The following is a 115,343-nucleotide window of genomic DNA, read 5'->3' as shown; positions in this document are numbered from 1 at the left end:
GTTGTCACGCTTGCGCGCCAGGTCGAAGGCGACACGGGCCACGCGTTCGATTTCCGCCGTGGTATAGACTTCGGTATTGATGCCGCGACGCGACCCGTCGGGCAGGGTTTCGATCCCGCGCGGGGTACCGAAATAGATCCCGCCCACCGTCTCGCGCACGATCATGATGTCCAGGCCACGAATGACATCGGGCTTGAGCGTGCTGGCATCCACCAGCGAGTCGAACACCTTGGCCGGGCGCAGGTTGGCGAACAGGCCCAGTTCCTGACGCAGCTTCAGGATCGCGATTTCGGGCCGGCGGTCAAACCCGGCCGATGCCCATTTCGGGTCACCCACCGAACCGAACAGGACCGCGTCCGCTGCGCGTGCAGCATCAATCACCTGCTGCGTGATCGGCTGGCCATGCACCGCCAGCGACGCGCCGCCCACCAGATCCTCACTGATATCGAAACGGATGCCACGCGCCTGCGCCATCCAGTCCATGATGCGCCGGGCCTCCCGCATGATTTCGGGGCCGATGCCATCGCCAGGCAGGATCAGGAGCTTCTTGGGTGCGGACATGACGTTTCCCATCCGGATAATCTGTTTTATGAACGGTCTGCTGAGATGCGGCGCGCGCCCTCAGTCAAGGACGATATGCGGGATCCACGGCTGTGCTTTCGCACGGCGCTGCTCAAAGGTGGTGATCGCCTTTTCATGCTGCAGCGTCTGGCCAATATCATCCAGCCCTTCCAGCAGCAGCTGCCTGCGCAGCGGATCGACATCAAAGGGCACTTCCTGCCCGTCAGGGCGGACAATGACCTGCCGCGCCAGATCAACCGTCAGGCGGGAATTGGCGCCCTGACGGGCATCCTCCATCAACTGCGTGCACACGTCACGCGGCAGGGCGATGGGCAGGATGCCATTCTTGAAACAGTTGTTGTTGAAAATATCGGCAAATGACGGCGCGATCACGCAGCGGATACCAAAATCCAGCAGCGCCCACGGCGCATGCTCACGCGACGACCCGCAGCCAAGGTTGTCATAGGTGATCAGGATCTCGGCCTTGCGGTATGGTTCCTGATTCAGCACGAAATCAGGGTTTTCCGTGCCATCGGGCCGGTAGCGCATGCTGTCAAACGCATGCACGCCCAGACCCGAACGCTTGGTGGTCTTGAGGAACCGCGCCGGAATGATCTTGTCGGTATCGATGTTCTCTTCCGGCAGGGGGGCGGCGACGGCCGTAAGGACGGTGAATTTATCCATTGTCAGATCAGCTCCCGCACATCAGTCAGGGTTCCGGTCACGGCAGCGGCAGCGGCCATGGCGGGGGACAGCAGGTGCGTACGACCGCCGGGGCCCTGCCTGCCCTCGAAATTACGATTGGAGGTGGATGCGCAGCGCTGCCCTGGCGTCAGCCGGTCGGGATTCATGCCAAGGCACATCGAACACCCGGCCTCACGCCATTCAAACCCGGCCTCAAGGAATACCTTGTCCAGCCCTTCCTCTTCCGCCTGCGCCTTCACGATGCCCGAACCGGGCACGATCATCGCCCGCACGCCCGGCGCGACCTTGCGGCCTGCGGCAATGCTGGCAGCAGCGCGCAGGTCCTCGATCCTGCTATTGGTGCACGATCCGATGAACACGACATCGACAGGCGTACCCGCGATCTTCTGCCCGGCTTCCAGCCCCATGTAGTCCAGCATGCGCTGCATCTGCGCGCGCCGCGACGGATCGGCTTCACTGGCCGGATCAGGCACGTTTCCGGTCACGGGAATGACAGTTTCAGGGCTGGTGCCCCATGTCAGCACGGGCGTGATATCTTCCGCGCGCAGTTCCACCACACGGTCGTAATGGGCCCCTTCGTCGGATGCCAGCGTCTTCCAGTAGGCAACAGCTTCGTCAAACGCCTCGCCCTTGGGCGCGAAGGGACGGCCACGGACATATTCGAATGTGGTCTCGTCAGGCGCGACCAGTCCCGCGCGGGCGCCTGCCTCGATCGACATGTTGCAGATCGTCATGCGGCCTGCCATGTCGAGGTCACGGATGGCGGACCCCGCGAATTCGATCACATGTCCCGTGCCGCCCGCCGTCCCGATATGGCCGATGATCGCCAGCATGATGTCCTTGGCGGTCACGCCGGGGCCGACCTGCCCCTCAACCACGACCTTCATGTTTTTTGCGGGCTTCTGCAGGATGGTCTGGGTTGCCATCACGTGCTCGACCTCGGACGTGCCGATACCGAACGCCAGTGCCCCCAGCGCACCGTGGGTGGAGGTGTGGCTGTCACCACACACGATGGTCATGCCCGGCAGCGAGATGCCCTGCTCCGGCCCGACCACGTGCACGATGCCCTGACGCGCAGACAGCAGCGGAAAATACGGCACGCCGAATTCCCTGACATTGCGTTCCAGCGTCTCGATCTGGTTACGGCTGTCGGCTTCCTCGATCGGCAGGGTGCGGTCGGAAGTGGGCACGTTGTGGTCCACCACCGCGATCGTCGCATCGGGGTGACGCAGGCGGCGGCCGCTCAGGCGCAGCCCTTCGAACGCCTGCGGGCTGGTGACTTCATGCACAAGGTGCCGGTCGATGTAGAGGATGGCCGTCTTGTCCGGAAGGGTTTCGACCACATGGCTGTCCCATATCTTGTCGAACAATGTGCGCGGGGCCATCTTGATATTCCTCTCCCGGACGGAAACAGGCCGCCATCACGCGCAGGATACGCACGCAACGGGCAGCCACGAATTCTTGCATGAAAACGGTTCGCCCGTTTCCACCATGCTGGCGGGAAACGGGCGAAGGGTCAGCGTATTACTCGGCTGCGGCGGTGGCTGCAGGTGCTGCAACCTCACGCTTGCGCTCGGCAATACGGGCGGACTTGCCGCGACGGCCGCGCAGGTAATACAGCTTCGCGCGACGGACCACGCCGCGACGGACAACCGTGATATCCGCAATGGTGGGGGAATACAGCGGGAACACACGCTCCACACCTTCACCGTTGGAAATCTTGCGCACGGTGAAGTTGCTGTTCAGGCCCTTGTTGGAGCGGGCGATCACAACGCCTTCGTAGTTCTGCACGCGCTTGCGGGTGCCTTCGACCACTTCCACGCCGACGCGCACGGTGTCACCCGGTGCGAATTCCGGCACGGCGCGGATGGCGGTCAGGCGGGCGATCTCTTCCGCCTCATACTTCTGGATGATGTTCATGATCCGGTCCTCGTTCGATAGGATTTCATGTTCAGTTCAGCCGGTCCGCATCGGCACGGGGGCCTGCGGTCCGGGAAATGTCTTGACCCGTACCCGCCTGGTAGGCGGCCCACAGGTCCGGCCGACGCGCCTGCGTCACCGTCTCGGATGCCGCGCGTCGCCATTTCGCGATCGCGGCATGATGACCGGACAGCAGGACTTCGGGCACGTCGCGCCCGTCCCATTGTGCCGGCTTGGTATAAAGCGGATATTCAAGCAGACCGTCGGAAAAGCTTTCCTCGACAGCACTTTCGCCCGATCCCATCACGCCCGGCAGCAGCCGCACGCAGGCATCCAGCAGCACGGTCGCCGCCACTTCCCCGCCCGACAGGACGTAATCCCCTATCGAGACCTGTTCGGCACCCGAGGCTTCGAGCACACGCTCGTCCACCCCTTCGTACCGCCCACACAGCACCACGACACCCGGACCCGCCGCATACCGACGGATATCCGCCTGCATCAGCCGCCGTCCACGCGGCGTGGGATAGACCAGCGGTCGTCCCGCAAGGTCAATATCGGCAATCGCGCTCGCTACGACATCGGGGCGCATGACCATGCCTGCCCCGCCGCCAAACGGCGTATCATCCACAACCCGATGCCGCCCCAACCCGTAGTCGCGCATGTCACGCGCCTCCACCGACCAGATACCACGCTCCAGCGCGCGTCCGGCCAGTGAATGCCCCAGGGTACCCGGGAACATGTCGGGAAACAGCGTCAGCGCCGTCGCCTGCCACGTCATGGTGCGTCCCCCTGCCCTGCGGTGCCAGGAAAGCATTCGACGGGAACCTCGATCTCATCTGGCTGGCAGATGGCGATCCATCCCGCGCCGACATTTACCACCGGCACGCAGCCTTCGGTAAATGGCAGCAGGATGTTGCCACCCGGGCCATCGATTTCAAGGCTGGTGCCCGCGCCGTAGTCATGCACGGCAGCCACGCGGCCAACCACACGGTCCGTACCCTGTTCGCGCGCTTCCAGCCCGACCAGATCAGCGAAATAGAATTCGTCCTCATCCGGTTCGGGCAGGCTGGCGCGCGGCACGTACAGCTTGCGGTTGACCATCTGCTGGGCGGCTTCGCGGCTGTCAATGGCATGGCCCGCCGCGTCATGCAGCCGTGCGATGCCGTTGCCATGCCATGACAGCCGCCACGGGCGACCAAGGTCATCGACCAGCCCGTCATAGGTGGCCAGATCCTCCGCCACGGCGGTGTAGCTGTGCACGTGCACCAGCCCCCGCACGCCATGCGGACGACCCACCACACCCATCAGGACATGATCGCGGTTCATGGAATGACTGCCTGCCTTTCCTGCCTGTCTATCGCGCCAACAACCTTACGCTGCGGCTGCTTCAGCAGCGGCAGCGGCACGTTCCTGCGCACGCTTCTTGGGCGCGGACTTCTTGGGCTGCTCGTTCCAGGTCGGCTTCGGCGCCAGACCTGCGTTACCCAGGAAACGGGCCACGCGGTCGGTCGGCAGCGCGCCGTTGGACAGCCAGTGGGTGATGCGCTCGGCAACCAGACGCACGCGGTCGGCGTGGTCGGACGGCAGCATCGGGTTGTAGGAACCAACGCGCTCGATGAAGCGGCCATCACGCGGGGAGCGGCTGTCAGCCACGACGATGTGGTAGTAGGGACGCTTCTTCGCACCGGCGCGGGCGAGACGGATCTTGAGGCTCATTTAAGACTTCTCCAGACAGAAAAAAGACAAAAGAGAAAACGGAAACGACGTTATGGGATCAGCCGAACGGCGGACGCCCGCCGCCACCGGGGGGGCGCCCCCCATTGGGCATGAGGGCTGACAGGCCCTGACGCATCAGGCCCTTCACCCCCAATTTGCTGAACCGCTTCATCATGGAGGCCATCGCGTCATACTGCTTGAGCAGACGGTTGATCTCCTGCACGGTCGTGCCCGACCCGGCGGCAATGCGCTTCTTGCGAGACGCCTTGATGATGGAGGGCGTACGCCGCTCCTTGCGGGTCATGGATGAAATGATGGCCTGATGGCGCTTGAGGACGGAGGTATCAAGTTCCTTGTCCCCCAGCGCATCCTTCAGCTTGCCCATGCCGGGCAGCATGCCGAGGATACCGGAAATCGAGCCCATCTTGTTGATCTGGCGGATCTGCGCCGCGTAATCGTCAAGATCGAACTTGCCCTGCATCATCTTGAGGGCAAGCTTCTCGCTTTCCTCATGATCCAGGGTATCGGCAGCCTTTTCCACCAGGCCTGCGATATCGCCCAGGCCAAGGATACGACCGGCCACACGCTCGGGATGGAATTCCTCCAGCGCGTCCAGCTTTTCACCCGAACCGGTCAGCTTGATCGGCGCGCCCGTGATCGCGCGCATGGACAGGGCCGCGCCACCGCGGGCATCGCCATCCATACGGGTCATGACAACGCCGGTCACGCCCACGGCCTCGTTAAAGGCCTTGGCAGTATTGACCGCGTCCTGCCCGGTCATGGCATCGACCACCAGCAGGGTTTCGGCGGGATCGGTCTCGGCACGGATGGCGCGGACCTCGTCCATCAGCGCCTCGTCGATCGACAGGCGACCGGCGGTATCGAGGATGACGATGTCATACCCCTCACGCCGTCCCGTATCCATCGCACGCTGTGCGATCTGGACCGGGGTCTGCCCCGCGATGATCGGTAGCGACGCCACACCCGCGCGTTCAGCCAGCTGCGCCAGCTGCAACTGGGCCGCCGGGCGCTGGGTATCAAGGCTGGCCAGCAGCACTTTCTTGCGTTCACGCTGCGCCAGACGGCGCGCGATCTTGCCCGATGTGGTGGTCTTGCCCGATCCCTGCAGGCCGACCATCAGGATCGGCACGGGCGGGGCCGCGTTCAGGTTGAGGGGAACAGCGCCCGCGCCGCCCAGTGCGTCGATCAGCGCATCATTGACGATCTTGGCGACGGCCTGACCGGGGGAGATGCTGTCCAGCACCTCGTGCCCCACGGCGCGTTCACGGACCTTATTGACGAAATCCTTGACGACAGGCAGCGCCACGTCGGCATCCAGCATGGCCAGACGCACCTCGCGCATGGCTTCCGTAACATCGGCTTCCGACAGGGCTCCGCGCTTGGCGAGGCCATCGAACACACCGGAAAGCTTGCCTGACAGGGTTTCGAACAACGTATTTCCCCAAAAGAGGACGCGCCACTGCGCGAACCCTCGCGAAGTGACGTGCCTGATTGTTGGTGGGATTTATCCCCTGCCCCCAGCCATGTCAAGCATTACGGGACAGGCATAAAAAAACGGCTGCCCGGACATGCCGGGCAGCCGCCTTTCAATCCTCAGCCTGCATGAAGCAGGCAGGGCGTCTTACTTCTTGGCATCTTCGGGCGCCGGCGGGGCCGTCAGCGCACGCAGCTGCTCATGCAGGCTGGCAACCTTGTCCTGCGTGTCACGGATCTGGTTCAGCTGGTCCGTGGTCAGGATGTCATGGATGCGGATGGCCGTCTGCAGGCGACCGGCTTCATGCTGCTGATGAATCGCGGTGATCTGCTGCTGAAGGCTGACGATCTGGGCTTCATCAACCTTGCCCGGCACGACCAGCAGGTCCTGGATCTGCTTGTGGAGCTGGTGCTCCTTTTCCATGTCGGCACGGAAGTCAGGATGGCTGTCCTGCAGGATGGCCTTCAGCTTCTTGTGCTGCGCGGCGGTCAGCTGCACGTTCCCCAGGAACGGCATGCCGAAACCGCCGGGGCCACCCGGACCACCCATCATGCCACAGCCACCCGGCGGCGGCGGCGGGGGAGCATGGTGGTGCGCGGCGACGGCCTGACCGGAGAAACCTGCAGCCATACCGCCAACGATCGTGGCGGCCAGAATCATTTTCTTCATCATGGGGACCTAGTCTACTCCTGTTATAACTTACCTTCTACCCTGCATGGCGCGCGGTCATCATGCAAGGCCTGTAAGCGTAACGCTACACCAGCGGAGGTGTTCAATGTGTGCAAACCTTGCTACAAAATGTAAGGCATGCGGCCCTATCCGAAACGGCCCGTGATGTAATCCTGCGTACGATTCTCGCGCGGGGCGGTAAACATGCGGTCGGCGCTGTCCACTTCCACCACTTCCCCCATATAGAAAAAGGCCACCTGATCGGCGCAGCGCGCGGCCTGCTGCAGGTTGTGGGTCACGATGGCGATGGTGAAATCCGCCTTCAGTTCATCCAGAAGTTCCTCAATCCGGGCGGTGGACACGGGATCGAGCGCACTGGTCGGTTCATCAAGCAGGACGACTTCGGGCCGGGTCGCGATGGTCCGTGCGATGCACAGGCGCTGTTGCTGCCCGCCCGACAGCGCGGCCGCCGAATCGTGCAGCCTGTCGCGCACCTCGGGCCACAGGGCGACGCGCTTGAGCACATCCTCCACCCGCGCATCCATGGCGGTACGGTCAAGGCGTTCATGCAGCCGCACGCCAAAGGCGATGTTGTCATAGATCGACATGGGGAACGGCGTGGGCTTCTGGAACACCATGCCCACCCGTGCCCGCAGCACGTTCAGGTTCACCTTCGGGCCAAGAATGTTGCAGCCGTCAAAAATGACTTCCCCCGTCGCGCGCTGGCCGGGATAGAGGTCATACATGCGGTTGAGTACGCGCAGCAGCGTGGACTTGCCACACCCGGACGGGCCGATCATGCCCGTCACCTGCCCCTGCGGGAAATCGATCGAGATATTCTTGAGCGCATGGTTCGCGCCATAATAGAAATCGAGGTTACGCACCGAAATCGCGGCTGGCACCGGCTGTTTTTCCGCCACTGTCATGTTCATTTCCTGTTACGTCCCAGCCCCAGCCGCACGGTTATGTTGATCATAAGGATGCCTGCCGTAATCAGCAGCGCCCCGGTCCACGCCAGCGCGGTCCAGTCTTCATACGCTGCGCCGGCATACTGGTAGATGGTCACCGGCAGGCTGGCCATGGGTGCGGCAGGGGATACCGACCAGTTCATGTTGCCAAGCGAGGTAAACAGCAGGGGCGCCGTTTCGCCCGATACACGGGCAAGGGCCAGCAGGATGCCCGTCGCCACCCCGTCACGCGCGGCGCGCAGGCAGACAAACAGGATGACCCGCCACCGTGGCGCGCCCAGCGCGATCGCCGCCTCACGCATGGACAGCGGCACCAGGCGCAGCATGTCCTCGGTGGTGCGTACCACGACCGGCACCACCAGCATGGACAGCGCCAGCGCCCCCGCCATGCCGGAAAAATGCCCCGTCGGCACCACCACGATCATATAGATGAACAGCCCCACCAGAATGGACGGCGCGGACAGCAGCAGATCGGATACGAACCGGACCAGATTGATGAACCGCCCGTCCGTGGCCGTAAATTCCGCAAGGTAGATCCCGACCAGCAGCCCCACCGGCGCACCGATCAGCACGGCCAGCCCGGTCTGGATCAGGCTGCCCACGATGGCATTGGCAAGGCCGCCCCCCTGCCCCGGCGGCAGGGTGACATGCACGAACGTAACCCAGCGCAGCCCACCCAGCCCGTTGCGCACCAGCACGAACAGGATGGAAAACAGCATGAGCAGCACAAGGACCGTGGCAAGCCAGCACAGGCCCGTCGCCACCCGGTCCACCATGCGCCGGCGCATATCGGACAGGCTGTTGCCCTGCCACCGGCCGGAAGCACATGGCGCGGCAGTCGCCACGGCTGTCGTGTTCTCGCGGCCGGCCATCTATCGACCCGCCGCCCGGGTGCGCAGCAGCAGCCGCGAACAGACCAGTGTTCCAAGTGAAATCAGCATAAGCAGGAAACCCGCGGCCATCAGCGACGAAAACTTGAGACTTCCCATAGCACTTTCAGGAAATTCCAGCGCGATCAGCGATGCAATGGTATTACCGGGCGAAAACAGCGACCAGCCAATATGGTTCGCGTTGCCGATGACGAACGTGATCGCCATTGTCTCCCCCAGTGCACGCCCCAGCCCCAGCATGATCCCCCCCACCACGGATGTGCGCGACCAGGGCAGGATGATGCGGCGCACCACTTCCCACCGCGTCATGCCCAGCCCATAGGCACTTTCCTTCAGCACGGCGGGCATGGACAGGAACACGTCACGCATGACGGCGGAAATGAACGGCGTGATCATGACCGCCAGGATCATGCCACCCGTCAGGAAGCCGGTGCCATAGGGCGCGCCACGAAACAGCGGGCCGATGCCCGGCACGCGCCCCAGCGTATGGCCGGCGAATGGTTCCACGTAATGCGCCATGAAGGGCACCAGCACGGCAAAGCCCCACATGCCGAAAATAATGGACGGCACCGCCGCCAGAAGCTGGATAAGCGTGCCGATGACACCGGCAATGCGGGCCGAAGCAATTTCCGTCAGCCAGACTGCAATGCCAAAAGCCAGCGGCACCGCCAGCGCAATGGCCAGCAGGGCCGTGACCAGCGTGCCGAATACGGGGGCAGCAGCGCCAAAATGCTGGGTAACGGGATTCCACGCCTTGTCCACGATGAAGGCAGGGCCAAACGTCGCGAACGCACCGCGCGCGCCCCACGCCATGACGGCCACCATCCCCCCCAGCCCCAGCAGGATCAGGGCGGCGGCGCAACGCACAATGGTGGCGAATACGGCGTCACCGTTTCCCCTCACCACCCCCGTCAGGGCTGAAGGGGATGTTGCAGACCGATCCATACAGAAGACCTCCGCGCCGCCACACGCTTCACTGTTCTCAACACTCGCGCCCACGGACGCACCGGAATGCGGGGACCAATACTGGACGGAGCGGCGGTTCTGCAACCGTCATGATCGCCTGCGGCCCAAGTTTGCACCAGATCGTTGTATTTTTGTGCAATTCCGATGGTCCGCGCCGGTCATGCCTGCACGCTCAGCAACAGGTCACGCAGCACACCACGCCCCGCATCAACCGACATGCGATCGAGCAGCAGCACGTTGGGCTGCACGCCCGGCGGCCCCATGCGCCGCGCCACGGTCATGCCACGGGTAAACGCCCCGCGGCATTCCACATCGACATGCGCCATATGCCCGCTGAAAATCCCCGGGCTGAGCAGCGCCAGCAGCGGGGCCACCGCACGCAGCGAAACATCCACCCCGCTGCCCCGCGCGCCCCCGTTGCGTGCCGCCACCAGTTCCGCATGCACCCGCCCCGCGATCGAAGCCGGCACGCGCCCCATCGGTTCAAGCTGTTCCATCCACACCGCATCCGCCTTCAGGCGCGCCGTGCAGTCCAACGGCACGAGGGTGACGGGCACGCCCGCCGCCAGCACCGTGGCCGCCGCTTCCGGATCGGCCGCAATGTTGCGTTCGGCCACTGTCGTGGCGTCGCCATGCACGTAAAACGCCCCGCCATCCACAATCACCCCGTGCAGGTGCGCGCCGATATCGGGCGCCTGCACCAGTGCAAGGGCCAGCGTGGTCAGCGGACCGGAACAGCAGATGCTCACGCTGTCCGCAGGACAGGCACGCACGGCCTGCACCAGATGCAGCGCCCCCAGACCGTCCTGCCCCGTGGGCAGGTCGCTGCCCACGCCCCCGTCCCGCACCATCGGGCCGGGACAGCCCGCATGCACCGCCACGTCCTCCAGCCCATACTGGTCCAACAGGTCGCGGGCATGCGCCAGCGCCACCTCGACCTCGGTTGCCCTGCCGCTGAACAGCACCAGCACCGGACGCACATGGTCTGGTACCTGCAGCGCCGCCAGCAGGGTCGCCGTTCCCTGCGCGCCGGGTATCAGGTCAAGAATGATGGGGCGTGTCATGAGCATCCGTCCTGCATTGGGTTGCGCGATTACCGATCGTGGTGACGTGTTACAACAGTTCCGTCAACATCCACATATCGCGACTGTCATTACAGGATCACGGACCTGCCGCACGCCCACATGGGACGTGGGGCGGGAAACGGGACCAGCCCCGCCCCGGCAGGCCGGTTCAGAACCGACTGCCAACAGGAACGGCAAAGGCCCTCATGGCCGTCTTTTTTTCAAAAAACAGGGCGTCCGGTGAAGCTATTTTCAAAAAGCTTCACCAGACGCCCCGGCAGGGATCGCCGCGCAGCCATGACAGGCAGGGCCGCGCGCCTCATTTCCCGCGCTTGGGATAGGGAATGCCCATCGCATCGCGCGCGGCAGTGGCAAGCTGGTCAACGCGTTCGTTATTCACGTCACCGGAATGGCCACGGACCCATTTCCATTCGATGTCATGCTTCGCGCTGACATCCAGCAGCCGCCGCCACAGATCCATGTTCGCCACCGGATCCCCGGATGCATTGCGCCACTTGCGCCGCACCCAGCCCGTGCTCCACCGCGTTATGCCATTGCGCACGTATTCGCTGTCGGTATGCAGCACGATGCGGCAGGGGCGTTTTAACGCCTCCAGCGCCTCGGCGGCGGCAGTCAGTTCCATGCGGTTATTGGTGGTTTCCGCCTCGCCACCCGACAGTTCGCGTTCCTGCCCCCGATAACACAGCAATGCGCCCCAGCCACCGGGGCCGGGATTGGGTTTGCACCCTCCATCGGTCCAGATCTCCACCAGGTCGGTGGCGGTGGCCGCGTTTTCAGCAGGGGCCATGTCCTCGTTCATCACAGGAATCCTTCATCCATGCGGGACGCGAAGAATTCCATGCGCGCCAGGTAATCCAGCGGGTCCTTGCGCGTTACCAGCGCATCCGCGGGGGTGTTGATCCAGTCATACAGCCGCGTGAGCGTGAAGCGGATGGCCGCCCCCGTGGCAAGGGTAGCCAGGGCCACGTCCTCCGCATCCTCCAGCGGACGGACGTGGCGGTAGGCATCCACCATGGCGCGGGCGCGGGCGGGCACGAAACGGATGTCGTCATCAAAGCACCAGGCATTGATGGTAATCGCCAGATCGTAGGCGTACCAGTCCGTGCAGGCGAAATAGAAATCGATGATGCCCGACAGCCGGCCATCACGGAAAAAGACATTGTCGGGAAACAGGTCGGCATGGATCTGTCCACGCGGCAGGGACGGGTTGTTGCCTGTGCCGGGCCATGCAGGCAGCACGCGGGCCAGCGTCTCCCCGATCGTGCGCACAAGGCCGGGGCGGACGTCGTCCCCCCGCGCCCGACATGTCTGCAGCAGGTCCGTCCATGCCTGAGGCCCCATGGAATTGGGACGTTCGGCAACGTAGCCTTCCCCCAGCAGGTGCAGCCGCGCCAGCGCATCCCCCACCTGCGCGCACATGTCCACGCTGACCTGCCGCGACCAGCCGCCGGGCAGGAAGGTGGTGATGGCGGCAGGACGCCCGCACAGCGTGCGCAGCGTGCGCCCCTGCCGGTCGGCAACCGGCAGCGGGCACGACAGGCCATGCCGGGCCAGATACTGCATGAGCCCGAGGAACCATGGCAGTTCATCCGGGTTTACCCGACGTTCGTACAACGTCAGGATAAAGGTGGCCTGTGTGGTCTTCAGCAGGAAATTGCTGTTTTCCACACCCTCCGCAATGCCGTGGCAGGCGACGGGCCTGCCGATGTCATAGCCTTCCAGAAACGCAGCCAGCGCATCTTCCGGCACTTCGGTATAGACTGCCATGTAACGGTACGGTTCAGCCCAGTGGCGCCGGCAGGCGGAAGGCCACGTTTTCTTCCTTGACGGTGATTTCCTCGATCTCAAGCGTGAACCGCTTGGCAAGGGCCGCCACCATTTCCTGCACCAGCGATTCCGGCGCGGACGCGCCCGCCGTGATCCCCAGCGTACCGACACCGTCCAGCGCCGACCAGTCCAGCGCGTTCAGGCGCGGCACCAGCAGCGCGCGCGGTGCGCCCGACCGTTCGGCCACTTCACGCAGGCGCTGGGAATTGGATGAGTTGGGCGAACCGATCACGATCACCAGGTCACAGCCCGGCGCGATCGCCTTGACCGCTTCCTGCCGGTTGGTGGTGGCGTAGCAGATGTCCTCGCGCCGCGGCCCCTCGATCAGGGGGAAGCGATCACGCAGGATGTCCACGATTTCCGCCGTATCATCGACCGAAAGGGTGGTCTGGGTAATGAATGCCAGGCGCGAGGGATCGGCCGGCTGGACGGTGCGCGCTTCCTCGGCGTCATTGATCAGGGTGACCGCGCCGGGGGGAAGCTGGCCCATCGTGCCGACCACTTCGGGGTGGCCCGCATGCCCGATCATGAGGATGTGGCGGCTTTCCGGTCCGCCATCGGCAAAGTGGCGCTCGGCCTCGCGGTGGACCTTGGACACCAGCGGGCATGTCGCATCCAGATACAGCAGGTTGCGACGCATGGCTTCGGCCGGCACGGTCTTGGGCACGCCGTGGGCGGAAAACACGACCTGGCCATCGGCGGGGACTTCATCAAGTTCCTCGACAAAGATCGCGCCCTGCGCTTCCAGCGCCTCGACAACGGTGCGGTTATGGACGATTTCGTGCCGGACATAGACCGGCGCGCCATAACGGCGGATTGCTTCTTCCACCACACGGATGGCGCGATCGACACCGGCGCAGAACCCGCGCGGGCCAGCCAGCAGTACTTTCAGGACACGGGGCGCCGCCTCGGTGGGGGCGGTATTATCGGGCGTATGAATCATCTGGTCGGGCATGGTGTTCCCCAAACATCCGGCGGGCGGTATAGGATACGGGCCGCGATCTGCTACAGTTCCGGCGCCGGTATCCCGTGCGATGGTCCGGCCCTACGCAAACCGCGGCAATGGCGCAAGCCATTTTCCCGTTGATCCTAACGTACTGTGCCATGTCTGTCCTCCCCCGTCGCCCTGCCACCGTCGCGTTGTTCCCCGGCCACACCCCGCAGGGCGGGATTCTGTCCACCCCTGACCAACCCGGAATACCCGCATGATTCCTGCCTTCCCGCTGTCGCGCCTGTCACGACGCGCCCTGAAATTCTGCATGATGGGCGCCGTTCCCCTGCTGGTGGCCTGTTCAAGCGAATCCGATTCGATCGATTTCGCCCCTGCCTGCCCCGTGGTGGAGATCCCCGGAGAGGCCGCCGACTATTACCAGTATTCCGGCAACGACCATGACGTGACCCACCTTGTCGCGCGCGCCAGCCTGACACGCGTGGTCGGATCGTGCGAAGCGGGCGAGCACCGCAGCGTCATGACCAACATGAAAATCGGGCTGCATGTGGAACGCGGCCCGGCGTCGAACGTGAATTTCGTCAACATCCCGTATTTCGTCGCCGTGGTGTTCAACGGCGAGATCAAGAGCAAGAAGGAATTCGTGGCCCACGTGTCGTTTGACGACGGGCGCATGCAGGACCTGACCCATACGCGCAACATTCCCATCACCCTGCCGGTGTCGCGGCATGTCCACAGCGACCAGTACCATATCGAGATCGGCTTCCAGCTGACCAAGGCGCAGCTTGACTTCAACCGCGCGCACCTGGTCATGCCAACCTTCCACAAGATGTAAGGGGCCGCCTTGGCCGGACATTCCCCACGGGCCGAACTGACATGGCGTGGCATCGTGATCGGTGCGCTGATCACCGTCGTTTTCACCGCATCCAACGTCTATCTGGGGCTGCGGGTCGGACTGACCATCGCCACCTCCATTCCCGCCGCCGTCATTTCCATGGCGGTGCTGCGGCTGATGGGTGGGGGAACGATCCTTGAAAACAACCTGGTGCAGACGCAGGCCTCCGCCGCGGGCACGCTGGCCTGCGTGTTCGCCAGCCTGCCCGCGCTGGTCATGGCCGGGGTGTGGCAGCACTTTCCGTTTATCATGACGGCTGCCCTTACGGCCGCGGGCGGCATGACGGGAGTGCTGTTCACCATCCCGCTACGCCGGGTCATGCTGGCGGACCCGGTCCTGCCCTTTCCCGAAGGGGTGGCGGCAGCCGAAATCCTGCGCGCGGGTGCGGCGGCCGAGGACCGGGGCGGCATCCGCGCGCTGCTGAATGGCGGCATGCTGGCCGCTGCCCTGACATTCGCCTCCACCGGGCTGCGCGTGCTGGGGGATGGCATGACGGCGACTGCCGTATGGGGCATGTCGGCCTTCCGCTTTTCGGCTGGGTTTTCGCCCGCGCTGCTGGGCGCGGGCTATCTGGTCGGGCTGGAAGGCGGCATCGCGATGCTGCTGGGTGCGATACTGACATGGGAAGTCGTCATTCCCGTCATGGCCCATGTCCAGCCCAATCCGACGGGCCTGCCCGCCGGTGCATTCGCCACCAGCCTGTGGAAGGACAGGGCCCGCTTCATTGGCGTGGGGCTGATCGGGATTGCCGCCATATGGACGGTGGTGCGCATGGGCCGTCCGCTGCTGGACAGCGTGCGTGCGCTGCTGGACCGCACGCAGGGTGCGGACAACGCCGCTCCCACCGAAACCGACCTGTCGCCCCGCGCCATGCGCATGGTCGCGGGGGGTGCGCTGCTGGTGATCGGCAGCCTGTTTTTCGTATTCGCCCATGCCTCCGTAGGTGCCCTGCCCGCACTGGCGGCCACGGGGGCTGGACTGGCATGCTGCGTGGGTGTCGGACTGTTCGTTGCAGCGGCGTGCGGTTACATGGCGGGGCTGGTGGGATCGTCCTCATCCCCCATTTCCGGTGTCATCATCCTTGCCGCGATGGGCCTGTCCTGTGTGTTCGTGGTGCTGCGCGCACTGGGGCTGTTCGCGGGCACCGGAGGCCTGCAGTTCGCCATCGGCTTCTGCCTGTATGCCCTGACCGCCATCACCGCATCTGCCGCAATCGCCAATGACAACCTGCAGGACCTGAAAACCGGCCGGATGGTCGGGGCCACGCCGTGGAAGCAGGAAGCCGTCCTGCTGATCGGTTGCGTGACCGGGGCGGTCATCATTCCGCCGGTGCTGAACGTGCTGTACCAGACCTATGGCTTCGTGGGGGCGATGCCACATGCCGGCATGGACGCGACCCGCGCGCTGGCGGCCCCGCAGCCTGCGCTGCTGCTGCTGATCACATCGGGCATTTTCCTGCACCAGCTTGACTGGAACATGCTGCTGGCCGGCATGGGGGCAGGATGCGCGCTGATCGGGGTCGATGCCTGCCTGCGCCGCACCGGGCGCGGGGCGCTGCCGCCGCTGGCGGTGGGGGTTGGCATCTACCTGCCCATGAGTGTTTCGGTCACGCTGGCCATTGGCGCGATACTTGGCCATGTCGTCACCCGCCTGAATGGCGGGGCGGGCCGCCATCAGGGCACCATGATCGCATCGGGCCTGATCGTCGGGGAAAGCCTGATGGGGGTGATGCTGGCCAGCCTGTCCGCGCTGAGCGGACGCGACAGCCCGCTTTCGCTGCTGCCCCCCGGCATGGATGCGACAGCGACCAGCATTGCGGGACTGGCGGCGTTCTGCGTGCTGTGCATCTGGTTCTGCGCGATGCAGTTGCGTCAGCCACGCAGATAGCACGCCAGATAATCGGGGATGGGCATGGACGCAGGAAAGGTTTCCGTGGCACCCTGTCCCGCATGTTCCGCCATTTTGACAGCCTTGATTTCCCCCGCCCCACCCGCGACGCGCTCGGGCTGCGCTTTGGTCAGGTCTCGACCCTGCTGGACCAGGGCAACGTGCCGGACGCCGCCCGCCTGTTCGACACGATCCGCCGCGATTATGAAAGCTGGTCCGCACTGGTTGACCTGCGTTTCGCGCAGGACACCACCAGCCCCGACGCCCGTGCCGACCGCGATTATGCCGATGCCCTGACGCCGCATGTCACGGCGCATGAAGTTGCGCTGAAGCGCAGGCTGCTGGAATATCCCGACCCGACGGCGGTAGCCCGGGTGGTCACACCGCATACGCTGGAACTGTGGCGGACCGACATCACCACCTTCGACCCGCGCATTGCTGATGCGCTGGAGGAAGAAGCCCGGCTGAGTGGCGAATACACCGCCCTTCTGGCCAGTGCGCGCGTGGAAATTGACGGCACCCACGTCAACCTGTCCGGCCTTGCCCCGTATGCCGAAAGCACGGACCGCGCCATGCGCCACGAGGCCGAGCGCGTCAGGTGGGCGTTTTTTCAACAGAACGCCACGCGCCTCGACACCCTGTTTGACCAGATGGTGCGCCTGCGCCACGGCATGGCGGAAACGCTGGGATATGACACCTATATCCCGCTGGCATACCGCCGCATGCGCCGGGTTGATTATGGTCCTGCGGATGTCGCGCGCTTCCGTGCCGAGGTGCATGAACACGTCGTCCCGCTGGTCCATGACATCCTGCGCAGGCGGTGCGCGGCAATGGGGTGGGACGCCGTGTATTCATGGGATGAACCCCTGATCGACCCGAAGGGCAACCCGCGCCCGGCAGGCGACCATGACGTACTGCTGGCGCGCGCGCAGACCATGTTTGACCGCATGGGGGGCGATCTGGGCCCGTTTTTCGGACAGATGCGCGATGGCGGCTACCTGGACCTGGTCAACCGCCCCGGCAAGGCGGGGGGCGGGTTCTGCACGTCCTTCCCTACGGTGGGCATGCCGTTCATCTTTGCCAATTTCAACGGCACGCAGCATGACATCAACGTTTTCACCCATGAAATGGGCCACGCCTACCAGAACTGGAAAAGCCGCAGCCTGCCCGCCGTTGACCTGCTGTGGCCGACCATGGACGGGGCCGAAATCAATTCCATGGCGCTGGAATTCCTGACATGGCCCCATATCGACCTGATGGTGGAACCGGGACAGGGTGAGCGGTTCCGGCAGATGCACCTGATCTCTTCCCTGTCGTTCCTCCCGTATGGGGTATGCGTCGATCACTTCCAGACCGAAATCTACGCCAACCCCGGCATGACACCCGCGGAACGCCACGCCACATGGCGCAGGCTGGAACAGCATTACCTGCCGTGGCGCAACTATGGCGGCCTGTCGCACCCGGCCATGGGGGGGCGGTGGCAGGCGCAGGGGCATATCTACCGCTCGCCCTTCTATTACATTGATTACGCGCTGGCGCTGTGCTGCGCGATGCAGTTCTGGATCCGCAGCCGCACGGACATGGATGGCGCATTGCAGGCCTATGTCACGCTGTGCGCGCAGGGTGGGGCGCAACCCTTTACCCGGCTGGTCCGTTCAGCAGGGCTGAAGTCACCCTTCCAGCCGGGCACGCTGGCTGATGTGGTCCGCACGGCGCGCGATATCTTGAACGCCTGATACCGGATGCAGGCCCCGCATGAGGGGTGGCCCGCCATTTTCATCAAGGGGAAGCCATGTCTTCCAACCCGCCCCCGACCATTACCCGGACCGTGTGCAAGACGCTGGCGGTGCTTGTGCTGACCGGGCTGTTCATGCTCAGCCTGCGTTTCAGCGCCACCGTGGCGGGTGCAGTGGACCGCATTGCCGGGACAGGCATGTGGCTGGCCCTGTACCGTCTGGCCGGGGCGAATGACGCAACCGAACAGGAACGCCTGATCGTGATGGCCGTGGCCCTTGTGTGCTGCCTGCTGGCGATCGGGGTGGTGGAAGTGGCGGACAGACTGATCAGCCGCCGCTCCTCCTCATGACGGATCGCGCTGCCAGAAAAACGTCAGTTCGTGCTTGTTGTGCCACAGGTGCAGCACGCGACCACCGGGAATGGCGGCAAAGTCATCCGCCGTTTCATGATCGGTTTCACCCTGGAACTTGATGGTCATGACAATGCGCGCCGCGCGGCCCGAGGCAATCCACCGCCGAGCCAGCGCCAGAAGGCGTGCGGGATAGGCGATGATATCGGAAAACAGCCAGTCCACGGGATCGCAGCTTTCCGGGTCCAGTCCGAACGCGCTTTCGTACCGGCACGTCACATTGGGCAATCCCGCCACGTTTTCGGCAAGGGGCGAGCGGTCGATGGCGGTGACATGCGCCCCGCAAGCGGCTGCAACCCATGTCCACCCGCCGGGACAGGCCCCAAGGTCAAGGCAGTTTTCCCCCGCCACCGGCCAACGCCCCAGACGTAGCAGCGCCTCCCACAGTTTGAGATAGGCGCGCGAAGGCGGGTCGGTGCGGTTTTCGACAAACGGGACCTCGCCATTCACGAAAGGCGAGGACTTGGTGCGCGACAGCAGCAGCCGGTCGGCAGACAGTAGCGTCCACGCCCCCAGATGGGCATGAGGCGCGGCTGCGGGAAAGGTAAATGGCCGGGGGCGCACGGGTGGCAGGGCATCGGTCACCAGTGCGCTGCGACGGTGCAGCGTGGGCGCATATCCAGCCCAGTTGCGCTGGATCGCCCGCATGATGCGCGCCGCCCCCTTGATGGAGGGGACCGCATGTTCCTCCGGCGCATCCCAAATATCCAGTGCCCACAGGCAGGGCACGGGCGGCAGGGCGGACAGCGCCAGCCGTCCGTGCCAGCACAGATCGCCCGCCCCGCGCCGGGCAAGTTCCTGCGCCACGATGTCCTCAAACCCCGGCGGCGCCAGATAGGCGCTGCGCACCGGCCATGGCGGCGGTGTGATATCCGTTGTGATCATGACCGCATGACCCCCACGGCCAGAAGCAGCCACGCCAGCATGAGCATGCTGCCCCCCGTGGGCGCGACCGGACCGGGATGAATGCCCCAGAATGCCGTCAACGCGACGCCCGTGCTGAACAGGACGGTGCCCACCGCCATAAGGCAGCCGGAAACCGACACCAGCACCCTGCATCCCTGCTGGATCATCAGAACCGAGATGCCGATAATGGCCAGCGCGTGCCACATCTGCATCTGTATGGCCTGACGGGCCATCTCACGTCCCCCTTCGGCGAAGAAACGGTCAGGCAGATGTGCGGTCAGTGCGCCCCCCATGACACCGGAAAACGCGGCCAGTGCCGCAAAACATAACAGGAACCTGACAACTGTAGGCATTCTTCGGAACATCCGCAAAACAGGGTGACAACCCGCATCGGCCGCGGGCGGGCCACCCTACTCCGCGCATGGGCCCATCGTATAGGCCACGCCTGCGGGAAGCTGTCGTGAGGGCACGTTTTCATGAAATTCCATTCATGCGGACATGCATCCATAATGCACGTCGTCTGCCCCGCTCTTGACTGAAACTGATTCATTACTTCCGGAATAGGACAGCTGCATACTTATACCGCCCCATGACAATAACATTACTTACAAAATGTAAATATATCAGCCAAATGTGCGAGAAAATGAAAACGAAACAATCCTGGAAAAGATTAATTTTATTTATTTATACAAAAATGTATTTTTTATTTATTTCTCATATCGCATCTTTATTATTTCCCAAAATTACATTCATTCCTTGCCACACAAAACCATGCCGGACAATTATGGCGACAGGGTCATGCGTCCCGCATGGCCGCTTTGTCTGCCCTCTCAAAGCTGATAAACCGGGGTGACGTTCAGTAAAACGGCCTGAATTTCCCACGTTAGGAAGACGACAACATGAAACAATACGCAGTCTGGTTCCTTTGCGCATCTGTCAGCCTTCTTCCTGTCGCAGCCATGGCACGTCCCGCCCCGGCTCCAGCCCCCGCAGCGGCAACAGCGGCGGAACCGACCCTGCCGCCGCTGACGGAATCAGATTCCACGTTTGCGGAAAACGTATCCGCGCTGAACACGTTCGAGATGACCATTTCAAAAATGGCCACAACCCAGGCCAAACGTCCGAAATTGCAGGAATTCGCTGAAAAATCGCTGAAAATGCACACAACGAACCAGACCACCCTGGCAGCCATGACGCTGAAGCACGGACTGGAACTGCACAAGGACATGAGCCCGGATGAAGAACAGGTTGCAAATGACCTGAAAACCCAGAACGGGGGCAAATTCGACCGCACCTACCTTGATCTGGAGGCACAGGCGGCAAGCGATGCGCTGGCCATGTTCCAGAACGAGGCGGAATCCGCCTCCGACCCGGAACTGAAGGCCTACGCCTCCTCCACGGCGGATACGCTTCAGGCCCATCTGAAGGAGGCCATGAAGCTGGGGGCAAACAAGCCCTCCCGCTAAGCGCGACCACGGGGCAGGACACCGGATTTACAGGCAGGATCATTCATGGCCATTCGCATCGACCGGATCGTGACACGCGGCGGGGACAGGGGGCAGACCGCACTGGGCAATGGGGATCGCGTACCCAAGGATTCGGCGCGGATTGAAGCCCTTGGCGCACTGGATGAAGCCAATGCGGTCATCGGCCTGCTGCGCGGCACCCTGCCTGCGGGCCGCAACGCCACGTTCATCGCCTGGATACAGGGGCTGCTGTTTGATATTGGCGGCGCGGTCTGCATGCCCGCCAGCCCGCCTCGCCCGCTTGCCCATGCCGCCGCGGCCCTGAAGGCCATGGAAACCGAAATCGAACGCCTGCGCACCGATATCCCGCCACTACGCAGCTTCATCCTGCCTGGCGGCACGCCCGCGGCCGCCCATGCCCATCTGGCGCGTACCGTCGTGCGGCGCGCAGAACGGCGGCTGGCCACACTGGCGCGAGGGGAAGATATCGGCACGGACATTCCCGCCTGCATGAACCGGCTGTCGGATTACCTGTTCGTGCTGGGCCGCTACCTGAATGATAATGGGAAAGCCGACCTGACATGGGCACCCGCCACGCCCCCGCCCGATCCTGCCTGACCGGGCGGGCGGAGCGGATCACTCCGGCAGGGTGGACAGGTGGGCGCAGGCCTGTTCCGCCAGATGATCCTGCCGGGCGTTGACATCCAGTTCCATGACCACTTCATCGTCCATGTCCGGCTCCTCCAGCGTGTCAAACTGGCTGTCCAGCATGGCGACCGGCATGAAATGCCCGGTCCGCTGCCGCAGGCGGGGGGCGATGTCTTCCTTGCTGCCCTTGAGGTAGACAAAACAGACATCATGACTGCCACCGCTGATACGCTCGCGATACATCCGCTTGAGCGATGAGCAGGTCACGATCCCGCACTGGCCCGCATCCCCCCATGCACGCACCTGCTGCGCGATGCAGTCCAGCCAGGGGGCGCGGTCTTCATCCGTCAGGGGGATGCCGTTACTCATCTTGGCGATATTGTGCGCAGGATGCAGGTCATCGCCCTCGATCACCGGCCAGCCCAGACGTTCCGCCATAAGCTGGGCCACGGTACTCTTGCCGCAGCCCGAAACCCCCATGACGATCAGCACACATGGCCGGCCCGCCTGCCTGAGCCTGCGGGAAAGGGAAACCAAAGCTGTCTGCTGGTCCATGTCACACATTCCGTATCCTGTCGGATATTATCATGAAAACCCGTATCGGTCCTTTTATCTGGACCAATCGACAGCCTGAACGCAAGAGAGCGACCGCCGTTGCGCTACATGGCCGCGGAATACAAGGCGAAATTCTTATGCAATAATTCTTGGATCAATAGAGATCTGTAGATAATTTTATTTGTTTTATTTTATTTATTATATTATTATAGTATAATTATACTTAAAGAATATCTTCCCATAATAAATATAATGTTATTTTGTTATATTATTCTTTATACCCTTGCGCGACAGGGGGATAAGGAATTATATGATCCTTCAATCACCTAAAAACAGGCACCATTGGTAGACTGGTTGTAGGAAAATATTCCTAAATATAATTTCAGCCACACCACGCTGGTGCATTGAGTTATCGAGAGTTTTGCTGTGTCATCATATAACGATTTTCTTTCCTTCCCGAAAGAAGAAGACCAGAATGCCAATCGGGAAGAAGTAAATGAATCCGCGTTCCGGCAGGCCCTTGAGCGACTGGGAAAGGGCAAGCCGTCGCCCCGTGGCGCAGGCAGCGGCAAGATGGCGGCAAACAAGCCACGTCCGGCCCGTCAGGCCGACCCCACGCAGCGCCGGCGCAAATTCGTGCAGGATGGCGATGTCCGGGTTGAACATCACTCCCTTGCCACAGGCCGCGCGACACCGCGCGCAATCCATGCGCAGCAGGATGACCGCAGCGAAATTGAACAGCTGCGCCACAAGGTCCAGTTTGAACAGAAGCTGCGTGAACAGGCCGAACTGCGCCTGTCGGAAGCACAGGCACAGATCCGTTCCCTGACCACGCGCATTGGCCATGCCGATGTCATCGCGGCAGAACACAAAAGCAGACTGGCCGCGCAGGACGCTGAATTACTGAGCGTGCGCGCCGAACTGTACAATGCCAATGAAGAAAACAGCCACCTGCATGAAGAACTGAACCGCCTGAAGGCAAAACAGCGCACGGCGGAACCCCGCACAGCCGCCGTCCAGCCGCCAGCCGCCGCACCGGATGACGCAACCCCGGCGGATGAACCCGAACCCGTCAAGTGGTGGCTGCGGTAATCACGGCACGCATACATGAGCGCGTCGGCCCCCCAGCATAATCCGGCAGCACGGCAGCGTCAGGTCGGGCTTGTCATTGTCGCGACCTGCACCACCGCCAGCCTGGCGATACTGGTACTGCTGCCGCTGGTCAGCGGGCTGGTGAACCTGCTGCGCGATATACTCGGCGTGCTGATCCTGCCCTTTTCGTTCATGTTCGGCCTTGGCGGGGAACAGGGTCAGTCCCCGGCCCTGCTGCGCCTGCTGTCGGACATGGGCACGCAGACACAGGCGCATCCCCTGCGGCTGGGTGGGGCGGCCATTCTGGAACTGGCGGCCGTCTTCCTGTTTGTCATTGCGGAACGGCTGGGCGGCCGCACGGGGTACATGGGGGCATGCGTTGCATCCGCCGGGGCGATCGGCCTGTCGGGACTGCCGCTGGCAATGCCGCTGCTGCCCGCCATCGTGACGGAGGGGGTGTTCCTGCTCTGCCCCCCCCTCGCCCGACCCGGACTGACCACGGTCACGACGCGTCAGGTCAGGCCATCGACAAACCGCGCGATCCGCGCACAGCTTTCCTTCAGGATATCGTCGCTGGTGGCGTATGACAGCCGCAGGTATGGTCCCTGCCCGAAGGCCGAGCCATGCACCACCGCCACGTGCTGTTCCATCAGCAGGGCAATGGCAAAATCCTGATCCGTTTCCAGCCGCTGCCCACCTGCCGAAACACGGCCCATGCATCCTGCAATGCCGGGATAGGCATAAAATGCCCCATGCGGCATGGCGCAGGTCAGCCCCGGTATGGCGCGCAGGGTCGAAACCACCATTTCCCGCCTGCGGGCATAGACCGCGCACATCTGCGCGATAATGTCCGCCGGACCATCAAGTGCCGCCGCCGCCGCCGCCTGGCTTATGGAACAGATACCCGATGTGGCGCTGCCCTGTATGGCCGTCATGGCGCGGATCAGGGGCGTGGGACCACCCACGTACCCCACACGCCATCCGGTCATGGCATAGGCTTTTGACACGCCGTTCAGCGTCAGGATACGCCCCTTGAGATCGGGAGCCACGGCGGCAAGGGAGTGGTGCTGCAGCCCGTCATACAGCAGGTGTTCGTATATCTCATCTGACAGGACATGAACGTGGGGATGACGGCGCAGCACTTCGGCCACGGCTTCAAGATCGGCCTGCCCCATCGTCCCGCCCGTGGGATTGTTGGGGAAATTGAGGACAAGCCACTTGGTGCGTGGCGTGATTGCCGCTTCCAGCGCCTGTGCCGTCAGGCGGAAGCCATCGGCTTCATGACAGTCGGCATAGACCGGGGTGCCCCCGAACATCTGCACGATCAGCGGATAGCTGACCCAGTACGGGCGGGGAATGACCACTTCATCGCCTGGCTGCACCGTCGCCATGAACGCGTTGAAAATGACCTGCTTGCCGCCGTTGGACACCATGATTTCGGCAGGGGCGTAATCCAGCGCATTTTCACGTGCGAATTTGCGCGCGATGGCTGCCTTCAGCGCGGGCGTTCCATCAACAGGCGGGTATTTCGTCTGCCCGTCCAGTGCGGCGCGGTGTGCTGCCTCGATCACCGCGGCGGGGGTGGGAAAATCCGGTTCCCCCAACGCAAGGGAGAGCACCTTCTCCCCCTTGGCCCGCAGGTTGCGCGCGCGCTGGGCCATGGCGATGGTGGCCGGTACCGTCAGGCGCTCCATCCGCTGAGCGAACAGCGGATGGGTCTGGGCCGCATCCATATTCATCCCCTTACCGCAACCCGGCGCAGAAACGCTGGATACGCAGGCAGGCTTCGCGCAGGCTGTCGGTATCGGTGGCGTAGGAAATGCGGAAATGTCCCGCGAACATGAACGCGCTGCCATGCACGGCGGCCACGCCTTCCTCATCCAGCAGGGCGGTGACGAACGCTTCGTCGGTATCAATCAGCGTCCCGCCCGCGCTGGTCTTGCCCAGGCAGCCGACAAGCGACGGAAAGACATAGAACGCCCCTTCCGGCACGGGGCAGTGCAGGCCAGTAGCCTCGTTCAGCATGCTGACCACAAGGTCACGCCGCGCCTGGTATGTGCTGACCATGATGCCAATGAAATCCTGCGGCCCGGTCAGGGCTTCCACCGCGGCCGCCTGGCTGATCGAACACGGGCCGGATGTGGACTGGCTCTGCAATTTGTTCATCGCACGCGTCATCTGCACGGGGGCGGCAGAATAGCCGATACGCCATCCGGTCATGGCATAGGCTTTTGACACACCGTTCATGGTGATCGTGCGATCGCGCAGGCGGGGTTCCACCTCCACCACCGTGGGGGCGCGGAAGCCGTCATAGACCAGCTTGTTGTAAATATCGTCGGTCAGGATCCACACATTGGGATGACGCAGCAGCACATCGCACAGGCCACGCATTTCCTCGGCGGAATAGGCGGCACCTGTCGGGTTGTTGGGGGAATTGAGCAGCAGCCAGCGGGTACGCGGCGTAATCGCGGCTTCCAGTTCGGCAGGCTGGAGCTTGAAGCCGTTTTCCACGCTACATGGTACGATAACCGGCGTGCCTTCGGCCAGCGAGACGATATCGGGATACGACACCCAGCACGGCGCGGGGATGATGGCCTCGTCCCCCGGATTGATGGTCGCCACCATGGCGTTATAGATGATCTGCTTGCCACCGTTGGAGACGATCACCTCATCCCACGTGTAGTCCAGACCGCTGTCAGTGCGGAAACGTTCGGCAATCGCCCGGCGCAGGGCGGGCGTGCCCGCGACATCGGTGTATTTGGTCTCACCTGCGGCAATGGCCTGCATGGCCGCCTTCTTGATGGTATCGGGGGTGTCGAAATCCGGCTCACCGGCGGAAAGGCTGATAATGTCCTTTCCTGCCGCCTTGAGTGCACGCGCCTTGGTTGAGATGGCGATCGTCTGGCTGGGGCTGATCCGGTCCAGCCGGGCGGCGGTAAGATCCATGATATCAAGATCCATCAACAGTGAAAAATATCCGGCATACTGCCGGGCAACGGGCGCGTAGCCTAGTGCGAACACGCTGCCGTGGAAACAGCAGATATGTGATCGGGCTGGCCCGCGGCGGCACATACCTGCCGTGGCGTCATACCCGCCGCGCGCATCGCGCGGATGGACAGTGCACCATCGCGCTTGGCCAGCCGCCTGCCGGTGTCATCGCATAACAGGGGATGGTGGCTGTAACACGGCGCAGGCCAACCCATGACATGCTGCAGCAGCCGGTGCAGCGACGTGGCCGCCAGCAGATCCTCCCCCCGTGTCACCAGGGTTACGCCCTGCAACGCATCATCATGCGTGACACACAGGTGATAGGACGCAGGCACGTCCTTACGCGACAGCACCACGTCCCCGAACTGCTGCGGGTGACATGCACGCGGGCCGTGGCCCAGTTCATGCCACGTCAGGTCCTGCGCGCCGGGCAGCTTCATCGCCGCCCCCATATCCAGCCGCAGCGCGTGGGGCACGCCCGCTGCCAGCATGTCCGCCCGCCGCACAGGGTCCATCTGGCGGCAGGTGCCGGGATAGACCAGCGTGCCATCCGGGGCGTGATGGGGCGCGCTGGCGGCTTCCGCAATATCGCGCCGCGTGCAGAAACACGGATACAGCAGCCCACGTGCGCGCAGGCTGTCCAGAACACGGTGATAGTCCGGCATATGCCGTGACTGCCGGCGCACCGGCTGTGGCCATGACAGGCCAAGCCAGGCGAGATCGGTGTACATATCCGTAATGAATTCAGTTCGGCAGCGGACCGTATCGATATCTTCCACCCGCAGAAGGAAGGTGCCACCCGACTCCGCAGCGTGCCGCCAGCCATGCAGGGCCGATGCGACATGTCCAAGGTGCAGGTGCCCGGTGGGGCTGGGGGCGAAACGGGTGGTGACTGCCATTATCGAACCATATCAGGAAGATACCGGAAAAAATCACGGCTTTCCTGTTTTCCTGTGTGCATGAGGCGTGGCCGGCGGCCCCACGGGCATGGGTTGCCACGCCATGCGGGGTCTGCAATAGATTCTACAGTTACCTGACGACGACGCACACCCCAGGCGTTCGCTTCGCTACAGAGTTACGCCTGAACACCGTGCGCCGGCATTCGGAAAGGAATGCGTCCGTGCCCTGTGACAGTCAATACCTGCCTGCCCTGGTCCTGAATGCTGATTTCAGGCCCCTTTCCTACTTCCCGCTTTCCCTGTGGTCATGGCAGGACGCCATCCGCGCCGTCTGGCTGGACCGCGTATCGGTGCTGAGCGAATATGACACCGTCGTACGCTCCCCCACCCACAGCCTGCGCCTGCCCAGCGTCATCGCGCTGAAGGACTATATCCCGTCCGCCCGCAAGCCCGCCTTCACCCGCTTCAACGTCTTCCTGCGGGACAATTTTTCCTGCCAGTACTGCAACACCCGCTTCCCGACACAGGAACTGACCTTCGACCACGTCATTCCCCGCAGCCGGGGTGGCCGTACCAGCTGGGAAAACGTGGTGACGGCATGCAGTCCATGCAACCTGATCAAGGGATCGTACATGCCACACCAGATCCGCATGTATCCCGCCAGTACCCCCGCACGGCCCACCAGCCGCAGGCTGCAGGAAAACGGCCGCGCCTTCCCCCCCAACTACCTGCATGAGAGCTGGCGCGACTATCTGTACTGGGATACCGAACTGGAAAACTGAACGGATCGGGGCACAGGCCCCGACACGTTATTTTGTATAGCTGTATCCGTATTCATCCGCCATCTTCTGCAGGTCGGGCGCGCCACGCAGCTTCAGCGGCAGCGGCTGGGGATGCTTGTGGTTCTTGCTGAAAACGAAGTTGTGGTCGCTCATGCGCTGGCAGGTATTCGCCGCGATGGGAAAGCTGAGCTGCATCGTGGTGCCCATCTGCTCACGCAGGCACTTCACGTCACTTTCGAAAGGCTTGCGGCCGATTTCAGCGGTACACCCGCACATCATGACCACGCCACATGCCAGCAGCCCGAGGCGGGCGGACATTTTTTCCACGATTTTCAGATTCATTTCGACCCCGTCGCTTAAGCGGAGCCGACACTGCCACGAAAGCGCAGGCTGCGATAGGGGACATGAAGGCTGCCCCGCCCCTGTCCCGTCCATAATGCATAGGTCCCCTTCCGACAGAGCCGGACATGAAGAAAAAACATACCTGACCATGGAATATGACAAAGGGCATGCAGGCATTAGCTGTATGCATAGGTGATATTACCGTGAATTGGATGACAGATCACACTTATATTGCCACCCTCTGTCATTATTCTTATTTTTTCTAAATCGTGTCTGATATATAAAAAATACAAATACAGCATTGGTCCGGCTGTAAATTTGTGACCGGATTGCGTATGCACTGGCGTGCTGTGACACCGTCCCCATCGATGCCCTGAGGTAAAAGAATGAGATTACTGGCCGTCCATCCAAGCTCGCTCATGTACACGAAGGTCTTCCTGCGTCTTGAACCGCTGGGGCTGGAACTGGTTGCCGGTGCCGCGCGCAACAAGGGACATGAGGTGGAAATCATCGACCTGCAGGTCGAGAAGCATCCTGATTACTGGGAACGCATCGAGCGATTCCGTCCGCACGCCATCTGCTTTTCCGGCAACTACCTGGCCAATGTCCCCGAGATCATTGACCTGTGCAAGGAAACGCGTCGGCGCCTGCCCAACGTGTTCCTGTTCATCGGGGGACATTCGATCTCGTTCATTGCGCGTGACGTGCTTGCGCTGTCCGACGGGGCCATCAACTGCGTGCTGAAGGGCGAAGGCGACGCCACCGTCGGCCTGCTGCTTGAGGCATGGGAACAGGGCAAGGATCTGCTGACCGTGCCCGGCGTCGTCACCATGGAAGGGGACGGCCCGCCGCCGATCTTCATCGAATCCCTTGATGAGGTCCGCCCCGCGCGTGACCTGCTGCGCCACCGCCGCAAGTACTTCATCGGCACGCTGGATCCCGCCGCCTCCATCGAATTCGCCCGTGGCTGCCCGTGGGACTGTACGTTCTGCAGCGCATGGACCTTCTACGGCCGGTCCTACCGCACCGCCAGCGCCAAGGTGATTGGTGAGGAACTGCAGGAAATCAAGGAACCCGGCATCTTCATCGTCGATGACGTCGCCTTCGTCCATGCCGAGCACGGCATGGCCATTGCCGATGAGATCAAGCGCCGTAACATCCAGAAGGAATATTACCTCGAGACCCGCGCCGATGTGCTCATGCGCAACAAGGAAGTGTTCGCGGTCTGGAAGGAAATCGGCCTGAGCTACATCTTCATCGGGCTGGAAGCGGTCGATGCGGAAGGGCTGAAGCGGTTCCGCAAGCGCGTGTCGATGGACCGCAATTTCGAGGCACTGGAATATGCCCGTTCGCTGGACCTGATCGTGGCGATCAACCTGATTGCCGATCCGTCATGGGACCGCGAACGTTTCGAGGTGATCCGCCAGTGGTGCCTGGAAATCCCGGATATCGTGAACATCTCGGTCACCACCCCCTACCCTGGCACGGAAATCTGGGAAAGCGAGTCCCGCAAGCTGACGACGCGCGACTACCGCCTGTTTGACATCCAGCACGCGGTCATGCCCACCACGCTGCCGCTGCGTGAGTTCTATGAAGAACTGGTCAAGACCCAGCAGATCCTGAACAACAAGCATCTGGGCTGGAGCGCGATCAAGGATACGCTGGGCATTGCCCTGCGCCTTGCGCTGCGTGGACAGACCAACTTCCTGACCATGATCTGGAAGTTCAACTCCGTCTTCAATCCCGAACTACAGATGGCCGACCATGCGCAGAAGCCGGAATATGAAATGCCGCTGAAGCCGGAAGGCACCGATCAGAAGGTTGATCGCAAGACACTGTATGTTCACGGTCCCGCCGGCCGCAAGTCGCGCAAGCTGGATGATGCTACAGAAAAGTTCGTTGATGAAACCCGTATGAGCACGGTGGACTGATCCCCGCACCACTACGGTTACTGACTGACGACAAAAGGCCGGTTGCGCATGCACCGGCCTTTTCTGTATTCGCCATCCAGCCCTGTCATCACGACTCATGCCGCATGCGTACCGGCCAGGAAGGCACGGATTCCTCGGCAGCAGGCAGAGATGCTTCCTGCCGTCCCGGAATACTCCAGTTCCGCACCATTCCATGCAACCCGGGCGGTTCTGCCTGCCTTTCATACGCACGTATCCGGCGGAGAAGATAAGGTGACACACGGGATTATAGATACCCGGCAGGCCTCTGTTTTCAGAAAATCACCCGGACACCAATTTTATTACATTCGATAATGCCGTATCATGCCCGACCAAGGGGAGCGGACCGCGCCAGCCTTCCCTGCCTTCATGAAAAAAGGAGACAATGGCGCATGGGGGTCTAATCTGGTGTAATCAGATCAGTTCTCAACCACAGGCACCCATACACAGGCTGCCAGCAGGTGATAAAGGCGATCGGATCATGGAAAAAATAACATTGAACATAAGCGGCATGACCTGCGACGGATGTGCATCCAAGGTCGTGCATGCACTCGAAAGCGTGGATGGCGTCTCAATGGTCGAAGTCTCGCTGGAACAGGGCAAGGCCTTCGTCACGTATGACAGCCGCACCACCAACCTCGATGATCTGTTCGCTGCGGTTGACGATGCAGGCTTTGACGCAGGTTACTGATCCGCATGGGCAGGCATGACCGCCTGCCCCTGTCCTTTCCCTGTGTATGGGAAAAGCCGTTTTTGACAAATTGTTCCGAAATGCCACCTTTGTTGAAAAAAGGCGGCCCCGAAAACCGGTAATCCTGTTAACCGCCCATGTCGGCGGCAGCCTTGCGTATGGCCTGCGCCATGGCTTCCACCCCGTTGCCCCGGTTTGTGGACAGTGCCTGCACCAGCCCGAGGTCACGCAGGAATTTGGGGTCCGTATTCAGGATCTCGTCCCGGCTGCGGCCGGAATATACCCGCAGCAACAGCGCAACCAGCCCTGATACGATTGCCGCATCCGACGCACCAGCCAGATACAGCACTCCGTCACGCGGCTGCACTTCCATCCAGACCTGGCTCTGGCATCCCGGCACACGGTGGGCATCGTCCTGCCATTCGGGGGGGAATGGCGGCAGCTTGCGCCCCAGTTCGATGATGTACTGGTAGCGCTGCATCCAGTCATCGAACAGGGCCAGTTCCTCACCAATCTCCGCAATGGCATCGGCGGCGGTATCGTCCTCGGGCTTTACGAAGGGATCGGTCATCATCTTTCCTGTTACGCGGGGGCCATGACGGCCCGGAAAACGGAGCTGAACGCAAAAGGCCGCACCCTGCGGCGCGGCCCCTGCAGCAGGCGGGTACTGCCCTACAGGATAAAGCGGCTCAGATCACCTTTGCGGGCCAGGGGGGCCACACGGTTCTGGACATCTTCAGCCGTGATCACCACATCTTCCCCGCTCCGGTCGGCGGCGGTGAAGGATACATCCTCCAGCAGGCGCTCCAGAACGGTGGCCAGACGCCGCGCGCCGATATTCTCCACCCGTTCATTGATATCGGCCGCCAGTTCCGCCAGCGCATCGATCGCGCCATCGGTAAAGGACAGCGTCACCTTTTCCGTACCCAGCAGGGCGACGTACTGCTGCAGCAGCGAATGCTCCGGCTCGGTCAGGATCCGGCGCAGGTCATCACGCGTCAGCGATGCCAGTTCCACGCGGATGGGCAGACGTCCCTGCAGTTCGGGCAGCAGGTCGGACGGCTTGGCGATATGGAACGCGCCCGATGCGATGAACAGGATATGGTCCGTGCGCACGGGGCCGTATTTTGTGGAAACGGTCGTCCCCTCGATCAGGGGCAGCAGGTCACGCTGCACCCCTTCGCGCGAAACGTCGCCCCCACGCGATCCCCCTTCGGATGCACGTGCGCAGACCTTGTCGATTTCATCAAGGAAGACGATACCATGATCCTGCGCGTGGGCCACGGCTTCACGCGTCAGGGTTTCTGTATCCAGCATCTTGTCCGCTTCCTGCCGGGTCAGGGCGGCACGGGCCGCAGCCACCGTCATGCGCTTCTGCTGCGGCATGCGGTTCATGAAGCCCTTCATCATGTCGGAAAAATTGATGACGGCGCCGGGCGTCATGTTCGGCATGTCGGATGGCGACGGATTGCCCCCTTCGGCAATCGAGATCTCGACTTCCTTGTTTTCCAGTTCACCCGCGCGCAGCATCCGGCGGAACTTGTTGCGGGTTTCCGATGATGCCCCTTCGCCCACCAGCGCATTGAGCAGGATGTCCTCGGCCGCCTGTTCGGCGTTCTTTTCCACATCCTTGCGCCGCAGGTCGCGCAGCATGTTGATCGATGCCTCGACCAGATCGCGCACGATGCTCTCCACGTCGCGGCCGACGTAACCGACCTCGGTGAACTTGGTCGCCTCGACCTTCAGGAAAGGTGCCTGCGCCAGCTTGGCCAGACGGCGCGCGATCTCGGTCTTGCCGCAGCCGGTCGGCCCGATCATCAGGATGTTCTTGGGCACGACCTCGTCACGCATCGCATCGGTCAGCTGCGCGCGCCGCCAGCGGTTGCGCAGCGCAATGGCCACGGCGCGTTTCGCATCGGCCTGCCCGATAATATAGCGATCGAGCTCGGCCACGATCTCCCGCGGGGAATGATTGGGTATTTCCATTACGCCGCTCCGTCCTGCGTATCCGCACCCAGTGTTTCCACAATGACGGAATGATTGGTGTAAACACAGATGTCACCGGCGATCTTCATCGACCGCCGTGCGATATCCACCGCTGACAGCCCCTCGATCCCCAGCAGCGCGCGGGCGGCCGACAGCGCGTAATTTCCGCCCGATCCGATGGCGATGATACCGTCCTCGGGTTCCAGCACGTCGCCATTGCCCGTCAGGGTGAAGGAGCGTTCCGCGTCCGCCACGGCCATCATCGCCTCCAGCCTGCGCAGGTAGCGGTCCGTACGCCAGTCCTTCGCCAGCTCCACGCAGGCGCGTTCCAGCTGGTTGGGATAGCGTTCCAGCTTGTTTTCCAGCCGCTCCAGCAGGGTGAAGGCATCCGCCGTGGCCCCGGCGAAACCGGCCAGTATCTGTCCGGTGGGGCCGATGCGGCGCACCTTGCGGGCATTCCCCTTGATCACGGTGGCGCCCAGCGTCACCTGCCCATCGCCCGCCATGGCCACCTGGCCGTCGCGGCGGACACATAAAATGGTCGTTCCATGCCACCCGACAGGGTCATGGGGAGATGAATGATATTCTTGCATATCAATAGAAATAAAACGTTCTCACGCCAGCACAAGGGGCAAGGCCTCACGCCCTGCCCCGCGCGGTCATGTCGCCTGCGGGGCGCGGTTCATGATCCGGTCCATATGGGCGGCCAGATCCGCGCGGGTAAAGGGTTTATGCATGACGTTGGCGCTGCCCGCCGGCAGCGCCCCGGCATTGGCGTAGCCCGTCAGGTACAGCACCCGCAGGCCCGGCCGCAGCGCCTGCAGGTGATGGACGGTCTCCATCCCCCCCATGCCAGGCATCATCACATCCATGATGACAAGGTCGATCGGTCCCAGCCCCTGCTCCATGGCCTGCACGGCGGCGGCACCACTGGCATATTCATGCACGTCATGCCCGCGTGCGCGCAGGAAGCCCGCCGTCACCGCGCGCACGCCCGGTTCATCATCCACCACCATGACATGCAGCGCATGCTGGCCCGCCCCCTGTCCCGCGGTTGCCGTCGTGGCCGGGGCCGGGGCGCCGGTGGCATTGCCGTCCCCCTGCACCGGCAGGCACAGGTCAACGCGCGTGCCCTCACCCGGTCTGCTGCGCACCTGCACTTCCCCGCCGACATGACGGATGAAGCCATAGATCATGGACAGGCCCAGCCCTGTGCCGCGACCGACATCCTTGGTGGTGAAAAAGGGTTCGAACACGCGGGCCAGCGTCTCGGGCGACATGCCGACACCCTGGTCGGTCACTGAAACCATGACATATTCCCCGGGCACGAGATTCGTCCCCGGCACGATTTCCCTGACCCGCTTCAGCGCAGTGGACACCTTGATCAGCCCCCCTTCGGGCATAGCGTCAACGGCGTTGATACACAGGTTGAGCACCGCGAGTTCCAGTTGCCCCGCATCGGTGCAGACCGGCGGCAGCATGCCGTCGGACGCCGCCGTATCCACCACGATGGCGCATGGCGCGCCGCCGCTTTTTCCCTGCCGGGACACCACTGTCTGCGCCAGCAGGTCGTTCATGCCATGCAACAGGGCGTTCACGTCCACGGGTTCCAGGCTAAGGTCGCGCGGACGGCTGAAATTGAGCAGCCTGCGTGTCAGCGACGCCCCACGCTGTGCCGCCGCGGATGCATTGTCCAGCAGGCGCGCCATCGGCCCCGTTTCCGGTCCCATGTCACGCACCAGTTCAAGCGACCCCAGAACCGCGGTCAGAAGGTTGTTGAAGTCATGCGCGATGCCACCGGCCAGCGTGCCCAGCGCCTGCATCTTTTCCGCCTGGCGCAGGCGGGCGGCCATTTCCTGCTGGCGGGTAATGTCACGGTTGATCACGACGGAACAGGCCGACCCGTCGCCCAGCGCGCCCAACACGACGCGCGTGATCTCGCGCCACCGCCCCTGCACGCCGCCACGGATATGGGCAGGCAGTTCGACAACTTCCTCGTCGCGCCCTTCATCATGCAACCGTTCATGCGCCGCGCGGATCAGGGGCAGCAGGTCCGCATCGCACAGTTCCTGTTCCGTGCGGCCAAGGCAGTCCGCAATGTTGCGGCCATAGAAATCCGCGGCCTGCTGGTTGATACGGATAAAGCGGCCCTGCGCGTCCATGAACCCCAGCCCCGAGCGCAGGTTGTCCAGCAGGCCGTGCAGCAGCATGCGCTCGGTGCGCAGTTCGCGTTCCAGCCTGTGGTAGTCGGCAGCCTGCACGATCATGGCGCGCAGGGCGTCGGGATCCCACGGTTTGTGGGAATAGAATGAAATACGCCCCTGGTTCAGCGCCGCCGCGACAGCACCGATATCGGCATATCCCGTCAGCAGGATGGCCTGCGCGTCGCTATGTTCGCGCGCGCGCGCCAGCATGACATCGCCCCCCATCTCGGGCATGCGCTGGTCGGATACGATCACATCCACATCGTTGCGGGCCGACAGGATATTCAGCGCCTCGGTCGGTGATGTGGTGGACAGGACGGTAAAGGTATCCTCCAGCAGGTCCGTAAGGGCCACAAGGATCTCGGCTTCGTCATCCACCAGCAGGACAACAGGGCGCGGTGGCGTCGCGGGGACGGTATTCATTGGGCTGCAACTCCCTGCGCGGAGGTTATGGCACGCTTACTCGGCGCGCGTGATGGACGAAGGATGGACAGACGGGGATGGCCCGCCCTCACCTGCCGGCCCGGCGTTCCAGGGCACGGAAATGGTGAAACGCGCGCCCCCCTGTGGGGCACGGCCAACCGACAGGCTGCCATGGTGGGCCTGCACCACGCTGTAGGCGATCGCAAGCCCCAGCCCGGTTCCTGCCCCCACCGGCTTGGTGGTGAAAAACGGCTCGAAAATGCGCTCCTGCACGTCGGGCGCGATACCGGGGCCGCTATCGGTAATGACAAAGACATAACTGTCCTGTCCCTCCCCATTATGGGAGAGGAAGGTATGGATCTCGATTTCCCCTTCCGCGATCCCGCCACGGACAGACATATCATCAGGCTGGGCGGCAAGAATTGCATCCGCCGCATTGCTGATAATATTCATGATGACCTGATTGAGCAGCGCCGCCTGGCAGTACAGCCGGTCCGGAGCTTCGTAGCGGCGCCTGACCATGATGCCGCTGCCCAGCTTCTGCGTCAGCAGCGCCATGACGGTTTCCAGCGCCTCGGGCACATCAATCAGCTGGAACAACCCTTCATCCAGTCGCGAGAATTTGCGCAGATTCAGCACAAGGTTCTGGATGCGCCGCAACCCCATGTTCATGGACCCCACCCGGTCGCGGCATTTGTTCAGGATCGCGGCCCGGCTGTCATGGTCGGGATCGGCGCAATTGGCTTCCATGCCGATCACGCGGTCCAGCCCGCGTGCCACCGTGTCCTTGTGCGCCAGGATGAAGGCCAAGGGATTGTTGATTTCATGTGCGATGCCCGCCACCAGTTCACCCAGTGACGCCATCTTGGCCGTCTGCACCAGCTTGCCCTGTGTCTCGATCAGCTTGCGGTTGGCATCGGCCAGTTCGCGATTGGCCTGCTCCAGCGCCTCGGCCAGGGACGCTTTCGAGGCAATGGCCGCCGCTTCCGCCCGCGCGCTCTTGACCGCGATTTCACGTGCCTGCCGCTCGACCTCGATCCGGCGCACGTCATCCTGCAGAAGCTTGCGGCGCACCAGCACGCGGATACGCAGCGCCAGCGCCGCAGGCCCCACATCGCGCGAGACAAGGTCGTCTATCCCCGCCTCGAACACCCGTGCCGAAAACTCCTTCGCGTCGGGACGCGGGGCGCCATCCACGCCCAGGATGCGCGGCGGCACGTTACCCGACAGCAGATCTTCCTGCCGCCATTCGTCCAGCCTGCGGCAGACCTCCAGCCCATCGAACTCCCGGCACGCCAGGTCGATCACCACGCAGTCGGGCACATGGTCGGGGTCATGCAGCAGGGACGGCTCCAGCCGGGCGGGATCGGGGCACAGGGTCACGATATGCCCGTCACGCCGCAATTGGTCGATCAGTTCGGGCACCGCGCGACGGTGGGCGGGTTCGGGGGCGATGACCATGATCCGCGCGCGGCGGAACACGCGCTGCGGCAGGAGCGAGGGGGCATGGGCCGCATGTTCGCGCAGCAGCGCGCGGATACGGAAGACGATCAGCGCAGGATCGGACGATTTGGGGATATAGGCATCCGCCCCGCTTTCCAGTCCTTCGCGTTCCAGCCCCGGCTCGATCCCCTCCGTCAGGATCAGGACGGGAATCGTGCGCGTCACCGCGTTCATGCGCAGCTGGCGCGCCAGCTGCCCGCCATTCATGCCCGGCAGGTGATAATCGGCGATCACCAGCCCCGGCAGCCGTTCATCAAGGGTATCGAGCGCATCCTCCCCGCTGGCCACGCGGTGAACATGAAAACCGTGGCTTTCCAGCATGCGGCGGATACGCAGGGCCTGCGTGTCCGAATCCTCCACCAGCAGCAGGGTATCGGTATGGTCCTCTCGATCAGTCAGCGGCATCGGGGTGTCATTATCCTGCTAGGGGGCCTGTGGAAGGGATCTGGCCACCCGCCATGATCCGGAAGATATGCGGGGCGATCTCGTGCATCGGCAGGCTTATGCACGCAGCCCCCGCGCGTTCGGCAGCGCCGGGCATGCCGTGGATGACCGCCGTGCTGCGATCCTCCACAATGGTGTAGCCGCCGGCGGCACGGATACGGCCCAGCCCGTCTACACCGTCCTCGCCCATGCCGGTCAGCAGCACGCCAAGACTGTCCGCGCCGAACACCCTTGCGACGGAGGAAAACAGCACGTCAGCCGATGGCCGCTGCCCCTGCACCGGCGCGTCATCATGCAGGAGCACATCCCCGCGCGGGCCGACGGTCATGTGCCGGTTGCCCGGCGCCACCAGCACCCGGCCCCGTTCCAGCTTCATGCCGTGCTGCGCCAGCATGACCGGCAGGGCGACATGCTGGTCCAGCCACGCTGCGAACCCTTCCATGAAGGGCTGCCCCATATGCTGCACCAGCACCACCGGCAGCGCGAAATCCGCCGGCAGGTCCCCCAGCACGCGGGCGAAGGCCGTCGGCCCCCCGGTGGAGGCCGCAAGTGCCAGGATGCGTGGGCGGATATCAAGCGGGCGCGCCCACATGCCCTTGTGCCGGAAGGGCTCGGCCTGCAGCAGGCGGCGGCGGATCACGGGCACCTGGCTCATGATATACAGCTGTGTCGCGATCCCCTGCGCCACGGCAGCCCCGGCTTCACCCGACAGGCCCTGCGGCTTCTCGATCACCGACAGCGCGCCCGAACGCAGCGCGTTCATGGACACCTGCGTCGCCTGCGCGCCGACCGTGTCACTGACAATCACGATGGGGGTGGGAAAATGCGCCATGATCTGCCGCGTGGCTTCCAGCCCGTCCATGCCGGGCAGGCAGATATCCATGGAAATCACATCCGGGCGCAGGCGGGGGACAAGACGCAGCGCCTCCTCCGCCGTTTCCACGGCTTCCAGCAGCTCCAGCCGCGGGTCGCCCGCCACCACGCGCATCAGCAGGTGCCGCAGGACTGCCGAATCCTCCACAATCAGCACCCGGCGCGGCGCAAGGGGCGTCACATCGTTCACAACAGCCCCTTTATGGTATCGATCAGTTCACCCTGATCGAATTTCTGCTTGGTCAGGTAGGCACGCGCACCACCTTCCATACCCCGGCGCACGTCATCCCCATCATCGCGCGATGTCATGAGGACAACGGGGATGTCCGACAGGTGCGGATCGGCCCGCATGGCCGCCAGCAGCGCAAACCCGTCCATGCGCGGCATCTCGACATCCGTCACCACCACATCCACATGCCGCGAGGACTGCTGGAGCATCGCCAGCGCCTCCTCCCCATCCACCGCAAGGCAGACATCGTAACCATGGGACTGCAATATGGTTTTCTGCAGTGTCCGTGTCGTGATTGAATCGTCCACCACCATGACCAGCGGCGCATGGCGCACGGCCACCACGGGGGCGGCTTCATCCACGTCACTGAAGCATACCCCCGCCCCATTGCCGCGCAGCCGCCAGCGCGCGAACAGCCGGTCGGGGCTGAGAATGAAGACCGGCTGGTCCTCGCGCTGCCAGGCAATGCCGGGCACCAGTTCACTATCCAGCCCCACGGCGGTGGCATCCGATACCAGCAGCGTACGCACATCCACCATGCGTTCCACCGCAAAGCCGCAGCGCACGCCATCGACCTCCATCACCACCACGCTGACCGCGCCGTCACGCACGGGCAGCGGAGCGTTTTCATCCCCGACGAAGGCGCGTAGCGGCACAAGCGGCACAAGATCCTCGGCCTGTCCGTCGCCGTGCGCATGTTCCGGCTGCGTACCGTCGGAACGGTGCGGCACCACGGCAAAGGGCGCACCATTGAGCAGCCTGATCCCGTCACGCCGCACCCGCAGCAGGTGACGGATCACCCGACCGGGCAGACCCAGCGCCTGCCCCGCGTTTTCCACCAGCAGCACGGTGCGCTGGCGCTGGGACACCGGCACCGTCAGGGTCACGGTCGTACCCGCCGGCTGGCGTTGTTCCATGCGCACGGTGCCGTGCAGGGCGCGCGCCGCCTCCGCCACCACCGACAGCCCGACCCCGCGCCCGGCCAGCGTATCCGCCTGCCCACGCGTGGAAAAACCCGGTTCGAACACGCGCGCCAGCAACTGCCGCGCCTCCAGCGGCGCATCGGCATGGACCAGCCCCTGCCCTGCCGCCCGCGCGGCAATGGCCTGCAGGTCGGGGCCACGCCCGTCATCACTGACCGCAACCTGCAGCCGCACGCCGGTCAGGGTGACGGCAATAGTGATGTTCAGCCGTTCCGACTTGCCTTCCTTCAGCCGCTGTGCACGGGTTTCATGCCCGTGCACGATGGCGTTGCGCACCAGGTGGACCACCGGATCGCGCAGGGCCTGCATCACCCGGCGTTCGGTCTGGACCTCCATGCCATACATGTGCACGTCCACCCCGGCATCCGGTCCCCCATGTTCGCGCGCGATGCGCCGGGCCATGGCGGCCAGGGATCCAAACACGCTTTCGGCAGGTACAAGGGTGACGGCGTGGACTTCCTCCCCCAGGCGCAGCAATGCGCGGTCGATCTGCCCGGACATGAGTTCACGTTCACGCCCCACCGTCATGAGCTTGCGCGTCATCCGCGCGAATTCGGCCACGGGGTCGGCACGCATGCGTTCAGGGGCATGCATGACCGCACGCGATTCATCGAGCAGGTCCATGACCTGCGCCCACAGCCGTTCATGCCGTTCGGCCACGGACATGAGATCATGCACGGCCGAGGCCAGCGCATCGAGCCGCGCGACGGGCACCTGCACATAGGCAGGGTTTTCCGTCGCGGTAGCGGATGCCGTCGTTTCCTCATCTGCCGGGCGGACCTCGCCATCCGCCGGGGCGGATGTCATGAGCAGGTCCACCTCATCCAGCGTGTCGGTAATGGCCTTCAGGTCTGCCGCATCCGGCAGGGCACGGGCCGCCAGCAGCGCCGACAGGCGGTTTTCCAGCGTGTGGGCCACCCCTTCGACCGTTGGCAGTTCGACCGCGCGCGCCGCCCCCTTGAGCGAGTGGACGCGCCGGAAGATTTCCGCCAGTCCCTGCGCATCGGGGCAGCCGACGGCCACGATGCCCCGGATTGCACGCAGGTGGTCACGGTATTCCGCGTCAAATACCGCCAGAAGTTCGTCCCGAAGGTTGTCCACGGCCCGGCCGTCAGGTCCGGTAACGCGCGGAAATGGTCAGAAGCTGTTTCGACAGCTTGCCAAGGTTGCTGGCCGAGACCTCAAGGTTGCGCGTGCCCGCCGATGTCTGCTGGCTGGCCTGACGGATGCTCTGCAGCGCGGTCATGACCTGCTCGATGCCGATCTGCTGCTGGTTGGTGGACGCCACGATCTGCTGGAAGGCATGCACCCCTTCCTCGATCCCGCCGGTCATGCGTTCGATGGTGCGGTAGGCGATGTCGGTCCGCTCCTTGCCCGCCGAAACACGCTTGACCGCCTCCTCCGTCAGCATGACCGAAGTGTTGATGCCGCGCTGGATGTCACCCAGTATGGCGCGCACGTTCTGCGTCGCATCGCGCGACTGGTCGGCCAGGATCTTCATTTCCGCCGCGACCACGGCAAACGACCGCCCGTGCTCACCCGCTGCCGCCGCCTCGATCGCGGCATTCAGCGCCAGCAGGTGGGAGCGTTCGGACAGGTCATTGACCGAGGCGATGATTTCGCTGATCGCCTCGGTCCGTTCGGACAGGGCGACGATGTTCGACGCCACGGCTTCGGCCCCGTCATGGGTGTGGGCCATGGCGCGGGCGGTTTCTTCCACCGCTTCCAGCCCGCTTGCGGAACTGTGGACGATCACCTCCGCCGAGGAAATGACCTCTCTCGCGCGCTTGCTGATCTGGGCGCCGGAATGGGTGATTTCATCCACCGTCGCAGCCGTTTCCTGCACTGCGGCGAACTGTTCTTCCACGCTTGCTGCCTGCTGCTGGGTGGAGGCGCGGATTTCGGCCACGGCGGCGTCAAGGTTCTGCGTGACTTCCCCGCTCTGCCGCGCGATTTCACGCAGGCCGTCGATCATGCGGTTCAGCCCGGCCGCAAGGCGGGCGACCTCGTCACGGTCCTCGCCCATCCCGCCGACCTTGGCGCGGGTGGCAAGGTCGCCCTGCCCCACGCGTTCCATGACATGCATGATGGACGAAATCGGTTCCATGATCGACCGTCGCGTCCAGAAGGTCACGATCAGTGCGACGACAACCGCGCCCCCCATGCCGATGGCCAGCGACCGGCGGCTGTAATCATACGATGCCGCCCCCTGCGTTTCGGCCACCTGCACCCCATGGTCCAGCAGGGACGCAGCCCGCCCCACCAGCAGGTCGATCGACTGTTCGCGGCTGTCGATACGCGATGCCTGTTCGCGCACGCCCGCATCATTCCCCGCCCGTATGGCCTGGAACAGCATGGCGGCGCCGTGCGTATCCATCTGGAACTGCGTGGAAATATCACGCAGCTGGCTGGCGACGGTATTGAACATCTCGCGCTGGTCATCGCTGCGCGCCAGCCTGCCGGCCTCTTCCGCGCGCGACAGCACGCCCGCCAGCAGGCTGTCCGCCCCGCGCGCCTTTTCATCCCATCCGGCAATGGCGTCTTCCAGCACGGCGGGGGCGGTTTCGAAATCATGCGCGTAATAATGCGCAAGGATGGCAAGCCTGCGGGCGACAAGGTCGTTTTCGTTGGCGCGGATATGCGTCAGTTCACGGTAGACCGACAGGTCGCGGGTGACGATGATCGTCATTTCATCACGCACCTCCCGTATCTGTCCCAGTGCGTAAATGCCCAGCGAAACCATCAGCAGGACACCGACCATGAAGCCGAACAGCAGGCGATTGGCGATTGTCACGGTACTTCACACTCCGACATAACGGGAAGAAAACAGACGCGCGGGATCAATGACCGTCAGGCTGCGCCCATCGGGCAGGCTGGCCTGGGGAAAACCCGAAGGGGTCAGTGGCGTGGGGGTGCCCGCTATTTCCGCCGTGCCCAACGCCGCACTGGCCAGTAGCGCGATGCGCCCCAGCGGGATACTGGACACCGAACGCAGCAGCAGCATCACCCCCGGCTGTTCCAGTGGCGCGCCACCCAGCAGGATGGACAGGTCAAACACGGTGTACAGGTCGCCCTGGTATCCATGCACCCCGCGCACGCCAGGCGGGCAGTCGGGCCTGCGGGGCATGTCGCTCCAGACCGGGTCGGTCACGCGCAGCACGGCATGCAGGTCCACACCGCAGGCCTGTCCCGCGAGGTCGAGCATGACCAGCAGCCGTCCCGCCGTACCATCCGCCTGCCCCTGCCCGCGCGCGGCCATGATGCGCGCACGTTCATGCAGGACCCGCCGGGCGAAGGCCTCCCTGCCCGCGGGTGGGGTCATGTCCGCATGCGTCATCAGGATGTCACCTGCGCATCATGCCGCAGTGCCGGTCCCTCGGCAGCCTGCCGGGCAAGGCGCAGCAGGCCGCCTGCCGTCATGCCATCCCCGTCGGGCAGGACCATATCGGGCGGGCAGCGACGGACGAGGTCGATCATCTGCTGGCGCATGCGGTTTGCCTCCACCCATCCGCCCGCATCTTCCAGCAGGCGGGCAAGGTAGCAGCGCGCCATGACGTGGTCGCGGGCCAGATAGATGACCCTTCGGAACGATTCCTCGGCCTGCAGCAGGCAGCCTTCGCCCCATGCCAGTACGGCGGACAGGAAATGGATGCGGGTATCCATGGGGTAACGCGCCAGATGGTCACGGCACATCCGCATGGCACGAGCGACCTGCCCCCCATCTGCAACACGGCGGATTTCCGCAGCAACGGATGCGCTGTTCCCGGCTGGCACGGGCACAAGGGCGCGCGCGACCGGCCTGCGCCGCGGCAGTACGGGCACCCCGGCGCACGCGTCCTGTCGTCCCCCGCCCGAAGCCGGTGCGCGGAACGCGAGCGTGCCCGGCAGGCGCACGGTTTCAAGGCAGGGTGCGAAGTTGGACACCGGTTCCGAATGCCCCAGCAGGATCCAGCCTTCGGGCGAAAGCCGCGACGCCATGGCGCGCACCAGCGCCTGTGCCTGTGCCTGCGCGAAATAGATCAGCACGTTGCGGCACAGGATCAGGTCGAATGGTCCCGCAGGCCCGCCATCGGGCCGCAGCAGGTCCAGCACGTTGCTGTACCGGAAGTGGACCATGCGGCGATAGCATTCATGCAGCCGCCAGATACGGGGACTGACCGGGGTAAACCAGGCCGCCCGCTGTGCCGGGACGATGTCGCGCAAGGTCCATGCGCTGAATTCCGCCAGCCGGGCCTGTTCCAGCGCGCGGGTGCTGATATCCGTGCCCAGGATTTCGACATGCCAGTCTGCAGCATTCTGGCCCGCCTCCTCAAGCAGGCGGGTCAGCAGGATGGCGATGGAATAGGGTTCCGCCCCGTTGGAACAGCCAATGCTCCACACCCGCAGGTGCCGCGTGGCCGCCGCCCGGTGTATCAGCTGCGGCACAATGGTCCGTTCAAGGGCGGCGAACTGCTCGGCATACCGGAAGAAAAACGTCTCGCCTATGGTAATGGCGGATTCCAGTTCCCGCCATTCCCTGTCGCCCCGCGCGCCGTCGGACAGCAGGGCAAGATAGTCATGGCATGTCCGGCAGCCATGCAGCGCCATGCGTGCGCCCACCACCTGTTCCAGAAGATCGGCCTTGTCCACGTAATAATGCAGCCCCGTGCGCCGGGTCACGGCATTGAGCAGCCGCCGCAGGCCGGCGGGCGGAAAGGCGACAGGTCCCATCATGAATGACGTTCCCCTTCATCACCCGCCGCCATCGGGGGATCGGGGGCGTCCAGTCCGGCCCACAGGGCGGCGCGCGCACGGGTACGTTCCATCAGATTGTCCAGCCGCATGCGTTCATCATCATTGATGATGTCGGTCATGCGCAGCATGAATGCAATGCCACCATCCGCAAGTTCCAGTTCCCGGCCCGGCTCCCCGGCCTGCGCCGCGTCACCGTCGGGCATGGCGGATAAAGGGGGGACGGGCTGCGCGACCTCGCACACCGCATCCACCAGCAGGGCCACGCTCCCCCCGCCGGGCAGGTTGCACAACAGCAGCGGACAGTACAGCAGATCCACCGGCTGGCGCACCGCCTGCGCGCGGACACCCAGCAGCACCCCAAGGTCGATCACCACCACCATGGCCGCCCCCAGCCGGAACCAGCCCGATACATGCGGCAGCGCAACGGCCACCGGCATGAGTTCGGGCACGGGCATGCATTCCCTGACCACAAGCCCGGCAGGCAGACCGTACTGCCGCGTGCCCACACGGAAGATCATGACGGAGGGCCGCATGACCCGACCCGATCCATATCCGTTATCGTGCTGTGACGTGGCGTGATCCATTGCGATGGCGCGACCTGCTGTTTCCCATATGCACAAGGCAGAAGTTTGCATTTAATACAAGCCATCGCTACCTCGGTCTGGAATGCGTTTCCAACAATCCGGGGAAACGGCCCCCATGAGCGGAGTCTTGTTTTAATGGACAGTCACTTTTCCAACCAGCAGCAGGACCGCATGCCGGTGTCCGGCGCCACCATGGGTGGGGTGAACGTGCCGCGCATCGTGCGGGTGGCGGTCTGGTCGGTGTTCTACTTCCTGTTCTATCTGGTGCAGCAGGTATCCGAACTGGTCGCCCCGCTGGTGCTGATCCTGGGCATCGGGTGGAGCGCGCTGCCCCACGTCATCGGGATCGTCAACGGCGCCGCGGGCAACGATCCGCAGACGCGGGACATGATCGCGCATGTCGCCCATTCCATTCCCGACCATCTGGAGGTGGGGTCGCACCTGCTGACCCCGTCCTCGCTGGTGTTTGACGGGCTGCTGCTCATGGCTGCGGCGGCGCTGTGCGCGACGCTGTCCACCATCGCCGCACGCACCATGTAAAGACCGAAAGGTCCGCCCGCATGTTCCGCCTGCATGATGTCAGCTACGCCTATGGCGGCAATCGCGCCGGGGTGGCTGCCCTGTCGCATATCAGCCTTGATGTGGCGCAGGGCGAATTCCGCTGGCTGCTTGGCCCGTCGGGCGCGGGCAAGTCATCACTGCTGTCCATCCTGTCGCTGGAGGTGCAGGCCAGCGCCGGCATGGTGGAAATACTGGGCGTGCCGGTCATGCAGGCACGGCGCAGCAACCTTGCCCGCCTGCGCCGGCGCATCGGGACGGTATGGCAGGATTTCCGGCTGCTGCCGGACCTGAGCGTATTTGACAATGTCGCCCTCCCGCTGCGCCTGCAGCACCGCGCGGAGGACGAGATCGCCCATGAGGTCCACGCCATCATGAAATGGGTCGGACTGGAAAACCGTCTGGACGCGCGTCCGCTGCAACTGTCGGGGGGCGAACAGCAGCGGGTCGCGATCGCGCGCGCGGTCATCTACCGCCCTGCCCTGCTGCTGGCGGATGAACCGACCAACGCACTGGATGAACGGCAGGCAGGGCGTCTCATGGCCATGTTCCACCGGCTGGCGGAACTGGGCACGACCATTGTGGTGGCCACCCATAACGACGCCATCGTGGAAAAATACCCAGCCCCCGCCATTGAACTGGCGCATGGCCATCTGGTGCGGGATTACCGCTGATGGCCCGCAGGCGTTACCATGACGGGCTGGCCCTGCATCAGGCACTGCCGGGGCAGTTCCTGCCCTTCCTTGTCGCGGCCATGTCCTTTCTTGCGGCACTCGCGCTGGCGGGGGGGATCGCGGCGCACGGCCTGTCGCAGCGCTGGACCCATGGCGCGGGTGCCGTCACGACCGTGCAGGTGCCCGGCCCCGATGACCCGGCAGCCGGTTCGGGCACACGTATCGCGGCGGTGCAGGACATTGTGGCCCATGCCCCCGGCGTCGCCACGGCGCACAGGCTGAGCGATGCGGAACTGCGCGCCCTGCTGGCCCCATGGATCGAACGGACCGGGGATTCATCCCTGCCGCTACCCGCCGTGATCGAGGTGCATACTGTGCCAGGGCAGGATCCGATGCCCCCCCTCCTGCCCCGGCTTGAAGCCGTCGCGCCGGGGGTGCTGGTGGAACATGACAGTGTCTGGAGCGACCGGCTGGCCGCACTGGCCGCCAGCCTGCAGGCCTGCGCGCTACTGGCCGTGCTGATTGTCATGACGGTGGCGGTATGCGTAGTCATGGCCGCAACGCGGGCGGGCCTGCAGACCCGGCGACAGGCCATTGCGCTGATCCACTCGCTGGGTGCGATGGACAGCTATATTGCCGGGCGCTTTGCATCGCGCGTGGGGCTGCTGGCGCTGGTTGGGGGGCTGGGGGGCAGTATCGCGGCCCTGCCCATGCTGCTGGCCATGTCACACCTGGCTGCCCCCTTTTCCGCCATGACCGATGCGCAGGCCGTAGCCCCCATGGACTGGCGCAATCCCCGTGCGTGGGCGGACATCGTGCCGCACGCGCTGTTATGGATGCTGCTGGCGCTGCCGCCCGCCGCCGGGATCACGGGCTGGGTTACCACGCAACTGACCGTGCGGGCATGGTTGCGCCGCCTGCCATGACCCCCACGCCGCCCACGAACCGGGCACGCCCGTCGCTGTACCGATGGCTGACGGCCGCGGGCATGCTGGCGGCGCTGCTGGCATGGCTGGGTGGACTGGCGTGGTTTATTCATGACGCCATGCGCGCGCCCACGCGGCCGCCACATGTAGACGGGATCGTGGCATTGACAGGGGGACAGGGAAGGATCGACGAATCCCTGCACCTGCTGGCACAGGGGGATGCCGACCGGCTGCTGATTTCGGGCGTGGACCTGCATGCCACGCTGGGGGATTTCCTGCGCCATCAGTCCCGGCCCGTACCCCTGACCCTGTGGACGCATACGACGCTGGGCCACAGCGCCACATCCACGCTGGGCAACGCAGACGAAACGGCGGAGTGGGTGCGCGCTTACCATATCCGCAGCCTGGTCGTGGTGACGGCGGGCTATCACATCCGCCGCGCCATGCTGGAAATCTCGCGCACGGTGCCCGATGTGCAGCTGTATGGATACCCGATCCGTTCCCCCGCGTTGCGCCACCTGCTGCATCCCGCCACCATGCGGCTTATGGTGACGGAATATGACAAGTGGCTGCTGGCCTGCCTGAATGTCGCGCGCCTGACGCGCCCGCTGCACGGCCTGATCAACCACGCTGACACCCGGCCCGGCGCCCCCCCGGTCATGGGCTGAACATCGACGTGCCGCTTGTCCTCACCTTAGTTTTCTGGTGTTAGGAAAAGCCAATCCCACACTGCCGGACCCGTTCGTGATGACATTGCTGCGCGCGCTTGCCTTCAACCTGTATTTCCTGCTGCTGACCATCGTGATGGGAATTCTGGCCTTTCCCATCCGCCTGTTCGCACCGGGCCGCGCGCTGGCCTATGCGAAGGTATGGACTGGACTGACCCTGCGCGGGCTGCAGCGTATCTGCGGGATCAGCATACAGATCAGCGGCATGGAGCACCTGCCGCCGGGGCCGTGCCTGCTGGCGTGCCAGCACCAGTCGGAATTCGATACGCTGGTCTGGATGAACCTGGTACCCCGCCCGACCTATGTCATGAAACGCGAACTTGAACGCATACCGCTGGTCGGCCCCATGCTACGGCTGAGCGGCATGATCCCGGTGGACCGGGATGGCAAGGCAAAGGCCCTGCGTGCCCTGCTGGCCGCAACGGATGACGCGGTGGCCGACCGGCGCCAGATCATCATCTTTCCCGAAGGCACGCGCACTGCACCGGGCGCGCCCATCAGCCTGCAACCGGGCATTGCCGCGCTATCGACCCATACCGGCCTGCCGGTCATTCCCGTGGCAACCGATGCGGGCCTGTACTGGAAACCCGGCAGCCTGATGAAACGTCCGGGCACGATCCACATTGTCGTGGGCGCGCCCCTGCCCGCAGGGCTACGCCGCGCGCAACTGCTGCCTGCCATCGCTCAGGCATGGCAGAACCTGTGCGCAACCCATGGCCTGCCGGTTCCCGCATTACGGGAGCCCCAGAAGGGAACTTCAGAATAGGCCGGTGCCATCTTTTTTCCAAAAGGACGGCATTCGCTGAAGCTTTTTGGAAAATACCACACTCAAACCGGCTTTCGATTTCAGGGGCAGGGCCCGGCAACGGCCCACGATCGAAAGAACAACCGGATGGATGCCGATCATCAGGACGGGGATAAGGCGCGCCGTTGCAACCTATGTGCCCGGGGTGCCGTCCCGCCCTTCATCATCCAGACGGGCCTGTAATGCAGCCACCTGCTGGCGCAAATCCATGATTTCCTGCAGCAGGTTTTCCACCGTCCGGTTGCCTGTCCGCTCCACGGCATACAGGGATGTGAACAGGGACATGGCCTGCCGCACCACGGCGGCATTTTCCTGTCCCAGCCCATCCAGCCCGTCGGGCGTCACGCCGCCCGGCGAACGATCCATGAATTCGGTCATCATGCGTTCCAGGTAATCCGATACCTCGCCCTGCATGCTGTCACCATAACAACGGATAAGCTGCCGCAGGAAGGCTACCGGCAGCATGGCACGGCCGCGGGTTTCCTCTTCCAGCATGACCTGCGCCAGCACGCCACGGGTTATGTCATCGCCCGTGCGGGCATCCAGAATGACGAAGGCCCGGTCCTGCTTGACCATATCCATAAGGTTTTCAAGCGTGATGTAGGCCGACAGATCGGTATCGTACAGCCGCCGATTGGCATATTTCTTGATGATCACCGGGACAGAAGAGACCGACAAATGCCTTACCTTTCGCATGGATCAGGGGCACGTTACCCCGATGGGCCATGTCGCCGCCCAACAGATGACGACTGCACCGGCCATGCACCGCGCATGCAGGCCAGTCAATGAAGTGTTCCGGGCCCACATGCCCGGTTCTGGCAGGGCACCCATGCCCCATCCCCGCGGGGCGATAATCAGTCCTTCCCGCCCTGACCCCCAGATCCCTGCATTATGTCATAATACGGTTTCCCGCCATGCGTCGGATCATTAATCATGTTTCCAGGTGGGAAAAACAATACTGCCATGCCAGCGGTGACAGAACGCCACCAGAAAGTGTCCGCAGAACATTCGGACACCCATAAGAAAGGTCTGGTGACGCTTTTTCAAAAAAGCGCCACCCGGGGCCTTCTGTTATCTTTATCAATCAATTGCACTCACGTGCCCTGTCAGAAACTGTCTTTTTCCTTTCGCAGCAGGCCAAGGGCCGTGGCATCCGCCGCGCGCAGGAAGGGATTGGTCTGGCGTTCCACCGACAGCGGAACCGGCAGCGTGGGCAGGCCCCTGCGCCGCAAATCCGCCACCTGTGCCGCGCGTACCTTCAGCGCGGCATTGTCCGGATCGACATGCAGGGCAAAACGCGCATTCGACTGGGTATATTCATGCCCACAGCATATCAGCGTGTCATCCGGCAGGGCCCTGATGCGGGCCAGGCTGGCGTACATCTCGGCGGGCGTGCCCTCGAACAGGCGTCCACACCCCATGCTGAACAGCGTATCACCACAGAACAGGGCCGGTCCGTCGGGGAAATAATACGAGACCTCACCCGCTGTATGCCCCGGTGTTGCCAGTACCTCCGCACGGGTATGTCCCAGCGCCACGACATCCCCATCGCGCACCGCGACATCAAGGCGCGGCAGACGGGCGGCCTCGGCTAAGGGGCCCACGATTTTCGCACCATATCGCTGGCGCAGGGCATCGGCCGCCGCGATATGGTCGGTATGGTGATGGGTCAGGAAAATCAGGTCCAACCTGCCTCCCGCCGCATCGATTGCGTGGATCAGCGGGGCTTCCTGCGCCGGATCGACCATGGCGGCGGCCCCCGTCGCCACATCATGCACGAACCAGGCGTAATTGTCCGACAGGATGGGAATCGGCTTTATGGCAAGCTTCTGTGTCATGACTGTCCTCGACATTTCCATTGCATGGGCCCGACCATCCGGCATGACGTGATGGCCGGGGCGATGGGGTGTGCTAGTGTGTACCAATGCCAGCGAACATGCACACCGCCGCCAGCTTCTATGCCACTCGCCGGGGCCAGGTGGCCGCGCGCCTGCTGTGCCAGCGCATGGCCGCCATCTGGCCCGACGGCACGTCGGGGCACACGCTTGGCCTTGGGTACGCGCACCCCTTCCTACCATTATGGGACCGGCCCGACAGGCCGTGCGTGTCCGCGCGGCTGGATACCCACGTTACCCGTGACGCACAGCCATGGCAGGGACGCGACTGTATCGTAAATGGCACGCACCTGCCATTCGATGACCTGCAGTTCGACCGGATCGTGATGATCCATGCGCTGGAGGTCAGCGAGGACAAGAACAGCCTGCTGCGACAGGTCTGGAAGGTCCTGAAGGATGACGGGCGACTGCTGCTGGTCGTGCCCAACCGGGCGGGACTGTGGGCGCATGCCGACAATTCCCCCTTCGGGCAGGGCACGCCGTTTTCGCGCCGACAGATCAGCCGCTGGCTGGCCGATGCCTGTTTCCGGGCGGAACGCCATGAAGATGCGCTGTACGCCCCACCCGCGGGGCCATGCCCGGCTGCCCCTCTGGGCGTGGTGGAATGGACGGGGCGCAACCTGTTCCCCCGTCTGGGCGGTATCTGCATGATCGAGGCGGTCAAGGACATTTACGCCGCCGTGCCCACCCGTCCCGCGACACTGGTGCCCGCGGGGCTGCGCCTGCGGCCGGCACGAATCTTTTCACGCAATGCGACATCCCGTCGGCAACCACGGGACATGCAGAATACTTGACCATTTTTACTGAAATCTTCATGAACATTATCCCATGTCGCTGATTCAATCCCTCAAGCTTGTCATTGCACCGCCGCACCCGGCCGCGCGCCCCTTTCTCCTTGCATCGGGGGCCGGGGCCATCATCGGTCGGCTGCTGCCGTTCCGGGTGACCAGATGGCTTGGTACAGCCAGTGGCCTGTTCTTCGGCTTCTGCCTGTATTTCTTCCGTGACCCCGAACGCGTCACCCCGGCCGAGCCGAACGTGGCGGTTGCCCCGGCGGACGGGCATGTCGTCTCGATCGAGAAAGTGGCCCCGCCGCCGGAACTGGACATGGGGGATGTGCCGGTCTGGCGTATCGCCACCTTCCTGTCTGTTCTGGACGTGCATGTGAACCGCATGCCGGTCGCGGGCACCGTGACGAAAATCGCCTACCATGCCGGGCAGTTCCTGAACGCCAGCCTGGACAAGGCATCCGAACTGAACGAGCGCAATGCGCTGCGCGTGACGCTGAAGGATGGCCGCCAGGTTGCCGTGGTCCAGATTGCGGGGCTGATCGCACGCCGTATCCTGTGCGATGCGGAAGAAGGCATGCAGTACGAAACCGGCGAACGCTTCGGGCTGATCCGCTTCGGCTCGCGCACCGACCTGTACCTGCCGCCCGATGTCACGCCACTGGTGGAAGTCGGCCAGACCATGATTGGCGGCGAAACCGTGATGGCGCGGCTTTAAGCGGGCATGACCACCCCGCCGACACGCCGTATCCGACGGTTGAAAAAACGCCAGCGCCCCCGCGTGCGGGGCCTGTCGTTCAACCGGATGATCCCAAACCTCATGACCATGCTGGGCCTGTGCGCGGGCCTGACGGGCATGCGATTCGGGCTGGAAGGACGCTTTGGCAGTGCTGCGACCGCGCTGCTGATCGCCGCCTGCATTGATGGGCTGGACGGACGAATCGCACGCCTGCTACGCGGCACCAGCCGCTTTGGCGCGGAATTCGACAGCCTGTCGGATTTCCTGTGCTTTGGCGTAGCCCCCGCCTTTGTCCTGTACCTGTGGGCACTGCATGAAGGCGGGCGGTTTGGCTACATCCCGTGCATCATGTTCACGGTCTGCATGGCGCTGCGCTTGGCGCGCTTTAATGCCAGCCTGGATGACGACGCCAACCAGCCCAAATACGCCAGCAACTTCTTCACCGGCGTTCCCGCCCCGGCGGGCGCGGGGCTGGCGCTGTTTCCGCTCTTTCTCGGGCTGGAAGCGCAGCACCTGCACTGTGACTGGCTGTATGAACTGACGCGCGCCCCGCTCCTGCCCGCGCTGACGCTCAGCGGCACGGCCTTCCTGCTGGTGTCGACCCTGCCGGTCTGGTCGTTCAAGAACTTCAAGGTCCCCTCGCCCATGATCCTCCCCACCATGCTGGGCACGGGGGCCTATGCCGCCGTTCTGGTGGCCGAACCGTGGGGCGCGCTGGCGGCGGCGGGGATCATCTACATCCTGCTGCTTCCCATGAGCAGGCGGAGCTTCCACCGCCTGCGCCGCGAAGCCGAGGCATTGCAGGAAAGCGACGACCCGCCCGCAACCGTCCCTTCGACCTGAACACCCTGCCTGGTCCCTTCCGTCAGGTCGCCTCCCCTTCGCCCTGCGTGCGCCAGCGGATCAGGGCATCAAGGACTTCCGCGGGCGATGGCGGGCATCCGGGCAGCAGCAGGCTGGCGCGCGCACGGCCGCCCACCCCGCCCAGAACCGCATAACCGGGCGCAAATATTCCCCCATCCACCGCGCAGTCCCCCACCGCGGCCAGCAGGCGCGTGCCCGGCATGGCCTGCCATGCCAGTTCGACAACCGGGGCCATATCCACCGTCAGGCTGCCCGTTACCAGCAGCAGCCCCGCCTGTCGCGGCGTGGAGACAAAACGGATATCGGAATGCCCTTCCACCAGGGCGCGCGACAGGCTGCGCAGTTCAATCGCACAGCCCGCGCAGCCCCCGGTTTCCATGTGAAAGATATCCAGCGGCACCATGCGCGGCAGCACGGCACCCTCCGGCCAGAACAGGTTCAGATACGCCATGGCCCCACCCTACAGATCCGCGCCCGCAGCCGACAGGCCAAGCGATGTCAGGATCAGCGGCACGTCCTCATACACCGCGCCGGACAATATGCCGGGCAGCGCCTGAAACAGTAGCAGGGACGCGTCACCACACCACCATGCCGCCACACGGCCATGCGCCAACCTGACCCAGTGCCAGACAGGCCCGGTGGGGCCTTCCACGCAGCCCATACCTTCTCCTGACCCATGCACGTCATATCCGGCGGGCATGCTGACGGCCGCGCCATCGAACGTGGACAGGATGTCAACGGCCATTTCCACCTCATGCAGGCGCATGGCCAGACGGTCAGCCACATCGCCCCCCGTGCCCTCCCGCCCTGCGGACCGTGACACATACGGCCGCAGGTCGCCTTCAACGCCAGACGCCCGGCCCACACAGCCCGCAATGCCCCACCTGCGGGCGACATCCGCCGGCACGATACCCCGCCCGCGCGCCTGCATGGCCATGCCACGCGGCCGCCAGAACAGGTGGCGCAACGTGGCGCAGCCCGTCCGCAGTTCCGTCAGGACCTCCATGGGAATGGATACGGTCCGTCCCGCGTCGCCCGCAGGCGGCAGCACGTCAAACAGCAGGCGACTGCCACAGCCCTCCCGGCAGGCCTGCCGCACACGCTCCAGCAGGGTTGCGGCCAGAATGGCAAAACGTCCATCGGCCAGCAGTTCCGCCGCCGTGGCCAGCGTGTCCAGATGGATCGCGATGCGTTCCAGTTCGCTTACGAACATGGCCGCATCATCCATATCCGCGCCAGCATGTTCCGCCGCGGCCCCCAGTGCGCGGGCAAAGGCCACCTGATGGGCCACCGTAGCCGTTGCATCGATCCGGGCGACCAGTCGGGCTGCCTGCGCCACCGTGGCACCACGCATGCGCGCGCACAGGCCACGATGGGCGTAACCCATACGGGTGCGGACCTGCATGATCCGTTCCCCCGGCAGGCCCAGACGCAGGTGGAAGGGAGACTGGAAATCCCCCTCCGCCGGGCCATACCCCACAACGGTGCCCCCGGCCTGCACCATGGCGGCATCATCGGTGAATTCCACGCCTTCGGGTGGTGCAGGCGCGGGCGGTGGCCGGTCATGCAGGGGCCATGTTACCGGCCACCGCCCCTGATCCAGCCATGGGGCGCTGTCTGTCGCCCCCATGCCCTCGATTCCCCACAGGTCCTGCGTGATGCGTTCATAAGCCGCCGCCCCGGCCCGTACGGGGGACAGGGCAAAGTAGCGCCCGTCCATGACCGCGACACTGGCCAGCAGGGGACGTGTCCCCTCCATGAACAGGGCATGTACCTGCCCCCCATCGGACCAAAGCCCCAGCAGCGGCAGGGTGGAATGGCGCAGGTTTTCCACCATGTCGCGCCACGTCCCACCGTCCAGCACGAAACGCCCGGCACAGGCCGAGGGCGTCCCGCTGCGGATCAGGTCCGGCACCTGCGCAGTCATGATCCCCTCCCCACCCGGTACGCAACAGTGGCAAGCACCATGCACCCGATCACCAGTAATAACGTCGCCTGTACCCATGGCAGCCCGCCATGGCCTGCCCGACCACGCGCCGCCAGCACCGGCCACAGGCTGGCACCGGCTGCAAACGCCACGGGGGCCATGGTGCCCATTTCCCCGACCAGCACGAGCCCCGCCGCCATGCCGGGGAGGAAGGGCGGCCACGTCATGTATCCCTCCGGCAGAGCATCCGATAACGGCATGCAGGCCATGACCAGCAGGCAGGCAGCCAGTGGCAGCCCCCCCATGCCGCCATCCGGCAGGCCCGCAGCCAGCACGGCCCAACCAGCCCAGTACCCCCCGCCAGAGATGCGTTCCCGACGTGACAGGACCACCCATGACAAGCACACACATCCCATGAAGGTCAGGACAGGCAGCAGGACCGGCCACATCTCCCCCGCCCGCGCCACGACCGGCAGAACGGCCAGAATTTCCATATTCCATCCCGGCCCGGCCTGCCCCGGCCGACCCATGATGGCACAGGCCAGCAGCAGCCCGCCCACCAGCAGGATCGCCCCGGCCTGATCCTGCATGTGCCCCCATCCCGCCTGCAACACGAACAGGCCCCCCTGCGCCATCAGCAACCCGCACAGTTCCATGCGCAGGACCTGCCAGCCGTCCTGTTCCAGCCCCCGCGGGCCAATCGCCAGCGCCAGACGGGCCACAAGCCCGCAGCCCAGAAACAGCCCAAGCAGGTCACACCGCCCGAAAGCGATGGCAAGGGCGGCAATGCCCGACAGGAAAAAAGGCAGCACGGCCGCCCCGCGCGATGCGTTGCCCGGTTCGTGCCGCGCCCCGAAAACCCACACGCATAATGCCACCGCGGGCGCCGTTTCCATCATGCACCCCGCCACATCGCCCGACAGACCACCAGCCACGCCGCACAGCACCAGAAACAGCACCGCCAGAAGCACGCGCAACGCCTGTGTCGCCCCGGTCGCCAGCAGGGCGGTCAATGCCAGCGCCAGCCAGCCACCCAGCAGGCTGGCATAAAGGGCAAGCGACATCATTCCCCCCGTCCATGCACGCGCGGCGCCGCGGCCAGCAGGACATTCAGCCCGATCGCCGCGACAATCACCTCCCCCATGACCAGCAGGTCATCCGTGCGTGCCGCCAGCAGCATGACACCGTCCAGCCCACAGGCCAGCCCCGCGCACAACGCGACCGGGCCGCGCGCGATACACGCGCTCCATACGCCACACAGGATGGCGGCCAGACCCGTCATGCCCATAAGGCGCGCCGTCATGCCGTCCTGCGATCCCTGCATGATGACCTGTGTCAGCACCGCGACACAGGCCAGACCACCGGCAAGCCGCAGGCCGCTACGTTCGCGCCGGGCCGCGGGAATATGCAGCATCTGCACGCCCAGCAGCCCGAACAGGGCTGCAAGCCCCACGGTCATGACGCAGGCCAGCCCGACCCGCCCCTGCACCCAGCGCGACAGGCACACGCATGCCGCCGTGCATGCCGCATGCCAGACCGGACCGCCGCCCCGCTCCCCCGACGTCGAGAGCGAGAGAATGACCAGCACCCCCAAAAGCAGTACAAGCATGCTCAGCCCATCCCCCGCCCGGCAAACAGCAGCACCCCGGCCATGATGGCGCATAACAGCGCAAGACCGCCCCGCCAGCCCGCATGCCGCTGCCCCGACACCACGAAAACCCGTATCGCCGCAACACACCCGCAGGCCAGCAGCATATGCGCCACCCACAGCGCGACCGCCACCAGCATGGGCACCAGCACCCCCGAACGGGGCAGGATGTCGGGCTCCGCAATTCCTTCAGGCCAGATCAGGTCACGCGCCAGCATCATCCACACTACCGCCAGCAGGTCGCGCGCATACTGGGCCACGGCGCGATCGGGGCCGGCAAGGTCCTCCAGCATGGCCGAAAACAGCCTTGATGTCGTTCCGTCCCCTTCCCCGACCGCCCCCAGCACCAGCGCACCGGCAACCAGCGCCAGCGGCACGCGCACAAGGTTCATGTCCGCAACATGCGCCTGCCGCACCAGTCCCGCCAGCGTGCCGTCAGGCAGGCACATGCCCAGCACCGTGCAGGCCAGCAGCATGACCGGCTGGATCATGATCCCCCCCGCCACGGCCCGCAGCCCCGCATGCCCCGGTCGCGCCAGTCCCGGCGCAAGGGCCGCCACCACCAGCGCAAGAAAGGCGATTTCCAGCAATCCGCCGATAATCAGCACATCCGACAGGTCCCCCCCAGGCATGCCGATGGAAAAGGACGGCACCAGGAGCGTCGCCCCCATGCCCGCCGCCAGCGCCAGCCATGGGGCAACCGCCGTCACCTGCGCGCCCGCAGCCGACCGCACGCCCACCTGCCGCCATGCATGCAGCAGCACGCGCCAGTGCGCGGTCGGGTCCGGCAGGCGGCGTTCCCCTTCCATCACCGCCGCCATCCAGCGCAGCAGGCCGATCCATACCGGCGCACCCAGCAGGACCAGCGCCATATGACAGCCCGCAAGCAGGAGGGCCTGCATCCGCGCGGCCAGCATGAATGACGTCATCATGCCGCTATCCATGCCATGCAATGAATATGAGTGCCGCCACGCACGCCATGACCATCATCACCTGCGCGGACACCGTCATGCCACCCTGGCGCATGTCGCCCACATATTGCGCCAGCAGGGGCCATACCCGCGCGCCACGCCGCCGCAGGCGCACGTAATCGCGCATGAGCCGCCTGCGCACCACGACCGTTCCCACCATATCCAGCAGCATACGCACGGGATTACCCGGCCCAACCTGCGTCAGCGGGTCGCCAAAGACCATCCACGGCGGCACGGGGGGCGCACCCTGCTGCCACCCCGCGACCTGACGGGCGGGCGTGGGACAGGCCATGCGCCGCACCACCATGACCACACCCCCCACCACAGCCACCAGCAGGCACAGCCGCGCGGGGTGCAGCACCGCCGCCCCGTCGGGCGACGCCAGCGCGACATTGTCCACGGCCCCTGCCGTCCCTGCGCCCGCCAGAAGCCCCAGCCAGTATCCCGGCCAGACGGACACGCACAGCACCGGCAGCGCCGCCAGCACGATGGCCGCCATGTCCCGCCCCGACGGATCAGCAGCACCTGCCCCGCGCGGCGTGCGTGGCCTGCCGCACAGCATGACCGCCACGATGCGCACAAGCGCCAGCATGCGCACCGCCCACCCGATCCCCAGCGCCAGCAGTGCGAGCAGCAACGGCAGATCCCCGCCCAGCCCCCCGCCACGCGGCATGGCCGCCAGCAGGCGCAGCAGCATCCAGATTATGGAAAAACCCAGAAGCGGCGGCAGTCCGCTTTCCGCCAGCAGCCCGATGGAAAACAGGGCCGACAGGCGCGGCATCAGCACACCCAGACCACCCAGACGGGTCAATATCAGGGCACCGGCCTCGCGTTCCATCACATCCATCGCACGCGCCACGAACATCCATGTCAGCAGCATGCCAGCCACCAGCATGAACGTACGGCTGGCGCAGACGGCCATGGCGGGCAGGTCATCGGCACGGGCCAGCAGCCCCAGCCCCGCCAGCACGATCACCAGCGCCCCCGTGCCCCCCATCAGTCCCGTCATGACCCTGCGCCCGTCCCCCGCACACAGCGCCCGCCACGAAGCCGTCATGTACAGCAGGCAGCCGGCAACGATCAGCACGCCACCCCACCGCATGTCCCCCACCATGCCGCCAGCAGGCAAATGCCGCCACAGCGCCATGGCCGCGACCATCGCGGCAATATCCGCCATATGGAAGGGACGCAGGCCACGCGGCGACACGCGCAGCGAAAAGGACAGGCCCAGCAGCCCCCGCGTGGCAACCCAGCACAGTCCGGGCAGCAGCCAGCCCGCCGGACGCGGAAACAGAAGCACCGCCGCCATGAGCAGCAGGGCAATCAGGTCCGGCGCCTGCCGCGCCATATCATCGTGCGGACAATCCCTGCGTGCGATCAGGATCCATCCCGCCCCCACGCAGGACAGGGGCGGCCCGCCGATCACGGCAAGTGCCGCCCCCGCGCAGACCGCGGCACCGCGCGCGCCGGACGCCGCCACCCCGACAATGCCCAGCGGCACCAGCAGGGCAACATCATGCATGTCACCTGAAAAACCGGGCCATGGCGCAATGCCGCCCGGCAATTCCAGCCCGAGGCAGGACAGGATGGCCATGATGCACAGCGCCACCCATCCGCAGCGCAGGACAGGCACCATCGTGGCCATCTGCCGTAAACCACAGGCTGGCAGCACGCTGGCCACCGCCAGCAGCAGCACGGTCACGACAAGGATGACAGGAATGATGACAGCCCTCCCGCTTGCGCCCGGAAGGCCGGGCGGGTCAGATCATGGCCAGCGGCTCCTTGCGGCGCGGCGGCGCTATGGCTTCATCAATCTCCGCCAGATCATCGCGCGTCAAGGTGATCTCGGTTGCTGCGAAGTTTTCATGCTGGTGACGCGGGCTGCCCGCCTTGGGAATGGCCAGCACGTTTTCCTGTCGCAGCACCCATGCCAGCGCGACCTGCGCCGTCGTGGCCGGCCCGAGGGACGTGCTGTGCCGCTTTGCTATGCGCCTGAGCACCGGCGCGCGCAGCAGGTCACCCCCCTGCCCCAGCGGGGAATAGGCCATGGTCACGACGCCTGCATCACGATCACGCTGCAGCAGGTCGAATTCCACACCACGGTAATCAAGGCTGTACAGCACCTGGTTTGCGGCGCACGGCGTGCTGGCCGGTGTGCTTTCGACCTCCATCATGCCATCAGCATCGAAGTTGGATACGCCCCAGCTCCGGATCAGGCCCGCATCAATCAGGTCACTGAATCCCGCCAGCGTTTCCTCCAGCGGCACGCTGCCGGGCCAGTGCAGCAGGTAAAGGTCAAGGAAATCGGTGCCCAGCCGTTTGAGTGATGCTTCACACGCCCGGCGCACGCCCGTGCGCGATGCGTTGGAGGGCACGACCTTGCTGACAAGGAACACGTCGTCGCGCCGTCCCCTTATCGCCTCGCCCACCAGTTTTTCGGAACGGCCGGAGCCATACATTTCCGCCGTGTCCACCACGCGGATCCCCGCGTCGAGACCTGCGTGAATGCTCTTTATCTCATCCGCGCGGCGGCTGTCGCTGTCCCCCATGTTCCATGTGCCCATGCCCAGCGCGGGCACCGTGGTTTCATTGGGGAAAGTAACCGTCTTCATTACGCAACCTGCCTTTCGTCCATGCCGCCACCCCGCAGCGGGGCCTGCGGCTATTTACGACGCGCCCAGCCTCTGGGCTGCTGTTGCCAGTAGCTCAGGTCATGACCACCATCACGCCATGCCACCCAGCGTCTGCGCGCACTGGCGACGGCGGCCTCATCATGGCCATCAAACAGGTCGAACACCCGTTCGAAAGGGGACAGGTCGGCAACTTCCACCCCGTCAAGCAGGAAGGCGAAGGTCGCGCCGTTGGGCACGTCCTGGCCATCCGTCAGCCAGATCGGCTGCCATGGCCCATGCCCCATGGCCTGTGTGCCATGGGGAAGCCACAGCGGGTCGGTCGACCGCCACAGCCCGTCATCAAGCTCCTGCACCCGTTCTGCCGTGGCGCAGCGGACCACCGCCCGCTTTCCCGCCGCAAGCGTCCGGCCCAGCAGCGCGGGCAGGACCGCCAGCGCCGGTGAACGCGTCAGGTGATAGAAGCCGATCTGCGCCATGGAGTTCCCTGTTCCGATCCGGCCTGCCGCGCGGGGCAGGCATTACCCTTCGTAATACGTGCCGACCATGCGATCGAGCAGGCGCACGCCAAAGCCGGTCGCCCCGCGGGGCGCATGCGATGTCGCCTTGGACGTAAACGCCGTGCCCGCGATGTCCAGATGCGCCCACGGCACGTCGTTCACAAAGCATTCAAGGAACTTGGCTGCCGTGATCGACCCGCCGGGCCGCCCGCCGATGTTCTTGAGGTCAGCAATGTCCGAACGCAGCAGTTCAAGGTAGCTGGCGTCCATGGGCATGCGCCACAGCTTCTCGCCCGTCTGTTCCCCCGTGGCCGCCAGATGGCCTGCCAGGCCGTCATTGTTGGAGAACAGGCCCGCGCGCTCGACACCCAGGCTGACCACGATCGCCCCGGTCAGGGTGGCAAGGTTGACCATGATGCGCGGCTTGAAGCGGTCCTGCGTGTACCATAGCACGTCCGCCAGCACGAGACGGCCTTCGGCATCGGTGTTCAGCACTTCGACCGTCTGGCCCGCCGCCGTGCGCACCACGTCGCCCGGACGCTGCGCATTGCCCGACAGCATGTTTTCCACCAGCCCCACGACACCGACGGCGTTCACCTTCGCCTTGCGGCCCGCAAGTGCCGCCATGGTGCCGACCACGGCGGCGGCTCCCGCCATGTCGGTTTTCATTTCATCCATGCCGGCCGCCGGCTTGATCGAGATGCCGCCCGAATCAAAGGTCACGCCCTTCCCGACGAAGGCCACCGGCGCGGTCCCGTCCGTGCCGCCATTCCAGCGCATGATGACCGTGCGCGGCGGCGCGTCACTGCCCTGCGCTACCCCCAGCAGGGCGCCAAACCCCAGCTTGTGCATGGCGTCGCGGTCCAGCACCTCCACTTCCACCCCAAGGTCACGCAGGGCGAGAATGCGCTGTTCGAACTCCGGCGGGCGCAGCATGTTCGCGGGTTCGGATACAAGGTCACGGCACAGGAACACCCCGCGCGCCACCGCCGAAAGCGGCTGCCATGCCGCCTGTGCCGCGGCAGGATCGGCGCAGGCCACGGTCACGGCTGTCAGCGGGCCTGCATCGCCCTTGCGCGGCTGGGTACGGTACGAATCGAAACGGTAGCTGCCCAGCACGACACCCAGCGCCACATGGGCGGTCAGGTCGGGGGCGATGCCATCGGCCACGACCACGCCGGACGTACCCGCATCGGACAGGGCGCGGGCGGCCGCCACACCGGCCTGTTCTGCCACGGTGCCATCCAGCGCGTCCACGGCACCCAGCCCCACCAGGATCACGCGGTCATATCCCGCCCCGGGCGCCAGCACGACACAGGTTTTCGCGGCGTCGAAGCCGAATCCTGTGGCTTTCGCGGCCCGGGTCAGCGCGCCGCCCACCGCGGCGTCCAGCGTAGCAAGGGCACCCGCGGGCGCCCCGCCGGATACGGCAAGGATGGCAATGGTGCCACTGGCGGGCAGGCTTGCGTCGGAAAAGGCGATATCGAGCATATGGATCACGGTGCTCCGCTTCGAAGGTGTTGGGCAGACAGGATAAATTCCTGCACCAGCACGCCGCGCCCCGGACCGACACCACCCTGTCCGCGGCCATCGGCACCGATAAGGACATGACGGCGCGCCATGAGTAAGCTAATGCGAACAGCATGAATACGCCATCCATGCCAGCATATGAGGACGGATTCCTTCTGGATCTGGCCCTGCGCCTTGCCAGTGAAGCCGCCGACCTGATCCGCACCATCCGCGCGCGCGGGTTCGCGACCAAGGTCAAGACCGACAGTTCCCCCGTGACCGAGGCCGACCACGCGGCGGAAAAGCATATCCTTGCGGGCCTGCGCACCCATGCCCCCGCCATTCCCGTCGTGGCGGAGGAGGAGGTCGCAGCCGGCATCATGACAGAGACCGGGCGCGAGTTCTGGCTGGTGGACCCGCTGGATGGCACGCGGGAATTCGCAGCCGGGCGGGACGATTTCACCGTCAATATCGGCCTTGTGCGCGATGGGCGGCCGGTGCTGGGGGCCGTCGCACTTCCGGCCTATCACCAGCTTTATGGTGCCGGCGCGGGACGCGGGGCCTTCCGCATCGACGCCAGTGGCACGCAGGCCATCCATGTCCGCACACCTCCGGCGGAGGGGCTGACGGTGCTGGCGTCGCGCCATTACGCCGATGACCCGCGCCTGAAGGAATTCCTGGGCGGACAGGCCATCGCGCATCTGGGCAATATCGGCTCGGCGGCCAAATTCATCCGCGTGGCCGAAGGCGTGGCCGACCTCTATCCCCGCCTTGGCACCACCATGGAATGGGATACCGCCGCACCGCAGGCTGTTGTCGAAGCCGCTGGCGGGTCCATCACCACGCCCGATGGCAAGGTGCTGGGCTATGGCAAGCCCGGCTTCCGCAACCCGCATTTCCTGTGTCGCGGCGCGGCCTGATCCGGGGCCATGCACACACGCCTGTTGCATAACGACCCGCAGGGACTCGCCACTGCCGCCGCCATGCTGCGCGCGGGCGGACTGGTCGCCTTCGGGACGGAAACGGTTTACGGCCTTGGGGCGGATGCGGGCAATGATACGGCCGTCGCCGCCATCTATACCGCCAAGGGGCGGCCGGGCATCAACCCGCTGATCAGCCATTTCGCAAGCGCGGACGCTGCTTTTGAACAGGTTGAGGCCACGCCGCTGGCGCGCAGGCTGGCCGACCGGTTCTGGCCCGGCCCGCTGACAATGGTGCTGCCACGCGGAACACATTGCGGCATATCCACCATCGCCACCGCCGGCCTGCCGACCGCCGCCGTACGGGTGCCTGCGGGGCAGACCACGCAGGCCCTGCTGGCGGCGTGCGGGTTTCCGGTCGTGGCCCCTTCGGCCAACCCGTCGGGCCGGGTCAGCCCGTCCGATGCGCAGCACGTGCTGGCGGGGCTGGATGGCCGCATTGACGCGGTCCTTGACTGCGGTCCATGCCGCGTGGGCGTGGAAAGCACGATCATCGACCTGTCCCGCGATGTCCCTGTCCTGCTGCGTCCCGGCGGCATCACGCTGGAGGCGCTGGAGGCGGCATGCGGCATGAAGCTGGCCCTGCCCGCGGGCAGCAACGACGCCCGTCCCACCGCCCCCGGCCAGCTGTCATCGCATTACGCGCCCGGCCTGCCGGTCCGTCTGGATGCCCGCAGCGTGACCCCCGACGAGGCGCTTCTGGCGTTCGGCCCGCCCCTGCCCGGCAGCGCGCTGGTGTGGAACCTGAGTGCCACGGGTGATTTGCATGAAGCGGCCGCCCGCCTCTTCGCGGGGCTGCGGTTTCTTGATATGGAAGGTCACCGCCGGGGACTGGTCGGGATTGCGGTACAGCCTGTGCCCGGACACGGGCTGGGCCGTGCGATCCGTGACCGCCTGATCCGCGCGGCCTGCCCGCGACCGTAAAATAGTTTCAACCGCATGATCCGACCCCGGTGCCCCTGAGATGAGCGACACAATCGACCCCAAGGAACTGAAAATCCTTTCGGACATCCTCGCACTCGTGCTGGAGGAGCATGCAGGCCAGTCGGAAAATGCGCTGGCCGCCATCCGCGCGCGCGCGCAAAAAAATCAGGTAACCGGCGGGGCGCTGAAAAACCTGTTTGCCGCCATCGCCCCCAATCCCCCCAAAAAGGCCGCCGCGAAACCGCGCGCGCCCCGCGCGACAAAAGCCAGCGCCGCCGCCGCGAAAGAGATTCAGGAATCGCACCAGCGCATTTCCCAGCTGACGGAAAGCATCCGCAGACTGGATACGGAAATACGCGACCTGAAAGTTGACAATTCGGCGCTGCGCGCGGAACTGAACCAGACGCGGCAGGCCCGCGCCGAAACGCAGGCCGTCCTGTCATCGGTGGTGCAGTCCCGTCCCCCCGTACGCCGTTCGGGCCTGCTGGTGGCGGCGGCGGTGGGCGCGCTGACCGGTTTCGTGCTGACCGAGACATGGCACCTGTTCATGTCCCCCAGCCCGGCGCAGGCCAGCGCCACCTACCCGCCCGTGCATCATCAGGGGCAGGCCTACCTGCCACCGCCCTCCTTACCCCTTCATTCAGGAAGCATGCCGTCATGACCGTTCCCTCCCCAACCGCACCGGCACGGCAGGACCTGATCGCCCGTTTTACCGACATGCTGGGGCCCGTGGGCGTGATTACGGGTGAAACCGACACCGCATCCTACTGCACCGACTGGCGCAACCTGTACCACGGCCGCGCGCTGGCGGTGCTGCGTCCAGCCAATACGGAAGAACTGTCACAGCTTGTCCGGTTCTGCAGTGAACACGGCATCCCCATGGTGCCACAGGGCGGCAATACCAGCATGGTGGGCGGCGCCACACCGGATGACAGCGGGCACGAGGTCGTGGTCTGCCTGTCGCGCATGAACCATATCCGTGGCATCGACCCCCATGACCTGACCATGGAAGTCGAAGCCGGCGTCACGCTGAAGGCGGCGCAGGACGCGGCGTGGGATGCGGGGTTCATGCTGCCGCTCTCCATCTCGTCCGAAGGGTCGGCGCAGATTGGCGGCGTACTGGCGACGAATGCAGGCGGCAACAACACGCTGCGCTACGGCAATGCGCGTGAACTGGTGCTGGGGCTGGAGGCAGTCATGCCCGATGGCGGCGTGTTCCATGGCCTGCGCCGCCTGCGCAAGGACAATACGGGGTATGCCCTGCGCCAGCTTCTGATCGGGTCCGAAGGCACGCTGGGGTTCATCACCACCGCCATCCTGCAACTTCACCCGCAGCCCCGCGCGATCGAGGCCGCGCTGTGTGCCGTGGACGACGCCGATGCCGCGCTGAAGCTGCTTGGGCTGCTGCGCGCGCGCGATCCCGCCCTGCTGCAGGCGTTCGAGTTCATGTCCGGCACCGGCATGGACCTTGTCATCGACCTGATCCCGGGTGCTGCCCTGCCGCTGGGTGAGCGCGCACCCGCCTATGTGCTGCTGGAACTGGCGACCCCGCGCCCCGATGCCGATCTGCGTGAATATGCCGAGGAAGTGCTGGGCGAAGCCCTGGAGGAAGGCATCATCACCGATGCCGTCATTGCCGAAAGCGAAGGCCAGCGCGCCGGTCTGTGGAAACTGCGCGAGGAGCATGCCGAAGCCCAGCGCCGCGCGGGGGCCAGCGTCAAGAATGACGTATCGGTGCCCGTGACCCACGTGCCCGAACTGATCGCACGCGCCAGTGCCGCATGCGAAAAGCTGATTCCGGGCTGCCGTCCCGCCCCGTTCGGCCACATGGGCGATGGCAACATCCACTTCAATGTCGTCCAGCCCGAAGGCGTGGCGGCGGATACCTTTCTGGCCCGCAGCCACGACATAATGGACACGGTGGCGGCGATCGTGAAGGATCTGGACGGTTCGTTTTCGGCCGAACATGGCGTGGGGCAGCTCAAGCCCTACATGATGCCGTCATGGCGGGGCGGGGCGGAGCTGGAGGCCATGCGCCATATCAAGGCTGCCCTTGACCCCCGGAATGTCATGAACCCCGGCAAGGTACTGCCGCCTGTCACATCCGGGACATGACGCCGGGCGCGTCCACACGGCCGGCATCTGAGCGTACCTGTCCCCAGCGCATGAGGGGATCACCCCTTTTGCACGGGCGGGAACAGGGTTAGACAGGGGCATGCCTGCCGTCCGCCCTGTCCCTGACCGCCTTGCGCCGCGCCTGTCGATTCTGGACAGCTACATGCTGCGCCAGCTCCTGCTGGCGCTGGTGGCGACCACGGGCGCTCTCGTGACACTGATCTGGCTGACGCAGTCCCTGCACTTCGTGTCGCTGGTGGTGGGGCGCGGGCTGTCGCTGCGCGTGTTCCTGGAACTGACCAGCCTGCTGATCCCCTCCTTCATCGCGGTCATCCTGCCGATTACCACGTTCGTGGTGGTGCAGTTCGTCTATCAGCGCCTGGGCACCGACCGGGAACTGACGGTCATGCAGGCCGCTGGCCTGTCGCCCGCCATGATGGCGCGACCGGGACTGGCCTGCGCCGCCATTGCGACAGCGACGTGCCTGGTGCTGAATGTCTGGATCGTGCCGGTTTCCTACCACGCCTTCCGGCAGTATGAATTCCAGATCCGCAACCGCATGGCCGCCTTTCTGGTGCAGGATGGTGTGTTTACGCAGGTGTCGGACAACATGACCGTGTACATCCGCGCGCGCGACAAGGACGGCACGCTGCATGGCATCATGGTGGAAGACGACCGCACCCCCGGCGCCGAAGCCACCATACTGGCGGAAGAAGGCAATCTGGTCATCCTCAACGACCAGCCGCGCGTGGTCCTGTTCAACGGATCGCGGCAGGAAATCGACAGTCATACCGGGCGGCTGAACGTGCTGACCTTCACCCGCAACACGATCGACCTGTCCAGTCCGCACACCGCGCATACGCGCCTGCCCGATGCCAATGAACTGCCGATTTCACAGCTTCTGCACCCGGACATGCGCCAGTATTCGCGCAGGGACGAAAGCAAGATGTTCATCGAGGCCTGGCGCCGGCTGAGCAGCCCCTTCTGCGCCTTTTCCTTTGCCATGATCGGGCTGGTGGGGGCCATGGGCGGCAGCTATTCCCGGCAGGCCAGCATCATCCGACCTGTCCTGGCCATCCTTGCCGTTGTCGCGGTGCAGGCGCTGACGCTGCTGGTGCAGAACCTTGCATCGCGCAACCTGCAGCTCATGCCACTCATGTGGATCTGTTCGATCGGCCCGGGCGTGATCTGCGCGGGCGTCCTGTTCTGGCCGGAATTCCGCGCCGATCGTGAAGCCCGGGCGATTACGGGCGCCACACGGTCATGAAGCTTGCCTTTACGCTGTCGCTGTACATCGCCCGTCAGTTTACCTACGCCACCCTGTCGGTGATCGCCTTCCTGACCGGGCTGATCACCATGTTCGACTTCATCGACCTGCTGCGCCGGGTTTCAACCCGGCCCAATGTGCCGACATCGCTGGTCAGTGAAATCGCCTTCCTGCACATTCCCTTTGCCTGTCTTGAAATCCTGCCCTTTGGCGTGCTGCTGGGGGGGATCATCTGTTTCTGGCGTCTGGCGCGGTCATCGGAACTGGTGGTGGCGCGGGCGGCGGGCATTTCGGCGTGGCAGTTCCTGGCGGGGCCGGTCACCTGCGCGGTGCTGATCGGGACAGTGGCCACGACCTGCATTTCCCCCCTGTCATCCGTCATGTACCGCCGGGCGGAAATGCTGGACCGGCAGTACCTGCGCGACAACAATGGCAAGTCCCTCAACCTCAGCGGTGGCACCCTGTGGCTGCGGCAGGGGGATAACGGGTTGGTGGACCATGGGGTGGACATCATCCATGCGCGGCATGTCAGGCTGACGGGGAACGTGCTGCATATCGGCGGCATCACCATTTTCCGGCTTGGCCCGGATGACGGCCTGCTGACCCGTATCGAGGCCGATAGCGGTTATCTGGGCAAGGACCGCTGGGTTCTGGAATCCGCCCGGCAGCTGCGCCCTGATGAACTGCCGGTTGATATGGGGCACCTGACGCTGCATGCCGACCTGACGCTGGCGGGGGTGGAAGAAAGCTTCGCCTCCCCCGATACGCTGTCCGTCTGGGCGCTGCCGGGGTTCATCCGCCAGCTGAACCGGTCGGGATTTTCCACCATCCGCCACCGGCTGCATTTCCAGACGCTGCTCACGCTGCCAGTCCTGTCCGGTACCATGGCGCTGGTGGCGGCCGGGTTTTCCATGCGGCCCGCGCGGCGGGGCGGGGTCATCCGCATGATCAGTTTTGGCGTGGCGGCGGGTTTCGCGTTGTTTGCGCTATCTAAAATTGCCGCGCAGTTTGGTGAAACTGGTACGTTGCCCCCCCTTCTGGCCGCCTGGGCCCCCACCGGGGCCGGGCTTTGTCTTGCAGTCACGCTACTTCTTCATCTAGAGGACGGTTAATGGACCGTCCCGCCCCTTCCACGCGCGCGCCGTCACTGACACGGCTTACTGCCGTTCTGCGGCAGTTTCCGCGCGGGTTGCTGCTTTCAGCCACCATGCTGGGGGGCATGATGTGCGCGCTGGGCCCGCGTGATGCCCATGCCGACGCCCCGCCCGACGGGCCGCGGCGCAGCATGCCCATCCACGCCCCCAAGAGCCAGCCACAGTCGCCCGCCAACTTTTCCGGCACGGTGTCCAATACCGACCCGATGACATTCCAGGCCGACCATGTGGCCTACGACAGCCGCAACGGCATTGCGACCTGGACCGGCAATGTCCAGCTCTGGCAGAATGACCAGATCATGCGCGCCGACAAGGTGGTCTATGACCGCAATACCGGGGTGGCGTCCGCCCGGGGCAACGTGGCCATGGTGGAACCGGACGGCACGGTGCTGTTTACGGAATATGCCGAACTGAGCAACGGCATGCGCGACGGCATCATGACCCGCATGTATGCCCGCATGGAAGATAATGCGCGCATGGCGGCCAATGGCATGCGGCGCACCGGTGCCAAGGTCAATGACCTGACGCGCGTGGTCTATACGGCGTGCGAAATCTGTGCCCGCCACCCCGAACGCGCGCCGTTCTGGCAGTTGCGCGCGTATGACGCCACGCATGACCTGCAGCACAAGCGACTGGAATTCCGTGACGCCTTCGTGGATTTTTTCGGGGTGCCGATCTTCTACCTGCCCGCCTTCTCCATGACCGACCCGTCGGTACGGCGCCAGAGCGGCTTCCTGACCCCCGGCTTCACGCCGCATGACCGTTATCTGGGCACGTATGTCACCATTCCCTATTACTGGGTCATTGACCGGCAGTCCGATGTCACGCTGCAGGGACTGTTTTCCACCCGCACCGGGCCGGAGCTTACGGCAAACTACCGCCGCTATTTCAGCAACGCGCGCCTGAACCTGACCGGTGGCATCGCGTATGACACGCATCGCGACATCGATTACATCAACACCTTCGGCCAGAACGTGGACAGCGCCGACAACCACGGCATACAGGGCTATATCTTCGCCAACGGCCAGGTTTCGATAAACCGGACATGGCGGGCGGGCGCCAACATCCGCTGGGCCAGTTCGCCCAACTTCATGCGTGACTACCGCGTCAGCGGATACGGGCAGGACACGCTCAATTCCAACATCTACCTGGAAGGGTTCGGGACGGGATCGTATTCGCGCATTGATGCCGAAGGGTATCAGGGCATGAACCAGGGCATCATCCATAACCAGGACCTGCCATGGGTGCTGCCGCGCTATACTTACAGCTATTTCGGGCAGCCCGACGCACTGGGCGGGCGGTTCAGCCTCGATACGACCGATTTCTACGTCTATCGTGAAAACGGGACATCGGACCAGCGCGGGCAGCTTTCACTCAACTGGGACCGGCCGTTCCACAATTCGCTGGGGCAGATATGGAACCTGACGCTGCATGTTGAATCCGCCATCCACCGCGCGACCGAACTGAACCAGCAGCCCAACTATGCCCGCACCACCCGCGCACAGGTGGAGGGGCAGGTCCTGCCCACCGTGGGGCTGAAGATGAACTGGCCGTTCCTGCGCAGCTTCAACCACAATACCGGCACCCAGATCCTTGAACCCATCGTGCAGTTCCTGGCTGCGCCGAACACGGGTAACAGCACGTCACGCAACATTCCCAACGAAGACAGCCTGTCCTACGAATTTACGGATTCCACGCTGTTCGCGCTCAACCGCTATGCCGGCACGGACCGGCTGGATGGTGGCCTGCGCGCCAATGTCGGGCTGCACAACAACTGGACATGGAACGGCCATCAGATCGACGTGCTGATCGGTGAAAGCTTCCAGGAACATGTCGACCACAACCGCATCCCCTATTCCGGGCTGAGCCACCACCTGTCGGATGTGGTCATGGGCACGCATATGGTGCCCAACCAGTTCTTTGATTTTGATGGCAAGATGCGCCTCGACCCCTATGGCGGCAAGGTGGACTTCGCCGATGCGCTGGGCAGCGCGGGCTTCCGCCATTTCCGTGTGACGGGTGGCTATCTGTTCGAACCGGTCACGCCCTATTATTATTATGTCAGGCAGCCGTATGACACGGCAGCGCCCGATATTTACTACAAGCCGGTCAGCGAGCTTACGGTCGGGGCTGCCTCCAACTGGGACAACTGGCACATTGCCGCCTACCTGCGCCGCAGCCTGTCGCGCAAGGAAAGCGTGGCGGTGGGTGGCGACGCCGGTTACCAGAACGACTGTTTCGGGCTGGATGTCATGTATCTCAAGCAGTACACCACGATTGGTGGCCAACAGAGCAATTCAACCGTAATGTTCTCCCTTACGTTCAAAACCATCGGTACATTTGGTATTAATGGCTGACCTGATGCGCGAAAGACTGAGCCGGATGTCCTTCTTCCCCATGCCCCGTGGCGCTGTTTCCTTCCCCGCACCGAACCACGGCCGCGTGGGACGCACGCTGGCTGCGGCCCTGCTGGCCTGTGCAGCACTGGTCGGCCACGAACACGGTGCCGCCGCCAAATCCGCGCGCGCCATTGCCCAGCAGGCGCAGGCAGCGGAAGATCAGGATGCGATCATCGCCACCGTCAACGGCGCGGTGCTGACCAAGCGCGATGTCGATACGCGCGGGCGGCTGTTCGCGCTGTCATCGGGGCTGGATGTCAGCGATGACGTGATGCAGCGGCTGCGACCGCAGATCGTGCGGCAGCTGATTGATGAAAAACTGCGCATGCAGGAAATGCTCGACCGCCACATCAACGTGCCCATCCAGCAGATCGGGGATGCAATCGCCAATATTGAACAGCGCAATGGCATGCCCCAGAACGCCCTGCGCAACAAGCTGGCGGAAGACGGCGTCTCGCTGACCACGCTGATTGACCAGATCCGCGTACAGATCGGCTGGTCGCAGGTCCTGCGTCAGGAAACGGCCGAGCACGGTCGCATCACCGCATCCGAAATCGAGCAGCGTATGGCCGCGCTGAAGCGCGAGGACGGCAAGCCGGAATACATGATCAGTGAGATTTTCGTGCCGGTGGAAGACCCGCGCCATACGGAAAACGAACTGAAATTCACCGAAACCATCATTCAGGAACTGCGTGAGGGCGCGCCCTTCCCCATTGTCGCCGCCCAGTTCTCGCAGGGGCAGAGCGCGCTGGACGGCGGTATGATGGGCTGGACACAGGAAGACGGCCTTGACCCCCAGGTGGTGGACGTGGCGCGCAAGATGCCCGATGGCGCCATTTCAAACCCCATCCGCGTCGCGGGTGGATACGTGATCGCCACCATTGCGGAACGGCGGACGGTCGGCCACCAGATGGCGACGATCCTGACCATCCGGCAGGTCTTCTTCCCCTTTGATGAGCCACTGAACCCTGAAAACCCCACCGACCAGCAGAAATCGACACTGGACACCGCCACGGCATTCGCCAATGAAGCCAAGAACTGTGACCAGATGGAAGCCGAGAACAAGAAACTGGGGGAAAAGCACCCCAGTGATCCCGGCGAACTCATGATGAACCACCTCAACCCCCAGATGCGCGAGATACTCGAGCCCCTGATGCCGGGCAAGACCAGCAAGCCCCTGGTGTCGATGGATGGCATCCTGGTGCTGATGGTCTGCACCCGTGAAGAACGCAACATCGCCATCCAGACCCCCAGCCAGATCGCCGACCACCTGATGAACGAACGCGTGGAACAGACATCGCGCCAGCTGAACCGCGACCTGCAGCGTCGTGCGATCATCGACATGCGTTCCAAGACCTGATCGGTCATGACCATGACCGGATGCCCGTCGGGGCTGGAACCCCTGCGCGAGACCATTGCGCGCCACGGGCTGGACGCACGCAAGGCGCTGGGCCAGCACTTCCTGCTGGACCCGGGCATTACGGCGCGCATCGCGTCGCTGGCAGGTAATCTGTCGGGCCAGCATGTTGTGGAGGTCGGTCCCGGCCCCGGTGGTCTGACCCGCGCGCTGCTGGATACCGATGCCGCCAGCATCGTGGCGGTGGAAGTGGATACACGGGCAGTTGCCGTCATTACGGAACTGGCCGCCCATGCGCCCGACCGCCTGCGGGTGATCGAAGCCGATGCCATGCGGTGCGACCTGACCACACTGTGCCCCGCCCCGCGACAGGTCATCGCCAACCTGCCCTACAATGTCGGCACGCCCCTGCTGGTGGGGTGGCTGCGGCAGGCGGCGGAGTGGTCGCGGCTGACGCTCATGTTCCAGCAGGAGGTAGCCGAACGCATCTGCGCCTCCCCCGGTTCGGCCCATTACGGCAGGCTGGGCGTGCTGGCGCAATGGACGTGCCGTTGCGGGGTGCTCATGCATATTCCGCCTGGCGCGTTTTCCCCGCCGCCCAAGGTACATTCCGCCGTGGTCGGCCTGATCCCGCATGCAGACCAGCCCGATGCCACACTGTTCCGCGCCATGGAACAGGTGACGGCGGCAGCATTTGGCCAGCGGCGCAAGATGCTGCGCGGGGCGCTGAAAGCCATCGGGGGAGAAGCGTTGCTGGATGAGGCCGGAATTGAAGGCAGCCGCCGGGCCGAGACGCTGGATATTGCCGAATTCGACCGCCTTGCCCGCCTTCATGCCCTCAGGGCCGCAACACTGTCCTGATCTGGCAGCCCCACGGGCTGCGGGGCATACATGTAATCCCGCGACAGGGGTACGGCGTCGATTTCACGCACCATCTGCAGCTGGAAGTTCAGATGCCCCTGCACGCGGAAGGCCAGTTCGGATACCACAAGATAGAATTCGAACATGCGGCAGAACCGTTCATCATAGAGCAATGCAACCTGCCGACGTCTGGCCGCGAACCGGCGGCGCCAGTGGGCAATGGTGCGCGCGTAATGCAGACGCCAGATCTCGCAGTCCGTCAGCCATAGCCCGGCGCGCTCCACGGCGCTGACAGCCTCGCTGACCGCCGGTGAATAGCCGCCAGGGAAGATATAGCGGTCAATCCACGGGTTGGTGACGCCCGGCCCTTCCCTGCGCCCGATGGAATGCAGCACCATGACCCCATGGGGGTGCAGGGCCGCGCGCATGGTATCAAAAAACGCCGGATAATGGGCCACGCCCACATGTTCGAACATGCCGATGGAAATGATCCGGTCGTACTGCCTGCTGACGGCACGGTAATCCAGCAGTTCAAACCGCACGCGCCCGTCCAGCCCCGCCGCACGCGCACGCTGGCGCGCGATATGCAGCTGTTCCACCGACAGCGTGATGCCCGTGACCTGCGCATCGTAATCACGCGCCAGTGTCAGGGCCATGCCGCCCCACCCGCACCCGACATCCAGCACGGTCATGCCGGGACGTGACAGATGCAGCTTGGCCGCCAGATGGTGTTTCTTGGCCGCCTGCGCCTGCGCCAGCGTTTCGGTGCCCGTGGGGAAATAACCGCAGGAATACTGCATGTCCGCATCAAGGAAGAGACGGTACAGCCTGCTGTCCAGGTCATAATGATGCGCCACGTTCCGTCGGGCGCGCCGCAGGGTGTTATTCTGCAGCCATGTCCGCGCGATATAGCGCAGGGAACCGAAAATCTGCTCCCCCGCCGGGCTACGCCGCATGACATTGAGCATGAGCACATGCATCAGGTCATACAGCGTGCAGTCAACGGGGCGCAGCCTGCCCGCCATATAGGCTTCCCCCACCTTCAGCGCGGGATCAAGCAGCAGGGCGCGCACCGTTTCCCCATCCGCGATCCACATGCCCGCCCGTGGTCCGGGGCCGCCCACATACGCACGCCTGTCGCCCCCGGGGTAATGGACATCCAGCCGCCCCAGGGTCACGAAGTGCGCAAAGGCCCGATCCAGCAATAGAGATGCCATCGCCCGCTCCCTCAACGCATGTGCGCCCGGCAAAAAGCCCGATGCACCCGCCCCGGAAACGGCAAAAGCCCGGAAGAGTTTCCTCTTCCGGGCTTTTGTAACCAGCCAGTCACCCCAGGGGGCAACGGATCAGGTCAATCAGACAGCCGGGGTTTCCTCGACGGCGGTTTCTTCCGAACCCTCGCCTTCGGTTACCACGCCTTCTTCGGCCAGAACCTGCTCGTCGTCCTGATCGACGCCGATTTCTTCACCGCGTGCCTGACGTTCCGCTTCTTCTTCGGAACGGGCGACGTTCACGGTGACCTGCATGTTCACTTCCGGATGCAGGGCGACGCTGACTTCATACAGGCCAAGCTGCTTGATCGGCTCGGGCAGGATGACCTGGTTACGGCTGATGGTCAGGCCGGCCTTGGTCGCTGCTTCCGCGATGTCACGCGTCGTGACGGAGCCATACAGGCTGCCGCTGTCACCAGCCTGACGGATCAGGATGACGGACAGGCCGTGCATACGCTCGGACAGGCGCTCGGCCTCCTCGCGGTTCTTGAGGTTCTGGGCCTCAAGCTGTGCACGTTCACGTTCGAAACGCTCGCGGTTGTGTGCGTTGGCGCGGATCGCCTTGCCCTGGGGCAGCAGGAAGTTACGGGCATAGCCCGGCTTCACCGTGACGATCTCGCCCATCTGGCCCAGCTTCTCGACGCGCTGGAGCAGGATGAGTTCTACTGCGGACATGTTTCTGCCTCCCTCAGCTTACAATGTAGGGCAGCAGGGCCAGGAAACGGGCGCGCTTGATGGCCTGGGCCAGTTCACGCTGCTTCTTGGCGGACACTGCCGTGATGCGGCTGGGAACGATCTTGCCACGCTCGGACAGGAAGCGGCTCAGCAGGCGCACGTCCTTGTAGTCGATCTTCGGCGCGTTGGGGCCGGAGAACGGGCAGGACTTGCGACGACGGTAGAACGGGCGACGCGCACCAACCGCAACGCGGCGGGCGGCGGGATTGATCTCGGTTGATTCGGACATCAGCTCTTACTCCGCTTCGGCAGTGGCGGTGGCGTTGGCGCGCTGCTGTTCTTCACGCTCGTTACGGGCGCGGAACTCTTCGCGGTCATCGAAATTGCGACGCGTGCCACGACCGCTTTCGAAACGGCCAGAGGGCTTGGGCCCACGGAAGCCACGCTCACGCTCGTCACCCTTGCGCGACAGGATGACGGACGGTGCTTCGTCAATCTCATCCACACGCAGGGTCAGCACGCGCAGAACGTCTTCGTTCAGGCTGAGCTGACGCTCGATTTCCTTGATGGCGCTGGAAGCCCCATCAAGACCCAGAAGCATGTAATGCCCCTTGCGGTTCTTCTTGATGCGGTACGCCAGCGTGCGCAGGCCCCAGTATTCACGCTTCTTGACGGAACCGGATTCCGCTTCAAGCTGGGCTGCGATGCCATCAGCAATGGCTTCGACCTGCTGCTGCGACACGTCATTACGTACAATCAGCACGGTTTCATACAACGGCATTGGAACTCCCTTCGGATCAGTTCAACCCCGGCATGGACGGACACGGTCCGCCATGTTGCCATGAAGGCACGGGTATAGCCGGGGACGATGCCACGCACCCGGCAGGGAAGAGGCGGTTTGAAACACAAACCCGCCAGACAGACAAGGAAAAAGTCAGTCAATCACCGTTTTTATCGGCTCCAGCCACGTAAAGACCGGTGTGGGACGGACATCCTGCGGGCGGTCATGGCGGAATCCGGTCACGGCCTTCACCACTTCCAGCGGAACATCCAGCATGCTGCCCGGGCCGCGCGGGTCCACCATTCCGCGCTGCACCGCGGCAAAGGCCCGCTTGTGCAGTTCGGGCACCGCGTCCGGCGCATCACCTTCTATATCCAGATCAAGATAATCGTTGTTGCGCCCGTCATGCTGGACGATCCAGATTTCTTCACCATTTTCATAGCCCGCCGCCTGGCTGACCGGATCGACCGTCGCGACATCGCATGTGATCAATCTGCCCTCACGGCACAGGGTCTTGCGATCATAATTGGAAATCAGGCCACTGTCGTTATTGGTACGGATGACAAACCAGCCATTAGGCAGGTCCGCGATGGCATATGGCGCCTCATCATTCGGGTCCGGCTCGCCTGTATCACGCATGCCAAGGGCATCCAGCAGCCCAGCACGGTCAACACCATGAAATTTGTAAAAGGACAGATCGAAATCCATGCTCCCCCTCCTTCGGGTATGGGAGGGAAAATGGTTACGATTTCGTGTTATAACAGCCCTTGAAATCAAGATTCTGTGTACTAATGCCGATCTTTCTTCAGTCCAGACGCAGGCGATCCGGCACGTTCAGCCCCAGCACGTCCGGAATGGTCCAGATTTCATGCAGGGTGCGCACCTTGCGAAAACCGGCCTTCTGGTAGTTGGGTAATGCACGCGGATGATCGGCAGAACATGTATTGACCCGCAGCACTGCCGGATTCATGGCCCACGCGCGCGCCACCATCTGGTGCAGGAATATCCGTCCGACGCCACGGCCGATCCATGCGGGCAGCAGACCGAAATAGGCAATGTTGATATCGGGACCGTAGCGGCTGTCGAGTTCGCAGAACCCTGCTGGCGCATCGCCATCATACAGCACATGCACGCCAATGCCGGGACTGGACAGAAGGACGGCCAGATCCGCATCGGACATGACCCGGCGCAGCCACCAGCAATACTCCCTGCCCACCGCATCATACAGCCCGCGATACCACATGACACCGGGGCGAAAGGTCTGCCGGATGCTGAAACCATGCGGCAGGGCGGGCGGGATGCCGGGGGGTGGACGGTCCATGCACAGGAACGTCACATCCACCCCGACCCGTGTTCCATCACCGCCCGGCCCATCCTGGGGGGCGGGGCATGGAACCTCAGTTATCATCAAGGAAGGAACGCAGCTTGCGGCTCCGGCTGGGGTGCTTGAGCTTGCGCAGGGCCTTGGCCTCGATCTGGCGGATACGTTCGCGCGTCACGTTGAACTGCTGACCCACTTCTTCCAGCGTGTGGTCAGTGTTCATGCCGATGCCAAAGCGCATGCGCAGCACGCGTTCTTCACGTGGGGTCAGCGAAGACAGGACCCGCGTCGTGGCCTCACGCAGGTTGGTCTGGATCGCGGCATCCAGCGGGATGACGGCGGCCTTGTCCTCGATGAAGTCGCCAAGATGGCTGTCTTCCTCATCCCCGATCGGGGTTTCGAGCGAGATCGGCTCCTTCGCGATCTTCAGCACCTTGCGCACCTTTTCCAGCGGCATGCCCAGCTTTTCGGCCAGTTCCTCAGGCGCGGGTTCACGCCCGATCTCATGCAGCATCTGGCGCGAGGTGCGGACCAGCTTGTTGATCGTCTCGATCATGTGGACCGGGATACGGATGGTCCGCGCCTGATCGGCGATGGAACGCGTAATGGCCTGCCGGATCCACCACGTGGCGTAGGTGGAGAACTTGTAGCCACGGCGGTATTCGAATTTGTCCACCGCCTTCATCAGGCCAATATTGCCTTCCTGAATCAGATCAAGGAACTGCAGGCCGCGATTGGTGTATTTCTTGGCAATCGAGATCACCAGCCGCAGGTTGGCCTCGATCATTTCCTTCTTGGCGCGCGCCGAATCCCGCTCCCCCCGCGACACAGTGGCGTAGACGCGACGGAATTCACCCACCGGCAGGCCGGTTTCCTGCGTCAGGTCGGCCACCTGGTTGCGCAGGCGGATCACTGTCTCGCCATGCTTGGCCAGGAAGTTCTTCCACGATTTGGCCGGCAGGGTGGCAACCATGTCCATCCAGCCGGGATCCAGTTCACGACCGCGGTATTTCAGCAGGAAGTCATCGCGCGACACGCGGGTGCTTTCCGCCAGTCGCAGCATGCGCCCTTCCAGACCGTTCAGGCGCTGGAAGATTTCCTTCAGGTGTTCGACCAGCACCTCGATCCGCGCATTATGCAGGTGGACCTGCTGCACCTTGCCCACCAGTTCCATGCGCAGGCGTTCATAGCGGCTTTCGTCATCGGCGGAGATTTCCGCGCCCGCCGTGAACTTTTCCAGCCGTTCGGCCTGCACCTTGTGCAGGGCTGCGTACAGCGCCTCAACTTCCTCAAACTGCTCAAGGATTTCCGGCTTCAGCTTTTCCTCAAGCGCGGACAGCGACAGACCGGCCCCTTCGCCTTCGCCCTCACCTTCGCCTTCGGTTTCCTCGGCCTCTTCGTTTTCAGCGCCTTCGCTTTCGCCAAAGGCCTCGTCGCCTTCCGCCGCCTCGGCGGGATCGTTGCCGCCGGACTGCATGGCCTCGAGGTCCACGATGTCACGCAGCAGCATTTCCCCAGCCTTGAGCCGTTCATGCCACGAAATGATGGCGCGGAAGGTCAGCGGGCTTTCGCACAGCCCGCCGATCATCTCGTCACGCCCGGCCTCGATGCGCTTGGCGATCGCGATTTCGCCCTCGCGCGACAGCAGTTCGACCGACCCCATTTCGCGCAGGTACATACGCACCGGGTCATCGGTGCGGCCCAGGCTTTCGGTATCGACGTTACCGGCGGCGGGTTCCTCGCTCTCGGTCTCTTCCTCGGCGGTATCGTCGCTCTTGGTTTCGGTGGCGGCCGGCGTTTCGGTCTCGTCGTTGTCTTCGTTTTCGACAACCTGCATGCCCATTTCCGACAGGGCCGCCATCACGTCCTCGATCTGCTCGGAGGACATCTGGTCCTGCGGCAGGACGGCATTGAGTTCGTCGAACGTGATGTAACCGCGTTCCTTGCCGCGGGCGATCAGTTTCTTGACGGCGCCGGACCGGGTGTCCAGCAGGGTCGTATCGTTATCCTGATCCCCCGAAGCCGTGTCCGTACCCGTGGCTGTCTTTGTCGCCATGCCCGATCAATCCCTACCCAGCAAATCCGTTTACGCACGCGCACACACCCTGCCCGCGCACAGCAGCCGCCCCCTTTCCGCCCGCCGGTATAGAGCGGGACAGGATACGGCCAATCATACCGTTTTCATCTGCTTTTGTCTGGTGCAGGTGGTCGATAACATGGCCGAAGTCAAGGGTTGGGGCGGTCCATTTCATGCAATCGGTCAATTTTCCGCCTCATTCGTCAAGGTCAGCCCCACCCCGGCGCAGGGTATCAAGCGCCAGCAGCCTGGTGCGCAGGCTGGCCCATGCGGCCTCATCCAGATCGCCTGTGCACATCCGTTCCGTATCCGCGCGGATTTCGGCGGCAAAGCGTTCAACATTCAACAAAGCGTAAAAGTGCCACCACTCATGCCGGGGGTCGGTGCCGAACAGGTCGTCATCACCGTGCCCGCCCGCGCGCCGCCCGCGCGTCGCCCGCACGCGCTGGCATACATCGTCCAGCCCGGCAGCGGACAGGAAAGCCGCCAGTTCACCCGGCGGCGGCAATTCACCACGCGCGTCATACAGGTCCAGCAGTTCCTCGCGCAGCGCGGCGAGGTCGGCGGGCAGTTCAAGGCGGCAATAGGCGTCCTGCACCTCATCCAGCACACCGGGCTGTTCCAGTATGATCGCGCTGAGGATGCACTGGCGCTGCAGGTCCGCATTCATGGTGGCGACGGGGGACGTGGCCACGCTGGCCTTTTTCACACCTCCCCGTGCGCCGGAACGACGGAATGCCTGAAAAAAACTGTCCAGCAGGGTGGAACGATATTCGGACGCCAGCGCCTTGTCGGGAATCAGGGCCGCCACATCCACCAGCCTGCGCCGCAGGGCCGCACGCTGTTCGGGGCCGGGGTTGCGCACGCCCTCGCTCAGCAGGTCGAACAGGACCTGCCCCATCGGGCGCGCGCCGGTGATCAGGGCCGCCATGGCGGCCGGGCCATCACGCCGCACAAGACTGTCGGGGTCCTCGCCTTCGGGCAGGACGCAGAACCGCAGGGTATGGTCCACGTTCAGCAGCGGCAGCGCGGTTTCCGCCGCCTTCACCGCCGCACGCTGTCCCGCCGCATCCCCATCGAAACACAGCACCGGGGCCGGGGCGACCTGCCACAGGGCGTCAAGCTGTTCGGATGTCAGCGCCGTGCCAAGGGGGGCGACCGCGCCACGGAAGCCTGCCTGGTGCAGAGCGATCACGTCCATGTAGCCTTCGACCACCAGCAGGTCCGCTTCCGGCCCCGTCCCACGCACGGCCTCCCGCGCGCGGTCGAGGCCGAACAGCACCCGCCGCTTGGAGAAAATGGCGGTTTCCGGGCCATTGAGGTATTTGGGCTGGCCATCGCCCAATATGCGCCCGCCAAAGGACACCAGCCGCCCGCGCCGGTCGCGGATGGGAAAGGTCACGCGGTTGAAGAACAGCTCGCGCGATGGCGTGCCGTCCTCATCCGCGCGCATCACGCCTGCGTCGCGCAGCATGACGGGCGTGATGTCCAGCGCCGCCATTTCTGCAACCAGCCCGCCACGCCCCTCCCCCGACCAGCCAAGGCCGAAGGCGGCAATGGTTTCGTCCGTCAGGCCACGCCCCTGCAGGTAGGCCAGCCCTTCGCGCCCCTCCGGCTGGTACAGCCTGCGCTGCCATGACGCCTGCACCGCTTCCAGCACCTCGCCCAGCGTGCGGGCGCGTTCGGCCTGCTCACGCTGGTTGCGGTCGGGCTTTGGCATCTCCATCCCGGCGGCGGTGGCCAGTTCCTCCACCGCTTCGGGGAAGGAACGGCCCTCGCTCTGCATCACGAAGGTGATGACATCGCCATGCGCCTGACAGCCAAAGCAGTGGTAATGGTCGTCATAGACATAGAACGATGGCGTCTTTTCCCCGTGGAAGGGGCAGCATGCCTTCCAGTTCTTTCCCGAGCGCACCAGCTTCGTCCGTCGCCCGATGATGGGGGCGATGGGCGTGCGGGCACGCAGTTCGTCAAGGAATGCGGGATCAAGCGCCATCGGGGCGTATGCCTCCCGCCTCAGGCGGCAAGCTGCGCGCGCACCACGGCAGACGCGCGCGCGGGGTCAAGGGCGGCACCAAACTGCTGCTTCAGCGCCGCCATCACCTTGCCCATGTCCTTCATGGAGGTGGCGTCGGTGCGTTCGATGGCTTCGCGCACGGCGGCCTCGATGGTGGCATCGTCAAGGTCGGGCGGCAGGTAGGCGCGGATGATCGCGATTTCGGCGTTTTCCTTGTCCGCCAGTTCCGGGCGACCGCCCTTGGCATACATCGCCGCCGATTCCGTGCGGGACTTGATCATGCCACGCAGCATGGAGATCACGGCTTCATCGCTGACCTGGTCCTCGCCCTTGGCACGGCCCGCAATATCGACATCCTTCAGCTTTGCGGTGATCATGCGGATGGTGCCGACCTTTTCGCTCTGGCCTGCCTTCATGGCTGTCTTCAGGTCATCGGTGAAACGTGCGCGCAGGGACATGGCTGTCAACTCCTCTGCCCGGCGGGCGGGGCGGGATGCCCCGACCGTGCCGGGAATAATTTTCCCATCATCTCATTTGATCGGCATGTGGGAATTTTCTTCCCAATTACCAGAGACGCTGTTAGGCAATACTCCCGGAAGGGACATCATCCAATGCCGATGACGATAGAAAGTATTATCGAACGCCTTGGCGGCGCCGAACAGGCAGCCCGGCTGACAGGCGTCAGCACCGAGGCCATTCGCAAATGGCGGCAGGCCCGCGCCATTCCGCCCAAGCACTGGACCACCGTGCTGCGCGCGACCGGACTGTCACTGTCCGACCTGCAACCCGACACAGAATCCGACCGACCGGAGCCCATGATGAGCACGTCAAACCCGATCGCACCGGCCGACAGGCCCGAAGCCGCGACAGCCGCCCTGATCCTGGCGGATGGCACCATTCTGTGGGGGCGCGGATTCGGCGCGTACGGCACGGACCGCGCACTGGGCGAAATCTGCTTTTCCACCGGCATGACCGGGTACCAGGAAACGCTGACCGACCCGTCCTTCGCGGGGCAGATCATCACCTTCACCTTTCCCCATATCGGCAATACCGGCACCACGCCGGAAGATGATGAGGCCGCACGCGTGCATGCCCGCGCGCTGGTGGTCAAGGAAGACCTGACCGCGCCGGCCAACTGGCGTTCGACCGAATCGCTGGATGCATGGCTGAAGGCACAGGGCGTCCCGGGCATATGCGGCATCGACACCCGTGCGATTACGCGCCGCATCCGCGAAGGCGGCCCGCAGACGGCCATCGTGGCCTACCCCGCCGACGGGAAGTTCGACATTCCTGCCCTGCTGGCGCAGGTACGCGCATGGCCCGGGCTGGAGGGCATGGACCTTGCGGGCGAAGTCACCTGCGCCAAGGCCTATTCATGGGCCGAAGGCGTGTGGCAGTGGCCGCACGGCACCGCCGCACTGCCTGAAAAGCGCCGGAAGGTGGTTGCGGTCGATTACGGGGCCAAGCGCAACATCCTGCGCTGCCTTGCCACCGCCGGCTGCGACGTGACGGTGGTGCCCGCCACGACGACGGCGGAGGAGATCCTCGCCCTCGACCCCGCGGGCGTGTTCCTGTCCAACGGGCCGGGTGATCCGGCGGCGACGGCGAAATACGCGGTCCCTGCCATCCGCGGCGTACTGGAAGCGGGCAAGCCGGTATTCGGCATCTGCCTCGGTCATCAGCTTCTGGCGCTGGCGCTGGGGGCCACGACCTACAAGCTGGCGCGCGGCCACCGCGGCGCCAACCAGCCGGTCAAGGATCTGGCGACGGGCAAGGTGGAAATCACCAGCCAGAACCATGGCTTTGCGGTGGATGACAAATCCCTGCCCGATGACGTGCGCGCCACCCATACCAGCCTGTTTGACGGATCGAATGAAGGCATCGCCACCAGCCGTTACCCGGCATTTTCGGTGCAGTACCACCCCGAAGCCAGCCCCGGCCCGTCCGACAGCCATTACCTGTTCCGCCGTTTTGTCGATCTGATCGACACCACAACCAAGACCGCGTGAAAGCCGACCCATGCCAAAACGGACAGACATACGCTCCATCCTGATCATCGGCGCCGGCCCGATCGTTATCGGCCAGGCGTGCGAATTCGATTATTCCGGCGCACAGGCGTGCAAGGCGCTGAAGGAAGAGGGCTACCGCGTCATTCTGGTCAACTCCAACCCCGCCACGATCATGACCGATCCGGGGCTGGCGGACGCGACCTATATCGAACCGATCACCCCGGAATTCGTCGAACGCATCATACTGCGTGAAAAGCCCGACGCCGTGTTGCCCACCATGGGCGGCCAGACCGCGCTGAACACGGCCATGGCGCTGGACAAGTCGGGGTTCCTGAAAAAGCACAATGTCGAACTGATCGGCGCCAATGCCGAAGTGATCGACCGTGCCGAGGACCGGCAGAAATTCCGCGAGGCGATGGATGAAATCGGCATCGAAAGCCCGCGCAGCCTGATCGCCCATTCGCTGGAAGACGCGCGCAGCGCGCTGGCCACCGTCGGCCTGCCCGCGGTCATCCGCCCGTCATTCACCATGGGTGGATCGGGTGGTGGCATCGCCTATAACAGGGAGGAATTCGACCGCATCGTCTCCTCCGGGCTGGATGCCTCCCCCACCACGGAAGTCCTGATCGAGGAATCCGTGCTGGGCTGGAAGGAGTACGAGATGGAAGTCGTGCGCGACAGCGCCGACAACTGCATCATCATCTGCTCCATTGAAAACATCGACCCGATGGGCGTGCATACCGGCGATTCCATCACCGTTGCCCCCGCGCTGACGCTGACGGACAAGGAATACCAGCGCCTGCGTGACATGTCGCTGGCATGCCTGCGCAAGATTGGCGTGGAAACCGGCGGGTCGAACGTGCAGTTCGGCATCAATCCCGTCGATGGCCGTGTTGTCGTGATCGAAATGAACCCGCGCGTATCGCGGTCCTCCGCCCTTGCATCCAAGGCGACAGGCTTCCCGATCGCGAAGGTCGCGGCCAAGCTGGCGGTGGGCTACACGCTGGATGAACTGACCAACGACATTACCGGCAGCACGCCCGCGTCGTTCGAGCCGACGATTGACTACGTCGTGGTCAAGATCCCCCGGTTTACGTTCGAGAAATTCCCCGGCACCCCTGCCCTGCTGTCCACCAGCATGAAGTCAGTCGGCGAGGCGATGGCCATTGGCCGTTCCTTCCCCGAGGCGCTGCAGAAGGGCCTGCGGTCAATGGAAATCGGGCTGGCGGGGCTGGACCCGGTGGAAGCACCGGGCGATGGCGGCCCCGACGCCTTCCGCGCCGCCCTGTCGCAGCCGCGCCCCGAACGCATCCTGATGGCGGCGCAGGCCCTGCGCGCGGGGCTGAGCGTGGAAGACATCCATGACGCCTGCCGCTTCGAGCCGTGGTTCCTGCGCGAACTGGCCAAGATCGTTGCGGCCGAACACGCTGTGGTGCGTGATGGCCTGCCGGAAGATGCCGACAGCCTGCGCACACTCAAGGCAATGGGCTTTTCCGATATCCAGCTTGCGCGCCTGTCGGGCACCAATGCGGACGAAATCGCGAAGCTGCGCGAAAACCGGGGCGTGCTGCCGGTTTACAAGCGCATCGATACCTGTGCGGGCGAGTTCGCATCCCCCACGCCGTACATGTATTCGTCCTATGAAGGCGGATATGGCGTGCCGGAATGCGAAAGCCGCCCAACCGATCGTAAGAAGATCGTCATCCTTGGCGGCGGGCCAAACCGCATCGGACAGGGGATCGAGTTCGACTACTGCTGCGTCCATGCCGCCTACGCCCTGCGCGAGGCCGGGTTCGAGACGATCATGGTCAACTGCAACCCCGAAACCGTCTCGACCGACTACGACACGTCGGACCGCCTGTATTTCGAACCGCTGACGGGCGAAGACGTGATCGCCCTGATCCGTCGCGAACAGGAAAACGGCACCGTGCTGGGCTGCATTGTCCAGTATGGCGGGCAGACCCCGCTCAAGCTGTCCCGCGCGCTGGAAGCCGCCGGCATCCCGCTGCTGGGCACACCGGCGGACGCGATCGACCGGGCCGAGGACCGCGAACGCTTCCAGGCCATGCTGCACAGGCTGGGCCTGCGCCAGCCCGCCAACGGCATCGCCCGCAGCCCGGCGGAAGCCGAGGCCGTGGCAGAAAAGATTGGCTACCCCGTGGTGGTCCGCCCGTCCTACGTGCTGGGCGGACGCGCGATGGAAATCGTGCATGACCGCGCCAGCCTGCAGCGCTACATGCGCGTGGCACTGCAACTGGCGGGTGCGGAAGTGGCCAATGGTCCCGTGCTGATCGACCATTACCTGAACGATGCGATCGAGGCGGATGTGGACTGCATCGCCGATGGCAGCGAGGTGTATGTCGCCGGCGTCATGGAACATATCGAGGAAGCGGGCATCCATTCCGGTGACAGCGCATGTTCGCTGCCGCCCTACACCCTGTCGCCCGCCATCGTGACCGAACTGAAAAGCCAGACCGAGGCCATGGCCCGCGAACTGGGCATTGTCGGCCTGATGAACGTGCAGTACGCGATCAAGGGGCAGGAAATCTTCGTGCTGGAAGTCAACCCGCGCGCCTCGCGCACCGTGCCGTTCGTGGCCAAGGCCACGGGGGTTCCGGTCGCCAAGATCGGCGCGCGTGTCATGGCGGGCGCGAAGCTGGGCGAATTCCGCCTGGACGACCGCGCTGTCGCCCCGCATGTGGCGGTGAAGGAGGCGGTCTTCCCGTTCAACCGCTTCCCCGATGTCGATACGATCCTCGGCCCGGAAATGCGCTCCACCGGCGAGGTCATGGGCCTCGACGCCTCGTTCGAACGCGCCTTTGCCAAGTCACAGCTTGCCGCAGGCGTGAAGCTGCCGCTGTCGGGTACGGTGTTCCTGTCGGTGCGCGACAGCGACAAGCCCGCGGTCAAGTCCATTGGCCGCCTGCTGTCGGACATGGGTTTCCGCATCGTGGCGACACGCGGCACGGCAAAGTGCCTGCGTGAAGCGGGCGTGAACGTGGATGTGGTGAACAAGGTGCTGGAAGGCCGCCCGAACTGTGTCGACGCCATCCGCTCGGGCGATGTCCAGATGGTCATCAACACCGCACAGGGTGCGCAGGCCGTCAGCGACAGCTTCGACATCCGCCGCTCCGCGCTGACGCATGGCATTCCGCATTACACCACCATCGCGGGCGCGCGCGCCGCGACCCATGCCATTGCGGCCATGCGCGAGGGGGTTCTTGAAGTCGCGCCCCTTCAATCCTATTTTAAGGGATCATTCTGAGCGTATCGTACCAAAACGGGTGGCCACCGGTCCCAAAACCGGCGGCCACCCGCGTTGCATTGGTGCGATGGGCCCGGAGACGGCAACCAACAGTCAGTTGTGGAAACTGACCTTCACCTCGGGGACAAACCTTGCAGAAATTTCCGATGACAGGCCCCGGCCTGGAACGGCTTGAAGACGAACTGCGCAAGCTCAAGAGTGAAGAACGCCCCGCGATCATTCGCGCGATCGCCGAAGCGCGGAGCCATGGCGATCTTTCGGAAAACGCGGAATACCACGCAGCCCGCGAACGCCAGTCCTTTACCGAAGGCCGCATTCAGGAACTGGAGGAAATCGTCTCCTCCGCCGAAGTGATCGACCCTGCCTCCCTGTCAGGCGACCAGGTAAAATTCGGCGCACGCGTCAAACTGGTGGATGAAGAAACCGACAAGGAAGCGACCTACCAGATCGTGGGCGTGTACGAAGCCGACATCAAGCAGGGGCTTCTGTCCATTTCCTCGCCGCTTGCCAAATCACTGATCGGCAAAAGCATTGGTGACACCGTGTCCGTCCCCGCCCCCGGCGGCGACCGGACGTACGAAATCCTGGAAGTCATCTACCGCTAGGCGCACCCGACCGTGATCACGCTTGAAGACATCACCGCCGCCGCACAGCGGATAAAGGGGCGCGTGCTGCATACGCCCACCGTGCCGTGCCAGACACTTTCACGCGCGACCGGCGCGGATATCGTGCTCAAGCTCGATAACCTGCAGGCTGTCGGTTCATTCAAGGAACGCGGGGCCGCCAACAAGCTGGCCCTGCTGACCCCGCGCGAACGTGAACGGGGCGTCATTACCGTTTCGGCCGGCAACCATGCACAGGGCGTTGCCCGTCATGCTTCCCTGCTGGGTATTGACGCGGTGATCGTCATGCCGCGCTTCACGCCCGTGGCCAAGGTCACGCGCACCGCCGCATGGGGGGCGACCGTGGTGCTGGAAGGTGACAACTTCGCCGAGGCGACGGCCCACGCCAACATGCTGTGCCAGCGCGAGGGGCGGGTGTTCGTCCACCCGTATGACGATCCCGAAGTCATGGCTGGACAGGGCACCTTTGCCCTTGAACTGTTCGAGGATGCAGGGCCGCTGGATACCTTCGTCTGCCCCATTGGCGGTGGCGGCCTGCTGTCGGGCTGCGCGGTCGCGGGGCGTGCGCTGCAGCCCGACATGGATATCGTGGGCGTGCAGGTGGAAAACTATTCCTCCCTCGCCGGTTTCCCGGGTGATGAGGTACTGCCGCCGGGCGGGGCCACCATCGCCGAGGGCATCGCGGTGCTGCAGATCGGTCGGCAGCCGCTGGAAGTCATTCGCGAACTGGTATCGAATGTGCTGGTCGTGCCCGAAAGTGCGATCGAGACCGCGATCACCATGCTGGCGGAAGGGGCCAAGCAGGTCAGCGAGGGCGCGGGCGCAACAGCCCTTGCCGCCGTGCTGACCTACCCCGAACTGTTCCGTGGCAAGCGGGTGGCGCTGCCGGTGACGGGTGGCAATATCGACAGCCGCATTCTGGCCAATACGCTGCTGCGTTCGCTGCTGCGTGACGGGCGGCTTCTGTGCCTGAAAATGGAAATACCCGACCGCCCCGGCGTGCTGGCCGATATTTCGCGCAAGATCAGCGATGAAGGCGGCAACATCATCGAGGTCTCGCACCAGCGCCTGTTCACGACGCCCAGCGTGCAGGCCGCCGAGCTTGAAGTCATGATCGAGGCCCGTGATCCCGACCATGCCCGCGCGCTGGAAGCGGAACTGGCCAAGACCTATATCGTGCGCCGCGCCTGAATCTGCGGGTTCAGGGAAATACCACGACATAAAAAAACCTGCGGGGCATATACCCCCGCAGGTTTTTTGAATTTGACAGACAATTAAACGTTTTCGGGTATCGGCTTTTTTAAAGAGCGGCATTCTTTAAATGCTTTTGAAAAAAAGCTTTACCAAAAACTTTTATTATTTTGTCCCGAACAGACGGTCGCCCGCATCCCCAAGGCCGGGACGAATATAACCATGTTCATCCAGTCCCCGGTCAATGGCGCAGGTCACGATGCGCACATCCGGGTGGGCCTTGCGCAGGCACGCGATCCCTTCGGGGGATGCCAGCAGGCAGACAAAGACCATGCGCGCGCAGCCCGCCTGCTTCAGCCGGTCGATTGCAGCAACGGCGCTGTGTCCCGTCGCCAGCATGGGGTCGACCACCAGGCAGATGCGGTTGCCGACATCATCAGGCAGCTTCAGATAATATTCGACCGGTTCCAGCGTTTCAGGGTCACGGTACAGCCCGACATGGCCGATCCGTGCCGAAGGCACCAGATCCAGCAGCCCGTCAAGAATACCGTTTCCCGCCCGGAGGATGGAAATCAGGCACAGCTTCTTGCCCGCAAGCCGCCATGCCTGCATGCGCTCCATGGGGGTGTCGATTTCCACGGGTTCCAGCGGCAGGTCCCGCATAGCCTCATACCCGATCAGCAGGCTGAGTTCGCGCGCAAGGTTCCGGAATTCACCGGTCGAGGTCTGGCGTTCGCGCATGAGTGTCAGCTTGTGCTGCACCAGCGGGTGGCTGACGACAATCACGTCATCATCATGCGTGGCGGATGCCTGGGTCATATCTGTTCCTTCAATGCCATTTCATTTCCGTGATAAGGTAGCGCCATCACGCGGGACGAAAGTCAATGCCAGTCCGTTCATGCAATAGCGCAGACCGGTCGGCGGCGGCCCGTCGGGAAACACATGACCCAGATGGCCATGGCAGTGGCCGCAATGCACTTCCGTCCGGGTCATGCCGTGGCTGGTGTCGGTCGTGGTGCCCACGGCACCCGGAATCGCCTCAAAAAATGAGGGCCACCCACTTCCGCTTTCGTATTTCGCACCGGAACGGAACAGCGGCGTCCCGCATCCCGCGCAACGATATTCTCCGGCACGCTTTTCATTGTTCAGCGGGCTGGAACCGGGGCGCTCGGTCCCGTGTTCGCGCAAGATGCGCAGCTGTTCCGGGGTCAGGCAGCCACACTGCGCCCCACTGGTGTTGGCGGTATCGGTCATGACGATTTCCTTCCTCCGGCAGACAGGCATTTCATGCCTGCTTTTTTTAGGGCATCATGCCACCCAAAATAAAACAGGGAGACAATAACCCATGAACGACCAGGCACGCGCACACAAGGCACCCCGTCCCGTCATGCTGGCCATCCTTGATGGCTTCGGCTGGCGCGAGGACCCGGCGGACAACGCCGTCCGGTCCGCCCATACCCCCACATTCGACAGGCTGTGGCAGGCGGGGCCGCATGCCTTCCTAAAAACCTGTGGGGAGGACGTCGGCCTGCCGCAAGGGCAGATGGGCAATTCCGAGGTCGGTCACCTGAATATCGGCGCGGGCCGGGTGGTGATGCAGGAACTGCCGCGCATTTCTACCGGCCTTGCGGACGGGTCGGTCGCACGTGGCGCGGTCATGCAGGATTTCATTGCCGCGCTGAAAAAAAGCGGTGGCACCTGCCATCTGCTCGGCCTTGTCTCCCCCGGCGGGGTCCATGCCCATCAGGACCATGCCATAGCCCTTGCCCGCATCGTGCGCGAAGCCGGTGTGCCCGTGACATTCCATATCTTTACCGACGGTCGGGACACCGCCCCGCAGTCCGGGCATGGCTATGTCAGCCATGTGCTGTCCGCCTTGCCCGATGGCGTGCGTATCGGCACCGTATCCGGCCGGTATTACGCCATGGACCGTGACCGCCGCTGGGACCGGGTGGAAAAAACCTACAATGCCATTGTCGCGGGGGCGGGTCCGCGGGCGGGCGACGCGCTGGAGGTACTGGACCGCGCCTATGAAGCAGGCATAACGGATGAATTCGTAATCCCTACCGTGATCGGGGAATATGGCGGCATGCGCGACGGGGATGGCGTGCTCAGCTTCAATTTCCGCGCCGATCGTATCCGGCAGCTGCTCGATGCCCTGCTGGAACCGAATTTCGAAGGCTTCCGGCGCACCAGGCTGGTCAACCTTGCCGCCGTGACCGGCATGACACGCTACAGCGACCGGCTGGCGGAACTGATAACCGTGCTGTTCCCGCCGCAGGAACTGCATGACCTGCTGGGCGATGTGGTATCGGCCGCCGGCCTGAAGCAGATCCGCATGGCCGAGACCGAGAAATATCCCCACGTCACTTATTTCCTCAATGGCGGACGCGAAGGCGAACTGCCGGGCGAGGATCGGGTGATGGTTCCCTCCCCCAAGGTCGCGACCTATGACCTGCAGCCCGAAATGTCCGCGCCGGAACTGACCGACCGCGCGGTCGAGGCCATAAAAAGCGGTAAATACGACCTGATCGTGCTGAACTTCGCCAATGCCGACATGGTGGGCCATACTGGCGTGCTGTCGGCCGCGATCAAGGCGGTCGAGGCCGTGGACCACGGGCTGGGCCGCATTGCGGACGCCATTCACCATATGGGCGGCGCGCTGCTGGTCACGGCAGATCACGGCAATGCCGAAACCATGTTCGACCCCGAAACCAACGGCCCGCACACGGCCCATACACTCAATGTGGTACCGGTCGTCCTGACCGGGGTGAAGGGGGCGGCACTGCATGACGGTCGCCTGGCCGACCTTGCGCCCACGCTGTTGCAGCTTATGGGCCTGCCCCAGCCTGCGGCCATGACCGGCCGCTCCCTGCTGGATGGGGCCACGCCATCCTGACATCCGGCCTCCTGATCCTGACGACCCGCTGGCGTGGCCGGGTCGCCTGCGGGGCCGTTCTGGCCTGCTGCATGGCGACAGCGGCATGGGGTGCGTCCACGCTCCATACGCCAGCCGCGACGACACCCGCCCATACCGCCACCCATGTGCCCACCGCGCGCGAACAGCGCATACGCCAGCAGCTGGAAGCCGCGCGGAGCGCGCGTGAAAACCTGATCGCGCGCCAGCAGCAGCAGGCGCACGATCTGGAAGAACGCCGCAAGGTGGAACAGGAAGCCCGCGAACAGGCCCGTCAGGATGCGCAGAAAGCCGCCAGCCTGTCCGCCGCCACGGTCGACGCGACCGCCCGCCTTCAGCGCACCGAACAGCAGGCCGCCGATCTGGACAGCCGCATTACCGACCTGCACACCGAACAGGCCGCCCTGCGCCAGCAGCTTGCCCGCGAGATCGCGCGCCTGTCGCCCCTGCTGCCGCTGGCGGAACGCCTGTCGCTTTATCCCGCCGACACGCTTCTGGCCGTCCCCCTGCCTGCCGACCGCGCGGTTACCGGGCTGCTGGTGGTGCATGGCATGATGGGGGATATCGCCAACCAGACACGCGCCATCCATGACCGCCGCACCCGGCTTACGCAACTGGACGGCGAACTGGCCCAGCAGCAGCAGCAGATGCGTCAGGTCGTCAGCGAACGCGAAAGCCAGCGCGACACGGTCAACCGCGCGGCCCATGCGGCGCTGGAGGCGCAGCAGCGCTCCAACGCCGCCGCCGCCAGCGCGGCACAGGCCGTCGAGGATGCGGCGCGCCGGGCGTCCAGCGTGCAGGACGCCATCGCCCGGATCGAGGCGACGGAAGAACAGGCGGAAAAAAATCTGGAAGAAGCCGCCCGCGCCGCCGAACGCGCCCACAACATGCAGGCAGCAGCCGCCGCCCGCAGGCAGGCGCATGAAATGGCCACGGGCGCAGGCCCCGGCATTACGCCCGCCACCAGCGCCAGCGCCGGCGCGCCCGTGGCGGGCACGGTACTGACGGCATGGGGCCACCCCACCGAAAGCGGCCCGTCAACGGGCATTACCTATGCGCCACCATCACGTGCGACCGTGCGCGCGCCCTGCACGGGCCGTATTGATTTCGCGGGCGCGTTCCGCACCTATGGCCAGATGATGATCCTTGATTGCGGCAAGCATTACCGTTTCGTCCTGGCAGGGCTGGGGGAAATCGCGGTGGCGGCGGGCCAGCAGGTCAGCCATGGTGCCGCGGTGGGACAGATGCCGCAATGGAGTGGTGGCGGCAGCAGGCCCACCCTGTTCGTGCAGTTGCGCCACGGGGGCAGCACCGTCAATCCGGCCCCCTATCTGTGATTTCGGTGCGAGACGGTTTTATCCCCATGCAGGTTCGGTATATGCTGCCTGCCCGTGACGAACGGGCAAGATCACGTTACAACGCAACACGAAGAGTACATGCAGGCCAGCCAGATCATGATGGCGGGCATCCAGGAGACAACGACGCATGAAGTTCCGTAATGGCTTGCTGATCGGTTGCGCCTTTCTTGCAGGGATCGCGGCAGCCCCGCAGATCGCACGTTATTCAGCCAGCGGATGGGACCATATCGCCCCCATGGCCCATGCGGCGGATGCTGTCGCAAAGGATGACAATTCCCCCCATGAGATCGAACAGCTCATGTTCCTGTTCGGTTATGTACTGGAAAAAGTGAAGGCCAATTATGTCGAGCCCGTCTCGACCCGCGACCTGATCACCAATTCACTCAACGGAATGCTCAGCGGGCTGGACCCGCACAGTTCCTACATGACGGAAAAGCAGTTTTCCGACCTGCAGGTCCAGACCAAGGGATCGTTTGGCGGCCTGGGGCTGGAAGTACAGGGCGAGGACGGGCATGTGCGTGTGGTCTCCCCCATTGACGACACGCCCGCCGCCCGCGCGGGCATCAAGCCCGGTGATTTCATTGTTGCGATCGACGGCAAGAATATCGACGGTCAGCCGCTGGATCAGGTCGTGACCCAGATGCGCGGCAAGCCCGACACCCGCATCACGCTGACGCTGATCCGTGAAAAGGCGCCCAAGCCCGTCATCGTCACGCTGACCCGCGCCATCATCCCGCTGCAGGTCATCAAGTCCGCGCTGTATGACAATATCGGTTATATCCGAATCGCGCAGTTCAACGAGGAAACGCAGTCCGGCCTGCTGGCCGCGTACAAGAAGCTGCAGGCCCAGACACATAACAAAATGGCTGGCCTGGTCATCGACCTGCGGTCCGATCCGGGCGGGCTGCTGACGCAGGCCATCGACGTGGGGTCCGACTTTGTCCGCAGTGGGGAAATCGTCTCCACCCGCGCGCGTCACCCACAGGACAGCCAGCGCTGGGATGCCCATAACACCGACATTACCAATGGCCTGCCGATTGTCGTGCTGATCAATGGCGGGTCGGCCTCGGCCAGTGAAATCGTGGCTGGCGCGCTGCAGGATCACCAGCGTGCGGTGCTGCTGGGTGAAAAAACCTTTGGCAAGGGATCGGTGCAGACGATCCTGCCCATCCCCGGCGAAGGTGCGATCCGCCTGACCACGGCGCGTTACTACACGCCGTCGGGCCGCTCCATCCAGGGGCTGGGCATCATACCCGACATCCCCGTGCGCGAAGCGCATGACGACGCGGGCTACAGCATCCACGAAGCGGATCTGGCGCACATCATCAAGAACCGTGGCGGCAACACCGCGCAGCCGCCCTCGCGCACTGACCTGCCCGCCATAGCCAAGTCCATCCCGGCGCAGCCGCCCGCCAACTGGCCCACATTCGATCCGACAAAGCCCTCGACCGATTTCCAGCTTCAGGAAGGGCTGCGGGTCGTCCGCTCCATGGCGGGCCTGCCGGTTCCGGCTGAACCGCCGATCCATGACGACAAGACGCAGGCGACCGCCGTGCCGTCCGCATCCGTCCCGCCCAAGGCCGCAGCGCCTGCCGCCCCTGCGGGCACGCCGGCGACACCGACAACGCCCGCCACCCCATCCGCCCCGGCGGAAAAGGAAAGCCCGGCGACACCGCCTGCCGCCCCTTCGGCACCGGCGCCCGCCACACCCGCCCACCCCTGATCCAGCCGGAAGCCTGCCATGACTGACCTGCCCTACCGTCCCAATGTGGGGGCGCTGCTGTTCAACCGACAGGGCAAGGTGCTTGTCGCACGCCGCACCGACATGGACGGCGCGGGCGGTCCCCCGGATCAGGGCGTGTGGCAGTGCCCGCAGGGCGGCATAGATGAAGGGGAAGACCCGCAGACCGCCGTCCTGCGCGAGCTACATGAGGAAATCGGCACCAATGCCGCCGAAATCATGGGCACCTATCCCGAATGGCTCAGCTACGACCTGCCCGCGCACCTGATTGGCAGGGCGCTGGGCGGTCGTTACCGGGGCCAGACGCAGAAGTGGTTTGCCCTGCGCTTTACGGGTCAGGATTCCGATATCCGGCTGGATACGCACATGCCTGCGGAATTCGATATGTGGAAATGGGTTCCGCTGGCCCAGTTGCCGCTGCTGAATGTCGGCATCAAGAAAGACATCTACACGACGCTTGCGGCGTATTTCGCCCCTTACGCCATTGCTGCCTGAGGCATAAGCCCCGCGTGCACGAGGGCGGTCATGGTTTTGCCCCGCAACAGGGGGGCAAGGTCAAGCCCGGCCATGTCCTCTGCCCCGATCCAGCGCAGTTCCGCAATTTCGGCCGCGGCATCCGGCGTGCCGTGCAACTGCCCGGTCCAGATGCGGGCCTGCACGGTAAAACCGGGTTCGTTGGCCGCCACGTCGGTAAAATCGCCAGACAGTTCCGTCCCCGGCGTCAGGGCACAGCCCAGTTCCTCGCGTATTTCACGTATCAGTGCCTGTTCGGGACGTTCCCCTGCATCGGGCTTGCCACCGGGCAGCATGAAGGCCGTCGTGCCACGCTTGCGCACGACCAGCAGGCGTTCGCGCACGATAATGGCCGCACACACAACCCGGATGATACCTGACATGACGACTGATCCCCCTGCTACCCTCAGAAAATTGGTAAAAAGATAAAAGTTCCTGTGTACTGTCTTTTGCCTGAGCGACAGTATCCCTCGAAGGATTCCAAAAAAAAACAGCAGCAGGAACTTTTATTATTTATCAATTACTCACCCCGAACCACTCCGTTACTTATCTCCACCCTTGAGCGGCGACATGAGAAAGCAGAAGGGTACGACAAGCATGCAGCCTATGCCAAGAATCATGAAGACCTCGTTATAGGCCAGGATGGCGACCTGACGCTGGAATTCCTTGTACAGCCGTCCCATGGCCACATTATTCAGCGCCCCCTGCGCATACCCGCGCATGACGGCCACCGCGCGACCATGGGCCAGATATTCGTTGAACGGCTGGTGATAGGGCGTCATCCAGTGGACCATCTGGTTCTGATGCGCCTGACGCAGTTCGGTCACCAGCGCCGTGGCCCCCGAAATACTCAGTGACCCCAGGACGTTACGTGCCATGCTGAATAGGGCCGACCCATCGGCATTCAGTTCGCGTGGAAGCGTGGCATAGGTAATGGTGGAAATCGGGACGAACAGGAAGGCCATCGTACCGGTCTGGCTCATGCGGAACAGGACCAGATGGCGGAAATCCAGATCGGGTACCAGTTGCGCCGACCACAGCATGGACACCCCCATGAGGAAGAAGCCGAACGCGATGATGTAGCGCAGCTGGATATATTTCATCCCGATCCCCACCAGTGGGATCAGCACAATCACCACCATGCCGCCGGGCGACAGGATCAGGCCGGACAGGGTGGCGGTATAACCCATGATCTGCTGCGAAAACTGCGGCACGATAATGGCCGAGGAATACAGCAGCGCCCCCACCGCGCCCATAAGCCCGGTGCCCACCGCAAAATTGCGGTCCTTGAACACACGCAGGTCCACCGCCGGATTTTTCGCCCGCAACAGCCAGACAACCGCGCCCCCAATGCCAAGGAAGGCAAGGATGGCCATGATGACGATCATACGCGAACCGAACCAGTCCTCGTCCTCACCGCGGTCAACCGCCACTTCCAGGCAGCCGAAGCCAATGGTGATCAGACCGATGCCCACGAAGTCCAGCGGTGCCTTCTGCTTGCGCGCCCATGGCGGGTCCTCGACCATGATCGACACCGCAATGGTGGCCAGCATGCCCACCGGCACGTTGATGAAGAACACCCACCGCCAGGAATAGTTATCGGTGATCCACCCCCCCAGCGACGGGCCAAGCACCGGCGCCACGACGGTGGCGATGGCGGTCAGGCCGAAGGCGGCGGCCCGTTTGTCGGGCGGGAAGGTGTCAAGGATGATGGACTGCTGGTTGGGCTGTAGCCCGCCCCCGAAGAACCCCTGCATCAGCCGGAACAGGATCAGTTCGGGCAGGCTGGTGGAAATGCCGCACAGGAACGACGACAGCGAAAACATGGAAATACAGATCAGGAAGTAGTGCCTGCGCCCGAACAGCTTGCCCAGCCAGCCCGAGATCGTCAGCACGATCCCGTTCGCCACCAGGTAGGATGTCAGCGTCCATGTCGCATCATCATACGTGGATGACAGGTTCCCCGCGATATGCGGCAGCGCCACGTTGACGATGGTAGTATCCAGAATTTCCATGAAGGCGGCCACCGTCACAACCACGGCGATCAGCCATGGATTGTGTTTCGGTTTCCAGTTCGTGCCATCGGCTGCCCCGGTGGATGCTGCCTGCGCGCTCATTCCGTGTGGACCGTCGGTTCAACCGACAGGCCGATCGACAGCGGCAGGTCCTGTCGCAGCCCTTCATCAATCAGGATCTTGACCGGCACGCGCTGCACGATCTTCACATAATTGCCCGTGGCATTTTCCGGCGGGAAGGCGCTGAAGGTCGCCCCCGTGCCCAGCTGCAGCGAATCAACATGTCCCTTCAGCTTCAGAAACGGATAGGCGTCGATCGCGATATCCACCTTCTGGCCCGGGCGCATGTGGGTCAGCTGTGTTTCCTTGTAGTTCGCCACAACCCATATTTCGGGTTCGACCACGGACACCACGGTCTGGCCTGCCGTGACATAGGTGCCACGTTCGATGTTACGCTGTGAAATCCAGCCGTCATGCGGGGCGCGGATCTGCGTCCATTCCACGTTCAGTTCCGCCTCGCGCAGCTTGGCTTCCGCCTGCGCAAGCTGGGCCTGCTGTTCGGTCACGCGGGCTTCGGTGCTGGAAATATTGGGAATGACCGGCAGGGCGGTTTCAAGGTTGCCCTGTGCCTCGAGCACCTTCGCCTTCGCCGCATTGAGGGCCGCAGTGGCGTAATCGATATTCTGCTGCGATGTCGCCTCGCGGGTCACGCCATGCTGGCGGCGATAATCGGTTTCCGCGCGGAACTGCTGGGCCTGCGCTTCCACCAGCTGGCCCTGCGCCACCATCAGGTGACCGGGGAAGTTCTTTTTCGCCACTTCCGCCAGCAGGCTGTAGTTGCGGACCTGCGCACGCGCGATATCCACGGCTGCCGCCGCCTGATCGCGCTGGGCGCGCCAGTTGCGGTCATCAATGCGGGCAATGACATCGCCCTGGTGAACGAACTGGTTATCGTTCACCAGCAGTTCGGTCACATAGCCGGATACATGGGGAGCCACCGCCACGGCGCGACCGGCGGTAAAGGCGTCATCCGTCTCGACTTCATTGCGGTGCAGAAACCAGTACAGCCCGGCCAGAACGGCCACCACCACCAGAACGCCGATCAGGATCACCTTGCGCCGGGGGGAAGCCTTTTCCTTTTCCTGTTCGTGCCCTTTATCCTGTGCGGTCTGTCCGTCTTCAGGTGCCTTGCCTTCGTCCGCGGCCATCTGCTTCCCTCATCATCACTTTGATTGCAGCCCCTGATCCTGTCATCCACGCATTGACCGAACGGGTCGGTCAATCCATGGCACGAAGCTTGCAACACTTCAACCGCCATCACCGGCCCGGATGCACATTCAGCGCAGTTTACAGCGTAAAGGCCTGATTGCGCACCATGCGGGCATACAGGCCATCTTCATCCATCAGCGCATCATGCGTGCCACATTCCACCGCGCGGCCCTGCGCCATAACCACGACAAGATCGGCTGACCGGACGGTGGACAGGCGGTGGGCCACCACAATGGTCGTGCGCCCCTGACGCAGGTGCGTCAGGGCGTTCTGGACAATGGCTTCGCTTTCGCTGTCCAGCGCGCTGGTCGCTTCATCCAGCAGCAGCACGCGCGGATTGCGCAGCAGCGCGCGCGCCAGCGCCACGCGCTGCCGCTGCCCGCCCGACAGGCGCTGCCCACCGGGCCCAACCACGGTGTCATATCCGCGCGGCAGGGCCCGAATGAACTCGTCCGCCGCCGCCGCGCGGGCGGCAGTGCGTACCTGTTCATCACTGGCCTGCGGGTTGCCCATGCGGATGTTGTCCATGACCGACAGGTCAAACAGCAGCGTGTCCTGACTGACATAGGCAATGGCATCGCGCAGTTGCGACAGGACCAGACGACGCAGGTCCACGCCATCCAGCGTGATGCGCCCGCCCGATACATCATGCAGGCGCGGGATCAGCGACAGGGCGGTGGATTTTCCCGCCCCCGACGGACCGACAAGGGCCACGGTCAGGCCGGGGCGTGCCACGAAATCCAGCCCCTCCAGCCCCATGCGGCCATCGGGGTAACGGAACGTCACCTGTTCAAATCGCAGATCGCCCCCGCCGGGCGGCAGGTCGATCGCATCGGGCGCCTGTGCCACGGCCACGGGCTCATCAATCACGTCAAACACGCGCTGCAGGCCGCCAAGGCCCTCCTGCAATGCGATATTGAGCGTACCCAGCGCGCGCAGCGGCCGTGCCGCCAGCAGAAGGGCCGCGACAAACCCCGAAAAATCGCCCAGCGTGGCACCACCCTGCGTCGCCCGCCACCCGGCAAAGCCCAGCACGGCCGCCACCGCGATCCCGCCCAGTACCTCCAGCATCGGGTCCACGCGCGCACGGCCCCGGGCAATTCGCAGCAGGCCGGCATGCAACCCGTCCAGCACATGCGCCGCCCGGCGCTCTTCCGCCTCTTCCAGCCGATAGACACGGATCGTGCGCGACTGGCTGAAGCTTTCGGTCAGCATCGCGCTCGTCTCGCCCACCTGTTCGTGCACGCCACCGGACTCGCGTCGCAGGCGCTTGCCCAGCCTGCGCACCGGCATGGCCGCGATGGGATACAGCACGGCTGCAATCAGGCTGAGTTCCCAGTCCATGTAGAGCATGGAGGCAATCAGCCCCACCACCGTCACAGCGTCACCAAGGGCGTTGGTTGCGCGGATCATCGCCTCACGAATCGCGACCGCGTCGGTGGTGAAACGGGCGGCAATCTGGGCCGGGGCCTCGGTTTCGATGCGGGAGATGTCGGCATGGACCAGATGGTGGAACATGCGCTGCTGCAGGCCGCGTATGACCAGCAGCACCAGCGACTGCACCGCGATCGACTGCCCGTACTGCGATATGGCCTTCGCCACCGTGATCACCACCACCAGCAGCGGCACCTGATACAGGATGCGCGGGTCATGATCGGCAAACATGTCCAGCGCACGCTGGATGACCAGCGGATACAGCGCACTGAAAATGGCCATGAGCGCGGTCAGCACCATGACAGCCAGTATGCGCAGCTTGTGGCAGGCCAGTTCATCATGCCACAGCCGTCGCATCAGGCTGCGTGACGACACCATATCCGTGGGTGTGGCCTGCCTGTCGGGCGTGGGCGGTTTAATCGCGTTCATCAATCGGGCTATAGCCGCATGGCTGCCCAAAACAAAGGGCCGCGACACACGGTTACAAATTATGTCGCGTCGGCAGGACCGTCCCGCAATACCGCGTTCATACGCGCCACACAGTCCGCATGGCCTGCGGTGCAGCCATTTTCCAGCCACCACTGCCGCACCTGCGCCAGCACGCGGCCCACCATGGCCCCCGATGCCCGCCCGGTGGCCATGATATCGCGCCCCGCCAGCGGAAAGACCGGCTTTTCCATACCATCCAGCCGGGCGCGCAGGGCGTCCCATGCCGCGTCCCGGTGTCCGGCACGGTCGGCCTGACGCAGCCATGTGCGCCACAGCAGATCACGCAGCGCATGATCGGCCAGCATGGGCGCCAGCACGTCGTCCCCCATGCCGGGCAGGGGCACGGGGTCCGCACGTGTCTGTGCCAGCGCCATGGTGTCGGCACGCGACAGCTTCAGCCGCCGCGCCACCTCCCGCACGTCACCCGATACCAGGGCGGCAAGGCGCAGCACCGCATCCGCTGGCGCGCCACACGACAGCAGGCGGGCAAGGCGGCCAATGTCGTAGCCTTCGGGCAGGACATGGCCCAGCACGCCGCTGTCGTGCATCTGGACCAGCGTGCGTGTCACGTGCGGCCCGACCAGGATACGGCGCAGTTCCGACCACACCCGTTCCACCGACAGGCGGTCGATCATGCCGGACAGGGCAGTGATGGCCGCAATGGCGTCGGGGTCGGGCGCGGCGCCGCCATAACGGGCCTGAAACCTGAAAAAACGCAGAATGCGCAGCGCATCTTCCGCAATGCGCTGCCGGGCATTTCCCACGAAGCGGATACGCCCTGCCGCAAGGTCGGCCTGCCCGCCAAAATAGTCATGCACGACGCCTGCGCTGTCGCACGACATGGCATTTATGGTGAAATCCCGCCGGGCCGCGTCCTCACGCCAGTCATGGGTCCAGGCCACGGTGGCGTGGCGGCCGTCGGTTTCCTCATCACGGCGCAGGGTCGTGATCTCGAACGGGTGGCCGTCCAGCACGGCGGTGACCGTGCCGTGCGACAGGCCCGTGGGCACCACCCGTATCCCCGCCTGTTTCATGCGCGCCATGACCTCATCGGGCGCGTGCGGGGTGGCAAGGTCGATATCCGACACCCCGCGCCCGCACAGCAGGTCGCGCACCGCGCCGCCCACCAGCCGCGCATCGGGCAGGATGCCCCATATCCGCGCAAGGTGCCCTGATATGTCGGGCATGTCGCGCCGCAGGCCATCAAGCGGGTCGGTGCCCGTCATGGGCAGGTATCATCCGGCATGACGGACAGGGGGAAAAACGCATGCTGGCTCCATACCCCCAGGCAGGGCACGCCGCGGCAGCTGCCTTCCACCGCCAGCGCCGTCAGTTCGTAATAGACAGGGCGCGCGATCCTGGCCTCGATCGGCAGCGCGCCGTCCCCGTCGCGCACATGCAGGTAGGGCACCGGCCCCGTGCCGCAGCCCTCGCACGGCACGTCCCATGCACAGCGAATCGGGTGCTTCGGTCCCGCGCAGATCACCTGGTCCACATTGGTGCGGAATGACAGTACCTGCCCCCGCCCACAGCCATGCCATTCCAGATGGGTCGCGACGAAGGGCGCGTCCTCCACCTCGATCGTGCCCTGCTCGACCGGGGTCTGCAGGCGGTAGCCACCCTGCGCATCACGCCGCAGGGTGGATGCGAACAGGCAGACCATCGTCTTGCGGCGAATGGGGGAGCCACGGTACAGCCATGTCCCGTCCCGCCGGATCAGGAACGGCAGCGCGCCGCATGTGCCCGCCGTCCGCCCCATGGAAAGGGAGGGCATGGTCTCACCTGTCTCGAAATCGTCCATCAATTGCGTTAACCCGACACTATGGAAGCTGCTGGACTTGATATAGGGATCAACACCGGCTTGATGAAACCCCCGGACCTGTCAGACTGTTGGAATGATGACCATGGATGATACCTCACCCCTCCATGCGGCGCCGCAGGCGGGCATGACATCCCCCTCCGCCCCCACGGGCGAACAGATCGCAGCCCAGGCCGAACGCATGGGCGGCCGCCTGCGTGACGCACGCGCGGAAATCGGCCGTGTCATACTGGGACAGGACCGGGTGATCGACCTTGTGCTGACCGCCATCCTGTCGGGTGGGCACGCGCTGCTTGTGGGTGCGCCGGGACTGGGCAAGACGCTGCTGGTCACAACGCTGGGTCACGTCATGGGCATGGATGCGCGGCGCGTGCAGTTCACGCCCGACCTCATGCCATCGGATATTCTGGGCAGCGAGATACTGGATGAGGACGACAGCGGCCGCCGCAGCTTCCGCTTCGTGGCGGGGCCGGTATTCTGCCAGCTGCTGATGGCCGATGAAATCAACCGCGCCAGCCCCCGCACCCAGTCCGCCCTGCTGCAGGCCATGCAGGAACACGAGGTCGCCATCGCGGGCACCAACCACCTACTGCCCCGCCCCTTCCATGTTCTGGCCACCCAGAACCCGATCGAGCAGGAAGGCACCTATCCCCTGCCTGAGGCACAGCTTGACCGTTTCCTCATGCAGGTGACGCTGGATTTCCCCGATGCCGGTGCCGAACGCGCCATGCTGCTGTCCACCACCGGCACCACCACGGCCACGGCCCGGCCCGTGCTGGCGGCAGCCGACGTGCTGGCAGCACAGGATCTGGTGCGCGCGCTGCCGGTGGGCGAACAGGTGGTGGATGCGATCGTGCGGCTTGTCCGCGCGGCCCGACCGGAAACGACCGATGACCCGACCATACGCGAAGCCGTGGCATGGGGCCCCGGCCCACGCGCGGCACAGGCGCTGATGCTGGCCACCCGGGCGCGCGCCCTGCTGGATGGCCGCCTTTCCCCCACAATCGAGGACGTGGCCGCACTGGCCCACCCCGTCCTTGCCCACCGCATGGCGCTATCCTTTACCGCACGGGCGGAAAATGTCCGTCTGGCAACGCTGATCGACACACTGGTCGGACGGATTGGCTGACGTTGCGGTCTCCCCTGTCCTTTCTCACGCGGCTGTCCGGCCGGCCCAGACCGGGGCCTGAACGGGCGGCGTCCCCGTCGGGGCCTGCGGGTGGTGGCAGTCCCTTCCTGCCACGCCACCCGGTTGCGGCAGCGGCACTGGCGGATTCACTGGCCAGCCGCCTGCCTACCCTGATCGTGGCGGCGCGACGGATCGCGCAGAACGCGGGCGGTGGCCCCCACCCCCGGCGCAAGGCAGGTGTGGGCGAGGAATTCTGGCAGTACCGCCCCGCCACACCGGGCGAGGCCGCGACCCATATCGACTGGCGGCAGTCGGCGCGGGGGGACAGGGCCTTCGTGCGCGAACATGAAGCCCAGACCCCGCATACCATATGCATCTGGTGCGATAACAGTGCATCCATGCGCTGGCGGTCTGCTGACAGCCTGCCGCTGAAGGCCGAACGCGCCTTTCTGCTGGCACTGGCCTGCGCCGCAATGCTGCTGCGGCAGGGGGAGGACATCCGCCTGCTGGGCACGACCGGCGCGCCACCGCTGCGCCTGCGGGGCCGACAGGCGCTGGAACGGATGGCGCAGGCACTGATTGCCGCCCTGCGCGCAACGGTGGATGAGCCCGCCCTGCCGCTGGCCGCCGCCATTCCCGCGCGCAGCCGGGTACTGCTGTTTGGCGACGGGCTGTATCCCGTGCCACAACTATCGGCCTTCCTGCGCGCGGCGACCGCGCGGCAGGCGACCTGCACGCTGGTCGAAATAATCGATCCGGCGGAGACCACCCTTCCATATGAAGGCCATACACGCTTTACCGGGCTGGAGGACGAAACAACCGTGCTGCTGAATGGCGATGCCACGCTGCGCCACGATTACAGTGCGGTCTGGGCGCGCCATCAGGATCAGCTGCGCACGGTGTGCCAGGCAGCGGGCTCCCCGCCCGTGCCGCACCTGACGGACCAGCCCCCCGAACAGGCCCTGCTGGCGCTACATGCCCTGCCGGGCATGGGAAACAGGCCATGATGCTGCTCGCGCCATGGATGCTGCTGGGCCTGCTGGCGCTGCCGGTGGTGTGGTGGCTGCTGCATGCCCTGCCCCCCGCGCCGCGCGTGCAGTCCTTTCCGCCCATGGCCCTGCTGCGTGCACTCAATGCGCCGCCGCCGGACGCGACATCCGCCCCGCTCTGGCGGCTGCTGCTGCGCTGTGCTGCCGTGGGGCTGCTGGTTCTGGGGCTGGCGCAGCCGGTCTTTCCGCGCGGGCAGGCCGGCATTGCCGATGCCGACTGCCTGATCGTGCTGGATAACGGCTGGGCCGCGGCGGGTACATGGCCACAGCGCATCCACGCGCTGGACGGGCTGCTGGATCACCTGTCGCGCACCGGGCATGGCGCGCGCCTGCTGCTGACGGCGCGCGGTGACGCGCTGGATCCCGTCATGGTCCAGCCCATGCAGTCGGCACAGGTGCTGCGCGGCATGCTTGACCCGCTCCTGCCCCGCGCATGGCCGGTTGACCGCGCTGCCGCCACACAGGCGCTGGCGCAACTGGCGCAGCAGGGCTGGCACGGACCGGTCATCTATATTGCTGACGGACTGGCCACCCCGGCGGATGCCGCATTTGGCGCCGCACTGGCCAGAATCGGACCGGTGCGGGACATGTACCTGCCCGGTTCGGATATTACCCTGCTTGCACCGCCCGGCCGGGGCGAAAGCAGCCTTGCCACCCGCATCCGCGCCGTGCCACGTCCCCAGCCGCGCACATGGCAGCTGCGGCTTGAAACCGCGGCGGGCGGCACGCTGGGTCTTGTGCCCGTGACCCTGCCCGCGGGACAGGACCATGTGGACGCCACCCCCGACCTGCCGGCGGAACTACGCAGCAAGGTCGATCACCTGTCGCTGGATGGCGTGAACGGGCCGGGCGGGATACGCCTGCTGGATGAACGCGAACGCCAGCGCCCCGTGGGGCTGATCGCCAGCACGTCATCCGATACGCCGCTCATGGGCAGCCTGTTCTACCTGCGCCGGGCGCTGCAGCCCACCGCCGAACTGCGCGAAGGGGATCTGGATACGCTGCTGGCCCGCCCGCTGTCGGTCATCATCGCGCCTGACGGCACGCTGGGCAGCCCGGACAGCCGCAAGAAAGTGGAGGCATGGGTACGCAGTGGCGGCACACTGATCCGTTTTGCCGGCCCCCTGCTGGTCCAGTCCGGTGATAATACCGACCCCACACCCAAGCCTGCGGACACGCTGCTGCCTGTTCCGCTGATGGGGGGCGAGCGGGTGCTGGGCGGCACCATGTCATGGAGCAGACCGGAACACCTTGCCCCCTTCCCCGCATCTTCCCCGTTCCATGACCTCGACATCCCCGGCGATGTCACGGTGTCGCGTCAGGTCCTGGCGCAGCCCTCCACCGATCTGGACAGCCATAGCTGGGCGCGGCTGACCGATGGTACACCACTGGTCACGCATGCCGCCCTTGGCGCCGGGCAGGTCGTGCTGTTCCATGTCACCAGTACGGCGGAATGGTCCAACCTGCCGCTGTCGGGGCTGTTCGTCAGCATGCTGCAGCACCTGATTGATGAAGCTTCGGGCATCGAGACACCAGCGGGCCGTACCCTGCTGGCCCCCTACATGACGCTGGATGGCGATGGCGCGCTGGTCACGCCACCGGCAGGCGCGCAGGCCCTGCGGGCCGATGCCTTTGGCCATACCACCCCGACACCGGAACACCCGCCGGGACTGTATGGGCAGCGCAACAGCCGCCGTGCACTCAATCCGGGCGATGATCCGGCCCCGCTTGCCCCGCAGGCAGCCATCGGCACGGCATCCGACCTGCGCGGTCAGGTGCCTGACCTTGCCATCGGGCCGGTACTCATGGTCATGGCCGCACTGCTGCTGATCGTGGATGGGGTGGCAAGCGTAATGCAGCGCGGACGCAAATGGGGCCGCCGGGCGACCGTGGCAATGCTGCTGGCCTGCACGCTGCATGAGCCCGCCCATGCGGCGGAGGACATTCCCCCCGACGTACCCCGCGCGGCGCTGGAAACCCGGCTGGCCTATATCGTGACCGGACATGCGGATATCGATGATGTCTCGAAAGAAGGGCTGCAGGGACTGTCGGATTACGTCAATGCCCGGACCTCCGCCGTGCTGGGCCATCCTGATGGCGTCGTGCCGGAACATGATGACCTGTCGTACTATCCGCTCATCTACTGGCCCGTGACGGCGGACACCACCACCACGCCCGCGCGCACGGCGGCACTGAACACCTACATGCGCCATGGCGGCATCCTGATGATCGACACGCAGGGACAGGACCCCGCCACGGCACCCAACACCGCCAGCGGCTATACCGGGTCCGCCCCCGGAACGGCGGCGGCGTTGCGGCGCATGACGGCGGGGCTGGATATCCCCCCGCTGACCCGGCTGGATACCCACCATGTGCTGTCGCGCACATTCTACCTGCTGCACGATTTTCCCGGTCGCTATGACGGCATGCTGGTATGGGTCGCGCAGGAAGGCGACAGCACGAATGACGGCGTCAGTCCCGTCATCATCGGCAGCAATGACTGGGCACATGCATGGGCGGTGGATGATGGCGGCAACACACCGTATGCCCCCGTTCCCGATGGCGCGGAACAGCGCGTGGTGGCCTACCGGTTCGGGGTCAATGCCGTGATTTACGCGCTGACTGGCAATTACAAGGCGGATCAGGTGCATGTGCCCGCCCTGCTGAAACGGCTGGGGGAATGATGGGCATGCCCGACCTGTCACGCCACATGATGGCATTCAGCCCGCAGGTGCCGCCATGGTGCATCGACATCCTGCTGGCCATGGCTGTGGCCCTCGCGGTCATGGGAGTTGTGCGACGGGTGCGCGGCAGCGTGTGGCGGCTGCTGGCGGCGCTGGGCCTCATCGCGTGGCTGTGCAACCCGCAGCGCATTACCGAAACATGGCACCCTCTGCCTGAAACCGCGCTGATCATGGTGGACCAGTCGGCATCCATGTCCGAGCGCAACCGCGACGAGATGGCGCGCAACACCGCCGAACGCCTGCAGGCGGAGATGAACCGCGTGCCGGGGCTTGTGCCGCGCATCGTGACCCTGCGCGAAGCCCAGCATGGGGGCACGCGGCTGTTTGGTGCATTGCGGCAGGCGGCGGCGGATATTCCGCCCTCACGCCTTGCGGGTGCGGTGCTGGTGACCGACGGGGAAGACCATGACATTCCCGCAAGTGTTCCCGACATGCTCGACCCCGATGACGGACATGGCCACCGCACGATGCTGCCGCTGCATGTCCTGCTGACCGGCAGTGGGGAGGAAACGGATCGCCACCTGCGCGTGCTCCAGGCGCCGCCCTTCGCCATTGTCGGCAAGGACGTGACCATCCGTGTCGAGATTGATGACCAGGGCGCGCATCCCGCCCCCGGCGCCACCACCCAGCTGACCCTGACGCAGGGGGATGGCACGACCTTCTCCCGTCCCGTGCAGATCGGGCAGCCACAGGACATCACCCTGCCGGTCACCCATCCGGGCGAGATGCTGGTGGGCCTGTCGGCGCCTGAACTGCCTGGCGAGGTTTCAACACGCAACAATCATGATGTCATCCGCATCAACGGCGTGCGCGACCGGCTGCGCGTGCTGCTGGTATCGGGCACCCCCAACCAGGGCGAACGGGTCTGGCGGCGACTGCTGAAGGCCGACCCGTCGGTTGATCTGGTCCACTTCACCATCCTGCGCCCGCCCGATCGCGATGACGGCACGCCGCTGTCGGACCTGGCTTTGATCGCCTTCCCGGTGAATGAACTGTTCCAGCAGAAAATCGACCAGTTCGACCTCATCATCCTCGACGGGTTCGAAAACCGGGGCATCTTGCCTGAAGCCTACCTGCGCAATATCGTCAACCACATCCGCGCGGGCGGCGGGCTGCTGCTGATCGGGGGACCGGAATTCCTGACCCCCGGGTCCCTGCAGGACACGCCGCTATCGGATATCCTGCCGGCCCACGTGGCGTCCACCGACGGCATGACCGTGCGCCGGTTCCGGCCCGACCTGACGGAAACCGGCATGCGTCATCCCGTGACCTCCGGCCTGCCGGGCGCGCCCGACCATGCGGGCGGCCAGCCGGGATGGGGGCCGTGGTACCGCAGCCTGCATACGGATACGGCGGGCGGCGAAGTGCTGATGACAGGCCCGGACCAGCAGCCCCTGCTGGTCCTTGACCACGCGGGCAAGGGACGCGTGGCCTTCCTGCTGTCGGACCAGGCGTGGCTGTGGTCGCATGGCGAAGGTGGCGGGGGGCCGCAATCCGAACTGCTGCGGCGCATTTCACACTGGCTGATGAAGGAGCCGGAGCTGGAGGAAAACCAGCTTGAGGCCGAAATCTCGGCAGGCCAGATGACCATTACCCGCCGTTCGGTCACTGCCGGGCCGCCACCGGTTGTCCATGTGATCGCCCCCGATGGCACCACGCAGTCCATAACGCTGGAACCCGCGGGCAATACGGGACTGACCCGCGCACGCCTGCCCGCACGGCAGGAAGGGATATGGACCGTGCGTGACGATGCGGGACATGAAGCCTTTGCCGCCCCGCGCGCCGAAGACCCGGTCGAGTTTGCCGACCTGCGGGCAACGGCGTCCCTGCTGGCCCCCATGGCCGCGGCGACGGGGGGCGGTGTGCACTGGCTGGGCGATAACCCGCAGGCACCGTCCCTGCCGCAGGTCGTCATGGAAGACGGACGGGTGACCTCGACCGCGGACCGGTTTGCCTTCCCCGCACGCAACGCGCACAGCGTATCGGGACAGCAGGCCACGTCCATGCTGCCAGCCTGGGCGGTGGGGCTGTTCGTGCTGGTCATGCTGCTTGTGGCATGGTGGCGCGAAAGCCGTTCCTGACAGAAAGATGATTAGGCATCGCATCCGCCGCCATTTTGCGGTAATCACCAGAACGGTCGGGTGGCATATGGCAGTTTCGCATGCCCGGACGAACGCTCACTCTCGGGACAGGACATGATTTCCAGATCCGGTATTTATCTTCTTGTCGCAACCCTGTTCGCAGGCGTCCCTTCCGTATGCATGCCCATCCATATGGCCCATGCGCAGGATGCCGACGAAGCGGAAGCCGAGGGCGAAGCCGCCGAAGCTGCGAAAAAGGCTGAGGCCCGCCGTGCAGCCAAGGCCGCGGCCCCGCCTGCGGCCCTGCCCGGTGCGGAATCCAGCGAAGAGGAACACGGCCACGCCAGCGCCGACATGAATCCGACCGACGCACTGTTTGACGCCATCAACCGTGGCAGCCTTGGTGCGGCGAAGGAAGCCCTGAACCGGGGCGCGGACATGACGGGCCATAACGTGCTGGGGCAGACGCCGCTGGACATGGCGATTGACCTGAACCGCAATGATATTACCTTCCTGCTGCTGTCCATGCGCACCTTCTCGGATTCAGACCCGCATTTTGCATCCAACAACCTTGCGGAAGGCGAGGATGACACCCCGCCGCTGACCATGCCGCACCATGCCTCCACCACCGCCAGCGCCGACAGGCGGTATGATGCGTCCGGCGGCCATGCCGATCCGTCCATCGGGTTCCTCGGCTTTGGCGGCAGCTAAGGGACTGGCTAAAATACACGGCTGATAAAAAAGAATAAAACTTTCCGGGTGTCATCTCTTTGCGAAAAGACGATGGTTCGGGGCGCTTTCTGAAAAAGCGGCCCCAATACCTGGCCTGCTATTATTGCCGGATGCGTCCCGGACGGACGTTTCAGGCCATCCCTCCAGAATCCATTCCGGGCGCGGGTCGTGCTTAAGAAATGTCGTCAGTTCCCGCCCGGCGAATTCAGGTCGGCCTCCACGGCCATGATTTCCTGCACGATCCCGTCCGGGTCACATGTTCCGCGCCGCCGTGTATTGGTCAGCAGGATGAATTCGACGGTCATGGGACGTGCCGAATACCGCTGGCGGCTGACGCGATAGCGTTTGTAGCCACGGGTAAAAACCCGGACCTCCCCACGTTCGCAGTTGGCGCGCACCATATCATCCAGCGGAATGAAGCCATCGGTGCTGTAACTGGTGGCGACCCAGCGCGTATCCAGCGCGGATAACAGGTCACGGTAGGCCACCAGCGCCTGCCTGCGATGATTATAGGGGCTACGGCGCTCCGTCCGCCAGTCCTGCCGGATCGCCGATTTATCCCGCCCCGTGATCTTGGGGGCAAGGTCCGGCTGGTCCCACAGGGCGATCGTATTCAGCACATGGTAATTCGCGCCGTAAGGATGCTGGTTGTAGGGCGGGTCCACATACGTGATCGTAGCCTGTCCCACCTGCGTGGGCAGATGCGTGGCCAGTTCATGTGCGTCCATGCGCATGACCCGGTTGTCACGCCCGTTATCGATAAAGCAGGCCGGGCGCAGGTACAGGTCCGCCGCGATCCGGTACAGCGCTGTGCCGGTGCGCCCGCCCCAGCCCCGGTGAAACCCCTTGAACAGGCCGCTGGTATTACTGTTGTAACTGGCGCTGTACAGTAATGGCGCAAGCAGGCACGCCTTCTGCGCGGCATCAAGCAGGCCGTCATGTTCCCACTGCGCGATCCGTTCACGGATGGCATCAATACGCATGCCGTTCTTGCGCATATAGAACATCCGGTCACGTGCCGTGTCATACTGCACGTCATCATCGGGGCACAGGTGCCGCGTCACCCAGCCTTCCAGCGGCGGCAGGGCATTCAGTTCAGCCATGACCTGCGCATAATCGCGTCCCCCCGCAAACCGGGGTGGAGCGGACGTGGCCACATGGCATCGGTTCAGGACCTCGCTATACGGTTCCCAGTCATTAGTCAGCACGCGAAAACCAAGCCGCTTGGCCAGACGCGACACGACGCCGGTCCCGGCAAACAGATCCACGAAATCGGTCTGCCCGGGATCTTCCCCCGTGGCCGCGATCGCCTGCGCGATCAGCCCCAGCAGTTTACGCTTGTTCCCGATATAGGGGATAAGCTGACTGAACAGGTAATCATCCGTCTGCAGGGCGGAATGGCGGCCCGCGTTCCATTCCATCGCGGACAGGGCATGAGGCCCGGCAAGATCGGGGCGCCGGTTCATGCTGCCGCTTCCCTGAATGGTTTGTCCTGCCCCACCGCCATCGGTCAGGAGGCGACGGCTGCCTGCTCCGCCCGGATTTCACCGCGCAGCACATCAAGCTGGGTCAGTTCGCCCTCGCGCTCGAAATACCAGAAGGTCCAGCCATTGCATGATGGCGCGTTGGTCAGCAGCGCACCCATTTTATGGATCGACCCCCGGTGCCGTCCACTGACCAGCGTACCATCGGGCGATACGGTGGCGCGCACCCGCTTCTGCCGGTCCATGAGCACGGTGCCCGCAGGCACCATGCCCCGTTCCACCAGCAGGCCAAAGGGCACGCGCGGGCTTTCACGGCGGGCGGGCGTGGTCAGCACGCTGTCCAGCGGCACGGGTTTTTCCCGGCGGGCGCGGCCGATCGCGGCCTCGGCATAATCGGGATGACGTTCAATGCCAATAAAGCGCCGCCGCAGCCTGCGCGCCATGGCGGTGGTGGTGCCGGTGCCCGTAAAGGGGTCCAGCACCACGTCATCGACGTTGGTCGAGGCCACCAGCACGCGATGCAGAAGGCTCTCGGGTTTCTGGGTAGGGTGCAGCTTCAGGCCATGCTCGTTACGCAGCCGTTCGCCGCCGGTGCACAGCGGCAGGTACCAGTCGGAGCGCATCTGCACATCATCATTCAGCGCCTTCATCGCCTGATAGTTGAAGCGATAGCGGCTGTCCGGTCCCCTTGCCGCCCAGATCAGCGTTTCATGCGCGTTGGTGAAACGGCGACCACGGAAATTGGGCATGGGGTTGGACTTGCGCCAGATCACGTCATTGAGGATCCAGAACCCCAGATCCTGCAGGATCGCGCCGATACGGAAAATGTTATGGTATGATCCGATTACCCATATCGTGCCATCCTTGCGCAGCACGCGCCGCGCTTCGCTAAGCCACGCGCGGGTAAATTCATCATAGGCCTTCAGGTCACTGAACTTGTCCCAGTCGTCATCCACCCCATCGACCACACTGTCATCGGGCCGACGCAACTCGCCCTTCAACTGCAGGTTGTAGGGCGGGTCCGCGAAGACACAGTCGATCGACCCCGCGGGCAGGGTCTGCATCATCTCGACACAGTCGCCCCGCAGCACCTGGTCCAGGGGCAATTCCATCATAACCGCACCGCTCATGAATTGTTCAGCATGATGGCTGCTCCGCGCTTTGGGGTGAATAAGGGGAAACCGACGCCTGCACGATCCGGCGCACCGTGCCGAATGCCGCGCGATGGTGGGGGCTGATGCCATCCGCCATCAGGGCCGCACGGTGAATGGGGGTGCCGTAGCCCGCGTTGCGATCCCAGCCATAGCTGGGCCAGCGCTGCGCCAGCCGCGTCATCAGCCGGTCCCGGATGACCTTGGCCACGACGGAGGCCGCCGAGATGGACAGGCTGATCGCATCCCCCCCCACGACGCATCGCGCCGGGCACCCGAAATCGGGCGCGGCGTTTCCATCAACCAGAACCAGTTCAGGGGATTGCGGCAGGCGACCGACCGCACGCTGCATGGCAACCCATGACGCGCGCAGGATATTATACCGTTCGATTTCAGAAACAGATGCGGCACCCACCCCGATCAGGACACCAGGCGTGGCGTGCAGCACATCATAAAGCTGCTGCCTGACTGCCGGCTTCAGCTTCTTTGAATCATCCAGCCTGTCCGCAAGCACGCCCGGCACGCCGGAAAGGAACATGACCGCCGCAGCGACGACAGGTCCGGCCAACGGGCCACGACCTACCTCATCCACACCGGCGACCCGTCCCCCATGGGCGTTTTCAAGCGCGTAATCGGGCATCCATTCCTTCCTGATCGTATGCGAATCGAACCGTTCCGGCCCGATTCGCATCGAATTTCCGTTCTGGAAGGATGGAAACCATTTTTATGCAGGGTTGCGCAAGATGCTGTGGACTCATCGAGTCCCTTAAAATGAAAAAAAAACGACTCGACCCGGTTCAGCCCTTGCGACGGGGCATGAAAATCATCCCGACAATGGTGCCCAGCGCAGCTGCGATCCCCAGCGAAAACAGCGGGCGTTCGCGTACGAACGTGACCGCACGTTCAACCTTGCCCTCGCCTTCTTCATACAGGTCGGCGAATTCCTGACGTGCCATGCCCGCAAGCTGGTCCACCTTGCCTTCCGCCTGCATGCCCATGTTGCCCGTCAGGCCACCAGCAGCATCCTTCAGGCGGCCCACGCCTTCGTCCATGATGCCTTCGGCCTTGTTCTCGATGGGCGTTGCCTTGTCTTCCGACATGATTCGTACTCCGTTATATCGCTGATGTGTAGCGCAGGCCTGTAACGCCACGATGGCGCTTACGGTTCCGTACCGCGTATATCATGCATGATCATGCCCCCCTTGACGACCGCTTCCCCCACATTGCCCCCACCTTCCCCCCGCATGGAGTCACCCTCCACCGCGCGCAAGCGTATCATGGCCCTGATCGTCGCCAGCCTGATGATGATGGAACAGATTGACGGCACGGCCCTGACCACGGCGCTGCCCGCCATGGCGGGGGATTTCCATGTCGACATTCCCCAGACCAGCATCGCGCTGACGGTCTACATGCTGGGCCTTGCCGCCCTGATCCCGGCATCGGGCCATGTGGCCGAACGCTTCGGCAGCCGGACCACGCTGCGCTGCGCCGTCGTGCTGTTCCTGTCCGGTTCGCTGCTGTGCGGGTGGGCGCCCAATCTTGTGGTGCTGGCACTGGCGCGACTGGTGCAGGGCGCGGGCGGCGCCATGATGGTCCCGGTCGGCCGGCTGGTGATCCTGCAGAACGTGCCCAAGTCGGAACTGCTGGCTGCCATGGCGTGGGTCATGCTGCCCGCCACCATCGGCCCCATGGCCGGGCCGGTGCTGGGGGGCGTGCTGACATCATGGCTGTCGTGGCGGTGGATCTTCTACATCAACATCCCGCTCGGCCTGCTGGCCATTGTAATGACGGGACGGTTCATTCCCCAGATCCGTGCGGTCCGTCCACCCCCCTTTGACCTGCGGGGCAACATCCTGTCCGCGACCGGGCTGGCGGGGCTGATCTTCGGCATGGAAATGCTGACCCATCCGGGCTTTCCACCCGTCATATCTTTCGGGCTGCTGCTGCTGGCCCCGCTGTGCGCCGGGGCCTACCTGCGCCATGCGCGGGGGGTAACGCACCCGGTGCTGGACCTGTCGCTGCTGCGGGTGGCGACCTTCCGCATTTCGGTCCTTGCCGGGGGACTGACCCGCATTGCCACCGCCGGGATCATCTTTCTCCTGCCATCGCTGCTGCAGACACGCTTTGGCGCCAGCGCCGCCCAGAGCGGGCTGATCACCTTCATCGCCCCGGTTGGCGCGCTGGTCATGCGGTTCGCGGCCCCCCGCATTTACCGTGGCCGGGGCTTCCGCACCGTGATGTGCGTGGCCAGCCTTGTGCTGCCGGCCGTATGCCTGCTGCTGGCCGGGTTCCGACCGGGCATGCCCATGGGGTGGCTGCTGGGGCTGCTGGCCATGAACGGGATGGGCCAGACGCTGCTTTACACCGGCTACAACACCATCGCGTATGCTGACATGCCAAAGCCACGCATGGGAACGGCAACCAGCCTGTATTCCACCTGCCAGCAGGTCATGCTGACAATGGGCATATGCCTTGCCGCCGGGATGCTGGCCGCATGCCACTCGGTACTGCCCGTGAAATGGCAGGGGCAGGATTACAGTCTGACATTCATGGCGTGCGCGCTGGTCGCATCAATGGCGCTGCCGATCCTGCTGCGACTTTCCGCCGATGCCGGGGCCACCGTAAGCGGGCATGAACACATTGAAAACACCGGAAAGAAACGATATTGAAACGTTCGGCAGTTTCCCTCTTTCCCACCGCGCAGACAATGTTACATTCCCTAACTTAGACAGTTTCGCAGCCGTGTTAATACTGCAACTGGGCGAATCAGAAACCTTGCCCCATCACGCATGACCCGGTCCTACAAGAGCAGGACATCCGTCCGACAACAGGCAGAAAACCGACCGCATGGATACAACCCCTCCCCCGCCCCCCACTTCAGGTCCCGGCACGCCCCCCGGGGGAAGCTCCCGGCGCGGGCGGCGCATCCTTTATCTGGCGGGCGGGGCGCTGGCGGTTGTGCTTGGTGTCGCCTTCCTTCGCCCGCATTCCGGTGGCGGTGGCCACAGA

At 64.4% G+C, this 115,343-nt stretch carries 107 protein-coding genes (1 of these 107 running past the window's edge); 41 read left to right on the top strand and 66 right to left on the bottom strand.

Going from position 1 to position 115,343, the window contains the following annotated elements:
- The 16 genes from leuB to ispH all read right to left on the bottom strand — a co-directional run.
- On the bottom strand, positions 1-561 hold the 5' portion of the coding sequence (gene leuB / locus HNO79_RS05375; RefSeq protein ID WP_048855709.1) for a 3-isopropylmalate dehydrogenase. 558 nt of this gene lie to the left of the window's left edge; 561 of the gene's 1,119 nt are visible here — the first part of the coding sequence; the start codon lies at positions 559-561; its stop codon lies beyond the left edge, outside the window.
- A gap of 60 nt (positions 562-621) precedes the next feature.
- Complete coding sequence (gene leuD / locus HNO79_RS05370; RefSeq protein ID WP_048855708.1) at positions 622-1,245, bottom strand: 3-isopropylmalate dehydratase small subunit; 624 nt, start codon at positions 1,243-1,245, stop codon at positions 622-624.
- A gap of 2 nt (positions 1,246-1,247) precedes the next feature.
- Entirely contained in the window at positions 1,248-2,651 is a 1,404-nt protein-coding gene (gene leuC / locus HNO79_RS05365; protein WP_010512892.1) for a 3-isopropylmalate dehydratase large subunit, read from the bottom strand.
- 139 nt (positions 2,652-2,790) lie between these two features.
- Positions 2,791-3,186: a 50S ribosomal protein L19 gene (gene rplS, locus HNO79_RS05360; RefSeq protein ID WP_048855707.1), complete on the bottom strand. Its 396-nt coding sequence runs from the start codon at positions 3,184-3,186 to the stop codon at positions 2,791-2,793.
- A gap of 31 nt (positions 3,187-3,217) precedes the next feature.
- Positions 3,218-3,964, bottom strand: a complete 747-nt coding sequence (gene trmD / locus HNO79_RS05355; protein ID WP_010512890.1) for a tRNA (guanosine(37)-N1)-methyltransferase TrmD — start codon at positions 3,962-3,964, stop codon at positions 3,218-3,220.
- On the bottom strand, positions 3,961-4,512 hold the full coding sequence (gene rimM, locus HNO79_RS05350) for a ribosome maturation factor RimM (RefSeq protein ID WP_010512889.1): 552 nt from the start codon (positions 4,510-4,512) through the stop codon (positions 3,961-3,963). Before rimM ends, trmD begins: the two co-directional genes overlap by 4 nt.
- 45 nt (positions 4,513-4,557) lie before the next feature.
- Positions 4,558-4,902, bottom strand: a complete 345-nt coding sequence (rpsP, locus tag HNO79_RS05345; protein ID WP_010506467.1) for a 30S ribosomal protein S16 — start codon at positions 4,900-4,902, stop codon at positions 4,558-4,560.
- 58 nt (positions 4,903-4,960) lie between these two features.
- Entirely contained in the window at positions 4,961-6,355 is a 1,395-nt protein-coding gene (ffh, locus tag HNO79_RS05340; RefSeq protein ID WP_048855706.1) for a signal recognition particle protein, read from the bottom strand.
- A 189-nt stretch (positions 6,356-6,544) separates the two neighbouring features.
- On the bottom strand, positions 6,545-7,069 hold the full coding sequence (locus HNO79_RS05335; RefSeq protein ID WP_214164994.1) for a periplasmic heavy metal sensor: 525 nt from the start codon (positions 7,067-7,069) through the stop codon (positions 6,545-6,547).
- 143 nt (positions 7,070-7,212) lie between these two features.
- Entirely contained in the window at positions 7,213-7,998 is a 786-nt protein-coding gene (pstB, locus tag HNO79_RS05330) for a phosphate ABC transporter ATP-binding protein PstB (protein WP_039734648.1), read from the bottom strand.
- Complete coding sequence (gene pstA / locus HNO79_RS05325; RefSeq protein ID WP_048855705.1) at positions 7,995-8,906, bottom strand: phosphate ABC transporter permease PstA; 912 nt, start codon at positions 8,904-8,906, stop codon at positions 7,995-7,997. The genes pstB and pstA overlap by 4 nt, the downstream gene beginning before the upstream one ends.
- Positions 8,907-9,869 carry a phosphate ABC transporter permease subunit PstC gene (pstC, locus tag HNO79_RS05320; protein ID WP_048855732.1) on the bottom strand — a complete coding sequence of 321 codons (963 nt, stop codon included), beginning with the start codon at positions 9,867-9,869 and terminating at the stop codon, positions 8,907-8,909.
- Between the two features lie 179 nt (positions 9,870-10,048).
- Positions 10,049-10,954, bottom strand: coding sequence for a nucleoside hydrolase (locus HNO79_RS05315; protein ID WP_214164995.1), 906 nt, complete (start codon positions 10,952-10,954; stop codon positions 10,049-10,051).
- A 319-nt stretch (positions 10,955-11,273) separates the two neighbouring features.
- The gene (gene rnhA, locus HNO79_RS05310) at positions 11,274-11,774 is read right to left on the bottom strand and encodes a ribonuclease HI (protein WP_010512882.1); all 501 of its coding nucleotides are present in this window, start codon (positions 11,772-11,774) and stop codon (positions 11,274-11,276) included.
- A complete protein-coding gene (locus HNO79_RS05305) occupies positions 11,774-12,742 on the bottom strand; it encodes a homoserine kinase (protein ID WP_214164996.1) in 969 nt (322 codons plus the stop codon). The genes rnhA and HNO79_RS05305 overlap by 1 nt, the downstream gene beginning before the upstream one ends.
- A 13-nt stretch (positions 12,743-12,755) precedes the next feature.
- Positions 12,756-13,757 (bottom strand): 4-hydroxy-3-methylbut-2-enyl diphosphate reductase, encoded by a 1,002-nt coding sequence (gene ispH / locus HNO79_RS05300; protein ID WP_010512880.1) that lies wholly within the window; start codon positions 13,755-13,757, stop codon positions 12,756-12,758.
- Positions 13,758-14,007: 250 nt separating this feature from the next.
- On the opposite strand from ispH, the gene HNO79_RS05295 reads away from it, so the two are divergent.
- The 4 genes from HNO79_RS05295 to HNO79_RS05280 all read left to right on the top strand — a co-directional run bounded on the left by HNO79_RS05295 (position 14,008) and on the right by HNO79_RS05280 (position 18,619).
- Entirely contained in the window at positions 14,008-14,586 is a 579-nt protein-coding gene (locus HNO79_RS05295; RefSeq protein ID WP_010512879.1) for a hypothetical protein, read from the top strand.
- 9 nt (positions 14,587-14,595) lie between these two features.
- The gene (locus HNO79_RS05290) at positions 14,596-16,533 is read left to right on the top strand and encodes an OPT family oligopeptide transporter (protein ID WP_214164997.1); all 1,938 of its coding nucleotides are present in this window, start codon (positions 14,596-14,598) and stop codon (positions 16,531-16,533) included.
- 62 nt (positions 16,534-16,595) lie between these two features.
- The gene (locus HNO79_RS05285; RefSeq protein WP_029329204.1) at positions 16,596-18,269 is read left to right on the top strand and encodes a M3 family oligoendopeptidase; all 1,674 of its coding nucleotides are present in this window, start codon (positions 16,596-16,598) and stop codon (positions 18,267-18,269) included.
- Positions 18,270-18,325: 56 nt separating this feature from the next.
- On the top strand, positions 18,326-18,619 hold the full coding sequence (locus HNO79_RS05280) for a hypothetical protein (protein WP_010512875.1): 294 nt from the start codon (positions 18,326-18,328) through the stop codon (positions 18,617-18,619).
- Here the strand turns inward: HNO79_RS05280 and HNO79_RS05275 are convergent.
- A complete protein-coding gene (locus tag HNO79_RS05275) occupies positions 18,614-19,564 on the bottom strand; it encodes an SAM-dependent methyltransferase (protein ID WP_010512874.1) in 951 nt (316 codons plus the stop codon). The two genes, HNO79_RS05280 and HNO79_RS05275, sit on opposite strands and share 6 nt — an antisense overlap.
- Positions 19,561-19,938 (bottom strand): DUF423 domain-containing protein, encoded by a 378-nt coding sequence (locus tag HNO79_RS05270; protein ID WP_010512873.1) that lies wholly within the window; start codon positions 19,936-19,938, stop codon positions 19,561-19,563. Before HNO79_RS05270 ends, HNO79_RS05275 begins: the two co-directional genes overlap by 4 nt.
- 546 nt (positions 19,939-20,484) lie before the next feature.
- Here HNO79_RS05270 and HNO79_RS05265 point away from each other — a divergent pair.
- Entirely contained in the window at positions 20,485-21,051 is a 567-nt protein-coding gene (locus tag HNO79_RS05265) for a DUF4142 domain-containing protein (protein ID WP_010512872.1), read from the top strand.
- 45 nt (positions 21,052-21,096) lie between these two features.
- Positions 21,097-21,669 (top strand): cob(I)yrinic acid a,c-diamide adenosyltransferase, encoded by a 573-nt coding sequence (locus HNO79_RS05260; RefSeq protein WP_214164998.1) that lies wholly within the window; start codon positions 21,097-21,099, stop codon positions 21,667-21,669.
- A gap of 18 nt (positions 21,670-21,687) precedes the next feature.
- Here HNO79_RS05260 and HNO79_RS05255 read toward each other — a convergent pair whose 3' ends face one another.
- On the bottom strand, positions 21,688-22,254 hold the full coding sequence (locus HNO79_RS05255; protein ID WP_010512868.1) for a gluconokinase: 567 nt from the start codon (positions 22,252-22,254) through the stop codon (positions 21,688-21,690).
- Between the two features lie 426 nt (positions 22,255-22,680).
- On the opposite strand from HNO79_RS05255, the gene HNO79_RS05250 reads away from it, so the two are divergent.
- Positions 22,681-23,346 carry a hypothetical protein gene (locus tag HNO79_RS05250; protein ID WP_048855696.1) on the top strand — a complete coding sequence of 222 codons (666 nt, stop codon included), beginning with the start codon at positions 22,681-22,683 and terminating at the stop codon, positions 23,344-23,346.
- Positions 23,347-23,858: 512 nt separating this feature from the next.
- Here the strand turns inward: HNO79_RS05250 and HNO79_RS05240 are convergent.
- The 3 genes from HNO79_RS05240 to gluQRS form a co-directional block, all read right to left on the bottom strand.
- Positions 23,859-25,085: a pyridoxal phosphate-dependent aminotransferase gene (locus HNO79_RS05240; RefSeq protein ID WP_048855695.1), complete on the bottom strand. Its 1,227-nt coding sequence runs from the start codon at positions 25,083-25,085 to the stop codon at positions 23,859-23,861.
- A gap of 4 nt (positions 25,086-25,089) precedes the next feature.
- On the bottom strand, positions 25,090-26,292 hold the full coding sequence (locus HNO79_RS05235; protein ID WP_214164999.1) for a pyridoxal phosphate-dependent aminotransferase: 1,203 nt from the start codon (positions 26,290-26,292) through the stop codon (positions 25,090-25,092).
- Between the two features lie 62 nt (positions 26,293-26,354).
- The gene (gene gluQRS / locus HNO79_RS05230) at positions 26,355-27,233 is read right to left on the bottom strand and encodes a tRNA glutamyl-Q(34) synthetase GluQRS (protein ID WP_214165000.1); all 879 of its coding nucleotides are present in this window, start codon (positions 27,231-27,233) and stop codon (positions 26,355-26,357) included.
- Positions 27,234-27,454: 221 nt separating this feature from the next.
- On the opposite strand from gluQRS, the gene HNO79_RS05225 reads away from it, so the two are divergent.
- Complete coding sequence (locus HNO79_RS05225; RefSeq protein ID WP_010512862.1) at positions 27,455-28,015, top strand: HNH endonuclease; 561 nt, start codon at positions 27,455-27,457, stop codon at positions 28,013-28,015.
- 27 nt (positions 28,016-28,042) lie between these two features.
- On the opposite strand, the gene HNO79_RS05220 is transcribed toward HNO79_RS05225, so the two are convergent.
- Positions 28,043-28,357 carry a hypothetical protein gene (locus HNO79_RS05220; RefSeq protein WP_010512860.1) on the bottom strand — a complete coding sequence of 105 codons (315 nt, stop codon included), beginning with the start codon at positions 28,355-28,357 and terminating at the stop codon, positions 28,043-28,045.
- Positions 28,358-28,743: 386 nt separating this feature from the next.
- Here HNO79_RS05220 and hpnR point away from each other — a divergent pair, with 386 nt between their 5' ends.
- Positions 28,744-30,288, top strand: coding sequence for a hopanoid C-3 methylase HpnR (gene hpnR, locus HNO79_RS05215; protein ID WP_010512859.1), 1,545 nt, complete (start codon positions 28,744-28,746; stop codon positions 30,286-30,288).
- A gap of 499 nt (positions 30,289-30,787) precedes the next feature.
- Positions 30,788-30,997, top strand: a complete 210-nt coding sequence (locus HNO79_RS05210; RefSeq protein WP_029329201.1) for a heavy-metal-associated domain-containing protein — start codon at positions 30,788-30,790, stop codon at positions 30,995-30,997.
- Positions 30,998-31,124: 127 nt separating this feature from the next.
- Here HNO79_RS05210 and HNO79_RS05205 read toward each other — a convergent pair whose 3' ends face one another.
- The 11 genes from HNO79_RS05205 to HNO79_RS05155 form a co-directional block, all read right to left on the bottom strand.
- On the bottom strand, positions 31,125-31,568 hold the full coding sequence (locus tag HNO79_RS05205; RefSeq protein ID WP_187294148.1) for a SufE family protein: 444 nt from the start codon (positions 31,566-31,568) through the stop codon (positions 31,125-31,127).
- Between the two features lie 101 nt (positions 31,569-31,669).
- On the bottom strand, positions 31,670-32,983 hold the full coding sequence (gene hslU, locus HNO79_RS05200; protein ID WP_010512856.1) for an ATP-dependent protease ATPase subunit HslU: 1,314 nt from the start codon (positions 32,981-32,983) through the stop codon (positions 31,670-31,672).
- Positions 32,983-33,576 carry an ATP-dependent protease subunit HslV gene (gene hslV, locus HNO79_RS05195; protein WP_010512855.1) on the bottom strand — a complete coding sequence of 198 codons (594 nt, stop codon included), beginning with the start codon at positions 33,574-33,576 and terminating at the stop codon, positions 32,983-32,985. Before hslV ends, hslU begins: the two co-directional genes overlap by 1 nt.
- A gap of 66 nt (positions 33,577-33,642) precedes the next feature.
- Entirely contained in the window at positions 33,643-35,610 is a 1,968-nt protein-coding gene (locus tag HNO79_RS05190; RefSeq protein WP_010512853.1) for a response regulator, read from the bottom strand.
- A gap of 36 nt (positions 35,611-35,646) precedes the next feature.
- On the bottom strand, positions 35,647-37,518 hold the full coding sequence (locus HNO79_RS05185; RefSeq protein WP_214165001.1) for a response regulator: 1,872 nt from the start codon (positions 37,516-37,518) through the stop codon (positions 35,647-35,649).
- Between the two features lie 10 nt (positions 37,519-37,528).
- A complete protein-coding gene (gene cheB / locus HNO79_RS05180) occupies positions 37,529-38,620 on the bottom strand; it encodes a chemotaxis-specific protein-glutamate methyltransferase CheB (protein WP_010512851.1) in 1,092 nt (363 codons plus the stop codon).
- A complete protein-coding gene (locus tag HNO79_RS05175; protein ID WP_214165002.1) occupies positions 38,617-40,743 on the bottom strand; it encodes an ATP-binding response regulator in 2,127 nt (708 codons plus the stop codon). The genes cheB and HNO79_RS05175 overlap by 4 nt, the downstream gene beginning before the upstream one ends.
- A gap of 10 nt (positions 40,744-40,753) precedes the next feature.
- On the bottom strand, positions 40,754-42,436 hold the full coding sequence (locus tag HNO79_RS05170) for a methyl-accepting chemotaxis protein (protein WP_010512849.1): 1,683 nt from the start codon (positions 42,434-42,436) through the stop codon (positions 40,754-40,756).
- A 6-nt stretch (positions 42,437-42,442) separates the two neighbouring features.
- Positions 42,443-42,979 (bottom strand): chemotaxis protein CheW, encoded by a 537-nt coding sequence (locus HNO79_RS05165; RefSeq protein ID WP_010512848.1) that lies wholly within the window; start codon positions 42,977-42,979, stop codon positions 42,443-42,445.
- Entirely contained in the window at positions 42,979-44,355 is a 1,377-nt protein-coding gene (locus HNO79_RS05160; protein WP_214165003.1) for a CheR family methyltransferase, read from the bottom strand. The genes HNO79_RS05165 and HNO79_RS05160 overlap by 1 nt, the downstream gene beginning before the upstream one ends.
- Positions 44,352-44,909: a chemotaxis protein CheW gene (locus HNO79_RS05155; protein ID WP_244987431.1), complete on the bottom strand. Its 558-nt coding sequence runs from the start codon at positions 44,907-44,909 to the stop codon at positions 44,352-44,354. The genes HNO79_RS05160 and HNO79_RS05155 overlap by 4 nt, the downstream gene beginning before the upstream one ends.
- A gap of 186 nt (positions 44,910-45,095) precedes the next feature.
- On the opposite strand from HNO79_RS05155, the gene HNO79_RS05150 reads away from it, so the two are divergent.
- The 5 genes from HNO79_RS05150 to HNO79_RS05130 all read left to right on the top strand — a co-directional run bounded on the left by HNO79_RS05150 (position 45,096) and on the right by HNO79_RS05130 (position 48,612).
- Positions 45,096-45,500: a hypothetical protein gene (locus HNO79_RS05150; protein WP_010512844.1), complete on the top strand. Its 405-nt coding sequence runs from the start codon at positions 45,096-45,098 to the stop codon at positions 45,498-45,500.
- Positions 45,501-45,520: 20 nt separating this feature from the next.
- On the top strand, positions 45,521-46,192 hold the full coding sequence (locus tag HNO79_RS05145; RefSeq protein ID WP_010512843.1) for a cell division ATP-binding protein FtsE: 672 nt from the start codon (positions 45,521-45,523) through the stop codon (positions 46,190-46,192).
- The gene (locus tag HNO79_RS05140; protein WP_214165004.1) at positions 46,192-47,118 is read left to right on the top strand and encodes a cell division protein FtsX; all 927 of its coding nucleotides are present in this window, start codon (positions 46,192-46,194) and stop codon (positions 47,116-47,118) included. Before HNO79_RS05145 ends, HNO79_RS05140 begins: the two co-directional genes overlap by 1 nt.
- Positions 47,097-47,786, top strand: coding sequence for a YdcF family protein (locus HNO79_RS05135; protein WP_214165005.1), 690 nt, complete (start codon positions 47,097-47,099; stop codon positions 47,784-47,786). The genes HNO79_RS05140 and HNO79_RS05135 overlap by 22 nt, the downstream gene beginning before the upstream one ends.
- A gap of 79 nt (positions 47,787-47,865) precedes the next feature.
- On the top strand, positions 47,866-48,612 hold the full coding sequence (locus HNO79_RS05130) for a lysophospholipid acyltransferase family protein (RefSeq protein WP_214165006.1): 747 nt from the start codon (positions 47,866-47,868) through the stop codon (positions 48,610-48,612).
- Between the two features lie 171 nt (positions 48,613-48,783).
- On the opposite strand, the gene phaR is transcribed toward HNO79_RS05130, so the two are convergent.
- Positions 48,784-49,329, bottom strand: a complete 546-nt coding sequence (gene phaR / locus HNO79_RS05125; protein WP_244987430.1) for a polyhydroxyalkanoate synthesis repressor PhaR — start codon at positions 49,327-49,329, stop codon at positions 48,784-48,786.
- 428 nt (positions 49,330-49,757) lie between these two features.
- Positions 49,758-50,489: a hydroxyacylglutathione hydrolase gene (gene gloB, locus HNO79_RS05120; protein WP_214165007.1), complete on the bottom strand. Its 732-nt coding sequence runs from the start codon at positions 50,487-50,489 to the stop codon at positions 49,758-49,760.
- Between the two features lie 98 nt (positions 50,490-50,587).
- On the opposite strand from gloB, the gene HNO79_RS05115 reads away from it, so the two are divergent.
- The 3 genes from HNO79_RS05115 to HNO79_RS05105 are packed head-to-tail and all read left to right on the top strand — an operon-like array spanning position 50,588 to position 52,916.
- Positions 50,588-51,340 carry a methyltransferase domain-containing protein gene (locus HNO79_RS05115; RefSeq protein WP_214165008.1) on the top strand — a complete coding sequence of 251 codons (753 nt, stop codon included), beginning with the start codon at positions 50,588-50,590 and terminating at the stop codon, positions 51,338-51,340.
- A 34-nt stretch (positions 51,341-51,374) separates the two neighbouring features.
- Positions 51,375-52,052: a phosphatidylserine decarboxylase gene (locus HNO79_RS05110; RefSeq protein ID WP_214165009.1), complete on the top strand. Its 678-nt coding sequence runs from the start codon at positions 51,375-51,377 to the stop codon at positions 52,050-52,052.
- 6 nt (positions 52,053-52,058) lie between these two features.
- Positions 52,059-52,916, top strand: coding sequence for a CDP-alcohol phosphatidyltransferase family protein (locus tag HNO79_RS05105; protein ID WP_214165010.1), 858 nt, complete (start codon positions 52,059-52,061; stop codon positions 52,914-52,916).
- 22 nt (positions 52,917-52,938) lie between these two features.
- Here the strand turns inward: HNO79_RS05105 and HNO79_RS05100 are convergent, their stop codons facing one another.
- From HNO79_RS05100 to HNO79_RS05060, 9 genes are read right to left on the bottom strand one after another with little or no spacing between them, the layout of a single operon-like run.
- The gene (locus HNO79_RS05100; protein WP_010512833.1) at positions 52,939-53,388 is read right to left on the bottom strand and encodes an NADH-quinone oxidoreductase subunit B family protein; all 450 of its coding nucleotides are present in this window, start codon (positions 53,386-53,388) and stop codon (positions 52,939-52,941) included.
- A 9-nt stretch (positions 53,389-53,397) separates the two neighbouring features.
- Complete coding sequence (locus tag HNO79_RS05095) at positions 53,398-54,864, bottom strand: NADH-quinone oxidoreductase subunit D-related protein (protein ID WP_214165011.1); 1,467 nt, start codon at positions 54,862-54,864, stop codon at positions 53,398-53,400.
- Entirely contained in the window at positions 54,861-55,931 is a 1,071-nt protein-coding gene (locus HNO79_RS05090) for a hypothetical protein (RefSeq protein ID WP_214165012.1), read from the bottom strand. The genes HNO79_RS05095 and HNO79_RS05090 overlap by 4 nt, the downstream gene beginning before the upstream one ends.
- Entirely contained in the window at positions 55,928-56,473 is a 546-nt protein-coding gene (locus HNO79_RS05085; RefSeq protein WP_214165013.1) for a hypothetical protein, read from the bottom strand. Before HNO79_RS05085 ends, HNO79_RS05090 begins: the two co-directional genes overlap by 4 nt.
- A 2-nt stretch (positions 56,474-56,475) precedes the next feature.
- On the bottom strand, positions 56,476-57,444 hold the full coding sequence (locus tag HNO79_RS05080) for a hypothetical protein (RefSeq protein ID WP_214165014.1): 969 nt from the start codon (positions 57,442-57,444) through the stop codon (positions 56,476-56,478).
- Between the two features lie 4 nt (positions 57,445-57,448).
- Positions 57,449-59,185, bottom strand: coding sequence for a hypothetical protein (locus HNO79_RS05075; RefSeq protein WP_244987429.1), 1,737 nt, complete (start codon positions 59,183-59,185; stop codon positions 57,449-57,451).
- 58 nt (positions 59,186-59,243) lie between these two features.
- Positions 59,244-60,095 (bottom strand): aldo/keto reductase, encoded by an 852-nt coding sequence (locus HNO79_RS05070; protein WP_214165015.1) that lies wholly within the window; start codon positions 60,093-60,095, stop codon positions 59,244-59,246.
- 50 nt (positions 60,096-60,145) lie between these two features.
- Positions 60,146-60,592, bottom strand: coding sequence for a DNA polymerase III subunit chi (locus HNO79_RS05065; RefSeq protein WP_214165016.1), 447 nt, complete (start codon positions 60,590-60,592; stop codon positions 60,146-60,148).
- A gap of 42 nt (positions 60,593-60,634) precedes the next feature.
- Positions 60,635-62,104 carry a leucyl aminopeptidase gene (locus tag HNO79_RS05060; RefSeq protein WP_187294147.1) on the bottom strand — a complete coding sequence of 490 codons (1,470 nt, stop codon included), beginning with the start codon at positions 62,102-62,104 and terminating at the stop codon, positions 60,635-60,637.
- Between the two features lie 152 nt (positions 62,105-62,256).
- On the opposite strand from HNO79_RS05060, the gene cysQ reads away from it, so the two are divergent.
- From cysQ to rsmA, 9 genes are all read left to right on the top strand, one after another.
- Entirely contained in the window at positions 62,257-63,042 is a 786-nt protein-coding gene (gene cysQ / locus HNO79_RS05055; protein ID WP_200409613.1) for a 3'(2'),5'-bisphosphate nucleotidase CysQ, read from the top strand.
- Between the two features lie 9 nt (positions 63,043-63,051).
- The gene (locus HNO79_RS05050; protein ID WP_048855678.1) at positions 63,052-64,026 is read left to right on the top strand and encodes an L-threonylcarbamoyladenylate synthase; all 975 of its coding nucleotides are present in this window, start codon (positions 63,052-63,054) and stop codon (positions 64,024-64,026) included.
- Positions 64,027-64,066: 40 nt separating this feature from the next.
- Positions 64,067-64,687, top strand: coding sequence for a hypothetical protein (locus tag HNO79_RS05045; RefSeq protein ID WP_214165017.1), 621 nt, complete (start codon positions 64,067-64,069; stop codon positions 64,685-64,687).
- The gene (locus HNO79_RS05040; RefSeq protein WP_214165018.1) at positions 64,684-66,141 is read left to right on the top strand and encodes an FAD-binding oxidoreductase; all 1,458 of its coding nucleotides are present in this window, start codon (positions 64,684-64,686) and stop codon (positions 66,139-66,141) included. Before HNO79_RS05045 ends, HNO79_RS05040 begins: the two co-directional genes overlap by 4 nt.
- Before the next feature lie 100 nt (positions 66,142-66,241).
- Positions 66,242-67,408, top strand: a complete 1,167-nt coding sequence (lptF, locus tag HNO79_RS05035) for an LPS export ABC transporter permease LptF (protein ID WP_010512817.1) — start codon at positions 66,242-66,244, stop codon at positions 67,406-67,408.
- Complete coding sequence (gene lptG, locus HNO79_RS05030) at positions 67,405-68,520, top strand: LPS export ABC transporter permease LptG (RefSeq protein WP_010512816.1); 1,116 nt, start codon at positions 67,405-67,407, stop codon at positions 68,518-68,520. Before lptF ends, lptG begins: the two co-directional genes overlap by 4 nt.
- Positions 68,520-70,919 (top strand): LPS-assembly protein LptD, encoded by a 2,400-nt coding sequence (locus HNO79_RS05025; RefSeq protein ID WP_010512814.1) that lies wholly within the window; start codon positions 68,520-68,522, stop codon positions 70,917-70,919. The genes lptG and HNO79_RS05025 overlap by 1 nt, the downstream gene beginning before the upstream one ends.
- 25 nt (positions 70,920-70,944) lie before the next feature.
- Entirely contained in the window at positions 70,945-72,321 is a 1,377-nt protein-coding gene (locus tag HNO79_RS05020) for a peptidylprolyl isomerase (RefSeq protein WP_408735255.1), read from the top strand.
- A gap of 6 nt (positions 72,322-72,327) precedes the next feature.
- Positions 72,328-73,179 (top strand): 16S rRNA (adenine(1518)-N(6)/adenine(1519)-N(6))-dimethyltransferase RsmA, encoded by an 852-nt coding sequence (gene rsmA / locus HNO79_RS05015; protein WP_214165019.1) that lies wholly within the window; start codon positions 72,328-72,330, stop codon positions 73,177-73,179.
- On the opposite strand, the gene HNO79_RS05010 is transcribed toward rsmA, so the two are convergent.
- From HNO79_RS05010 to HNO79_RS04970, 9 genes are all read right to left on the bottom strand, one after another.
- Entirely contained in the window at positions 73,149-74,396 is a 1,248-nt protein-coding gene (locus HNO79_RS05010) for an SAM-dependent methyltransferase (protein WP_048855672.1), read from the bottom strand. The two genes, rsmA and HNO79_RS05010, sit on opposite strands and share 31 nt — an antisense overlap.
- 138 nt (positions 74,397-74,534) lie before the next feature.
- Positions 74,535-75,125 carry a 50S ribosomal protein L9 gene (gene rplI, locus HNO79_RS05005; protein WP_214165020.1) on the bottom strand — a complete coding sequence of 197 codons (591 nt, stop codon included), beginning with the start codon at positions 75,123-75,125 and terminating at the stop codon, positions 74,535-74,537.
- Positions 75,126-75,138: 13 nt separating this feature from the next.
- On the bottom strand, positions 75,139-75,414 hold the full coding sequence (rpsR, locus tag HNO79_RS05000) for a 30S ribosomal protein S18 (protein ID WP_007399693.1): 276 nt from the start codon (positions 75,412-75,414) through the stop codon (positions 75,139-75,141).
- A 6-nt stretch (positions 75,415-75,420) separates the two neighbouring features.
- Positions 75,421-75,906 (bottom strand): 30S ribosomal protein S6, encoded by a 486-nt coding sequence (rpsF, locus tag HNO79_RS04995; RefSeq protein ID WP_039734709.1) that lies wholly within the window; start codon positions 75,904-75,906, stop codon positions 75,421-75,423.
- 153 nt (positions 75,907-76,059) lie between these two features.
- Positions 76,060-76,614, bottom strand: coding sequence for a hypothetical protein (locus HNO79_RS04990; RefSeq protein WP_048855671.1), 555 nt, complete (start codon positions 76,612-76,614; stop codon positions 76,060-76,062).
- Positions 76,615-76,711: 97 nt separating this feature from the next.
- Positions 76,712-77,314 carry a GNAT family N-acetyltransferase gene (locus HNO79_RS04985; protein WP_048855670.1) on the bottom strand — a complete coding sequence of 201 codons (603 nt, stop codon included), beginning with the start codon at positions 77,312-77,314 and terminating at the stop codon, positions 76,712-76,714.
- Complete coding sequence (gene rpoD / locus HNO79_RS04980) at positions 77,304-79,283, bottom strand: RNA polymerase sigma factor RpoD (RefSeq protein ID WP_048855669.1); 1,980 nt, start codon at positions 79,281-79,283, stop codon at positions 77,304-77,306. The genes HNO79_RS04985 and rpoD overlap by 11 nt, the downstream gene beginning before the upstream one ends.
- 217 nt (positions 79,284-79,500) lie before the next feature.
- The gene (gene dnaG, locus HNO79_RS04975; RefSeq protein ID WP_200409619.1) at positions 79,501-81,300 is read right to left on the bottom strand and encodes a DNA primase; all 1,800 of its coding nucleotides are present in this window, start codon (positions 81,298-81,300) and stop codon (positions 79,501-79,503) included.
- A gap of 20 nt (positions 81,301-81,320) precedes the next feature.
- On the bottom strand, positions 81,321-81,779 hold the full coding sequence (locus HNO79_RS04970) for a GatB/YqeY domain-containing protein (protein ID WP_048855667.1): 459 nt from the start codon (positions 81,777-81,779) through the stop codon (positions 81,321-81,323).
- Between the two features lie 153 nt (positions 81,780-81,932).
- Here HNO79_RS04970 and carA point away from each other — a divergent pair, with 153 nt between their 5' ends.
- From carA to HNO79_RS04950, 4 genes are all read left to right on the top strand, one after another.
- Complete coding sequence (gene carA, locus HNO79_RS04965; protein ID WP_048855666.1) at positions 81,933-83,330, top strand: glutamine-hydrolyzing carbamoyl-phosphate synthase small subunit; 1,398 nt, start codon at positions 81,933-81,935, stop codon at positions 83,328-83,330.
- A 10-nt stretch (positions 83,331-83,340) separates the two neighbouring features.
- The gene (carB, locus tag HNO79_RS04960) at positions 83,341-86,595 is read left to right on the top strand and encodes a carbamoyl-phosphate synthase large subunit (RefSeq protein WP_010512800.1); all 3,255 of its coding nucleotides are present in this window, start codon (positions 83,341-83,343) and stop codon (positions 86,593-86,595) included.
- Between the two features lie 131 nt (positions 86,596-86,726).
- Positions 86,727-87,200: a transcription elongation factor GreA gene (gene greA / locus HNO79_RS04955; RefSeq protein ID WP_029329197.1), complete on the top strand. Its 474-nt coding sequence runs from the start codon at positions 86,727-86,729 to the stop codon at positions 87,198-87,200.
- 12 nt (positions 87,201-87,212) lie between these two features.
- The gene (locus tag HNO79_RS04950) at positions 87,213-88,409 is read left to right on the top strand and encodes a threonine ammonia-lyase (protein WP_048855664.1); all 1,197 of its coding nucleotides are present in this window, start codon (positions 87,213-87,215) and stop codon (positions 88,407-88,409) included.
- A 165-nt stretch (positions 88,410-88,574) separates the two neighbouring features.
- Here the strand turns inward: HNO79_RS04950 and upp are convergent, their stop codons facing one another.
- Positions 88,575-89,228: a uracil phosphoribosyltransferase gene (gene upp, locus HNO79_RS04945; RefSeq protein WP_010512796.1), complete on the bottom strand. Its 654-nt coding sequence runs from the start codon at positions 89,226-89,228 to the stop codon at positions 88,575-88,577.
- Between the two features lie 21 nt (positions 89,229-89,249).
- Positions 89,250-89,663, bottom strand: a complete 414-nt coding sequence (gene msrB, locus HNO79_RS04940) for a peptide-methionine (R)-S-oxide reductase MsrB (RefSeq protein WP_010512795.1) — start codon at positions 89,661-89,663, stop codon at positions 89,250-89,252.
- Between the two features lie 91 nt (positions 89,664-89,754).
- Here msrB and gpmI point away from each other — a divergent pair, with 91 nt between their 5' ends.
- From gpmI to HNO79_RS04920, 4 genes are all read left to right on the top strand, one after another.
- The gene (gpmI, locus tag HNO79_RS04935) at positions 89,755-91,308 is read left to right on the top strand and encodes a 2,3-bisphosphoglycerate-independent phosphoglycerate mutase (protein WP_110507061.1); all 1,554 of its coding nucleotides are present in this window, start codon (positions 89,755-89,757) and stop codon (positions 91,306-91,308) included.
- A gap of 71 nt (positions 91,309-91,379) precedes the next feature.
- On the top strand, positions 91,380-92,663 hold the full coding sequence (locus tag HNO79_RS04930; RefSeq protein WP_110507060.1) for a murein hydrolase activator EnvC family protein: 1,284 nt from the start codon (positions 91,380-91,382) through the stop codon (positions 92,661-92,663).
- Positions 92,664-92,811: 148 nt separating this feature from the next.
- Positions 92,812-94,407, top strand: coding sequence for a S41 family peptidase (locus tag HNO79_RS04925; RefSeq protein ID WP_048855660.1), 1,596 nt, complete (start codon positions 92,812-92,814; stop codon positions 94,405-94,407).
- Positions 94,408-94,425: 18 nt separating this feature from the next.
- Entirely contained in the window at positions 94,426-94,920 is a 495-nt protein-coding gene (locus tag HNO79_RS04920; protein WP_200409623.1) for an RNA pyrophosphohydrolase, read from the top strand.
- Here the strand turns inward: HNO79_RS04920 and HNO79_RS04915 are convergent.
- The 6 genes from HNO79_RS04915 to HNO79_RS04890 all read right to left on the bottom strand — a co-directional run bounded on the left by HNO79_RS04915 (position 94,902) and on the right by HNO79_RS04890 (position 101,946).
- Positions 94,902-95,321, bottom strand: coding sequence for an NUDIX hydrolase (locus tag HNO79_RS04915; protein WP_214165021.1), 420 nt, complete (start codon positions 95,319-95,321; stop codon positions 94,902-94,904). The two genes, HNO79_RS04920 and HNO79_RS04915, sit on opposite strands and share 19 nt — an antisense overlap.
- Before the next feature lie 159 nt (positions 95,322-95,480).
- Positions 95,481-97,055 carry a DHA2 family efflux MFS transporter permease subunit gene (locus HNO79_RS04910; protein ID WP_010512788.1) on the bottom strand — a complete coding sequence of 525 codons (1,575 nt, stop codon included), beginning with the start codon at positions 97,053-97,055 and terminating at the stop codon, positions 95,481-95,483.
- Complete coding sequence (locus HNO79_RS04905) at positions 97,052-98,161, bottom strand: HlyD family secretion protein (RefSeq protein WP_048855656.1); 1,110 nt, start codon at positions 98,159-98,161, stop codon at positions 97,052-97,054. The genes HNO79_RS04910 and HNO79_RS04905 overlap by 4 nt, the downstream gene beginning before the upstream one ends.
- A gap of 139 nt (positions 98,162-98,300) precedes the next feature.
- Entirely contained in the window at positions 98,301-100,085 is a 1,785-nt protein-coding gene (locus HNO79_RS04900; RefSeq protein WP_214165022.1) for an ABC transporter ATP-binding protein, read from the bottom strand.
- Between the two features lie 59 nt (positions 100,086-100,144).
- A complete protein-coding gene (locus HNO79_RS04895; protein ID WP_214165023.1) occupies positions 100,145-101,371 on the bottom strand; it encodes a CCA tRNA nucleotidyltransferase in 1,227 nt (408 codons plus the stop codon).
- Positions 101,368-101,946 (bottom strand): DUF1285 domain-containing protein, encoded by a 579-nt coding sequence (locus HNO79_RS04890; RefSeq protein ID WP_214165024.1) that lies wholly within the window; start codon positions 101,944-101,946, stop codon positions 101,368-101,370. Before HNO79_RS04890 ends, HNO79_RS04895 begins: the two co-directional genes overlap by 4 nt.
- Before the next feature lie 94 nt (positions 101,947-102,040).
- On the opposite strand from HNO79_RS04890, the gene HNO79_RS04885 reads away from it, so the two are divergent.
- The 5 genes from HNO79_RS04885 to HNO79_RS04865 all read left to right on the top strand — a co-directional run bounded on the left by HNO79_RS04885 (position 102,041) and on the right by HNO79_RS04865 (position 109,678).
- Positions 102,041-103,093 carry an AAA family ATPase gene (locus tag HNO79_RS04885; RefSeq protein ID WP_214165025.1) on the top strand — a complete coding sequence of 351 codons (1,053 nt, stop codon included), beginning with the start codon at positions 102,041-102,043 and terminating at the stop codon, positions 103,091-103,093.
- Positions 103,094-103,095: 2 nt separating this feature from the next.
- Positions 103,096-104,100, top strand: a complete 1,005-nt coding sequence (locus tag HNO79_RS04880; RefSeq protein WP_214165026.1) for a DUF58 domain-containing protein — start codon at positions 103,096-103,098, stop codon at positions 104,098-104,100.
- On the top strand, positions 104,097-106,826 hold the full coding sequence (locus HNO79_RS04875) for a DUF4159 domain-containing protein (RefSeq protein WP_214165027.1): 2,730 nt from the start codon (positions 104,097-104,099) through the stop codon (positions 106,824-106,826). The genes HNO79_RS04880 and HNO79_RS04875 overlap by 4 nt, the downstream gene beginning before the upstream one ends.
- Complete coding sequence (locus tag HNO79_RS04870; protein ID WP_214165028.1) at positions 106,823-108,967, top strand: VWA domain-containing protein; 2,145 nt, start codon at positions 106,823-106,825, stop codon at positions 108,965-108,967. Before HNO79_RS04875 ends, HNO79_RS04870 begins: the two co-directional genes overlap by 4 nt.
- A 114-nt stretch (positions 108,968-109,081) precedes the next feature.
- Entirely contained in the window at positions 109,082-109,678 is a 597-nt protein-coding gene (locus HNO79_RS04865; RefSeq protein ID WP_010516522.1) for an ankyrin repeat domain-containing protein, read from the top strand.
- Between the two features lie 206 nt (positions 109,679-109,884).
- Here the strand turns inward: HNO79_RS04865 and HNO79_RS04860 are convergent, their stop codons facing one another.
- The 4 genes from HNO79_RS04860 to HNO79_RS04845 form a co-directional block, all read right to left on the bottom strand.
- On the bottom strand, positions 109,885-111,165 hold the full coding sequence (locus HNO79_RS04860) for a DNA adenine methylase (protein WP_048855651.1): 1,281 nt from the start codon (positions 111,163-111,165) through the stop codon (positions 109,885-109,887).
- 44 nt (positions 111,166-111,209) lie between these two features.
- Positions 111,210-112,313, bottom strand: a complete 1,104-nt coding sequence (locus HNO79_RS04855) for a site-specific DNA-methyltransferase (protein WP_010516524.1) — start codon at positions 112,311-112,313, stop codon at positions 111,210-111,212.
- Between the two features lie 7 nt (positions 112,314-112,320).
- Positions 112,321-113,025, bottom strand: a complete 705-nt coding sequence (locus tag HNO79_RS04850) for a ribonuclease HII (RefSeq protein ID WP_010516525.1) — start codon at positions 113,023-113,025, stop codon at positions 112,321-112,323.
- A gap of 106 nt (positions 113,026-113,131) precedes the next feature.
- The gene (locus HNO79_RS04845; protein WP_010516526.1) at positions 113,132-113,434 is read right to left on the bottom strand and encodes a CsbD family protein; all 303 of its coding nucleotides are present in this window, start codon (positions 113,432-113,434) and stop codon (positions 113,132-113,134) included.
- A gap of 177 nt (positions 113,435-113,611) precedes the next feature.
- Here HNO79_RS04845 and HNO79_RS04840 point away from each other — a divergent pair, with 177 nt between their 5' ends.
- On the top strand, positions 113,612-115,003 hold the full coding sequence (locus HNO79_RS04840) for an MFS transporter (protein WP_214165034.1): 1,392 nt from the start codon (positions 113,612-113,614) through the stop codon (positions 115,001-115,003).
- Positions 115,004-115,343: the final 340 nt, after the last annotated feature.

Origin of the sequence: Komagataeibacter oboediens (assembly GCF_018491655.1) — a bacterium.
Classification (GTDB): domain Bacteria; phylum Pseudomonadota; class Alphaproteobacteria; order Acetobacterales; family Acetobacteraceae; genus Komagataeibacter; species Komagataeibacter oboediens.
Note: the sequence above shows the minus strand (reverse complement) of the source record. Positions and strands in the feature narration are given on the sequence as shown.

Bases quoted from the DNA above. Each gene is read 5' to 3' on its own strand.
- leuD (WP_048855708.1), bottom strand. From the start codon at position 1,245: ATGGATAAATTCACCGTCCTTACGGCCGTCGCCGCCCCCCTGCCGGAA.
- leuC (WP_010512892.1), bottom strand. From the start codon at position 2,651: ATGGCCCCGCGCACATTGTTCGACAAGATATGGGACAGCCATGTGGTC.
- rplS (WP_048855707.1), bottom strand. From the start codon at position 3,186: ATGAACATCATCCAGAAGTATGAGGCGGAAGAGATCGCCCGCCTGACC.
- trmD (WP_010512890.1), bottom strand. From the start codon at position 3,964: ATGACGTGGCAGGCGACGGCGCTGACGCTGTTTCCCGACATGTTCCCG.
- rimM (WP_010512889.1), bottom strand. From the start codon at position 4,512: ATGAACCGCGATCATGTCCTGATGGGTGTGGTGGGTCGTCCGCATGGC.
- rpsP (WP_010506467.1), bottom strand. From the start codon at position 4,902: ATGAGCCTCAAGATCCGTCTCGCCCGCGCCGGTGCGAAGAAGCGTCCC.
- HNO79_RS05335 (WP_214164994.1), bottom strand. From the start codon at position 7,069: ATGATGAAGAAAATGATTCTGGCCGCCACGATCGTTGGCGGTATGGCT.
- pstB (WP_039734648.1), bottom strand. From the start codon at position 7,998: ATGAACATGACAGTGGCGGAAAAACAGCCGGTGCCAGCCGCGATTTCG.
- pstA (WP_048855705.1), bottom strand. From the start codon at position 8,906: ATGGCCGGCCGCGAGAACACGACAGCCGTGGCGACTGCCGCGCCATGT.
- pstC (WP_048855732.1), bottom strand. From the start codon at position 9,869: ATGGATCGGTCTGCAACATCCCCTTCAGCCCTGACGGGGGTGGTGAGG.
- HNO79_RS05315 (WP_214164995.1), bottom strand. From the start codon at position 10,954: ATGACACGCCCCATCATTCTTGACCTGATACCCGGCGCGCAGGGAACG.
- rnhA (WP_010512882.1), bottom strand. From the start codon at position 11,774: ATGAACGAGGACATGGCCCCTGCTGAAAACGCGGCCACCGCCACCGAC.
- HNO79_RS05305 (WP_214164996.1), bottom strand. From the start codon at position 12,742: ATGGCAGTCTATACCGAAGTGCCGGAAGATGCGCTGGCTGCGTTTCTG.
- ispH (WP_010512880.1), bottom strand. From the start codon at position 13,757: ATGCCCGACCAGATGATTCATACGCCCGATAATACCGCCCCCACCGAG.
- HNO79_RS05295 (WP_010512879.1), top strand. From the start codon at position 14,008: ATGATTCCTGCCTTCCCGCTGTCGCGCCTGTCACGACGCGCCCTGAAA.
- HNO79_RS05285 (WP_029329204.1), top strand. From the start codon at position 16,596: ATGTTCCGCCATTTTGACAGCCTTGATTTCCCCCGCCCCACCCGCGAC.
- HNO79_RS05280 (WP_010512875.1), top strand. From the start codon at position 18,326: ATGTCTTCCAACCCGCCCCCGACCATTACCCGGACCGTGTGCAAGACG.
- HNO79_RS05275 (WP_010512874.1), bottom strand. From the start codon at position 19,564: ATGATCACAACGGATATCACACCGCCGCCATGGCCGGTGCGCAGCGCC.
- HNO79_RS05270 (WP_010512873.1), bottom strand. From the start codon at position 19,938: ATGCCTACAGTTGTCAGGTTCCTGTTATGTTTTGCGGCACTGGCCGCG.
- HNO79_RS05265 (WP_010512872.1), top strand. From the start codon at position 20,485: ATGAAACAATACGCAGTCTGGTTCCTTTGCGCATCTGTCAGCCTTCTT.
- HNO79_RS05260 (WP_214164998.1), top strand. From the start codon at position 21,097: ATGGCCATTCGCATCGACCGGATCGTGACACGCGGCGGGGACAGGGGG.
- HNO79_RS05255 (WP_010512868.1), bottom strand. From the start codon at position 22,254: ATGGACCAGCAGACAGCTTTGGTTTCCCTTTCCCGCAGGCTCAGGCAG.
- HNO79_RS05240 (WP_048855695.1), bottom strand. From the start codon at position 25,085: ATGAATATGGATGCGGCCCAGACCCATCCGCTGTTCGCTCAGCGGATG.
- HNO79_RS05235 (WP_214164999.1), bottom strand. From the start codon at position 26,292: ATGGATCTTACCGCCGCCCGGCTGGACCGGATCAGCCCCAGCCAGACG.
- gluQRS (WP_214165000.1), bottom strand. From the start codon at position 27,233: ATGGCAGTCACCACCCGTTTCGCCCCCAGCCCCACCGGGCACCTGCAC.
- HNO79_RS05220 (WP_010512860.1), bottom strand. From the start codon at position 28,357: ATGAATCTGAAAATCGTGGAAAAAATGTCCGCCCGCCTCGGGCTGCTG.
- hpnR (WP_010512859.1), top strand. From the start codon at position 28,744: ATGAGATTACTGGCCGTCCATCCAAGCTCGCTCATGTACACGAAGGTC.
- HNO79_RS05210 (WP_029329201.1), top strand. From the start codon at position 30,788: ATGGAAAAAATAACATTGAACATAAGCGGCATGACCTGCGACGGATGT.
- HNO79_RS05205 (WP_187294148.1), bottom strand. From the start codon at position 31,568: ATGACCGATCCCTTCGTAAAGCCCGAGGACGATACCGCCGCCGATGCC.
- hslU (WP_010512856.1), bottom strand. From the start codon at position 32,983: ATGGAAATACCCAATCATTCCCCGCGGGAGATCGTGGCCGAGCTCGAT.
- hslV (WP_010512855.1), bottom strand. From the start codon at position 33,576: ATGCAAGAATATCATTCATCTCCCCATGACCCTGTCGGGTGGCATGGA.
- HNO79_RS05190 (WP_010512853.1), bottom strand. From the start codon at position 35,610: ATGAATACCGTCCCCGCGACGCCACCGCGCCCTGTTGTCCTGCTGGTG.
- HNO79_RS05185 (WP_214165001.1), bottom strand. From the start codon at position 37,518: ATGCCGCTGACTGATCGAGAGGACCATACCGATACCCTGCTGCTGGTG.
- HNO79_RS05165 (WP_010512848.1), bottom strand. From the start codon at position 42,979: ATGACGCATGCGGACATGACCCCACCCGCGGGCAGGGAGGCCTTCGCC.
- HNO79_RS05160 (WP_214165003.1), bottom strand. From the start codon at position 44,355: ATGATGGGACCTGTCGCCTTTCCGCCCGCCGGCCTGCGGCGGCTGCTC.
- HNO79_RS05155 (WP_244987431.1), bottom strand. From the start codon at position 44,909: ATGCGGCCCTCCGTCATGATCTTCCGTGTGGGCACGCGGCAGTACGGT.
- HNO79_RS05150 (WP_010512844.1), top strand. From the start codon at position 45,096: ATGGACAGTCACTTTTCCAACCAGCAGCAGGACCGCATGCCGGTGTCC.
- HNO79_RS05145 (WP_010512843.1), top strand. From the start codon at position 45,521: ATGTTCCGCCTGCATGATGTCAGCTACGCCTATGGCGGCAATCGCGCC.
- HNO79_RS05140 (WP_214165004.1), top strand. From the start codon at position 46,192: ATGGCCCGCAGGCGTTACCATGACGGGCTGGCCCTGCATCAGGCACTG.
- HNO79_RS05135 (WP_214165005.1), top strand. From the start codon at position 47,097: ATGGTTGCGCCGCCTGCCATGACCCCCACGCCGCCCACGAACCGGGCA.
- HNO79_RS05130 (WP_214165006.1), top strand. From the start codon at position 47,866: ATGACATTGCTGCGCGCGCTTGCCTTCAACCTGTATTTCCTGCTGCTG.
- gloB (WP_214165007.1), bottom strand. From the start codon at position 50,489: ATGACACAGAAGCTTGCCATAAAGCCGATTCCCATCCTGTCGGACAAT.
- HNO79_RS05115 (WP_214165008.1), top strand. From the start codon at position 50,588: ATGCACACCGCCGCCAGCTTCTATGCCACTCGCCGGGGCCAGGTGGCC.
- HNO79_RS05110 (WP_214165009.1), top strand. From the start codon at position 51,375: ATGTCGCTGATTCAATCCCTCAAGCTTGTCATTGCACCGCCGCACCCG.
- HNO79_RS05105 (WP_214165010.1), top strand. From the start codon at position 52,059: ATGACCACCCCGCCGACACGCCGTATCCGACGGTTGAAAAAACGCCAG.
- HNO79_RS05100 (WP_010512833.1), bottom strand. From the start codon at position 53,388: ATGGCGTATCTGAACCTGTTCTGGCCGGAGGGTGCCGTGCTGCCGCGC.
- HNO79_RS05095 (WP_214165011.1), bottom strand. From the start codon at position 54,864: ATGACTGCGCAGGTGCCGGACCTGATCCGCAGCGGGACGCCCTCGGCC.
- HNO79_RS05090 (WP_214165012.1), bottom strand. From the start codon at position 55,931: ATGATGTCGCTTGCCCTTTATGCCAGCCTGCTGGGTGGCTGGCTGGCG.
- HNO79_RS05085 (WP_214165013.1), bottom strand. From the start codon at position 56,473: ATGCTTGTACTGCTTTTGGGGGTGCTGGTCATTCTCTCGCTCTCGACG.
- HNO79_RS05080 (WP_214165014.1), bottom strand. From the start codon at position 57,444: ATGATGACGTCATTCATGCTGGCCGCGCGGATGCAGGCCCTCCTGCTT.
- HNO79_RS05070 (WP_214165015.1), bottom strand. From the start codon at position 60,095: ATGAAGACGGTTACTTTCCCCAATGAAACCACGGTGCCCGCGCTGGGC.
- HNO79_RS05065 (WP_214165016.1), bottom strand. From the start codon at position 60,592: ATGGCGCAGATCGGCTTCTATCACCTGACGCGTTCACCGGCGCTGGCG.
- HNO79_RS05060 (WP_187294147.1), bottom strand. From the start codon at position 62,104: ATGCTCGATATCGCCTTTTCCGACGCAAGCCTGCCCGCCAGTGGCACC.
- cysQ (WP_200409613.1), top strand. From the start codon at position 62,257: ATGAATACGCCATCCATGCCAGCATATGAGGACGGATTCCTTCTGGAT.
- HNO79_RS05050 (WP_048855678.1), top strand. From the start codon at position 63,052: ATGCACACACGCCTGTTGCATAACGACCCGCAGGGACTCGCCACTGCC.
- HNO79_RS05045 (WP_214165017.1), top strand. From the start codon at position 64,067: ATGAGCGACACAATCGACCCCAAGGAACTGAAAATCCTTTCGGACATC.
- HNO79_RS05040 (WP_214165018.1), top strand. From the start codon at position 64,684: ATGACCGTTCCCTCCCCAACCGCACCGGCACGGCAGGACCTGATCGCC.
- lptF (WP_010512817.1), top strand. From the start codon at position 66,242: ATGCCTGCCGTCCGCCCTGTCCCTGACCGCCTTGCGCCGCGCCTGTCG.
- lptG (WP_010512816.1), top strand. From the start codon at position 67,405: ATGAAGCTTGCCTTTACGCTGTCGCTGTACATCGCCCGTCAGTTTACC.
- HNO79_RS05025 (WP_010512814.1), top strand. From the start codon at position 68,520: ATGGACCGTCCCGCCCCTTCCACGCGCGCGCCGTCACTGACACGGCTT.
- HNO79_RS05020 (WP_408735255.1), top strand. From the start codon at position 70,945: ATGTCCTTCTTCCCCATGCCCCGTGGCGCTGTTTCCTTCCCCGCACCG.
- rsmA (WP_214165019.1), top strand. From the start codon at position 72,328: ATGACCATGACCGGATGCCCGTCGGGGCTGGAACCCCTGCGCGAGACC.
- HNO79_RS05010 (WP_048855672.1), bottom strand. From the start codon at position 74,396: ATGGCATCTCTATTGCTGGATCGGGCCTTTGCGCACTTCGTGACCCTG.
- rplI (WP_214165020.1), bottom strand. From the start codon at position 75,125: ATGTCCGCAGTAGAACTCATCCTGCTCCAGCGCGTCGAGAAGCTGGGC.
- rpsR (WP_007399693.1), bottom strand. From the start codon at position 75,414: ATGTCCGAATCAACCGAGATCAATCCCGCCGCCCGCCGCGTTGCGGTT.
- rpsF (WP_039734709.1), bottom strand. From the start codon at position 75,906: ATGCCGTTGTATGAAACCGTGCTGATTGTACGTAATGACGTGTCGCAG.
- HNO79_RS04990 (WP_048855671.1), bottom strand. From the start codon at position 76,614: ATGGATTTCGATCTGTCCTTTTACAAATTTCATGGTGTTGACCGTGCT.
- HNO79_RS04985 (WP_048855670.1), bottom strand. From the start codon at position 77,314: ATGATAACTGAGGTTCCATGCCCCGCCCCCCAGGATGGGCCGGGCGGT.
- rpoD (WP_048855669.1), bottom strand. From the start codon at position 79,283: ATGGCGACAAAGACAGCCACGGGTACGGACACGGCTTCGGGGGATCAG.
- dnaG (WP_200409619.1), bottom strand. From the start codon at position 81,300: ATGGCGCTTGATCCCGCATTCCTTGACGAACTGCGTGCCCGCACGCCC.
- HNO79_RS04970 (WP_048855667.1), bottom strand. From the start codon at position 81,779: ATGTCCCTGCGCGCACGTTTCACCGATGACCTGAAGACAGCCATGAAG.
- carA (WP_048855666.1), top strand. From the start codon at position 81,933: ATGCCGATGACGATAGAAAGTATTATCGAACGCCTTGGCGGCGCCGAA.
- carB (WP_010512800.1), top strand. From the start codon at position 83,341: ATGCCAAAACGGACAGACATACGCTCCATCCTGATCATCGGCGCCGGC.
- upp (WP_010512796.1), bottom strand. From the start codon at position 89,228: ATGACCCAGGCATCCGCCACGCATGATGATGACGTGATTGTCGTCAGC.
- msrB (WP_010512795.1), bottom strand. From the start codon at position 89,663: ATGACCGATACCGCCAACACCAGTGGGGCGCAGTGTGGCTGCCTGACC.
- gpmI (WP_110507061.1), top strand. From the start codon at position 89,755: ATGAACGACCAGGCACGCGCACACAAGGCACCCCGTCCCGTCATGCTG.
- HNO79_RS04930 (WP_110507060.1), top strand. From the start codon at position 91,380: ATGGCGACAGCGGCATGGGGTGCGTCCACGCTCCATACGCCAGCCGCG.
- HNO79_RS04925 (WP_048855660.1), top strand. From the start codon at position 92,812: ATGAAGTTCCGTAATGGCTTGCTGATCGGTTGCGCCTTTCTTGCAGGG.
- HNO79_RS04920 (WP_200409623.1), top strand. From the start codon at position 94,426: ATGACTGACCTGCCCTACCGTCCCAATGTGGGGGCGCTGCTGTTCAAC.
- HNO79_RS04915 (WP_214165021.1), bottom strand. From the start codon at position 95,321: ATGTCAGGTATCATCCGGGTTGTGTGTGCGGCCATTATCGTGCGCGAA.
- HNO79_RS04910 (WP_010512788.1), bottom strand. From the start codon at position 97,055: ATGAGCGCGCAGGCAGCATCCACCGGGGCAGCCGATGGCACGAACTGG.
- HNO79_RS04905 (WP_048855656.1), bottom strand. From the start codon at position 98,161: ATGGCCGCGGACGAAGGCAAGGCACCTGAAGACGGACAGACCGCACAG.
- HNO79_RS04900 (WP_214165022.1), bottom strand. From the start codon at position 100,085: ATGAACGCGATTAAACCGCCCACGCCCGACAGGCAGGCCACACCCACG.
- HNO79_RS04895 (WP_214165023.1), bottom strand. From the start codon at position 101,371: ATGACGGGCACCGACCCGCTTGATGGCCTGCGGCGCGACATGCCCGAC.
- HNO79_RS04890 (WP_214165024.1), bottom strand. From the start codon at position 101,946: ATGGACGATTTCGAGACAGGTGAGACCATGCCCTCCCTTTCCATGGGG.
- HNO79_RS04885 (WP_214165025.1), top strand. From the start codon at position 102,041: ATGATGACCATGGATGATACCTCACCCCTCCATGCGGCGCCGCAGGCG.
- HNO79_RS04875 (WP_214165027.1), top strand. From the start codon at position 104,097: ATGATGCTGCTCGCGCCATGGATGCTGCTGGGCCTGCTGGCGCTGCCG.
- HNO79_RS04870 (WP_214165028.1), top strand. From the start codon at position 106,823: ATGATGGGCATGCCCGACCTGTCACGCCACATGATGGCATTCAGCCCG.
- HNO79_RS04865 (WP_010516522.1), top strand. From the start codon at position 109,082: ATGATTTCCAGATCCGGTATTTATCTTCTTGTCGCAACCCTGTTCGCA.
- HNO79_RS04860 (WP_048855651.1), bottom strand. From the start codon at position 111,165: ATGAACCGGCGCCCCGATCTTGCCGGGCCTCATGCCCTGTCCGCGATG.
- HNO79_RS04855 (WP_010516524.1), bottom strand. From the start codon at position 112,313: ATGAGCGGTGCGGTTATGATGGAATTGCCCCTGGACCAGGTGCTGCGG.
- HNO79_RS04850 (WP_010516525.1), bottom strand. From the start codon at position 113,025: ATGCGAATCGGGCCGGAACGGTTCGATTCGCATACGATCAGGAAGGAA.
- HNO79_RS04845 (WP_010516526.1), bottom strand. From the start codon at position 113,434: ATGTCGGAAGACAAGGCAACGCCCATCGAGAACAAGGCCGAAGGCATC.
- HNO79_RS04840 (WP_214165034.1), top strand. From the start codon at position 113,612: ATGGCCCTGATCGTCGCCAGCCTGATGATGATGGAACAGATTGACGGC.